Origin of the sequence: Methylobacterium sp. NPDC097929 (assembly GCF_049543375.1) — a bacterium.
Classification (GTDB): domain Bacteria; phylum Pseudomonadota; class Alphaproteobacteria; order Rhizobiales; family Beijerinckiaceae; genus Methylobacterium.
The window spans coordinates 164,680-276,952 of record NZ_JBMVEP010000006.1; the positions used below are offsets into that span (position 1 = coordinate 164,680).

General features: G+C 70.4%; 99 protein-coding genes, 1 tRNA gene and 1 pseudogene (2 of these 101 running past the window's edge). 52 read left to right on the forward strand and 49 right to left on the reverse strand.

Annotated features, from left to right (window positions below; genetic code table 11):
• The 4 genes from ACPCJR_RS16230 to ACPCJR_RS16245 all read left to right on the forward strand — a co-directional run.
• Positions 1-303: the 3' portion of a GlcG/HbpS family heme-binding protein gene (locus ACPCJR_RS16230; protein WP_391513748.1), read on the forward strand. It extends 135 nt beyond the left edge of the window; 303 of the gene's 438 nt are visible here — the last part of the coding sequence; its start codon lies off the left edge, out of view; the stop codon is at positions 301-303.
• Between the two features lie 81 nt (positions 304-384).
• Complete coding sequence (locus ACPCJR_RS16235; protein WP_391513603.1) at positions 385-1,977, forward strand: peptide ABC transporter substrate-binding protein; 1,593 nt, start codon at positions 385-387, stop codon at positions 1,975-1,977.
• Positions 1,974-2,897, forward strand: coding sequence for an ABC transporter permease (locus ACPCJR_RS16240; protein ID WP_391513601.1), 924 nt, complete (start codon positions 1,974-1,976; stop codon positions 2,895-2,897). The genes ACPCJR_RS16235 and ACPCJR_RS16240 overlap by 4 nt, the downstream gene beginning before the upstream one ends.
• Positions 2,894-4,003, forward strand: a complete 1,110-nt coding sequence (locus tag ACPCJR_RS16245) for an ABC transporter permease (RefSeq protein ID WP_391513599.1) — start codon at positions 2,894-2,896, stop codon at positions 4,001-4,003. The genes ACPCJR_RS16240 and ACPCJR_RS16245 overlap by 4 nt, the downstream gene beginning before the upstream one ends.
• Here ACPCJR_RS16245 and ACPCJR_RS16250 read toward each other — a convergent pair.
• Positions 3,979-4,284, reverse strand: a complete 306-nt coding sequence (locus ACPCJR_RS16250) for a hypothetical protein (RefSeq protein ID WP_391513597.1) — start codon at positions 4,282-4,284, stop codon at positions 3,979-3,981. The two genes, ACPCJR_RS16245 and ACPCJR_RS16250, sit on opposite strands and share 25 nt — an antisense overlap.
• 141 nt (positions 4,285-4,425) lie before the next feature.
• On the opposite strand from ACPCJR_RS16250, the gene ACPCJR_RS16255 reads away from it, so the two are divergent.
• Complete coding sequence (locus tag ACPCJR_RS16255; protein ID WP_391513595.1) at positions 4,426-5,904, forward strand: MFS transporter; 1,479 nt, start codon at positions 4,426-4,428, stop codon at positions 5,902-5,904.
• A 392-nt stretch (positions 5,905-6,296) separates the two neighbouring features.
• On the opposite strand, the gene ACPCJR_RS16260 is transcribed toward ACPCJR_RS16255, so the two are convergent.
• The 3 genes from ACPCJR_RS16260 to ACPCJR_RS16270 form a co-directional block, all read right to left on the reverse strand.
• Complete coding sequence (locus ACPCJR_RS16260) at positions 6,297-6,842, reverse strand: hypothetical protein (RefSeq protein WP_391513593.1); 546 nt, start codon at positions 6,840-6,842, stop codon at positions 6,297-6,299.
• A 144-nt stretch (positions 6,843-6,986) separates the two neighbouring features.
• Positions 6,987-7,682: a DUF1013 domain-containing protein gene (locus ACPCJR_RS16265; RefSeq protein WP_391513591.1), complete on the reverse strand. Its 696-nt coding sequence runs from the start codon at positions 7,680-7,682 to the stop codon at positions 6,987-6,989.
• Between the two features lie 198 nt (positions 7,683-7,880).
• Positions 7,881-8,771: a LysR family transcriptional regulator gene (locus ACPCJR_RS16270; RefSeq protein ID WP_391513589.1), complete on the reverse strand. Its 891-nt coding sequence runs from the start codon at positions 8,769-8,771 to the stop codon at positions 7,881-7,883.
• 134 nt (positions 8,772-8,905) lie between these two features.
• On the opposite strand from ACPCJR_RS16270, the gene wrbA reads away from it, so the two are divergent.
• Positions 8,906-9,505, forward strand: a complete 600-nt coding sequence (gene wrbA / locus ACPCJR_RS16275) for an NAD(P)H:quinone oxidoreductase (protein WP_391513587.1) — start codon at positions 8,906-8,908, stop codon at positions 9,503-9,505.
• A 59-nt stretch (positions 9,506-9,564) separates the two neighbouring features.
• On the opposite strand, the gene ACPCJR_RS16280 is transcribed toward wrbA, so the two are convergent.
• Both ACPCJR_RS16280 and ACPCJR_RS16285 read right to left on the reverse strand, forming a co-directional pair.
• Complete coding sequence (locus tag ACPCJR_RS16280; protein ID WP_391513585.1) at positions 9,565-11,700, reverse strand: protein-disulfide reductase DsbD family protein; 2,136 nt, start codon at positions 11,698-11,700, stop codon at positions 9,565-9,567.
• Between the two features lie 112 nt (positions 11,701-11,812).
• Positions 11,813-13,870 (reverse strand): NAD(+) synthase, encoded by a 2,058-nt coding sequence (locus ACPCJR_RS16285; RefSeq protein ID WP_391513583.1) that lies wholly within the window; start codon positions 13,868-13,870, stop codon positions 11,813-11,815.
• A gap of 407 nt (positions 13,871-14,277) precedes the next feature.
• Between ACPCJR_RS16285 and ACPCJR_RS16290 the strand changes: the two genes are divergently transcribed.
• The 5 genes from ACPCJR_RS16290 (at position 14,278) to xth (ending at position 21,908) form a co-directional block, all read left to right on the forward strand.
• Positions 14,278-17,520 carry a DNA translocase FtsK gene (locus tag ACPCJR_RS16290; protein ID WP_391513581.1) on the forward strand — a complete coding sequence of 1,081 codons (3,243 nt, stop codon included), beginning with the start codon at positions 14,278-14,280 and terminating at the stop codon, positions 17,518-17,520.
• Positions 17,521-17,667: 147 nt separating this feature from the next.
• Positions 17,668-18,630: an outer-membrane lipoprotein carrier protein LolA gene (locus tag ACPCJR_RS16295; RefSeq protein WP_391513579.1), complete on the forward strand. Its 963-nt coding sequence runs from the start codon at positions 17,668-17,670 to the stop codon at positions 18,628-18,630.
• A gap of 216 nt (positions 18,631-18,846) precedes the next feature.
• Positions 18,847-20,574, forward strand: coding sequence for a putative bifunctional diguanylate cyclase/phosphodiesterase (locus tag ACPCJR_RS16300; protein WP_391513577.1), 1,728 nt, complete (start codon positions 18,847-18,849; stop codon positions 20,572-20,574).
• Between the two features lie 13 nt (positions 20,575-20,587).
• Positions 20,588-21,031 (forward strand): BLUF domain-containing protein, encoded by a 444-nt coding sequence (locus tag ACPCJR_RS16305; protein WP_391513575.1) that lies wholly within the window; start codon positions 20,588-20,590, stop codon positions 21,029-21,031.
• Between the two features lie 67 nt (positions 21,032-21,098).
• Positions 21,099-21,908, forward strand: a complete 810-nt coding sequence (xth, locus tag ACPCJR_RS16310; protein ID WP_391513574.1) for an exodeoxyribonuclease III — start codon at positions 21,099-21,101, stop codon at positions 21,906-21,908.
• A gap of 244 nt (positions 21,909-22,152) precedes the next feature.
• Here xth and ACPCJR_RS16315 read toward each other — a convergent pair whose 3' ends face one another.
• Positions 22,153-23,658, reverse strand: a complete 1,506-nt coding sequence (locus ACPCJR_RS16315; protein ID WP_391516805.1) for an amino acid permease — start codon at positions 23,656-23,658, stop codon at positions 22,153-22,155.
• A gap of 55 nt (positions 23,659-23,713) precedes the next feature.
• Here ACPCJR_RS16315 and ACPCJR_RS16320 point away from each other — a divergent pair, with 55 nt between their 5' ends.
• From ACPCJR_RS16320 to ACPCJR_RS16345, 6 genes are all read left to right on the forward strand, one after another.
• A complete protein-coding gene (locus tag ACPCJR_RS16320; protein ID WP_391513571.1) occupies positions 23,714-25,327 on the forward strand; it encodes a hypothetical protein in 1,614 nt (537 codons plus the stop codon).
• Between the two features lie 205 nt (positions 25,328-25,532).
• Complete coding sequence (gene rpsO / locus ACPCJR_RS16325; RefSeq protein WP_391513570.1) at positions 25,533-25,802, forward strand: 30S ribosomal protein S15; 270 nt, start codon at positions 25,533-25,535, stop codon at positions 25,800-25,802.
• Between the two features lie 263 nt (positions 25,803-26,065).
• A complete protein-coding gene (gene pnp, locus ACPCJR_RS16330) occupies positions 26,066-28,303 on the forward strand; it encodes a polyribonucleotide nucleotidyltransferase (RefSeq protein ID WP_391513569.1) in 2,238 nt (745 codons plus the stop codon).
• A gap of 234 nt (positions 28,304-28,537) precedes the next feature.
• Positions 28,538-30,805 carry a TonB-dependent receptor gene (locus ACPCJR_RS16335; protein WP_391513567.1) on the forward strand — a complete coding sequence of 756 codons (2,268 nt, stop codon included), beginning with the start codon at positions 28,538-28,540 and terminating at the stop codon, positions 30,803-30,805.
• 91 nt (positions 30,806-30,896) lie between these two features.
• Entirely contained in the window at positions 30,897-31,532 is a 636-nt protein-coding gene (locus ACPCJR_RS16340; RefSeq protein ID WP_391513565.1) for a glutathione S-transferase family protein, read from the forward strand.
• 299 nt (positions 31,533-31,831) lie between these two features.
• On the forward strand, positions 31,832-32,056 hold the full coding sequence (locus tag ACPCJR_RS16345) for a YgaP-like transmembrane domain (RefSeq protein WP_210279257.1): 225 nt from the start codon (positions 31,832-31,834) through the stop codon (positions 32,054-32,056).
• Between the two features lie 122 nt (positions 32,057-32,178).
• Here ACPCJR_RS16345 and ACPCJR_RS16350 read toward each other — a convergent pair whose 3' ends face one another.
• Positions 32,179-32,445, reverse strand: a complete 267-nt coding sequence (locus tag ACPCJR_RS16350; RefSeq protein WP_012456206.1) for a GlsB/YeaQ/YmgE family stress response membrane protein — start codon at positions 32,443-32,445, stop codon at positions 32,179-32,181.
• A 246-nt stretch (positions 32,446-32,691) separates the two neighbouring features.
• Between ACPCJR_RS16350 and ACPCJR_RS16355 the strand changes: the two genes are divergently transcribed.
• Together ACPCJR_RS16355 and ACPCJR_RS16360 are read left to right on the forward strand one after the other, a co-directional pair.
• Positions 32,692-33,051 (forward strand): RidA family protein, encoded by a 360-nt coding sequence (locus ACPCJR_RS16355; protein WP_110351613.1) that lies wholly within the window; start codon positions 32,692-32,694, stop codon positions 33,049-33,051.
• Positions 33,048-34,151: a polyamine ABC transporter substrate-binding protein gene (locus ACPCJR_RS16360; RefSeq protein WP_391513563.1), complete on the forward strand. Its 1,104-nt coding sequence runs from the start codon at positions 33,048-33,050 to the stop codon at positions 34,149-34,151. The genes ACPCJR_RS16355 and ACPCJR_RS16360 overlap by 4 nt, the downstream gene beginning before the upstream one ends.
• 270 nt (positions 34,152-34,421) lie before the next feature.
• Here ACPCJR_RS16360 and rpoC read toward each other — a convergent pair whose 3' ends face one another.
• From rpoC to rplJ, 4 genes are all read right to left on the reverse strand, one after another.
• Positions 34,422-38,639, reverse strand: coding sequence for a DNA-directed RNA polymerase subunit beta' (gene rpoC / locus ACPCJR_RS16365; RefSeq protein WP_391513561.1), 4,218 nt, complete (start codon positions 38,637-38,639; stop codon positions 34,422-34,424).
• Between the two features lie 178 nt (positions 38,640-38,817).
• Positions 38,818-42,948 carry a DNA-directed RNA polymerase subunit beta gene (gene rpoB, locus ACPCJR_RS16370; RefSeq protein WP_331285989.1) on the reverse strand — a complete coding sequence of 1,377 codons (4,131 nt, stop codon included), beginning with the start codon at positions 42,946-42,948 and terminating at the stop codon, positions 38,818-38,820.
• 260 nt (positions 42,949-43,208) lie between these two features.
• Positions 43,209-43,589 carry a 50S ribosomal protein L7/L12 gene (gene rplL, locus ACPCJR_RS16375; protein WP_110351617.1) on the reverse strand — a complete coding sequence of 127 codons (381 nt, stop codon included), beginning with the start codon at positions 43,587-43,589 and terminating at the stop codon, positions 43,209-43,211.
• 58 nt (positions 43,590-43,647) lie between these two features.
• A complete protein-coding gene (gene rplJ / locus ACPCJR_RS16380) occupies positions 43,648-44,166 on the reverse strand; it encodes a 50S ribosomal protein L10 (RefSeq protein WP_110351618.1) in 519 nt (172 codons plus the stop codon).
• A 690-nt stretch (positions 44,167-44,856) separates the two neighbouring features.
• On the opposite strand from rplJ, the gene ACPCJR_RS16385 reads away from it, so the two are divergent.
• Entirely contained in the window at positions 44,857-45,006 is a 150-nt protein-coding gene (locus tag ACPCJR_RS16385; RefSeq protein WP_391513558.1) for a hypothetical protein, read from the forward strand.
• A gap of 16 nt (positions 45,007-45,022) precedes the next feature.
• Here ACPCJR_RS16385 and ACPCJR_RS16390 read toward each other — a convergent pair whose 3' ends face one another.
• Positions 45,023-46,552: a porin gene (locus ACPCJR_RS16390; RefSeq protein ID WP_391513556.1), complete on the reverse strand. Its 1,530-nt coding sequence runs from the start codon at positions 46,550-46,552 to the stop codon at positions 45,023-45,025.
• A gap of 735 nt (positions 46,553-47,287) precedes the next feature.
• On the opposite strand from ACPCJR_RS16390, the gene ACPCJR_RS16395 reads away from it, so the two are divergent.
• Positions 47,288-48,931: a B12-binding domain-containing radical SAM protein gene (locus ACPCJR_RS16395; RefSeq protein WP_391513554.1), complete on the forward strand. Its 1,644-nt coding sequence runs from the start codon at positions 47,288-47,290 to the stop codon at positions 48,929-48,931.
• Positions 48,932-48,995: 64 nt separating this feature from the next.
• Here the strand turns inward: ACPCJR_RS16395 and ACPCJR_RS16400 are convergent, their stop codons facing one another.
• Positions 48,996-51,416, reverse strand: coding sequence for a bifunctional diguanylate cyclase/phosphodiesterase (locus ACPCJR_RS16400; RefSeq protein WP_391513552.1), 2,421 nt, complete (start codon positions 51,414-51,416; stop codon positions 48,996-48,998).
• A 433-nt stretch (positions 51,417-51,849) separates the two neighbouring features.
• Between ACPCJR_RS16400 and ACPCJR_RS16405 the strand changes: the two genes are divergently transcribed.
• The gene (locus ACPCJR_RS16405; RefSeq protein WP_391513551.1) at positions 51,850-52,671 is read left to right on the forward strand and encodes a prephenate dehydrogenase/arogenate dehydrogenase family protein; all 822 of its coding nucleotides are present in this window, start codon (positions 51,850-51,852) and stop codon (positions 52,669-52,671) included.
• Positions 52,672-52,820: 149 nt separating this feature from the next.
• On the opposite strand, the gene ACPCJR_RS16410 is transcribed toward ACPCJR_RS16405, so the two are convergent.
• The gene (locus tag ACPCJR_RS16410; RefSeq protein WP_391513549.1) at positions 52,821-54,146 is read right to left on the reverse strand and encodes an OmpP1/FadL family transporter; all 1,326 of its coding nucleotides are present in this window, start codon (positions 54,144-54,146) and stop codon (positions 52,821-52,823) included.
• Between the two features lie 278 nt (positions 54,147-54,424).
• On the opposite strand from ACPCJR_RS16410, the gene ACPCJR_RS16415 reads away from it, so the two are divergent.
• The 10 genes from ACPCJR_RS16415 (at position 54,425) to ACPCJR_RS16460 (ending at position 65,412) form a co-directional block, all read left to right on the forward strand.
• A complete protein-coding gene (locus tag ACPCJR_RS16415; RefSeq protein WP_391513547.1) occupies positions 54,425-55,309 on the forward strand; it encodes a fumarylacetoacetate hydrolase family protein in 885 nt (294 codons plus the stop codon).
• 20 nt (positions 55,310-55,329) lie between these two features.
• The gene (locus tag ACPCJR_RS16420) at positions 55,330-56,097 is read left to right on the forward strand and encodes an alpha/beta fold hydrolase (protein ID WP_391513546.1); all 768 of its coding nucleotides are present in this window, start codon (positions 55,330-55,332) and stop codon (positions 56,095-56,097) included.
• 10 nt (positions 56,098-56,107) lie between these two features.
• Positions 56,108-57,322: a tetratricopeptide repeat protein gene (locus ACPCJR_RS16425; RefSeq protein WP_391513544.1), complete on the forward strand. Its 1,215-nt coding sequence runs from the start codon at positions 56,108-56,110 to the stop codon at positions 57,320-57,322.
• 42 nt (positions 57,323-57,364) lie between these two features.
• On the forward strand, positions 57,365-58,390 hold the full coding sequence (gene bioB, locus ACPCJR_RS16430) for a biotin synthase BioB (protein WP_391513543.1): 1,026 nt from the start codon (positions 57,365-57,367) through the stop codon (positions 58,388-58,390).
• A 91-nt stretch (positions 58,391-58,481) separates the two neighbouring features.
• Positions 58,482-60,296 carry an aspartate--tRNA ligase gene (gene aspS, locus ACPCJR_RS16435; RefSeq protein WP_391513541.1) on the forward strand — a complete coding sequence of 605 codons (1,815 nt, stop codon included), beginning with the start codon at positions 58,482-58,484 and terminating at the stop codon, positions 60,294-60,296.
• 160 nt (positions 60,297-60,456) lie between these two features.
• A complete protein-coding gene (locus ACPCJR_RS16440; protein ID WP_391513539.1) occupies positions 60,457-61,341 on the forward strand; it encodes a glycosyltransferase family 2 protein in 885 nt (294 codons plus the stop codon).
• Positions 61,338-62,423: an acyltransferase family protein gene (locus ACPCJR_RS16445; protein WP_391513537.1), complete on the forward strand. Its 1,086-nt coding sequence runs from the start codon at positions 61,338-61,340 to the stop codon at positions 62,421-62,423. Before ACPCJR_RS16440 ends, ACPCJR_RS16445 begins: the two co-directional genes overlap by 4 nt.
• 265 nt (positions 62,424-62,688) lie before the next feature.
• Positions 62,689-62,907, forward strand: coding sequence for a ferredoxin (locus tag ACPCJR_RS16450; RefSeq protein ID WP_391513536.1), 219 nt, complete (start codon positions 62,689-62,691; stop codon positions 62,905-62,907).
• A complete protein-coding gene (locus tag ACPCJR_RS16455) occupies positions 62,904-64,166 on the forward strand; it encodes an NAD(P)/FAD-dependent oxidoreductase (RefSeq protein WP_391513535.1) in 1,263 nt (420 codons plus the stop codon). Before ACPCJR_RS16450 ends, ACPCJR_RS16455 begins: the two co-directional genes overlap by 4 nt.
• Before the next feature lie 4 nt (positions 64,167-64,170).
• Complete coding sequence (locus tag ACPCJR_RS16460) at positions 64,171-65,412, forward strand: cytochrome P450 (RefSeq protein ID WP_391513533.1); 1,242 nt, start codon at positions 64,171-64,173, stop codon at positions 65,410-65,412.
• Positions 65,413-65,621: 209 nt separating this feature from the next.
• On the opposite strand, the pseudogene rplA reads toward ACPCJR_RS16460, so the two are convergent.
• From rplA to ACPCJR_RS16495, 7 genes and pseudogenes are all read right to left on the reverse strand, one after another.
• A pseudogene (rplA, locus tag ACPCJR_RS16465) lies at positions 65,622-66,284 on the reverse strand (50S ribosomal protein L1); the annotation flags it as partial.
• 12 nt (positions 66,285-66,296) lie between these two features.
• Entirely contained in the window at positions 66,297-66,746 is a 450-nt protein-coding gene (gene rplK, locus ACPCJR_RS16470) for a 50S ribosomal protein L11 (protein ID WP_110351635.1), read from the reverse strand.
• Positions 66,747-66,973: 227 nt separating this feature from the next.
• Positions 66,974-67,507 (reverse strand): transcription termination/antitermination protein NusG, encoded by a 534-nt coding sequence (gene nusG / locus ACPCJR_RS16475; RefSeq protein ID WP_110351636.1) that lies wholly within the window; start codon positions 67,505-67,507, stop codon positions 66,974-66,976.
• Between the two features lie 121 nt (positions 67,508-67,628).
• Positions 67,629-67,931, reverse strand: coding sequence for a preprotein translocase subunit SecE (secE, locus tag ACPCJR_RS16480; protein WP_110351637.1), 303 nt, complete (start codon positions 67,929-67,931; stop codon positions 67,629-67,631).
• Between the two features lie 184 nt (positions 67,932-68,115).
• Positions 68,116-68,192 (reverse strand) — tRNA-Trp (locus ACPCJR_RS16485).
• Positions 68,193-68,265: 73 nt separating this feature from the next.
• Entirely contained in the window at positions 68,266-68,838 is a 573-nt protein-coding gene (gene thpR, locus ACPCJR_RS16490; protein WP_391513530.1) for an RNA 2',3'-cyclic phosphodiesterase, read from the reverse strand.
• Between the two features lie 2 nt (positions 68,839-68,840).
• On the reverse strand, positions 68,841-69,485 hold the full coding sequence (locus tag ACPCJR_RS16495; RefSeq protein WP_391513528.1) for an arylesterase: 645 nt from the start codon (positions 69,483-69,485) through the stop codon (positions 68,841-68,843).
• Positions 69,486-69,677: 192 nt separating this feature from the next.
• Here ACPCJR_RS16495 and ACPCJR_RS16500 point away from each other — a divergent pair, with 192 nt between their 5' ends.
• The gene (locus ACPCJR_RS16500; protein WP_110351695.1) at positions 69,678-70,361 is read left to right on the forward strand and encodes an ABC transporter ATP-binding protein; all 684 of its coding nucleotides are present in this window, start codon (positions 69,678-69,680) and stop codon (positions 70,359-70,361) included.
• Positions 70,362-70,486: 125 nt separating this feature from the next.
• On the opposite strand, the gene ACPCJR_RS16505 is transcribed toward ACPCJR_RS16500, so the two are convergent.
• From ACPCJR_RS16505 to ACPCJR_RS16540, 8 genes are all read right to left on the reverse strand, one after another.
• Positions 70,487-70,684 carry a hypothetical protein gene (locus ACPCJR_RS16505; RefSeq protein ID WP_110351639.1) on the reverse strand — a complete coding sequence of 66 codons (198 nt, stop codon included), beginning with the start codon at positions 70,682-70,684 and terminating at the stop codon, positions 70,487-70,489.
• Positions 70,685-70,836: 152 nt separating this feature from the next.
• Positions 70,837-71,508: an HAD family hydrolase gene (locus ACPCJR_RS16510; protein WP_391513526.1), complete on the reverse strand. Its 672-nt coding sequence runs from the start codon at positions 71,506-71,508 to the stop codon at positions 70,837-70,839.
• Positions 71,509-71,522: 14 nt separating this feature from the next.
• Entirely contained in the window at positions 71,523-71,813 is a 291-nt protein-coding gene (locus tag ACPCJR_RS16515) for a hypothetical protein (protein ID WP_391513525.1), read from the reverse strand.
• 183 nt (positions 71,814-71,996) lie between these two features.
• On the reverse strand, positions 71,997-72,419 hold the full coding sequence (locus tag ACPCJR_RS16520; protein ID WP_391513524.1) for a DUF2934 domain-containing protein: 423 nt from the start codon (positions 72,417-72,419) through the stop codon (positions 71,997-71,999).
• Positions 72,420-72,481: 62 nt separating this feature from the next.
• Complete coding sequence (locus ACPCJR_RS16525; RefSeq protein ID WP_391513522.1) at positions 72,482-72,754, reverse strand: hypothetical protein; 273 nt, start codon at positions 72,752-72,754, stop codon at positions 72,482-72,484.
• Positions 72,755-72,794: 40 nt separating this feature from the next.
• A complete protein-coding gene (locus ACPCJR_RS16530) occupies positions 72,795-73,199 on the reverse strand; it encodes a hypothetical protein (protein ID WP_391513521.1) in 405 nt (134 codons plus the stop codon).
• Positions 73,196-73,618: a hypothetical protein gene (locus ACPCJR_RS16535; RefSeq protein ID WP_391513519.1), complete on the reverse strand. Its 423-nt coding sequence runs from the start codon at positions 73,616-73,618 to the stop codon at positions 73,196-73,198. The genes ACPCJR_RS16530 and ACPCJR_RS16535 overlap by 4 nt, the downstream gene beginning before the upstream one ends.
• Before the next feature lie 214 nt (positions 73,619-73,832).
• Entirely contained in the window at positions 73,833-74,693 is an 861-nt protein-coding gene (locus tag ACPCJR_RS16540; protein ID WP_391513518.1) for an outer membrane protein, read from the reverse strand.
• Between the two features lie 353 nt (positions 74,694-75,046).
• On the opposite strand from ACPCJR_RS16540, the gene ACPCJR_RS16545 reads away from it, so the two are divergent.
• From ACPCJR_RS16545 to ACPCJR_RS16555, 3 genes are all read left to right on the forward strand, one after another.
• Complete coding sequence (locus ACPCJR_RS16545) at positions 75,047-75,319, forward strand: hypothetical protein (protein WP_391513516.1); 273 nt, start codon at positions 75,047-75,049, stop codon at positions 75,317-75,319.
• A gap of 254 nt (positions 75,320-75,573) precedes the next feature.
• Positions 75,574-77,091 carry a DEAD/DEAH box helicase gene (locus ACPCJR_RS16550; protein ID WP_391513515.1) on the forward strand — a complete coding sequence of 506 codons (1,518 nt, stop codon included), beginning with the start codon at positions 75,574-75,576 and terminating at the stop codon, positions 77,089-77,091.
• A 135-nt stretch (positions 77,092-77,226) separates the two neighbouring features.
• Entirely contained in the window at positions 77,227-78,288 is a 1,062-nt protein-coding gene (locus ACPCJR_RS16555) for a GGDEF domain-containing protein (RefSeq protein WP_391513513.1), read from the forward strand.
• Between the two features lie 50 nt (positions 78,289-78,338).
• Here the strand turns inward: ACPCJR_RS16555 and ACPCJR_RS16560 are convergent, their stop codons facing one another.
• Positions 78,339-78,719 (reverse strand): HesB/IscA family protein, encoded by a 381-nt coding sequence (locus tag ACPCJR_RS16560; RefSeq protein WP_110351649.1) that lies wholly within the window; start codon positions 78,717-78,719, stop codon positions 78,339-78,341.
• 157 nt (positions 78,720-78,876) lie between these two features.
• On the opposite strand from ACPCJR_RS16560, the gene ACPCJR_RS16565 reads away from it, so the two are divergent.
• Entirely contained in the window at positions 78,877-79,470 is a 594-nt protein-coding gene (locus ACPCJR_RS16565; RefSeq protein ID WP_391513510.1) for a Uma2 family endonuclease, read from the forward strand.
• Between the two features lie 4 nt (positions 79,471-79,474).
• On the opposite strand, the gene ACPCJR_RS16570 is transcribed toward ACPCJR_RS16565, so the two are convergent.
• The 7 genes from ACPCJR_RS16570 to ACPCJR_RS16600 all read right to left on the reverse strand — a co-directional run bounded on the left by ACPCJR_RS16570 (position 79,475) and on the right by ACPCJR_RS16600 (position 86,749).
• Positions 79,475-79,858, reverse strand: coding sequence for an SUF system Fe-S cluster assembly protein (locus ACPCJR_RS16570; protein WP_391513508.1), 384 nt, complete (start codon positions 79,856-79,858; stop codon positions 79,475-79,477).
• A gap of 49 nt (positions 79,859-79,907) precedes the next feature.
• Positions 79,908-81,143 (reverse strand): cysteine desulfurase, encoded by a 1,236-nt coding sequence (locus ACPCJR_RS16575; RefSeq protein WP_391513506.1) that lies wholly within the window; start codon positions 81,141-81,143, stop codon positions 79,908-79,910.
• The gene (locus tag ACPCJR_RS16580) at positions 81,140-81,592 is read right to left on the reverse strand and encodes an endonuclease domain-containing protein (protein ID WP_391513504.1); all 453 of its coding nucleotides are present in this window, start codon (positions 81,590-81,592) and stop codon (positions 81,140-81,142) included. The genes ACPCJR_RS16575 and ACPCJR_RS16580 overlap by 4 nt, the downstream gene beginning before the upstream one ends.
• A gap of 165 nt (positions 81,593-81,757) precedes the next feature.
• Positions 81,758-83,080, reverse strand: coding sequence for a SufB/SufD family protein (locus ACPCJR_RS16585; RefSeq protein WP_391513502.1), 1,323 nt, complete (start codon positions 83,078-83,080; stop codon positions 81,758-81,760).
• The gene (gene sufC / locus ACPCJR_RS16590; RefSeq protein ID WP_391513500.1) at positions 83,080-83,832 is read right to left on the reverse strand and encodes a Fe-S cluster assembly ATPase SufC; all 753 of its coding nucleotides are present in this window, start codon (positions 83,830-83,832) and stop codon (positions 83,080-83,082) included. Before sufC ends, ACPCJR_RS16585 begins: the two co-directional genes overlap by 1 nt.
• A gap of 180 nt (positions 83,833-84,012) precedes the next feature.
• Entirely contained in the window at positions 84,013-85,482 is a 1,470-nt protein-coding gene (sufB, locus tag ACPCJR_RS16595) for a Fe-S cluster assembly protein SufB (RefSeq protein WP_391513498.1), read from the reverse strand.
• A 94-nt stretch (positions 85,483-85,576) separates the two neighbouring features.
• Positions 85,577-86,749: a cysteine desulfurase family protein gene (locus ACPCJR_RS16600; RefSeq protein ID WP_391513496.1), complete on the reverse strand. Its 1,173-nt coding sequence runs from the start codon at positions 86,747-86,749 to the stop codon at positions 85,577-85,579.
• A 261-nt stretch (positions 86,750-87,010) separates the two neighbouring features.
• On the opposite strand from ACPCJR_RS16600, the gene ACPCJR_RS16605 reads away from it, so the two are divergent.
• Complete coding sequence (locus ACPCJR_RS16605) at positions 87,011-87,667, forward strand: alpha/beta hydrolase (protein WP_017484188.1); 657 nt, start codon at positions 87,011-87,013, stop codon at positions 87,665-87,667.
• A 232-nt stretch (positions 87,668-87,899) separates the two neighbouring features.
• On the forward strand, positions 87,900-89,069 hold the full coding sequence (locus ACPCJR_RS16610) for a diguanylate cyclase domain-containing protein (RefSeq protein ID WP_391513494.1): 1,170 nt from the start codon (positions 87,900-87,902) through the stop codon (positions 89,067-89,069).
• A gap of 23 nt (positions 89,070-89,092) precedes the next feature.
• Here ACPCJR_RS16610 and ACPCJR_RS16615 read toward each other — a convergent pair whose 3' ends face one another.
• The 4 genes from ACPCJR_RS16615 to ACPCJR_RS16630 form a co-directional block, all read right to left on the reverse strand.
• Positions 89,093-93,151: a Pls/PosA family non-ribosomal peptide synthetase gene (locus tag ACPCJR_RS16615; RefSeq protein WP_391513491.1), complete on the reverse strand. Its 4,059-nt coding sequence runs from the start codon at positions 93,149-93,151 to the stop codon at positions 89,093-89,095.
• 336 nt (positions 93,152-93,487) lie between these two features.
• Positions 93,488-94,411 (reverse strand): hypothetical protein, encoded by a 924-nt coding sequence (locus ACPCJR_RS16620; RefSeq protein WP_391513489.1) that lies wholly within the window; start codon positions 94,409-94,411, stop codon positions 93,488-93,490.
• 11 nt (positions 94,412-94,422) lie between these two features.
• Positions 94,423-95,403, reverse strand: coding sequence for an SPFH domain-containing protein (locus ACPCJR_RS16625; RefSeq protein ID WP_391513487.1), 981 nt, complete (start codon positions 95,401-95,403; stop codon positions 94,423-94,425).
• A gap of 1 nt (position 95,404) precedes the next feature.
• The gene (locus ACPCJR_RS16630; RefSeq protein ID WP_391513485.1) at positions 95,405-96,160 is read right to left on the reverse strand and encodes an NUDIX hydrolase; all 756 of its coding nucleotides are present in this window, start codon (positions 96,158-96,160) and stop codon (positions 95,405-95,407) included.
• A gap of 243 nt (positions 96,161-96,403) precedes the next feature.
• Between ACPCJR_RS16630 and ACPCJR_RS16635 the strand changes: the two genes are divergently transcribed.
• A complete protein-coding gene (locus tag ACPCJR_RS16635) occupies positions 96,404-97,015 on the forward strand; it encodes a PepSY domain-containing protein (protein ID WP_391513483.1) in 612 nt (203 codons plus the stop codon).
• A gap of 145 nt (positions 97,016-97,160) precedes the next feature.
• Here the strand turns inward: ACPCJR_RS16635 and ACPCJR_RS16640 are convergent, their stop codons facing one another.
• Positions 97,161-97,757 carry a histidine phosphatase family protein gene (locus ACPCJR_RS16640; RefSeq protein ID WP_391513481.1) on the reverse strand — a complete coding sequence of 199 codons (597 nt, stop codon included), beginning with the start codon at positions 97,755-97,757 and terminating at the stop codon, positions 97,161-97,163.
• Between the two features lie 151 nt (positions 97,758-97,908).
• On the opposite strand from ACPCJR_RS16640, the gene ACPCJR_RS16645 reads away from it, so the two are divergent.
• Positions 97,909-98,895 carry a polyphosphate kinase 2 family protein gene (locus ACPCJR_RS16645; protein WP_391513479.1) on the forward strand — a complete coding sequence of 329 codons (987 nt, stop codon included), beginning with the start codon at positions 97,909-97,911 and terminating at the stop codon, positions 98,893-98,895.
• A 9-nt stretch (positions 98,896-98,904) separates the two neighbouring features.
• On the opposite strand, the gene ACPCJR_RS16650 is transcribed toward ACPCJR_RS16645, so the two are convergent.
• Positions 98,905-99,159 (reverse strand): helix-turn-helix domain-containing protein, encoded by a 255-nt coding sequence (locus ACPCJR_RS16650; RefSeq protein WP_391513477.1) that lies wholly within the window; start codon positions 99,157-99,159, stop codon positions 98,905-98,907.
• 85 nt (positions 99,160-99,244) lie between these two features.
• On the opposite strand from ACPCJR_RS16650, the gene ACPCJR_RS16655 reads away from it, so the two are divergent.
• The 3 genes from ACPCJR_RS16655 to ACPCJR_RS16665 all read left to right on the forward strand — a co-directional run bounded on the left by ACPCJR_RS16655 (position 99,245) and on the right by ACPCJR_RS16665 (position 101,512).
• Entirely contained in the window at positions 99,245-99,526 is a 282-nt protein-coding gene (locus ACPCJR_RS16655) for a hypothetical protein (RefSeq protein ID WP_391513475.1), read from the forward strand.
• 138 nt (positions 99,527-99,664) lie between these two features.
• Complete coding sequence (locus ACPCJR_RS16660) at positions 99,665-100,819, forward strand: AAA family ATPase (RefSeq protein ID WP_391513473.1); 1,155 nt, start codon at positions 99,665-99,667, stop codon at positions 100,817-100,819.
• 3 nt (positions 100,820-100,822) lie between these two features.
• A complete protein-coding gene (locus ACPCJR_RS16665) occupies positions 100,823-101,512 on the forward strand; it encodes an MOSC domain-containing protein (protein ID WP_391513471.1) in 690 nt (229 codons plus the stop codon).
• A 105-nt stretch (positions 101,513-101,617) separates the two neighbouring features.
• Here ACPCJR_RS16665 and fabI read toward each other — a convergent pair whose 3' ends face one another.
• Both fabI and ACPCJR_RS16675 read right to left on the reverse strand, forming a co-directional pair.
• Positions 101,618-102,445 carry an enoyl-ACP reductase FabI gene (gene fabI / locus ACPCJR_RS16670; protein ID WP_391513469.1) on the reverse strand — a complete coding sequence of 276 codons (828 nt, stop codon included), beginning with the start codon at positions 102,443-102,445 and terminating at the stop codon, positions 101,618-101,620.
• A 226-nt stretch (positions 102,446-102,671) separates the two neighbouring features.
• Positions 102,672-103,622 (reverse strand): DnaJ C-terminal domain-containing protein, encoded by a 951-nt coding sequence (locus ACPCJR_RS16675; RefSeq protein ID WP_391513467.1) that lies wholly within the window; start codon positions 103,620-103,622, stop codon positions 102,672-102,674.
• A 275-nt stretch (positions 103,623-103,897) separates the two neighbouring features.
• On the opposite strand from ACPCJR_RS16675, the gene ACPCJR_RS16680 reads away from it, so the two are divergent.
• A complete protein-coding gene (locus ACPCJR_RS16680) occupies positions 103,898-105,550 on the forward strand; it encodes a sensor histidine kinase (protein ID WP_391513465.1) in 1,653 nt (550 codons plus the stop codon).
• Positions 105,551-105,555: 5 nt separating this feature from the next.
• Positions 105,556-105,993, forward strand: a complete 438-nt coding sequence (locus ACPCJR_RS16685) for a response regulator (protein WP_391513463.1) — start codon at positions 105,556-105,558, stop codon at positions 105,991-105,993.
• On the opposite strand, the gene ACPCJR_RS16690 is transcribed toward ACPCJR_RS16685, so the two are convergent.
• Positions 105,963-107,006 (reverse strand): substrate-binding domain-containing protein, encoded by a 1,044-nt coding sequence (locus ACPCJR_RS16690; protein ID WP_391513461.1) that lies wholly within the window; start codon positions 107,004-107,006, stop codon positions 105,963-105,965. The two genes, ACPCJR_RS16685 and ACPCJR_RS16690, sit on opposite strands and share 31 nt — an antisense overlap.
• A gap of 118 nt (positions 107,007-107,124) precedes the next feature.
• Between ACPCJR_RS16690 and ACPCJR_RS16695 the strand changes: the two genes are divergently transcribed.
• Entirely contained in the window at positions 107,125-107,910 is a 786-nt protein-coding gene (locus ACPCJR_RS16695) for a recombinase family protein (RefSeq protein ID WP_391513459.1), read from the forward strand.
• A 40-nt stretch (positions 107,911-107,950) separates the two neighbouring features.
• Positions 107,951-108,253 carry a hypothetical protein gene (locus ACPCJR_RS16700; RefSeq protein WP_331288918.1) on the forward strand — a complete coding sequence of 101 codons (303 nt, stop codon included), beginning with the start codon at positions 107,951-107,953 and terminating at the stop codon, positions 108,251-108,253.
• A 59-nt stretch (positions 108,254-108,312) separates the two neighbouring features.
• On the opposite strand, the gene ACPCJR_RS16705 is transcribed toward ACPCJR_RS16700, so the two are convergent.
• Positions 108,313-108,849 carry an RT0821/Lpp0805 family surface protein gene (locus ACPCJR_RS16705; RefSeq protein ID WP_391513456.1) on the reverse strand — a complete coding sequence of 179 codons (537 nt, stop codon included), beginning with the start codon at positions 108,847-108,849 and terminating at the stop codon, positions 108,313-108,315.
• Between the two features lie 88 nt (positions 108,850-108,937).
• Here ACPCJR_RS16705 and pdxH point away from each other — a divergent pair, with 88 nt between their 5' ends.
• Positions 108,938-109,582: a pyridoxamine 5'-phosphate oxidase gene (gene pdxH, locus ACPCJR_RS16710; RefSeq protein WP_391513454.1), complete on the forward strand. Its 645-nt coding sequence runs from the start codon at positions 108,938-108,940 to the stop codon at positions 109,580-109,582.
• A gap of 24 nt (positions 109,583-109,606) precedes the next feature.
• On the opposite strand, the gene ACPCJR_RS16715 is transcribed toward pdxH, so the two are convergent.
• Positions 109,607-109,990: a response regulator gene (locus ACPCJR_RS16715; RefSeq protein WP_391513452.1), complete on the reverse strand. Its 384-nt coding sequence runs from the start codon at positions 109,988-109,990 to the stop codon at positions 109,607-109,609.
• Between the two features lie 309 nt (positions 109,991-110,299).
• Between ACPCJR_RS16715 and ACPCJR_RS16720 the strand changes: the two genes are divergently transcribed.
• The 3 genes in view from ACPCJR_RS16720 to ACPCJR_RS16730 are tightly spaced (each overlapping or abutting the next) and all read left to right on the forward strand, a layout consistent with a single transcriptional unit that may run on beyond the window.
• A complete protein-coding gene (locus tag ACPCJR_RS16720) occupies positions 110,300-111,022 on the forward strand; it encodes an SDR family NAD(P)-dependent oxidoreductase (protein WP_110351670.1) in 723 nt (240 codons plus the stop codon).
• Complete coding sequence (locus ACPCJR_RS16725; RefSeq protein WP_391513450.1) at positions 111,015-112,151, forward strand: hypothetical protein; 1,137 nt, start codon at positions 111,015-111,017, stop codon at positions 112,149-112,151. Before ACPCJR_RS16720 ends, ACPCJR_RS16725 begins: the two co-directional genes overlap by 8 nt.
• On the forward strand, positions 112,148-112,273 hold the 5' portion of the coding sequence (locus ACPCJR_RS16730; protein WP_391513448.1) for an NUDIX hydrolase. Its footprint extends 357 nt past the window's final position; only the first 126 of its 483 coding nucleotides appear in the window; its start codon is at positions 112,148-112,150; the stop codon falls past the right edge of the window. Before ACPCJR_RS16725 ends, ACPCJR_RS16730 begins: the two co-directional genes overlap by 4 nt.

The window sequence follows — 112,273 nt, forward strand, 5'->3', positions numbered from 1 at the left end:
GACGGCACCTCGCTGCGCCGCGCGGAGATCGCCCGGGGCAAGGCCAACGGCGCGCTGGCGCTCGGCCTCGGCTCGCGGGCGATCGCCAAGCGGGCGGAGGAACAGCCGCATTTCGTGGCCGCGGTGAGCCACCTCGTCGGGCCGGATGCCCTGGTGCCGGTGCCCGGCGGCGTGCTGATCCGCGACGCCGAAGGACGGCTGCTCGGCGCGGTCGGCATTTCCGGCGACACCTCGGACAACGACGAGATCTGCGCGCTGGCCGGCATCGAGGCCGCGGGGCTCAAGGGGGATACGGGCGCCTGAGCGGGCACCGATCGTGTTCGGGAGTTCCGCGCCGTTCGTCCCCTCTCCCCAGCGGGGCGAGGGGACGCATCGGACAACCCCGTGAGCCTCGTCCGGCGAACCGTCCTGCGGGGCGGCGCGGCGCTTGCCGCCGGGCTCGCCCTGCCCGCACGCGCCGCCGCGCCGGTCTACCGCCGCGGCAACGACGCCGACCCGGAGACGCTCGACCCGCACAAGACCTCGACGGTCGCCGAGGCGCACATCCTGCGCGACCTGTTCGAAGGGCTGCTCACCTACGACAATCTCGGCACCATCATCCCCGGCGCCGCGCAGAGCTGGACGATCTCCGACGACCGCCTGACCTACCGCTTCGCTCTGCGCCCCGACGGGCGCTGGTCGAACGGCGAGGCCGTGACGGCCGAGGACTTCCTGTTCTCCCTGCGCCGCATCCTCGCACCGGCGACAGGCGCGAAGTACGCCGAGGTGCTGTTTCCGATCCGCGGCGCGGCGGCCGTCAATGCGGGCGCGCAGCCGCCGGAGACGCTGGGGGTGAGCGCCCCCGACACCCGGACGCTGGAGATCGTGCTGGCCGAGCCGGTGCCCTACCTGCTCGAACTCCTCACCCACCAGACCTCGCTGCCGGTCCACCGGCCCTCGCTGGCGCGCTGGGGCGACGCCTTCGCACGACCCGGCAACCTCGTCTCGAACGGCCCCTACGCGCTGGTCGAGTGGGTGCCCAACGACCGCATCACCCTGACCAAGAACACCCACTATCGCGACGCCGCCGCGATCCCGATCGAGCGGGTCGATCTCGTGCCGACCCCCGACCTCGCCGCGGCGGTGCGGCGCTACGCGGCCGGCGAGATCGATTCCCTGTCGGACCTGCCCGCCGACCAGATCGCCTCCCTGCAGAAGCGCTTCGGGGCGCAGGTCCGGCTCGGGCCGGGGCTCGGCCTGCTCGCCATCGCCTTTAATCTGCGCAAGGCCCCCTTCGACGACGCGCGGGTGCGCCGCGCCCTCTCGCTCGCCGTGGACCGGGAGTTCCTGGCCGAGATCGTCTGGGGGCAGACCATGGCCCCGGCCTATTCCTTCTGCCCGCCGGGCCTCGACAACGCCCTGCCGCCGCCGCTGATGCCGGGGCGCGAGGACGGCCCCATCGACCGCGAGGAGGAGGCGCTGCGGCTGCTCGCGCAGGCCGGCTTCGGACCCAAGACGCCGCTCACGGTCGAGTACCGCTTCAACACCACCGACAACAACCGCAACACGGCCATCGCCCTGGCCGATGCGTGGCGCGGCATCGGCGTCGAGACCCGCTTCGTCTCCACCGACGCCAAGACCCACTTCGCTTTTCTGCGCGACGGCGGCCCGTTCGACCTCGCCCGGATGTCCTGGGTCGCCGACTATTCCGACCCACAGAATTTCCTGTTCCTGCTGCGCACCGGCAATGACGGCTTCAATGCCGGGCGCTGGTCGAACGCAGCGTTCGACGGGCTGCTGACGCGGGCGGCGGGGGAGCGCGACGTGCAGGCCCGCGCGCGGCTGCTGTTCGACGCGGAAACGATCGTGCTCGACGAACTGCCCTGGATGCCGCTGCTGCACTACCGCTCGAAGGCGCTCGTCTCGCCGCGGCTGCACGGAATGCATCCCAATATCCGCAACGTCGCGCCCACCCGCTACCTCCGGCTCGACGCATGATCGCCCTCATCGCCCGCCGGATCGCGCAGAGCCTGCCGACCCTGTTCCTTGTGGTGGCGGGCAGCTTCTTCCTGATCCGGCTGGCGCCGGGCGGTCCGTTCGATCTGGAGCGGCCGCTGCCCCCGGCGGCGATGGAGAACCTGCGCCGCGTCTACGGGCTCGATCAGCCCCTGATCGTGCAGTTCGGGCGCTACCTCGCGAGCCTCGCCCGGGGCGATCTCGGGCCCTCGTTCAGCTTCCGCGACCTGACCGTCACCGACCTGTTCGCCCGCGGCCTGCCGGTCTCGGCGACCCTCGGCGCGCTGGCGCTCGTGCTCGCGCTCACCCTCGGGCTGGCGCTCGGGAGCCTCGCCGCGTTCCGGCGCGGCGGGCCCGCCGACCGGCTGGTGGGGCTCGTCGCCTCGCTGGGCCTCGCGGTGCCGAACTTCGTCACCGCGCCCCTCCTCCAGATCGTGTTCGGCCTGGGGCTGGCGTGGCTCCCCGTCGGCGGCTGGGCGGGGGGCAATCCGAAGAACCTCGTCCTGCCGGTGCTCACCCTGGCCCTGCCCCACGCCGCCGGCATCGCCCGGCTCACCCGCGCCTCGCTGGCCGAGGTGCTGATCCAGCCGCATATCCGCACGCAGCGCGCCATGGGGCTGTCCCGCGCCCGGATCGCCCGGCACGCTCTGCGCGGCGCGCTGCTCCCGGTCGTGGCCACGCTGGGGCCGCTGGCGGCGGGGCTGATGACCGGCTCGGTCGTCGTCGAGACCATCTTCGGTCTGCCGGGCATCGGCCGCTACTTCATCGAGGGCGCGCTCAACCGCGACTACACGCTGGTGATGGGCACCGTCCTGCTGGTGGCGGTGATGGTGGTCGCCTTCAACCTGATCGCCGACCTCGTCGCCGCCGCGCTCGATCCGCGCCTGAGGGTGTCCGCGTGAGCGCGGCGCTGGCCCGCCTCGCCCGCCGCCGGCTGGCCCGCGACCGGGGCGCCCTGGCGGCTCTGGCGAGCCTCGTGCTGATCGCGCTCGCCTGCCTGATCGGCCCCTTCCTGACCGGGCACAAGCCCGAGCAGATCTATCCCGATTTCGTCCGGGTCGGCCCGAGCCTCGACGCCCACCCGCGGGCGGACGAGTTGCGCCCGGCGCTGACGCGCCTCGCCTTCCGCATGCGGCTCGGGCTGGAGGATATGAGGCTCGAGGGCGACCGGGTGCGGCTGACGCTGACGGCTTCGGGAAGGCCCGTCGACGAGCGGGCGCTGCGGCTCCTGCCCCGCTCGGGCCTGTTCGGCACGGCCCAGGTGCTGGAGCGCGCGGCCGACGGAAGCCGGCTCGTGGTCGCCCTGCCGGTGCGGAAGCTGACTTTCCTCCTCGGCACCGATGCGCTCGGGCGCGACCTCCTCACCCGCTGCCTCGCGGCGGGCCAGGTGTCCCTGCTGATCGGGCTGACCGCGACGCTGGCCGCCCTGCTGATCGGCGTGAGCTACGGGGCCGTCTCCGGCATGGCCGGGGGATGGGTCGATGCGCTGATGATGCGCCTGCTCGACATCCTCTACGCCCTGCCCTTCGTGTTCTTCGTCATCATGCTGCTGGTGTTCTTCCGCGCCGGGCTGTGGCTGGTCATGGTGGCGGTGGCGGCGGTCGAGTGGCTCGACATGGCCCGCATCGTGCGCACCCAGACGCTGAGCCTCAAGGGCCGCGACTTTTTCCGCGCGGCGACGGCTTTGGGGGTGGGGCCGGGCACGATCCTCGTCCGCCACGTCGTGCCCAACACACTCGGGCCGATCATCGCGGCGGCGACCCTCCTGGTGCCGCGGGTGATCCTCCTGGAGAGCTTCCTGTCCTTCCTCGGCCTCGGCGTGCAGGAGCCAGCGACCTCCTGGGGCGTGCTGATCGCGGAGGGCGCTCGCGCGCTGGAATCCGCGCCCTGGATGCTCGCCGCGCCCGCGGGCTTCCTCGTCGTCACCCTGGTGGCCCTCAACCGACTCGGCGACGGCCTCGGCGAGGCGCTCGACCCGCGGCTTCAGCGGGATTCGGCCGGCAGATAGCCCTGGTAGACGATGCGCACCGTGCGCCGCTCGCCGGGCAGCTCCGAGAGCGGGACCGACTTCGAGCCCCGCAGCACGAGAACGGGCGCGATCTCGGCGGGGGCCGCCGCCGCGGGTTGGGCCACCGCCACGGGTTGGGCCTTGGGGCGCAGGGCCCAGCGGGCGGCGCCGCCGGCCTGGGCCGCCAGCGTGGAGGCGGCGAGCACGGCCCCCAGGGAGCCGAGGGCGACGGCGAGCGGCGGAAGGATCGTCCTGGCGGAAAGCGGCGCGAAAAATGTCATGGCGAGAGGCCCGGCGGATGGGGCCATTCCGCAACCTGAAGCGTTTCCGAACGCCGATTCGTGGGGCGACCGGGCAGCGGTTTGGCACTGCCGGACGGGACTTGCGAACAATTTTGCCGAATCAGGGTAAACGGAGGGGCAATGACGAGCCGAGCGGAAGGTCAGGCCGGAACCGCGCCCCCTGAGCGGGTCGCGGCGGGCACGGTGATCGACACCGACATCTCCGCCCGGCTCGACCGCCTGCCCTTCGGCCGCTTCCACACCCTGGTCATCGTCGCGCTCGGCATCACCTGGGTGCTCGACGGGCTCGAAGTGACGCTGGCGGGCGCCCTCGTCGGGGCGCTGCGCAAGGAGCCGATGTCCTTCACCGAGTTCGATGTCGGCCTGGCGGCGAGTTCCTACCTCGTCGGCGCGGTGGTCGGCGCGGTCGGCTTCGGCTGGCTCACCGACCGGATCGGGCGCAAGAAACTGTTCTTCATCACGCTCGCCCTCTACCTCATGGCGACCGCGGCCACCGGCCTGTCGTGGAATATCTGGAGCTTCTGCCTGTTCCGCTTCCTCACGGGAGCCGGCATCGGCGGCGAGTACACCGCGATCAACTCGACCATCCAGGAGCTGATTCCCGCCCGCGTGCGCGGCTGGACCGACCTCGTCATCAACGGCTCGTTCTGGATCGGGGCGGCGCTCGGCTCCTTCCTCTCGATCGCGCTGCTGCGGCCCGAATGGATCGACCCAGCCTGGGGCTGGCGCATCGCCTTCTTCGTCGGCGGCGGCATCGGCCTCGTGATCCTGCTCCTGCGCACCTGGATCCCCGAGAGCCCGCGCTGGCTCGTCACCCACGGCTACGCGGCGGAAGCCGACCGGGTGGTGTCGGGCATCGAGAAGCGCTTCACCGACGAGGGCATCACCCTGCCGCCGCCCGACGAGTCGCGGCGCCTCAAGCTCAAGGTCCGCAGCCACACCCCGCTCGCGGAAGTGGCCCAGGCCCTGTTCGTCACGAGCCGCCGCCAGACCATGGTCGGGCTGGCGCTGATGATCGCCCAGGCCTTCTTCTACAACGCGCTGTTCTTCACCTACGCGCTGGTGCTGGAGCGCTTCTACGAGGTGCCGGGCGGCGATGTCGGCTGGTACCTGCTGCCCTTCGCGCTCGGCTCGTTCCTCGGCCCGCTGCTGCTGGGACGGCTGTTCGACACCGTGGGCCGGCGCCCGATGATCGCCTTCACCTACGGCATCTCGGCGGTGCTGCTGGTCGGGGTCGGCCTCGTCTTCCGCGCCGACCTGCTCGGCCCCTGGGGCCAGACCATGGCCTGGATGGGCGTGTTCTTCTTCGCCTCCGCCGCGGCCAGCTCCGCCTACCTCACGGTCGCCGAGACCTTCCCGCTGGAGATCCGCGCGCTGGCGATCGCGGCCTTCTACGCCATCGGCACCGGCATCGGCGGCGTCTCGGGGCCGCTGCTGTTCGGCGCGCTGGTCGAGACCGGCTCGCGCGATCTCGTGCTGGTGGGCTACCTCATCGGCGCGAGCCTGATGGCGGTGGCGGCGGTGGTCGGCTGGATCTGGGGCACGGCGGCCGAGGGCAAGTCGCTGGAGGACGTCTCGAAGCCGCTGGCCTCGGCCTGAGGGGTCATCGTTCAACCCGGCCTGCCGGGCATCGCCTCTCCCCGCCTGCGGGGAGCGGGATCGGACGACTGATATCGTCTCCGTTTGATTGCCCCGGCCTTTGCCCGCTCCGTCATCGCGAGGCGGAGCCGAAGCGACCCAGAGCGCGACCTATCCGGAAAGTGCGGAGCCCTGGATTGCTTTCGGCTTCGCCTCGCAATGACGAAGGAAGAGTCCGAAGCGATCACCCGGAGACGGTATGACGGCTGATCCGGTCGGCCTCTTTCGTCGTTGCGAGGCGAATCGCTTCGCTGACGCTCGCGATCACGGCGTGGGGCCAAACCCGAAGCGTTCAGCCAAAAACGGTATCGTCTGGCGCCCCTGGCAAGACGCGCCTCAATCGAAGAGCGGTCTCACGTCGGCTCCGATCGCGGCGCCGACCCTTTGCGCCGCAGCCAGATCGCCGAGGCCACCGCCAGCGCGTCGAGCGGCAGCGTCACCGCACCCTGGCGCTTGCCCCACAGCTCCAGGCCGCCGAAATCGACGCGGCGGATTTCGAGCCAGGCGCCGAAGGGGAAGACCGCCTCGGTGCCCTCGCCGGGGCCGAAGCACTCCTCGAAGGCCAGCGGATCGACCATGATCGCGTCGTACTTGGCGAGGTGGCCGGCGATCGCGACCTTGGAGCGGAACGGCCCCCGGTCGCGGTGATACGAGGAGAAGCAGGGCTCGACCTCGGTCAGCGTCACCCAGAGCTTGCCGCCGATGCGCAGGTAGGGCGCGTTCGGGCCCTCGGCGCCGAAATTCTCCGGGCCCCAGCCCGCCTCGCTCATCAGGGATTGCGCCAGCGTCACCGGCTCGCCGGGCGGGGCGGCGGGCACCCACGCCTCCAGCACGCCCACGGGCTCGGCTGGGAGACCGGGTCCGGTCGCGCCGCCTTCGGCCAAGCCACCGTGGATCATGCCGCGCCCTCGCGCCTGCGACCGCTCACCGGGAGCGATCCTGCTGCATTATTCAGCATATGACATGCGCAGGCGAGCAGTTTATTTCAAGGCACCGAGCCTGCCGCCCGAAGGCGGCCGGGCTCTCGAAGGCCGCGGGAGACCTTACTCCTCGTCGTCCTCGTCGATGCGGCTCATGCCCTTGAGCTTGGCGAAGACCGCGTCGGCGTTGAGATCCTCCTCCTCTTCCTCCCGCTCCGCGGCGGCCGGGGCGGTCGAGACCTCGGTGGGCAGGAGCTTGGCGCCGCCATCGGCGGGCACCACGGCCGGACGGTCCTTGGCGGCGCGCTGCACCTCGAAGTCGAGGTCGATCTGCGAGCACAGGCCGAGCGTCACCGGGTCCATCGGCTGGAGCGAGGCGGAGTTCCAGTGGGTCCGCTCGCGGATCTGCTGGATCGTCGCCTTGGTGGTGCCGACGAGGCGGATCACCTGCGCGTCCTTCAACTCGGGATGGTTGCGGATCAGCCAGAGGATGGCGTTCGGCCGGTCCTGGCGACGCGACAGGGGCGTGTAGCGCGGGCCCTTGGTGGTGCGCTTGACCTCCGGCAGCTTGACCTTGGAGACCGCGACCTTGAGCCGGTAATGGGGCGACTTCTGCGCCTTCTCGATCTCGTCGCGGGTGAGCTGGCCGGTGGTGATCGGGTCGAGCCCCTTGATGCCGGCGGCGACCTCGCCGTCGGCGATGCCCTTCACTTCCAGCGGGTGCAGCTTGCAGAAATCGGCGATCTGCTCGAAGGCCAGCGAGGTGTTCTCGACGAGCCACACGGCGGTCGCCTTGGGCATCAGCGGACCTTGGGACATCGGCAAAGCTCCAGGCGGTTTTTCGCGAATGCGCGGCGGAGCCGGGATGACGGAAACGGTCTCTCCCGGTCTCCGGCCTCGTGTGTCGAGCCCGGAGAATCCCGTATCGCGCTGAATGGGGGGATGAATCTCATATAGCGGCGGAGGGGGCTCGCGCGCAATTGCGTTGTACCCGCCGGCAACCATTTCGGCCGGCCCTCACGCCGACGGAACCTCCGCCCGCCGCCCCTCCAGCGTGGGGCGCAGCGGCGCGACCTCCGCCGCCACGTGGTCCATGAAGGCGCGCACCCGCGCGGCGTGGCGCAGATCCGGATGGGTCAGGAGCCACAGCGAGCCGGCGAGATCCGGCTCCGGCCCGGACAGGCGGCGCAGGGCCGCGATCCTGTCGCCGCGGTAACAGGGCAGCGGACCGATCCCGACGCCCTCGAGAATCGCCTCGCACAGGCCCTGCACGGTGTTGATGCGCAGGGCCACCCGCTCCGGCCCGGCCCGGGCTGCGACGAAGCGCGCGAAGAGTCCGCCGGCCACCGCCTCGCTCGGGCTGACCCAGGCCGCGTCGGCGGCCTCAGCCTCGGCCTGCACCCGTCCGTAGACCGCCCAGGCGATGGTGGCGATGCGCCGGCCGACGAGGTTGGGCGGGGGGGCGCGGGTGGCGCGCAGGGCCACGTCCGCATCGCGGCGGGAGAGGTTCAGCGCCTCCTCCGAGACCACGAGATCGACCTGCACCGCCGGGTAGCGCGCCCGGAAGCGGCCGAGCATCGGCATCAGCAGGTCGGTCACCAGAGTCGCCGCGGCGGTGACGCGCAGGGTGCCGGAGGGCGTCAGCGCCCGGTCCGCCACCTCCCGGTCAAAGCGCGCGACCTCCTCCTCCATGCGCGCCGCCGCCGCGGCCATGGCCTCGCCGGCGGGCGTCGGCACGTAGCCGGAGCGGTGGCGCTCGAACAGGCGCGTGCCGAGCGCCTCTTCGACCGCGGCGAGCCGCCGGAAGGCGGTGGAGGGATTGATGCCGAGATGCGCCGCGGCCGGTGCCAGCGCGCCCCGCTCGGCCACCGCCCGCACGAGGCGGAACTCGTCCCAGGCCACCGGCATCGCACCCCTCCTTGCAGATACGCAAGATGCATCTTGCACATCGAGGCGTTCCTGCAAGCGGGGCGAACCTCCATACTCACACCGCATTCGATGATCGGGCCGCGTGTCGGCCCGCCGCGGAAGAGGACAAAGCGATGGCGAAGGTTCTGGTGCTCTACTACTCGTCCTGGGGCCATGTGGAGCAGATGGCCCAGGCGGTGGCCGAGGGCGCCCGCGAGGCCGGGGCCGAGGTCGCGGTCAAGCGCGTGCCGGAGCTGGTGCCGGAGGAGGTGGCCAAGCAGTTCCACTACAAGCTCGAGCAGGAGGCGCCGATCGCCACCGTCGAGGAGCTGGCCGATTACGACGCGATCATCTTCGGCACGCCGACCCGCTACGGCAACATGGCCTCGCAGATGAAGCAGTTCATCGACCAGACCGGCGGCCTCTGGGCCAAGGGCGCGCTGGTGGGCAAGGTCGGCTCGGCCTTCACCTCGACCGCCTCGCAGCACGGCGGCCAGGAGACCACCCTGACGAGCTTCCACACGGTGATGTTCCACCACGGCATGGTGGTGGTGGGCCTGCCCTACAGCTTCGCGGGCCAGAACGGCGTCGAGCAGGTGAAGGGCAACTCGCCCTACGGCGCCACCACGATCGCCGACGGCGACGGCTCGCGCCAGCCTTCCCAGGTCGAACTCGACGGCGCCCGCTACCAGGGCCGCCACGTGGCCGGCATTGCGGCGAAGCTCGCGGGCTGAGGCGCGTGCTCCCCCTCTCTCCGCAGGGGGAGAGGGGATCAGAATCGCTTTAGTCGCGCCTACTGAGCCGCGGCGAGATCGCCCTTGCCGATCGCGGCGAGCACCACCGCTTCGGTGAGGAATTGCGGCAGCACCTGCGCCTCGCTCTTCCCGCGATAGACGAGGTAGAGCGGCACGCCGCTGCGCCCGTAGCGCTCCAGGAGGCGGGTGATCTCCGGGTTCTGGTTGGTCCAGTCGCCCTTCAGATAGGCCACCCCGCCCCCCCGGAAGGCCGCCTGCACGCTGTCGCGGGCGAGCACCGTGCGCTCGTTGACCTGGCAGGTGATGCACCACGCCGCGGTCATGTCCACGAACACCGTGCGCCCCTCCCCGCGCAGGGCGTCGAGACGCGCCTGCGTGAACGCTTCTTCGCCCTGGGCCAGGGTGGTGCCCCGCGCGGCGGCCCGGTCGCCGTCGAGGGCGGCCACGAGGCCGAGCGCTCCGGCCAGCGCGACCAGCGCCGCCGCCCGGGCAAAACCGGTGCCGAGCCGCCCCGCATCGCGGGCGCGCTCCCAGGCCCAGGCGGCGAGCCCCACCAGCACGAGGCCGGTCAGACCGGCGAGCAGGCCGTTGGGCCCGACCTGCTGGGCGAGCACCCAGATCAGCCACGCCACGGTGGCGTAGACGGGGAAGGCGAGCGCGCCCTTGAGCACGTCCATCCAGGCGCCGGGCCGCGGCAGCAGGCGCAGCGCCCGCGGAAACGCCGTGAGCGCCAGGAAGGGCAGGGCCAGCCCGAGGCCGAGGCTCGCGAAGACGGTGAGTGCGGTCGCGGGCGATTGCGTCAGGGCGAAGCCCACCGCCGCGCCCATGAAGGGCGCCGTGCAGGGCGTGGCGACGAGGGTCGCCAGCACGCCGGTGAAGAACGAGCCGGAATAGCCTGCCCGCCGGGTCAGCCCATCGCCGAGCCCGACGAGGCGCCCGCCCAGATGCACCACGCCCGATAGGCTGAGCCCCATGGCGAACAGCCCGTAGGCCAGCAAAGCCACCACGACCGGCGACTGGAGCTGGAAGCCCCAGCCGATCCCGGCCCCGCCCGCCTTGAGGGCGATCAGGAGGCCGGCGAGACCGAGGAAGCTCGCGAGCACGCCCGCCGTGTAGGCGAGCCCGTGCAGGCGCACCCGCGCGGCGGATTCGCCCGCCTGCCGCACGAGGCTCAGGACCTTGATCGAGAGGACCGGGAAGACGCAGGGCATCAGGTTGAGGATGAGCCCGCCGAGCAGGGCGAGCCCGGCCGCGCTCCACAGGGTCAGGCTCTCCTCCGCCGGGGCGGGCGGGGCCTCGGCGGCGGGAGCGGTGACGGCGGGCGGAGCCGCGGGCGCTTCGCCGAGCGCGTAGGCCTTGCGCGCGCCGGCCTCGGTGAGCGCGAGCACGCCGGCCAGCGCCTCGGGCGGTTGCTTGGCGTCCCCCGGCGTGAGGGTCAGATGCAGGCCGGCGGCATCGACGGTCAGATCCTGGGGGGCGGCGTTCTCGATCGCGCCCTCGGCGTAGGGGAAGAAGGCCGCGCCGCTCACGCTCTCCGCGGTCAATCCCGGCCGGTCGAGATGCAGCACGAGGCGGTCGCCCTCGCGGCTGGTGCGGTGGGCACCGGGGGCCGCCTCGGGCAGGGCGGCGCGGGCGCGGGCGAACAGGGCCGCCTGCCCCGAGGCCGGCTCGGTGGAGGCGGCCACGGGCAGGTCGAGGCTCAGCTCCGCCGAGCCCGGAATGCAGATCTCCTCGCAGACGAGGTAGGAGAGCGTGCCGGAGAGCCGCACGCGCTCCCCCGGCGCGGCGCTCGCGGGCACGTCGAGGGGCACGAGCAGGGTGACCGCGCCCTCGTAGCCGAAATTCATCAGGGTCTGGACCGGGATGCGCTCCGGGACCGGCCAGTCCACTGGGCCGACGGAGAAGCCGTCGGGCAGCCGCCACGCCATCTCCGGCGGCAGGCCGGAATCGCCGGGATTGCGCCAGTAGACGTGCCAGCCCGGCTTCATCACCATGTGCAGGCCGAGCGTCGCGGAGCGGCCGGGCACCAGGGCCTCGCTCTCCGAGACGAGGCTCGCCCGCACCAGATCCTTCGCCTTGGCGGCCGTCAGAGCGCCCTGCGCCAGGGCCGGGGTGCTGCAGAGGGCGGCAAACGTCAGGGCGAGAGCCAGGATCGGCGTGAGAAGGCGAAGCATCGAGCGTCCCTGCGGGCGGGCCGGGTCCGGCCAAGCGGGTCCGGCCGGGTAGGGATAGCAGACCTGCGCCCCGAAGTGAGCCGCGGCCTCGCGGCGCGTCGGGCCGCGCGCCTCAGGCCTGCGGCACGTTGCGCTCCAACTCGTCGAGCCAGGCCCGGGCGCTGGCATCGGAGGGCGCGCGCCAGTCGCCGCGGGGGGAGAGGGCGCCGCCCGCCGAGACCTTCGGGCCGTTGGGCAGCGCCGAGCGCTTGAACTGGCTGAAGCGGAAGAAGCGGTCGAGGAAGACGTGGAGCCAGCGCCGGATCTCCGGCAGGCCGTAGGCCACGCGCTTGGCCTCCGGGAAGTCCGGCGGCCAGTCGCCGGCACCCGCGTCACCCCAGGCGTGCAGCGCGAGATAGGCGATCTTCGAGGGCGCGAAGCCGTGGCGCAGGGTGAACCACAGCGAGAAGTCCTGCAGCGCGTAGGGGCCGATCTTGGCCTCCGTGCTCTGCGGCCCCTCCCCCTCGGTCGCCGGCACGAGTTCGGGCGAGATCTCGGTGTCGAGCACCGCCCGCAGGGTCCGGTTCTCCTCCTCGCCGAATTGCCCGGAGGAAATCACCCAGCGGATCAGGTGCTGGATCAGCGTCTTGGGCACGCCCGCGTTGACGCCGTAATGGCTCATCTGGTCGCCGACGCCGTAGGTGCTCCAGCCGAGCGCCAGTTCCGAGAGGTCGCCGGTGCCGATGACGATGCCGCCGTGCTGGTTGGCCAGCCGGAACAGGTAATCGGTGCGCAGGCCCGCCTGCACGTTCTCGAAGGTGACGTCGTAGACCGCCTCGCCCCTCCCGAAGGGGTGGCCCATATCCGCCAGCATCTGCCGGGCGGCGGGGCGGATATCGATCTCCTCCGCCGTCGTGCCGAGCGCCCGCATCAGGGCGTGGGCGTTGGTCTTGGTGGCGTCGGAGGTGGCAAAGCCCGGCAGGGTGTAGGCCAGGATGTCCTTTCGCGGCAGCCCGAGCCGGTCGAAGGCCTTGGCCACGACGATGAGCGCGTGGGTCGAGTCGAGCCCGCCCGAGACGCCGATCACCGCGCGCTTCGTGCCCGTGGCCGCGAGCCGCTGGGCGAGGCCGGCGACCTGGATGTTGTAGGCCTCGTAGCAATCCTGGGCGAGGCGGGCCGGGTCGGAGGGCACGAAGGGGAAGCGCTCGACCCGGCGCTTCAGGCCGAGATCGCCCTGCGGCGGATCGAGCCGGAAGCCGATTCTGCGATAGGCTCGGTCCCCGCGGTCGCGGGCGTTGTCGTCGAAGCTGCCGGCCTGGAGGCGCTCCTGTGCGATCAGGTCGAGGTCGATATCGGCCAGGGTCACGACCGGCCCCTCGGGAAAGCGCGCGCCCTCGGCCAGCCGCACGCCGTTCTCGTCGATGCTGGTCTGCCCGTCCCAGGACAGGTCGGTGGTGGATTCGCCTGTGCCGGCGGCGGCGTAGACGTAGGCGCACAGGCCCCGCATCGAGGCGGCCCGCGTGAGGAGCGCGCGGGACTCCGCCCGGCCGACGGTGATCGGGCTGCCCGACGGGTTGGCGATCACGGTGGCCCCCGCCAGCACCGCCTCCATACCCGTGGTCTGCGGCACCCAGAGATCCTCGCAGACCTCGATCGCGAGGCGGAAGCGGGGCAGGTCCTCGGCGGCGAAGATCAGGTCGGTGCCGAAGGGCGCCTCCGCCCCGCCGAGGCGGATCGTCTCGCCGGTGATGCCCACACCGGACGCGAAGTGGCGCTTCTCGTAGAACTCCCGGTAGTTCGGCAGGTAGCTCTTGGGCACGACGCCCAGCAGCCGCCCGCCCTGGATCGCCAGGGCACCGTTGTAGAGCCGGTTGCGCCAGCGGCAGGGCGCGCCGACGACGAGCAGGGGGGTGAGACCGGCGCTCTGCGCGACCAGCCGCGCCACGCCCGCCTCCACCGCGTCGAGCAGCGCGCTCTGCAGCAGGAGGTCCTCGATGGCGTAGGAGGACAGGCAGAGTTCGGGGAAGACCGCCAGCGCCGCGCCGGCCGCGTGGGCGTCGCGAGCGAGCGCCAGGATGTCCTCGGCGTTGGCCGCCGGGTCGCCGGGATGGCTGCGCCCGGTGCAGGCCGCCACGCGGGCGAAGCCGTGCCGGTAGAGGGAGCGGAAGGCGTCGGGCGAAGGGGGCGTCACCGGGATCTCGAAGCTCGCCTGATGTGGCAGGACAGTCTGCCAGCTTGTTGTGACGACATGATTTTCCCCGATGCATCCGCTCCGCCGAAGCGGATGCGGCCGGCCCTGCCACCGGGCATCGGGAACGCCGTCCAAGGGTCCAACCGTCCTCGACGATATCCGGTTCGCGCGCCGCGTGCACTGCCGGGCCCGGGACGGCCGGAGGAGGGGGAGGGCAAGCGTTCGTTAACGACGATCCGCCTACCGTGAGGGACGAACCGCTCCGCAGGAGCCGGACCTTGTTTCGAGTCATCTCACAGATCATGCGCGCATCGGGACGGCCTCCCTATTCCCATCGTGATCCGTCGCGGCCGAGCCGCGGCGGCGACCGCCTGGACCGGTCGATCGGCGGCTTCGCCCATCGGCTGATGAGTCTGCGCTCCAACCTCGCCCGCCGCATCGCGGGCACGCCCCCGGCCCCGCCGCGGGCGCTGCCCCAAGCCCTGCCCCATCCGGCCCTGCCGCAACCGGGTGTCGATGCGTTCGACGCGGGCAGCGTGCCGAGCTGGCTGGTGCCGCCCGGCGCGATGCTCGGGCGCGCCCCCGCCGCCGCGGAGGCGTGGACCGCCGAGGACGAGCGGGGCCTGTACGCGGCGGGGATGCCGGGCCTCGACCCGCATCAGGCCTTCCCCCCGGAGCCCGCCTATGACGGGCTGCCGGAGAGCACGTTCGAGAGCCGCATCGACCCCCGGGCCTCCGGCCCCGGCGTCTTGGTGCGCACGCCCCGCCGCCCGGCCGCCATCGCCCCGGAAGCCGGCGCCGTCCCGCTCCACGGGCTGGCCGCGCCGCAGGCCTCCCTCCACGCCGCGCCGCAGACGCTTCCCGAGGCGGTGCGCTTCACCCGCACCCCCGACACCGTGCTGATGGAGCGCCGCCGGCAGGCGCTGGAGGCCGAGCGCGAGGCGCAGGCCCGGGCTCAGGCCCTGCTCGATGCCCAGGCCGCCGCCGAGGCTGCGGCCCGCGAGGCGGAGCGGGCCCGTGAGGCGGCGGAGCGCGAGGCCACCGAGCGCGCGGCGCAGCTGGCTGCCGAGCGGGCCGAGGCCGCGCGGCTGCGCGCCGAGCAGGCGGGCGAGGAAGTGCCGATCTGGCGCCGCCCCTTCGTGCCGCCGCCGGGCGTCAGCTTCTTCCGCACGCCCGACCGCCGCCTGAAGCCCGCCGCTGCGGCGGCACAGGCCGCGATGCAGGTGGCGCAGCCCGTGATCGAGGCTGCCCACGTCGAGGAGAGCCATGCCGGGTCCGCGCCGGAGAACCTCCCGCTGACCATGCCGGCTGTCGCGGAATCCGTCCCGGCGGTCTTCGGAACCTACGCGCCCTTCATCCCGCCGGTCCCGGCCGAGCCGTCCGACTGGTCGGACGTGCCGGATTGGTCCGCCCTGCACGGCTGGTTCGGCCCCGCCGAATCCGCGATCGAGATCGCCGAGCCGGTCTCCCGGGCCGCGGCGCAGCCCGCCTCGCCGCGCCTCGTGCTGAGCGCCATGGCGGCCCGCGCCGCGATCCGGCCGGCCCGCCCGCTCGTCGCCGCGCCCGCCGCGCCGTCCGCGCCCGCGCAGGCCGTGCTGTACGCCGCGCCGTCGGTTCCGGCGGCCGCGCCCGTCGCCGCTCGGCCCTTTACCGCTCAACCCATCGCTCAGCCCTTCGCGGCTCGGGCCCCCGCCCCGCCGGTCGCGGCGCAGCCGGCGCCCCAGGCCCCCTCCCCTGCGCAGGCGCTGGCACCGCTGACGATTCCGGCGCGGCCCGTCCTGCTGCGCACCAAGGTCGGTGCCGAGGCGGAAGCAATCGAGGAGACGGCCGAGGAGACGGCGCAGGACGCCGCCCCCGACTTCGAGGCCAACTTCGCGCACGACTTCGAAGCCGAGGCCGCAATCGAGACCGTCTCCGCGCACCCCGTCGCGGCGGAGCCCGAGAACCGTCCCCGGGCGATCCTGCCCGAGCGCCCGACGCTGATCCCCGCCGGCCGCCATCTGGAGATGTCGTTCGTCGGCAACGCCGACTATTCCCTGCCCTCGCTCGAACTGCTCGCCGAGCCGCCGCTGCCCGATGGCGAGGAGGTCGATGCGGACGAGCTGGAGCAGAACGCCCTCAACCTCCAGCAGACCGTGCAGGACTTTGGCGTCCGCGGCGATATCCTGGCTGTCCGTCCGGGGCCCGTGGTGACTCTGTATGAGCTGGAGCCGGCACCGGGCACCAAGTCCAGCCGCGTCATCGGCCTGTCGGACGACATCGCCCGCTCGATGTCCGCCGTCTCCGCCCGCGTCGCCGTCGTCCCCGGCCGCAACGTCATCGGTATCGAGCTGCCGAACCCGGTGCGCGAGACCGTCTACCTGCGCGAATTGCTCGCCTCGGTCGATTTCGTCGAGACCAAGCACAAGCTGGCGCTGTGTCTGGGCAAGAACATCGGCGGCGAGCCGATCATCGCGGATCTGGCCCGCATGCCGCACCTGCTGGTGGCCGGCACCACCGGCTCGGGCAAGTCGGTGGCCATCAACACCATGATCCTCAGCCTGCTCTACCGGCTCAAGCCCGAAGAGTGCCGCTTGATCATGGTCGATCCCAAGATGCTGGAGCTGTCGGTCTACGACGGCATCCCGCACCTGCTCTCCCCCGTCGTCATCGACCCGAAGAAGGCGGTCATCGCCCTCAAATGGGCCGTGCGCGAGATGGAGGAGCGCTACAAGAAGATGTCCAAGATCAGCGTGCGCAACATCGACGGGTACAACGCCCGGATGAAGGAGGCGCGCGAGCGGGGCGAGATCATCACCCGCACGGTCCAGACCGGCTTCGACCGCACCACCGGCGAGGCGGTGTTCGAAGAGCAGGAGATGGACCTCTCGGCCCTGCCCTACATCGTGATCGTGGTCGACGAGATGGCCGACCTGATGATGGTGGCAGGCAAGGACATCGAGGGGGCGATCCAGCGCCTCGCGCAGATGGCGCGGGCGGCCGGCATCCACCTCATCATGGCAACGCAACGCCCCTCGGTCGACGTCATCACCGGCACGATCAAGGCAAACTTCCCGACCCGGATCTCCTTCCAGGTCACGAGCAAGATCGACTCGCGCACGATCCTGGGCGAGATGGGCGCCGAGCAGCTGCTGGGCCAGGGCGACATGCTGTTCATGGCCGGCGGCGGACGCACCACCCGCGTGCACGGGCCGTTCTGCTCGGACTCGGAAGTCGAGACGGTGGTGGCGCATCTCAAGCGCCAGGGCCGGCCCTCGTACCTCGAGGCGGTCACCGCCGATGACGGCTCGTCCGACCAGCCGGAGAAGCCCGCCAAGGGCGCGAAGGCCGCGGCCAAAGCCGAGAAGGACGATTTCGCGGAAGGAGAGGAGGCCGACGCCCCGGTCTTCGACATCGGCGCCTTCGCGGCGACCGCCGGGGCCGAGGGCGGCGAGCTCTACGAGCAGGCCATCGCCGTGGTGCTGCGCGACCGCAAGGCCTCGACCAGCTACATCCAGCGCCGCCTGCAGATCGGCTACAACCGCGCCGCCTCGATCATGGAGCGGATGGAGATCGAGGGGATCGTCGGGCCGGCCAACCATGCGGGCAAGCGCGAGATCCTAGTCGAGGGTCTCGCGGGCGCCCCGTCCGGCGGCTACGACGACGAGTAGTACCTGCCATCCCGGCCCCCGTCGCATATTCGCCACAGGGGCCGGGTCTACCCGAACCACGACATCCGGACGCTCCGCCGCAAGGCGCGTCCGCACCGGGGCGGCCCCGGCCCCGCGCGCCCGCAAGCTTTCGGAGATGCCCACACGATGACTGGCCGACGCCTCCGCCCCGCCGCCGGTCCGCTGCTCGTGGTCGCCGCGCTGACGCTCCAGCCGCTTCCGGCGAGCGCCCAGGTCTCCTCGTTCCTCGACGGCCTGTTCGGCCGCAAGGAGGAGCCGGCGCCGCCCCCGGCCGCCGCGCCCGAGCCGGAGGCCGCCCCGGCCCCGGCCAAGAAGGCGGCGCAGAAGCCCGGCAAGGGCGCTGAGAAGGGCACCGACAAGGCGGCCGAGAAGGGGGCGGACAAGGCCACCGAGAAGACCGGCAGCGTCAAGGCGGGGGCCAAGCCCGGCACGCCCGCCGCGGCGGCGCCGGCCGCGGCTTCCGGCACGCGGGTCGCGGCGGTGGGCGCGCCGAGCCTCGGCGCCTCGCTTCAGGATGCCGACCCGGCCACCATCGTGGCGGGAGCCAACGCCTACTTCAACGGCTTCCAGACCCTGGCCGGCTCGTTCATCCAGATCGGCGCGGACGGGCGCCGCATCGGCGGCAAGCTCACGCTGGCCAAGCCCGGGCGCCTGCGCTTCGAGTACGACCAGCCCTCCCCGCTCGAAGTGGTGGCCGACGGCACCTCGGTCGCCGTGCGCGACCGCAAGCTCAACACGCAGGATCTCTACTTCATCTCGCAGACGCCGCTGAAATTCCTGCTGCGCGAGAAGATCGATCTCGCCCGCGACCTGAACGTGACGGACGTGTCCAACGATCCGGGCGGCATCCGCATCGGGCTGGAGGACCGCTCGACGCTGGGCGGCACCTCGAAGATCCAGCTCTACTTCGACGCCGAGATGAAGACCCTCTCGCAGTGGCGGATCACCGACCCGCAGGGCTACCTCACCACGGTGCAGCTCTCGAACCTGCAGAAGGGCAAGGCCGTCGACGGCGCGCTGTTCTTCATCAATTACGGCCGCGCCGAGGACAAGGCCATGCAGCGTCAGATCCAGAGCCAGAACCCCTGAACCGAGGGCCAAGCTAAAACAGGCAACATGGATTGATCTGAGCGCGGCTTCATCGGGCTTCTTCTCCACATCCTATGTTATGGGCGCTGCTTTTCCGGAGATAACACCGGAAATACCCTCTCGGCGTTCGAGGATTTAAGGATCTGTTGAGGCGGCGGCGGCCCAATGGACGGGCCGCCCGCGCGGGGCGGCTTCAACGGAACGTTGTCCGGCCGCATGTCCGCCTCCGCCGCCCTTCCCGCCGCTCCGTCGCTTCCGGGTTCCTCGCCGTTCGAGGCGGCGCTCGCCGAGATGGCCGCCGCGCTCGTCCTGCTCGACGCGGGCGGCACGGTGACCTTCGCCAATGCCCGCGCGGCGGCGCTGCTCGGCTGCGACGAACTGGTCGGCCTCCCGATCCCGGCCCTGCCGGCGGCCTGCGGCGGCGCGGAGCCGGAAGGCACCGCTCTCGCCGAGGCCGTGCGCGCCGGCCGCTCCCTCCGCCTGCACCTCGCGCTCGGCGACGAGCGCCTCGTCGAGACCGCGCTGACGCCGCTCTCGACCGGCGGCTTCGCCCTCACCTTCGAGGACGTGACCGAGCATATCCGCGGCGCGGCCCTGGCCCGGCAGGAGCCGCTCACCGGCCTGTGCAACCGCGTCGGCCTGCACGACCACCTCCACGCGGCGCTGGCCGAGGCGGCCCGGACGGGCGCGCCGCTGGCGGTGCTGATGCTCGACCTCGACCGCTTCAAGTCGGTCAACGACACCCTCGGCCACCCGGTCGGCGACGCGCTCCTGCGCAAGGTCGCCGAGCGCCTTCGCCGGGCCACCCGCCGCGAGGATGTGGTCGCGCGGCTCGGCGGCGACGAATTCGCCATCCTTCAGGCTGGCGCCCACGGCGGCGCGGCCCAGCCCGAGGCCGCCGAGGCCCTGGCCCGCCGCCTCGTCGATCTCGTCGGGCGCACCTACGTGGTCGACGGCCACATGCTCAATGTCGGCGTCAGCGTCGGCGTCGCGCTCAGCCCCGCCGACGGAGCCGACGCCGACGACCTCCTGAAGCACGCCGACCTCGCGCTCTACCGGGCCAAGGCCGAGGGTCGGGGCACCTACCGCTTCTTCGAGCCGGCGATGAACGCGCAGATGCAGGCGCGCCGCAGCCTGGAGATCGACCTGCGCCGGGCGCTCGCCCTCAAGCAGTTCGCGCTCGCCTTCCAGCCGCAGATCCAGCTGGAGACCGGCGCGGTGGTCGGCTTCGAGGCGCTGCTGCGCTGGAATCATCCCGAGCGCGGACCGGTCTCGCCGGCCCTGTTCATCCCGCTCGCCGAGGAGATCGGCCTGATCGTCGGCATCGGCGAGTGGGCCCTGCGCGCCGCCTGCCGCGAGGCGGCGGGCTGGACGCAGCCCGCCTCGATCGCCGTGAACCTCTCCCCCGTGCAGTTCCGCGGCGGCAAGCTGGTCGAGACGGTGATGAACGTGCTGGCCCAGACCGGCCTCGACCCGGCCCGGCTGGAGCTGGAGATCACGGAAGGGGCGCTCCTGGAGAACACCGACGGCGTGCTGACCGTGCTGAACGGCCTGCGGGCGCTGGGCGTCAGGATCTCGATGGACGATTTCGGCACCGGCTACTCGTCCCTGAGCTACCTGCAGAAATTCCCCTTCGACAAGATCAAGATCGACCAGTCCTTCGTGCGCGGCATGGAGGACAACGCCGAGTGCGGCGCCATCGTGCGGGCCATCGCCCGGCTCGGGGCCAGCCTCGGCATGCGCACCACCGCCGAGGGCGTCGAGACGCCCGACCAGCTCGCCGCCATCCGCGCCGAGGGCTGCACCGAGGTCCAGGGCTACCTCACCGGGCGCCCGATGCCCGCGGCGCAGGCCGCCGCTCTGCTCTCCCGACCGGCCGCCGCCCAGACCCCCGCCCCGGTCGCCCCTCTTGCCGCCCCCCTTGCCGACGCCCTCACCGCGTGATCCGGAGCCTGCCATGAGCCGAGACCTCTGCCGCCTCGTCTATTACAGCCGCAACCGGGTCGCCGGCGCGCCGGCGGCGATGGACGAGACGATCCGCGGCATCCTCGCCGCGAGCCGCGTCAACAACGCCCGCGTCGGCGTCACCGGGGCTTTGATGTTCAACGCCGGCTGCTTCGCGCAGGTGCTGGAAGGGCCGAGCGAGGCGGTCGAGACCACCTTCGAGCGCATCCAGCAGGACGAGCGCCACGGCGAGGTCTCACTGCTCGCTCTCGAACCGGTGGAGGAGCGCCTCTTCACCGATTGGTCGATGGCCTATGTCGGCGCCTCGCAGGCCGACGCGGCCCGCTACGCCGCGCTGACCGGCGGGAGCGGCCTCGACCTCTCCCGGATGTCGGGCGACCGGCTCTGCGCCGTGCTGCACGGCCTGGCGCTCGAGGAGGAGGCCGCCGCGGCCTGACGGTTTGCGAGGCGCGCGGGTTGGGCTACGGGGCAGCCACCCACGCCACGCTCCGCAGGCAATCCCCGTGCGCCTCACCGTCACGACCTGGAACATCAACTCGGTGCGCCTGCGCATCGAATCCGTGCTGCGCTTCCTCAGGGAGGTGCGGCCCGACGTGCTGTGCCTGCAGGAGACCAAGTGCCCGGACGACCTCTTTCCGCTCAAGGCGTTCGAGGGATCGGGCTACGAGAACATCGTCTTCGCCGGGCAGAAGGGGTACAACGGCGTCGCGATTCTCTCGCGCTTTCCGCTGCTCACCCGCGAGGTGATGAGCTTCTGCGAGCGGGCGGATGCGCGCCACATCTCGGCGGTGCTCGGGCGCGAGGCGGGGCCGGCGGCGGGGATCGTGCTGCACGATTTCTACGTGCCGGCGGGTGGCGATTTGCCCCACCGCGACCTCAACCCGAAATTCGCGCACAAGCTCGATTTCCTGTCCGAGCTGCGGGCCTGGGGCGGGCGGCGCGCCTCCGGCCCGGCGATCCTGGTCGGCGACCTCAACGTCGCGCCGCTGGAGCACGATGTCTGGTCGCACAAGCAGCTCCTCGACGTGGTGAGCCACACGCCCGTCGAGACCGAGGCCCTGGAGACGCTGCGGGGCGAGGCCGGCTGGATCGACGCGGCGCGCCACCTCACCCCGGAGCCGGAGAAGATCTACACGTGGTGGAGCTACCGCTCCCCGGACTGGGCGGCCGCCAACAAGGGCCGGCGCCTCGACCATGCCTGGGTCTCGCCGGATCTCGCCGGCAGCGTGCGCCGGGTCGAGGTCTTCCGCGAGGCGCGCGGCTGGGAGAAGCCCTCGGACCACGCGCCGGTCACGTTGACGTTGGAAGTGTGATCCGGGAACGCCGAGGCCGTTCCGGGCATTGGATCTCCAATCTCGGCTTTCGAAACGGAGTCCCCCGAATGCGCTCGATCCTGCGCCAGATCCTCGTCGTCTTCCTCCTGCCCAAGGCCATTTCCTACCTGCGCCGTCGCTACGGCGGTGGCCGGGCCGCGGGTCAGCATCGCTCGTACTGAGTCCGGGGTGCCGAAGGGATCATCCCTTTGGCGGGGCGCCGGGGTGGACCCCCGGCCTCCCTTCAACCGGGGTTCCGCCCTGGACCCGCGAGAGGACGCGTCCTCTCGAAACCGGGACCGGCCGCGACCCGCCGCCGGCCATAGCCGAACCAGATCGCCAGCCCGAGACCGAGCCAGACCAGCAGCCGCAGCCAGGTGTCGCCGGGCAGGCTCGCCATCAGGGTCAGGCAGGCGAGGATGCCGAGCACCGGCACGAGCGGCCCGCCGGGCACCCGGAAGGGCCGCGCCCGTTCCGGCTCCGTGCGGCGCAGGATCAGCACGCTGACGCAGACCAGGATGAAGGCGAACAGCGTGCCGATGCTGACGAGTTCGCCGAGGATGCCGATCGGCACCAGGGCCGCCGCCGCCGCGGTGACGAGCCCGATCAGCCCCTGGGCGACGAACGGCGTCCGGCTCGTCTCGCCGATGCGCGCGAAGGCGTCCGGCAGCATCCGGTCGCGGGCCATGGCGTAGCAGATCCGCGCCTGTCCGTAGAGCGCGGTCAGCGCCGCCGTCGTGAGCCCGATCAGGGCGCCGAGCTTGATCACCATCGAGAACCCGCTCAAGCCCGTCGCGTCCATCGCCTTGGCGATCGGATCGGCCACGTCGAGCTGGCGATAGGGCACGAGGCCGGTCAGCACCGCCGCCACCGCCCCGTAGAGCGCGGCGGTGACGAGGAGCGAACCGATCAGCCCCACCGGCGCGTCCCGCTGCGGGTTGCGGGTCTCGCCGGCGGCCGTCGAGACGGTCTCGAAGCCGACATAGGCGAAGAACACCACGCCCGCCCCGCGGAAGATTCCGCTCCAGCCGAAGGCGCCGAACGTGCCCTCGTTCTCCGGCACCAGGGGCTGCCACAGCTCGGGCCGCACATGGAGGGCGCCGAGCCCGACGAAGCCCAGGATGATCGCGACCTTGAGCGCCACCAGCACGGCGTTGGTGCGGGCCGCTCCCCGGTTGCCGCCCATCAGCAGGGCGGTGAGGACCAGCACGACGAGGGCCGCCGGCGCGTTGACGAGGCCGCCCTCCCCCGGCGCCGCCGCGAGGGCGGCGGGCAGCCTCACCCCGAGATCGGAGAGCAGGCTCTGCGCGTAGCCCGACCAGCCGACCCCGATCGTCGCGGCGGCCATGCCGAATTCGAGCACGAGGTCCCAGCCGATGATCCAGGCGGGCAGCGCGCCCAGCGTCGCGTGGGCGTAGGAATAGGTCGAGCCCGCCACGGGGATCATCGCGGCGAGTTCGGCGTAGCAGAGCGCCACCAGCCCGCTCGCCACCGCGCCGAGCAGGAAGGAGAGCATCAGCCCCGGCCCGGCGTAGTTCGCCGCGGCCGTACCCGTGAGCACGAAGATCCCCGCCCCGACCGTCGCGCCGACGCCGATGCAGACGAGGCTGAAGGCCGAGAGATTTCTGGCCAGCGACGGCCCCTCCGCCTCGGCGACGAGGGCGGCGATGGGTTTGCGGGCGGAGAAAACGGCCCGACCGGCCCCGCGTACCCTCCGTAATACGGTCCCAGCACCAGAATTATCTTGCACAAACATCTCCAAAAGCTATCACTGATTGCATTGCTCGCGGTTTCGGAGATTGAATGTGTCGATCTTGATGGGACCCGCTCTGTCGTTTCGAGGCTGCACAGATGGTAGCTGGCGCCTGACGGCCATCGTCGTGTTCGCTGGTGATGCGGAAAAAATATCAGTCGACGGAATCAATTCAAAAACAGAAATCATTCTTGATACCGAGATTTGGGCGGTGCATCGCTTCAATATCACAGCAAAAATGAAGAAAGATACGCAAGCAATCCAATACAGCGTCGGAGATCGCGCCTTCGAAGTCACGATTCCGGCGATCGGTCAGGCGCCGACGATCGCATATACATCCTGCAACGGCTTCTCGTCCCTCAAGCTCATGAAGGGGGTGAAGGATAAGAACGCCCTCTGGAAGGTCATGGCACGGCGTCACGGCCTGCAGGATATCGCATACGAGCCCGGCATGCCGGACACCGCCCCCGCAACCCCCTACCATCTGCTCTTGCAAGGCGGTGACCAAGTTTATGCCGACGCGATGTGGGAGACCGTAGCCTCCATGAAGGCCTGGAACGAGGCGTCATGGTCGGACGGCAACGCGGCTCCTCTAACGGCCGCGATGCAAACGGAGCTCGATGCGTTCTTCTTCGATCTCTACCTGTCCCGTTGGTCCCAACCGGAGGTGGCGAGGATGCTCGCCCGGATTCCAAGCATCGCTATGTGGGACGACCACGACCTGATCGACGGCTGGGGCTCCTATCCCCCGGAGCGGCAGAACTGCGCTGTGTTCGGCGGCATCTGGAAAGCGGCGTCGAAAGCGTTCGCCGTCTTTCAGCAACATCTCAAGGCCGACGAGCACCGTCCCGGTACGATCACCAAGGCGGAAGCCGGTTGGTGGCAGCAACCGGTGACGCAGGAGGAACGCTCTGGCGCCTTCAGCCTCGGCTACGTGGTTGGCCCCCTGGCCATTCTCGCCATCGACATGCGCTCTCAGCGCACTGAGAAAAGCCAAGTGGTGAGCGAAAGCCATTGGAAGGAAGCCTTCGACTGGCTCGACGCACAGCGCGACATCTCGCACCTCCTGCTCGCCTCCAGCATCCCCGTTGTCTATCCCGGCTTCGACACGATCGAGAAGTTGCTGGGGATCTTTCCGGGCCACCAGGACCTGGAGGACGACCTTCGCGATCACTGGCGGAGCCAGCCGCACAAGGGCGAGCGTCTGCGCCTGATCTACAGACTCCTCGATCTCTCGAAACGCGGCATCCGCGCCACGATCGTCTCGGGCGACGTTCACGTCGCGGCCTTGGGCGCGATCGAAAGCCGGCGCGAACAGGCGGCGGGCTCGGAGAACGTCATTAACCAGTTGATCTCCTCCGCGATCGTCCATCCCGGGCCCGGCGCCGTCGTGCTGTTCGCTCTCCAGAACCTGTTCGACAGCGACGAGGAGATCGATCGCGGACTCTTCGGGCGGATGATGGCCTTTCCGAACAGCAAGGCAAAGTTTCTGGGCGGCCGGAACTATCTCAGCATCGAGCCCGACGAGAGCCGTCGGCTATGGTGCAACTGGTTCGTCGAAGGTCAGGATTACCCCTTCAAGAAGGTCATCCACCCCCTCGATCCGCCGCCGAGCGCAACGGCGCGGCGGCAACCGCCCCGACGCGTGCGGGCATCGGCGGACTGAGTGCCGCGATCAAGCCGGCACTGGCGCTTCCCGCGGTTTCGTGTATGGTCCGCGCCGCCTCGACCCGGCTGACGGGCGGGGCTTGTGCCGCTTGCGGCTGACCGTGCTGGACGACATCCCGGCACCGGCCCGACCGCAGGCTTCAAGGCGCCCTGCCCCGTTGCGGGCGGCGCCTCCGACCCAAACCCCATTCGAAAGGCCTGCGATGTCGATCACGGCAGAGCGCAAGACCGCGCTCATCAAGGACTACGCCAAGGGCAACAAGGACACCGGCTCGCCGGAGGTCCAGGTGGCCATCCTCACCGAGCGGATCACCAACCTGACCGCCCACTTCAAGACCCACGGCAAGGACAACCACTCCCGCCGCGGCCTCCTGAAGCTGGTCTCGCAGCGCCGCTCGCTGCTCGACTACCTGAAGCGCAAGGAAGAGGCGCGCTACCGCACCCTCATCGAGCGCCTCGGCATCCGCCGCTAAGGCACTTCGCGCGGTCCCTCGGGACCGCGTTTTCGCAAGCCGCGCTCTCAGCCGAGGTGGATACCGGTTCGGCGTCAAGACAACGCGGCAAACCAAGACGGACTGTCCGGGCATGGGGCCCGGCCGGTCCCCCCGGGCGGCTTGAAGGCGCGGGGCGCCAGGGCAGGATCGCGAGACGCTTTCTCTCGAGTGAGAGCGTCTCGCCGTCTTGCCTCTGGCGGCGCCGGGTTCGCCCGAACCGCATGTTCGAAGGCAAGAGACATATGTTCGACGTACAACGTGAAGAGCTGATCTGGGGCGACCGCAAGCTCGTCCTCGAGACCGGCAAGACCGCCCGTCAGGCGGACGGCGCCGTGGTCGCCACCTACGGCGAGACCACCGTGCTCGCCACCGTGGTCGCGGGCAAGGAGCCCAAGGCCGGCATCGACTTCCTGCCGCTCACCGTGAACTACCAGGAGCGCGCCTACGCCGCCGGCCGCATCCCGGGCGGCTACTTCAAGCGCGAGGGCCGTCCCTCGGAGAAGGAGACGCTGGTCTCCCGCCTGATCGACCGCCCGATCCGTCCGCTCTTCGTCGACGGCTGGCGCAACGACACCCAGGTCGTCGTCACCGTTCTCTCCCACGATCTCGAGAACGATCCCGACATCGTCGCGATGGTCGCGGCGTCGGCCGCCCTCACGCTCTCGGGCGTGCCCTTCATGGGCCCGATCGGTGCGGCCCGCGTCGGCTACCTCAACGGCGGCTACAAGCTGAACCCGCTGGTCACCGAGATCGCCGATTCCACCCTCGACCTCGTCGTCGCCGGCACGCAGGACGCCGTGCTGATGGTCGAGTCGGAGGCCAAGGAGCTCTCCGAGGACGTGATGCTCGGGGCCGTGATGTTCGGCCACAAGCACTTCCAGCCCGTCATCGAGGCGATCATCCGCCTGGCCGAGAAGGCCGCCAAGGAGCCGCGCGACTTCTCCCCGCCGGAGAACGCCGACGTGGAGCGGGCCGTCCTCGACATCTGCGAGGGCGAGCTGCGCGAGGCCTACAAGAAGACCGTCAAGCAGGAGCGCTACGCCGCCGTCGACGCCGTGAAGGCGAAGGTGGTCGCCGCCCTCTGCCCGGCCGAGGGCGAGCAGAAATTCGCTCCCGAGAAGGTCAAGGCCGCCTTCAAGGAGGCGCAGTCGAAGGTGGTCCGCTGGAACATCCTCGACACCGGCTCCCGCATCGACGGTCGCGACGTGAAGACCGTCCGCCCGATCGTCTCGGAAGTCGGCGTGCTGCCGCGTGCCCACGGCTCGTCGCTGTTCACCCGCGGCGAGACCCAGGCCCTGGTCATCGCCACGCTCGGCACCGGCGAGGACGAGCAGTTCATCGACGCGCTGGAAGGGACCTACAAGGAGCGCTTCCTGCTCCACTACAACTTCCCTCCCTACTCCGTCGGCGAGACCGGCCGCATGGGCTCGCCCGGCCGCCGCGAGATCGGCCACGGCAAGCTCGCCTGGCGCGCGATCCGGCCCGTGCTGCCGCCTGCCCACGAGTTCCCGTACACGATCCGCGTGGTCTCCGAGATCACCGAGTCGAACGGCTCCTCCTCCATGGCCTCCGTCTGCGGCGGCTCGCTCTCGCTGATGGATGCGGGCGTGCCCCTGCGCCGTCCGGTGGCCGGCATCGCCATGGGCCTGATCCTGGAAGGCGAGCGCTTCGCGGTGCTCTCCGATATCCTCGGCGACGAGGATCACCTCGGCGACATGGACTTCAAGGTGGCCGGCACGGACGAGGGCATCACCTCGCTCCAGATGGACATCAAGATCGCCGGCATCACCGAAGAGATCATGCGGGTGGCGCTCGGTCAGGCCAAGGACGGCCGCGCCCACATCCTCGGCGAGATGGCCAACGCGCTGACCGCGGCCCGTCCCGAGCTCGGCGAGTACGCGCCGCGCATCGAGACGATGCAGATCCCCACCGACAAGATCCGCGACGTGATCGGCACCGGCGGCAAGATCATCCGCGAGATCGTCGAGAAGACCGGCGCCAAGATCAACATTGAGGACACCGGCATCGTGAAGATCGCCTCGTCCGACGGCAAGGCGATCAAGGCGGCCTATAACTGGATCCGCTCCATCGTCGCCGAGCCCGAGGCCGGCACGATCTACGACGGCACGATCGTCAAGATCATGGAGTTCGGCGCCTTCGTGAACTTCTTCGGCGCCAAGGACGGCCTGGTTCACATCTCGGAACTCGCCGCCCAGCGCGTCGCCAAGGTCGGTGATGTCGTGAAGGAGGGCCAGAAGGTCAAGGTGAAGTTCCTCGGCGCCGACGAGCGCGGTAAGATCCGCCTCTCGATGAAGGTCGTCGATCAGGAGACCGGCGAGGACCTCACCGAGAAGCTGAAGGCCGAGCGCGCGGAGCGCGGCGAGCCGGAGCGCGAGGAGCGCAGCGACCGCGGTGATCGGGGCGACCGCGGCCCCCGCCGCGACCGCGGCGAGCGCCGCCGGGAATCCTCGGGCGAGTAATTCGCCTCCGCCTCACGGCAATGACGACAAGAAGAGCGCGGTCCCCCAGGGGCCGCGCTCTTTTCGTTTAGCGGCGACGGGCATCCGCCTCGCCGTTCCGGCCGCGCGACCACCCCACTTGCCATTTTTCAATAAGGATTCTTCTCTTTTGTAATAATCAAAATCTATGAAGAGCCAGCCCGGATTACGGCCAAGCTTCCCCCGTCTATTCTAATAAAATAAGGGGGGAATTTTATGAGTGATGCCCGCGGGAGCCGTGGCGTTCTTCTGTCGCGATTGCTTGGCTCGGTCGCCTGCGCGAGTCTTTGCGCCGCGTTCATCCATCCCGCGCAAGCACAAGTCAGCGACATCAACACCGGCCTTCCGACCGCCCAGGCGGTGCATCCCCTGCCTCCGTCCGCCGCGGTCCAGGGCATCACCCTCGACATGATCAGCGTGGCCGGCTCCGGCCTCGGGCGGGGCGTCGTGGTCGACAGCTCCGGCTCACAGGTCGGCTACGTCGCCCAGCGCCTGCGCTCCGCCACCAAGACCGACACGCCGCTGATCGACACGCCGCAGGCGATCTCGGTGGTGACGCAAGCGCAGATCCGCGACCAGAACGTTCAGTCGATCGGCGAGGCGCTGCGCTACGTGCCCGGCGTCGCGATCGCGCAGGGCGAGGGCCACCGCGACGAGATCCTCATCCGCGGCCAGCGCACGACGGCCGACTTCTTCGTCAACGGCATCCGCGACGACGCACGCTACTTCCGCGATCTCTACAACACCCAGCGCATCGAGGTCTTGAAAGGTCCCAACGCGATGATCTTCGGCCGCGGCGGCGGCGGCGGCATCGTCAACCGCGTGCTCAAGGAGGCCGACGGGGTGCCGATCCGCGAGGTGCTGGTGCAGGGCGGCCAGTTCGCCAACAAGCGCATGGCGGTCGATCTCGGCGACCGCGTCTCCGACACCGTCTTCTTCCGCATGAACGGCGTGTTCGAGGACACGGCGACCTACCGCGACTTCATCGACGTCCGCCGCTACGGCGTGAACCCGACGATGACCTTCCTGCTCGGGCCGCAGACGACCCTGCGCCTCTCCTACGAGTACTTCTCCGACAACCGCATCGCCGACCGCGGCATCCCCTCGCAGTTCGGGCGCCCCTGGCGCTATCGCGAGAACACCAGCACGCTGTTCGGCGCGCCCTTCATCTCGAACGGCTTCGTCGATGCCCATATCGGCAACGCGCAGCTGGACCACGTCTTCGAGAGCGGCGTCGTGATGCGCAGCCAGTCGCGGATCGCCGACTACGCGAAGTACCATCAGAACGCCTACCCCAACTCTCCGGTCAGTGCCGACGAGACCTCGTTCGTGATGCGCGGCTACGGCAGCCAGACCGACCGCACGAACTACTTCAACCAGACCGACTTCACCTACAAGTTCGCGACCGGCCCCCTCGCCCACACCGTGGTGGCCGGCCTGGAACTCGGCTTCCAGGAGGGGCTCGACTTCCGGCGCGACTTCATCTGGAATTCGACCGGCACCCGCAACCTTCTCGTCAATCCGTTCGCGCCGACCACGACCGAGGGGGCGACCCTCCGGAATCTCGCTTCGGGCCGAAACAACACCTATCGGCTCGGCGTGTTCTCCGCCTTCGCCCAGGACCAGATCGAGGTCGACGAGCACCTGCAGTTCATCGTCGGCGCCCGCTTCGACCGCTTCGATTTCCAGTCGCGCGACCGTCGTCCCGACGCCGCGACCGGACTGCCGGCCCAGCCGAACGCCCGCATCGACAATCTCGTCTCGCCGCGGGTCGGCGTCGTGGTGAAGCCGCTGCCGAATCTCGCCTTCTACGGCAGCTATTCGGTGTCCTTCCTGCCGAGCGCAGGCGATCAGTTCCGCGTGCTGGACCCGACCACCGCCCTGTCCGCGCCCGAGCGGTTCGAGAACGCGGAAATCGGCGTGAAGTACGAGATCACGCCGGCCCTGATCCTCACCGCCGCCCTGTTCAACCTCGATCGCGACAACCAGCCGATCCCGTCCTCCACCGAAGCGGGCTTCTCCGCCGGCCCGGGCAAGACGAACACGCGGGGCGCCGAGATCGGCATCGCCGGCTACGCGACCGATTGGTGGCAGATCTCCGGCGGCTACGCCTATACCGAGCCGCGCATCGTCGCCGACATCGATGACGACGGCGACGTGATCCGCGCCGGCAACCTCGTCGGCGGCGTTCCCCTCAACACATTCAGCCTGTGGAACAAGTTCGACATCGGCGCTCACTTCTCCGTCGGCGTGGGCTACCTCTATCAGGACGCCAGCTTCGCCTCGTCGGACAACGCGGTGCGCCTGCCGAGCTTCTCGCGCTTCGATGCCGGCGTGTTCTACCAGTTCAACGAGAGCCTGCGCGCTCAGGTCAACATCGAGAATCTGTTCGACCGGCGCTACGTCATCTCCGCGCACAACAACAACAACATCCTGCCGGGCGCGCCCCGGACCGTGCGCTTCCAGCTCATCGCGCGGTTCTGAGATCGCGCGGCCGAGACTTCCTCGGTCGCGCGCCCTCGCCTAACACCGGGACGACGCCCGCCGCGCGGGTGCCTCGCCCCGGAGCCTGCCGATGTCCGACGACCTCGTGTTCTACACCCACCCGATGTCCCGCGGCCGGATCGTGCGCTGGATGCTGGAAGAGGTCGGCGCACCCTACCGCACGGAGATCCTCGGCTACGGCGCTTCCATGAAGGCACCGGCCTACCGGGCGATCAACCCGATGGGGAAGGTGCCGGCGCTGCGCCACGGCGATTCGGCGGTGACGGAATGCGCCGCGATCCTCGCCTATCTCGCCGACGCCTTCCCGCAGGCCGGGCTCGCTCCTGAGCCGCGCGACCGCGGCCCCTATTACCGCTGGCTGTTCTTCTGCGCCGGCCCGCTCGAGGCGGCGGTGACGAACGGGGTGCTCAAGGTGAGCGTGCCCGACGACCCGCGCATGCAGGGCATGGTCGGCTACGGCAGTCTGGAGGCCGTACTCGACGTGCTCGAAGGCGCTGTCTCAGGCATCGAGTTCGTGGCCGGGGATCGCTTCAGCGCCGCCGACCTCTACCTCGCCGCCCATCTCGGCTGGGGCATGCAGTTCGGCACGATCCCGAGGCGGCCCGCCTTCGAGGCCTATGCCGGGCGCCACGCCGCGCGTCCCGCCGCCGTGCGGGCGCGGGAGATCGACGACCGCCTGCTCGCCGAGGCCGGAACCGCTGCTTGATACTCATCGGCATGAAGCCGCCCGAGGGTCGGCTTCATGCGTCCGGCGGACGCCCGCCGCCCCGCACTCGCAGGGGCAACCGGCGAGTGAGGGCTCATCATCGCCGGTTGGTCCAAGTGCCTCTCACATGTCTCTCACGAAACTCCCGCCGCGCTTCCGTCGCCAGAGCGAGAGGCGTCGGTGACCGGGAGTTTCGTGAGGCACTCTGAGCCGCCTTTGCACGGAACGGCGCCGCCCGCCCCGCGTTCGCCCCGCGAACCCGCACGGGCGTCAAGAAGGAACCCACTTCCGTGAACGAGATGATCGAGGACATTTTCTCCGGCGAGCCGAACCTGAGCATGACCGAGCGCGCGGTCTCCGTCGCGCTCGGGCTCGGCATCGCCGCCGCGGCGGCCCAGCCCCGGCCGAACAAGCTCCTGAGCCTCGCCGCCCTGGTGGTCGGCGTCGGGCTGGCCGTGCGCGGCGCCACCGGCCACTGCGCCGTGAAGGCGGTCACCGCGGGCGGGCGCGATCTGACGGGCTGAGCCCTGAAGCCGGCCGCAACGATCGGCGGGGCTTCGGCCGCCGCCGATCGGCACGAGACGGAACGAAGAAAGGGCGCTCCTCGCGGAGCGCCCTTTCTTCGTTGGCATACGTGCTTCGCGGATCAGAGCGAGCGGCTGCTGGTCCGGCCGGCGATGAAGCCGTAGATCGCGAGCACGACGCAGGCGCCGACGATGGAGCCGATGAAGCGTGCGCCCTCGTTGGGCCCGTACCAGCCGACCGCCTGACCGATGAAGGTGGCGACGAAGGCGCCGACGATGCCGAGAATCGTCGTCATGATGAAGCCGGCAGGCTCCTTGTCACCGGGCATGATGAACTTGGCGATGACGCCGGCCACGAAGCCGATGATGATGGTCCAGAGAATTTCCATGTGGCTCCAACCCCGAAAAGCGTCTTCGACCTGTAAATCAGGCCGGAAGACTTGGCCGTATTCGTGGGACAAACGCGCGAGCGACGAAGCCGGTTGCCTCGCGAATCGTGCGGAGACGCAAAAAATGCGGGCGGCGCGGCATCACCTCCGGGATGCGACGCGGGGAGCCTGTTGGGCCCTCTTTACGGGGAACCGTCCGCGGCGGCAGAAGGGTCCGCCTTCCAACGAATCGAGACCGGCACCCCCATGACCATCGAACGCTACGAGACCGGCCCCCGCATGAGCCAAGCGGTGGCCCACGGCGACCTCGTCTTCCTGGCGGGACAGGTGGCCGCCGACGTGGTCGGCACCGGGGTGACGGCGCAGACGCAGCAAATCCTGGAGCAGATCGACCGGCTGCTGATGCAGGCGGGCAGCGACAAGTCCCGCATCCTCTCGGCGACGATCTACCTCGCCGAGATCGGCGGCTTCGCCGAGATGAACGCGGCCTGGGATGCCTGGGTCGACAAGGAGAACCCGCCCGCCCGCGCCACCGTGGAAGCCCGGCTCGTCGCGCCGGAATACCTCGTGGAGATCGCCGTCACCGCCGCGCGAGGCAAATCGTGATCCGGCGGCGCCTGCTGGGAGGGCTCGCCGCCCTCCCCCTCCTCCTCGCGGCTTTCGGCGGCGCGAGCGCTGGGGAGCGCGTCGTCAACATCTACAACTGGTCGGACTACATCGACCCGAAGGTGCTCGACGACTTCACGAAGGCGACGGGGATCAAGGTCGTCTACGACACCTACGACAACAACGAGATCCTCGAGACGAAGCTTCTGGCCGGCAAGTCCGGCTACGACATCGTCGTGCCGTCGGGCCCGTTCCTGCAGCGCCTGATCAAGGCGGGTGTGTTCCTGCCCCTCGACAAGAGCAAGATCCCCAACCTCAAGCACGCTTGGCCCGAGATCAGCAATCGGCTCCAGGCCTACGATCCCGGCAACACCTTCGCCGTCGATTACATGTGGGGCACCACCGGCATCGGCGTGAACGTGAGCGCCGTGCGCGAGCGCCTGGGACCCAACGCGGCGCTCAACAGCTGGAGCCTCGTGCTCAACCCGAGCTCCATGGCCAAGCTCAAGGAATGCGGGGTGATGCTCCTCGATTCCCCTGAGGACCTGATTCCGTCGATCCTGCCCTTCTACGGCTACAAGTCCGATTCGAAGCGCTGGGACGACATCACCTCCGTGACCGACGCGCTCTACAAGGTCCGCGGCGCGGTGCGGAAGTTCCACTCCTCGGAATACGTCAACGGGCTCGCCAACGGCGATCTCTGCCTCGCGGTCGGCTATTCCGGCGACGTGATGCAGGCCAAGAAGCGCGCCGAGGAATCGAAGAACGGGGTCGAGGTCGCTTACTTCATCCCCAAGGAGGGCGCGCTGATGTGGTTCGACGCCTTCGCAATCCCGAAGGACGCCGCCCATCCGGCCGAGGCCCACGCCTTCATCGACTACATGATGCGGCCCGAGGTGGCGGCGGCCAACACCAACTTCGTCTCTTACGCCAACGGCAACCTCGCCTCGCAGAAGTTGGTGAAGCCCGAGATCATGAGCAATCCCGGCATCTACCCGGACGACGCGACCCTGCAACGGCTCTCCGTCAACACCGCCTGGAACGACTCGACCCAGCGCTTCGTGACGCGGGCCTGGACGCGGGTCCGCACGGGCCGGTGAGCCGGAGCGGGATCGCCTGCTCTGAGGGCGCGATCCCGATCGTCGGCACAGGGTGAAACGCGGGAGCCGCGAGGCGGGCCCCCAAGTTCGCGGTACGACGCCCGATCCCCATTCCGGCGCGGGGTCGCGTTCGCCGGATGCGACCAGCCGCGGCGGCGCGGCGAGGGCTCCACGCTCCACGAAAAAGGCCCCGGCTCTCGCGAGCCGGGGCCTTTTTCCTGTCCGCCCTCCCCGCCCGCGAGGGCGGACGGGAAGGGATCGTTCCTGAGCTTACTCGGCCGCGGCCGGGGGCAGCTCGCTGAGTCCGGCGGCGTTGGCCGCGTTCTCGGCGGAGCGCTGCTGCAGGATCAGGTTGTCGCGGCGGCGCGCGATGGAGCGGATGTCCGCCGCGAGCGAGCCGGTGCCGGCCGGGATGAGCGAGCCGACGATGACGTTCTCCTTGAGGCCCTCCAGCGTGTCGACCTTGCCGTTGACCGCCGCCTCGGTGAGGACGCGGGTGGTCTCCTGGAACGAGGCCGCCGAGATGAACGATTTCGTCTGCAGCGACGCCTTGGTGATGCCGAGCAGGACGGGAACGCCCTGGATCGGCTTCTTGCCCTCGGCCAGCAGCTTCTCGTTGAAGTCGGCCAGTTCGGTGCGGTCGATCTGGTCGCCCGTGAGGATGTCGGAATCGCCGCCGTCGGTGATCTCCACCTTCTGCAGCATCTGCCGGACGATCACCTCGATGTGCTTGTCGTTGATCGACACGCCCTGGAGCCGGTAGACCTCCTGGATCTCGTTGACGAGGTAGGCAGCGAGTTCCTCCACGCCCTTGATCGCCAGGATGTCGTGCGGCGCCGGGTTACCGTCGACGATGTAGTCGCCAAGCTCGACCACGTCCCCATCCTGCAGGTGGATGTGCTTGCCCTTGGGGATCAGGTACTCGACCGGGTCCGAACCGTCATGGGGCGTCAGCGTGAGCCGGCGCTTGTTCTTGTAGTCGCGGCCGAACTGGATCGAGCCGGACTTCTCGGCGATGATCGCCGCGTCCTTCGGACGACGGGCCTCGAACAGCTCCGCCACCCGCGGCAGACCGCCGGTGATGTCGCGGGTCTTGGCCGAATCCGTCGAGACGCGGGCCAGCACGTCGCCGGCCTTCACCTTCGCCCCCGGATCGAGACCGATGATGGCATCGACCGGCAGGTAGTAGCGGGCATCCGAACCGCGCGGCAGCTTCACCGGCTTGCCGTCCTGATCCAGCACGAGCATGGCCGGCTTCAGGTCGGAGGTGCGGGACGAACCGCGCCAGTCGATGACGACACGCTTGGCGATGCCGGTCGACTCGTCGGTGGTCTCGGTGATGGACTGGCCATCGTAGAGATCCTCGTAGCCGACGATGCCGTCCACCTCGGCCACGATCGGACGGGTGTAGGGATCCCACTCGGCGATCCGCTGGCCGCGCTTGATCGTGTCGCCCTCGTCGACGCGCACCTTGGCACCGTATTGCAGGCGGTGGACCGCCCGCTCGGCGCCGTCCGGCCCGACGATCACCACCGCGACCGAACGGCCGGTGGCGATGAGATCGCCGTCGGAGTTCTTGGCCAGCGACCGGTTGCGGATCTTGATCGTGCCCTCGAAGCTCGACTCGACGAAGGACGAATCCGCGATCTGGGCCGCGCCGCCGATGTGGAAGGTGCGCATGGTGAGCTGGGTGCCCGGCTCGCCGATCGACTGCGCCGCGATGACGCCGACGGCCTCGCCCATGTTGACGGGCGTGCCGCGGGCCAGATCGCGCCCGTAGCAGGTGGCGCAGACGCCGCTCTTGGTCTGGCAGACCAGCACCGAGCGGATCTTCACCTCCTGGATGCCGGCGGCGTTGATCGCCGGCAGGTGACGCTCCTCGATCGTCTCGTTGGTCTTGACGATGACGGTGCCGTCCTGCGCCACCAGATCCTCGGCCGTGGCGCGGCCCAGGATGCGGATGGAGAGCGGGGCCACGACCTGGCCGGCATCGATGATGGCGCGCATCTTGATGCCGTTGGTGGTGCCGCAATCCGTCTCGCGGATGACGGCGTCCTGCGCCACGTCGACCAGACGACGCGTCAGGTAACCCGAGTTCGCGGTCTTCAGCGCCGTGTCCGCGAGGCCCTTACGGGCGCCGTGGGTGGAGTTGAAGTACTCGAGAACGTCGAGACCTTCCTTGAAGTTCGAGATGATCGGCGTCTCGATGATCTCGCCCGACGGCTTGGCCATGAGGCCGCGCATCGCCGCGAGCTGCTTCATCTGCGCGGGCGAACCGCGGGCGCCCGAGTGGCTCATCATGTAGATCGAGTTGACTTGGCGGTCGGCCCCGTTCTCGTCCTTCTGGACGGCGGAGATCCGGCCCATCATCTCGGCGGCGAGCTTGTCGGAGCACTTGGCCCAGGCGTCGACGACCTTGTTGTACTTCTCGCCCTGGGTGATCAGGCCGTCGTTGTACTGCTGCTCGTAATCCTTCACCAGCGCGCGGGTGTCGTCGACGATCGACCACTTGTTCTCCGGCACGACCATGTCGTCCTTGCCGAACGAGATGCCGGCCTTGAACGCGTGGCTGAAACCGAGCGCCATGATGCGGTCGCAGAAGATCACCGACTCCTTCTGACCGCAGTGGCGGTAGACGGTGTCGATCATCGCCGAGATCTCCTTCTTCGTCATCAGCTTGTTGACGACGTCGAAGGGCACCTTCGGGTGCAGCGGCAGCACGCCGGACAGGATCACGCGGCCCGGGGTCGTGTCGTAGATCTTCGACACGGGCTCGCCATCCGGCCCGAGGCCGCGCCAGCGCCACTTGATCTTCGAGTGCAGCGACACGGTCTTGGCCGCGAGCGCGTGCTCGAGCTGACCGATATCGCCGAACACGCCCTGCATCGGGTTGTTCTTGTCGTCGGGCTTGTGCGCGCCCACCGCGCCGTCGGCGACGATCGACAGGTAGTAGAGGCCGAGCACGATGTCTTGGCTCGGCACGATGATCGGCTGGCCGTTGGCCGGGTGCAGGATGTTGTTGGTCGACATCATCAGGACGCGCGCTTCCAGCTGCGCCTCAAGCGACAGCGGGACGTGCACGGCCATCTGGTCGCCGTCGAAGTCGGCGTTGAAGGCGGCGCAGACCAGCGGGTGCAGCTGGATCGCCTTGCCCTCGATCAGCTTCGGCTCGAAGGCCTGGATGCCGAGGCGGTGCAGCGTCGGCGCCCGGTTGAGCATGACGGGATGCTCGCGGATGACCTCGTCCAGGATATCCCAGACTTCGGGCTTCTCCTTCTCGACGAGTTTTTTCGCTTGCTTGACGGTGGCCGAGAAACCCTTGGCGTCGAGGCGCGCGTAGATGAAGGGCTTGAACAGCTCCAGCGCCATCTTCTTGGGCAGGCCGCATTGGTGCAGCTTCAGCTCGGGGCCGACCACGATGACCGAGCGGCCCGAGTAGTCGACGCGCTTGCCGAGCAGGTTCTGGCGGAAGCGGCCCTGCTTGCCCTTCAGCATGTCGGCGAGCGACTTCAGCGGGCGCTTGTTGGCGCCGGTGATGACGCGGCCGCGGCGGCCGTTGTCGAACAGCGCGTCCACCGCCTCCTGAAGCATACGCTTCTCGTTGCGGATGATGATGTCCGGCGCGCGCAGCTCGATCAGCCGCTTGAGGCGGTTGTTGCGGTTGATGACGCGGCGGTAGAGGTCGTTGAGATCCGACGTGGCGAAGCGGCCGCCGTCCAGCGGGACCAGCGGACGCAGGTCCGGCGGGATGACGGGCACGACCGTCAGGATCATCCACTCGGGCTTGTTGCCCGAGAGCTGGAACGCCTCGATGATCTTGAGGCGCTTCATCAGCTTCTTGGGCTTCAGCTCGGAGGTCGTCGTCGCGATCTCCTCCTTGAGCGAGGTCGCGATGCCTTCGAGGTCGAGCTCCTGCAGGATGCGCCGGATCGCCTCGGCGCCGATCATCGCCGTGAACGAATCCTCGCCGTACTCCTCCTGCGCGCGCAGGTACTCCTCCTCCGAGAGGAGCTGACGCTCCTTGAGGGGGGTGAGGCCGGGCTCGATGACGACGTAGGACTCGAAGTACAGGATCCGCTCGAGATCCTTGAGCGCCATGTCGAGAAGCAAGCCGATGCGGCTCGGCAGCGACTTCAAGAACCAGATGTGGGCGACGGGGGCGGCCAGTTCGATATGGCCCATGCGGTCGCGACGGACGCGCGCGAGGGTGACCTCGACGCCGCACTTCTCGCAGATGACGCCCTTGTACTTCATGCGCTTGTACTTGCCGCACAAGCACTCGTAATCCTTGATCGGCCCGAAGATGCGCGCGCAGAACAGGCCGTCGCGCTCGGGCTTGAAGGTCCGGTAGTTGATCGTCTCGGGCTTCTTGATCTCGCCGTAGGACCAAGACAGGATCTTCTCGGGCGAGGAGATCGAGATCTTGATCTGGTCGAAGCTCTGCGGCTGGGCCTGCTGATTGAAAAGGTTCATGACCTCTTGGTTCATGATCCGCTCCTTGCTCGCCGGCTGCCCCGCGCCTGGGCAGTCACGGCTTGATCCTCATGGCGCCGCGCTCGTCCGGAGCGCCGCTGGCCGTCTTCGTCTCTCGGAAGGCCCCGCCCCTTCCCGCTCGACCGCGGCGGCACCCGGTGAGGAGCGCCGCCGCGGGAGGTGATGGCCGTCGTTACTCGGCGGCGTCGGCCGGCGGCTCGATCTGGTCGTTGGCCGCCTGCTGCTGCTTGGAGGAGGTGAGCTCGACGTTGAGGCCGAGCGAACGCATCTCCTTGACGAGCACGTTGAAGGATTCGGGGATGCCAGCCTCGAAGGTGTCGTCGCCGCGGACGATCGCCTCGTAGACCTTGGTGCGGCCGGCCACGTCGTCCGACTTCACCGTGAGCATCTCCTGCAGCGTGTAGGCCGCGCCGTAGGCCTCCAGCGCCCAGACCTCCATCTCACCGAAGCGCTGGCCGCCGAACTGCGCCTTGCCGCCCAGCGGCTGCTGGGTGACGAGCGAGTACGGGCCGATCGAGCGCGCGTGGATCTTGTCGTCCACGAGGTGGTGCAGCTTCAGCATGTAGATGTAGCCCATGGTGACCTTGCGGTCGAAGGGCTCGCCGGTCCGCCCGTCGTAGAGCGTCGACTGCGCCGAGCGGTCGAGCCCGGCCATCTCCAGCATCGTCTCGATGTCGGCTTCCTTGGCGCCGTTGAACACCGGGGTCGCCATCGGCACGCCGCGCCGCACGTTGTTTCCGGCCTCCGCCAGAGCCTCGTCGGAGAGACCCTCCAGCTCGGACGGGGAGTAGATCGCTTCCATCTCGGTCCGCAGCGGCGCGATGTCCTGGTTCTTCAGGTAGGCATCGACCGCCTTCGAGACCTTGCGACCCAAGCCCGCAGCCGCCCAGCCCAGGTGGGTTTCTAGGATCTGGCCGACGTTCATGCGCGAGGGCACGCCGAGCGGGTTGAGCACGATGTCGGCATGCGTCCCGTCCTCGAGGAACGGCATGTCCTCGATCGGCACGATGCGCGAGACGACGCCCTTGTTGCCGTGGCGGCCGGCCATCTTGTCGCCGGGCTGGATCTTGCGCTTCACCGCCACGAAGACCTTGACCATCTTCATGACGCCGGGCGGAAGCTCGTCGCCGCGCTGCAGCTTCTCGACCTTGTCGAGGAAGCGCTGCTCGAGGCGCTTCTTCGACTCGTCGTACTGCTTCTGCATCGCCTCGATCTCCGTCATCAGACGGTCGTCGACGACGGCGAACTGCCACCATTGCGAGCGGGGATACTCGCTGATGATCTCGCGGGTCAGCGTGGTGTCCTTGCGGAAGCCCTTCGGGCCGGCCACCGGCGACTGACCGATCAGCACCTCGGCCAGACGCGCGTAGGTGTTGCGGTCGAGGATGGTCTGCTCGTCGTCGCGGTCCTTGGCGAGACGCTCGATTTCCTCGCGCTCGATCGCCTGGGCGCGCTCGTCCTTGTCGACGCCGTGGCGGTTGAACACCCGGACCTCGACGATCGTGCCGGTCACGCCCGGGGGAACCCGGAGCGAGGTGTCGCGCACGTCGGACGCCTTCTCGCCGAAGATGGCGCGCAGGAGCTTCTCCTCCGGCGTCATCGGGCTCTCGCCCTTGGGCGTGATCTTGCCGACGAGGATGTCGCCGGCATGCACCTCGGCACCGATATAGACGATGCCGGCCTCGTCGAGGTTCTTGAGCGCCTCCTCCGAGACGTTCGGGATGTCGCGGGTGATCTCCTCCGGCCCGAGCTTGGTGTCGCGGGCCATCACCTCGAATTCCTCGATGTGGATCGAGGTGAACACGTCATCCTTCACGATCCGCTCGGAGAGCAGGATCGAGTCCTCGAAGTTGTAGCCGTTCCAGGGCATGAACGCGACGAGCACGTTGCGGCCGAGCGCGAGCTCGCCGAACTCGGTCGAGGGACCGTCGGCGATGATCTCGCCCTTCTTCACCGGCTCGCCGACGCGCACCAGCGGCTTCTGCGTGATGCAGGTCGACTGGTTGGAGCGCTGGAACTTCTGCAGGCGGTAGATGTCGACGCCGGGCTTGGTCGGGTCGGTCTCTTCCGTGGCGCGGATGACGATACGGGTGGCGTCCACCTGATCGACGATGCCGGAGCGGCGGGCGGCGATGGCAGCCCCCGAGTCGCGGGCGACCACGGCCTCCATGCCGGTGCCGACGAAGGGCGCGTCGGCGCGAACCAGCGGCACCGCCTGGCGCTGCATGTTCGAGCCCATCAGAGCGCGGTTGGCGTCGTCGTTCTCGAGGAACGGGATCAGCGCCGCGGCGACCGAGACGAGCTGCTTCGGGGAGACGTCCATGAGATCGACGCGGTCGGGGGCGACCACGATGACCTCGCCCGCGCGGCGGCAGACCACGAGGTCGTCCGTCAGCTTGCGGCCCTCGTCCATGCCGGCATTGGCCTGGGCGACGTAGTACTTCGCCTCCTCCATGGCGGAGAGGTAGGCGACCTCGTCGGTCACCACGCCGTCCTTCACCCGGCGGAACGGCGTCTCGATGAAGCCGTACTTGTTCACGCGGGCGAAGGTCGCCAGCGAGTTGATCAGGCCGATATTCGGGCCTTCCGGGGTCTCGATCGGGCAGATGCGGCCGTAATGGGTCGGGTGCACGTCGCGCACCTCGAAGCCGGCGCGCTCGCGGGTCAGACCGCCCGGGCCGAGCGCCGAGAGGCGGCGCTTGTGCGTCACTTCCGAGAGCGGGTTGGTCTGGTCCATGAACTGCGAGAGCTGCGACGAGCCGAAGAACTCGCGCACCGCGGCCGCCGCGGGCTTCGCGTTGATGAGATCCTGCGGCATCACCGTGTCGATATCGACCGAGGACATGCGCTCCTTGATGGCGCGCTCCATCCGCAGGAGGCCCAGACGGTACTGGTTCTCCATCAGCTCGCCGACCGAGCGGACGCGGCGGTTGCCGAGGTGGTCGATGTCGTCGATCTCGCCCTTGCCGTCGCGCAGGTCCACCAGCGCCTTGACGACCGCGAGCATGTCCTCGCGGCGCAGGGTGCGCACGGTGTCGGCGGCGTCGAGGTCGAGGCGCATGTTCATCTTCACGCGGCCGACCGCCGAGAGGTCGTAGCGCTCGGCGTCGAAGAACAGCGAGTGGAACATCGCCTCGGCCGTGTCGAGCGTCGGCGGCTCGCCCGGGCGCATGACGCGGTAGATGTCGAACAGCGCACCCTCGCGGGCCGAGTTCTTGTCCACGGCCAGGGTGTTGCGGATGTAGGGGCCGACATTGACGTGGTCGATGTCGAGCACGGGGATCTCGGTGACGCCGACATCGTCGAGCGCCTTGAGCATCTTCTCCGAGATCTCGTCGCCGGCCTCGGCCCAGATCTCGCCCGTCTTCATGTTGACGAGGTCCTCGGCGATGTACTGGCCGACGAGATCCTCGTCGGTCGCCTTGAGGAACTTGGTGCCCTTCTCGCCGATCAGGCGGGCGTTGCGGGCGTTGAGCTTCTTGCCGGCCTCCAGCACCACCTCGCCGGAATCGGCGTCGATGAGATCGACGGAGGCTTTGAAGCCCTTGAGGCGCTCGGCGTCGAACGGCACGCGCCAGTCCGCCCCGTCACGCTCGTAGGTGACGCGGTTGTAGAAGGTCGAGAGGATCTCTTCGCCGTCGAGGCCGAGCGCGAACAGCAGCGAGGTGACCGGCAGCTTGCGCTTGCGGTCGATGCGCACGTGCACGATGTCCTTGGCGTCGAACTCGACGTCGAGCCAGGAGCCCCGGTAGGGGATGATGCGGGCAGCGAACAGCAGCTTGCCGGACGAGTGGGTCTTGCCCTTGTCGTGGTCGAAGAACACGCCCGGGGAGCGGTGCATCTGCGAGACGATGACGCGCTCGGTGCCGTTGACGATGAAGGTGCCGTTGTCCGTCATGAGCGGCATGTCGCCCATGTAGACGTCCTGCTCCTTGATGTCCTTGACGGACTTGGCGCCCGTGTCCGGATCCACGTCGAACACGATCAGACGCAGCGTCACCTTGAGCGGGGCCGCGAAGGTGATGCCGCGCTGGCGGCACTCGTCGACGTCGTATTTCGGCTGCTCGAAGGTGTAGCGCACGAATTCGAGGAGCGCGGTCGAGGCGAAGTCCGAGATCGGGAAGACCGACTTGAAGACACTCTGCAGGCCCTCGTCGCCGCGCCCGCCCTCGGGCTCGTCCACCATCAGGAACTGGTCGTAGGACGCCTTTTGAACCTCGATGAGGTTCGGCATCTCGGCGACTTCCCGGATCTTGCCGAAGAACTTGCGAATGCGCTTGCGACCGACCAGCGTATTGGCCATGAGACCTCGCTCCACCACCTCAGCGTAGGGTGCCCGGGGAAGGCGGACCGCCTCCCATCACCGGGCTCGAAGGGCCGTCCCGCCGGACGATGGCCCACCCGAACCGAATTCGTCTCCGTTCGCCGCCCATTCCCGCCCGCGGGAACGACGGCCGCCCGAAGCAGCGTTAGCCCGCGAGCCGGAGCCCGCGGGCGTCTGGCCGGCGCAGCCCCGGGGAACTGCGCCGGATGCGATGGGCCGGGAAACGGCCCATCGACGGATTACTTGAGCTCGACCTTGGCGCCGGCCTTCTCGAGCTGGGCCTTGAGCTTCTCGGCCTCGTCCTTGCTGGCGCCTTCCTTGACGGGCTTCGGGGCGCCCTCGACGAGGTCCTTGGCTTCCTTGAGGCCGAGGCCGGTGATCGCGCGGACCTCCTTGATGACCTCGATCTTCTTGTCGCCGGCGGAGGCGAGCACGACCGTGAACTCAGTCTGCTCCTCGGCGGCGGCGGCAGCGCCACCACCGGCGGCCGGGCCGGCGGCCACGGCGACGGCAGCGGCGGCGGAGACGCCCCACTTCTCTTCGAGCATCTTGGCGAGGTCGGCGGCCTCGAGGACGGTCAGCGACGAGAGATCGTCGACGAGCTTGGCGAGATCAGCCATGTGTCAGTTCCTTCAGGTATATCGGTTTGAACGGGTCGGTTTGTAAGGGGGAAACGGCTCAGGCCGCTTCGTCCTTCTTGGCATAGGCCCCGAACACGCGGGCGAGCTTGGCCGCCGGCGCGTTGACGACCTGGGCGATCTTGGTCGCGGGAGCCTGGACGAGGCCCACGATCTTGGCGCGCAGTTCGTCGAGGGACGGAAGCGAGGCGAGGGCCTTCACGCCGTCCGGGTTCAGGGCAGTCGTTCCCATCGCGCCGCCGAGAATCACGAGCTTGTCGTTCGTCTTGGCGAAATCCACCGCAACCTTGGCGGCCGCGACCGGATCGCTCGAATAAGCGAGCAGGGTCGGGCCCTTCAGGAGGGGCTTGATGGAAGCGACGTCCGTGCCATCGAGAGCGATGCTGGCGAGCCGGTTCTTGGCGACCTTCACGGTGGCGCCGGCCTGCTTCATCTGCGAGCGCAGCTTCTGCATGTCGGCGACCGTGAGGCCCTTGTAGTGGGCCACGACGACGACGGCGCTCGAGTCGAACACGCCGTTGAGCGTCGAGACGAGATCAGCTTTTGCTGTCCTGTCCACTGGTGCTCTCTCCGGTTGGCGGAACCTGAGGCAGGTCCGCCGGTTGCACTTGCCGCCCGGAACGGATCTCGGCGTGAAGCCGGAACCGTCGCCCGGGCGACGTCTCACGGCCCTGTCCCCTTGAAGCGCCGGATGTGGCCCCTCGCGGGTGAGATTGGTTCAAACCGATGCCTCCCCCCGGTGCTTGGCGGCCCCGAAGCGAGGTGCGAAAAAATTCGGTCTTCCCCGTCTGTGCAGGCTGTCGCCGATTAAGCCGGTTGCCCAGCGCCTGCAGTCTCGGACAGGACATAGCCGGAAACGGCGCTCGGAGCGGCTGCCCCGAGACCCTTCCGGCCATCGCCGCCCGGTTGCCCGGGCGACATCTCGAACGGAAACCGACCGATTGGCCGATCCCTTCCAATGGGTGAATTCGTGGAGCGCGGTCTATAGCGGCGTGCAAGCCGCCTGCCAAGTCCCGGCATGCGACTTTTCCGTCGCAGGCAAGATCACAGACACGATCGCAGCGGGATCGCGGGCACGGCACGGATCGGCCGCCCCCTCGCCCCGCAGGGCCGCGCCGCCTTAACCCCGCATTCACCCTGCCGGCCCCCGCCCGGACACCCCTTCGGTCCATGTGCGCCGGCGCATGCCCGCCCGCTCCGAACCGGGCCTAAACCGCCGCGCTTCGAAGCGTGAGAGTTGGTCAGGGCGATGTCCCCGAAGGTGTTGCTGGCGCTGGTCGTGCTCGTCCTCGCTCTGGACGGTCACCTGCCCGGGATGCGCGAATTGCGCAACCCGGACGCCGAGGGCGGCAAGGGCGCGGGCCGCGCCGCCCTCGTGTCGAAGCGCGCCGGGACCTGAAGCCCCAGCCCGCGGCTCAGTAGTTGATCTGGATCTGCCCGCGGAACAGGTCGCCGTTGGCCCGGCCGAGGCGGCCGCTATTGGCCTCGCGGCGCTTCATGTTGGCGTAGGCGAGCGTCAGCTCCACCGACTTGATCGGCTGGAACTCGATGCCGAGTTCCAGCTCGTCGGTGTCGAGGCGCGGTGCGTTCGTGGCCACCTTCCAGCCGCCGTCGTAGGTCTGCCAGCGGATGTAGGGCATGAACGGGCCGACCGGCGAGTGGTCGACCTTGTACATCGCCTGGACGTAGCCGCCCTGGAGCGGCTTGGTCTGCACGGCCCGGGCGATGGGATCCCATTCGGGGCCGCGGCCCCAGTTCCACTCCGCCTGGAGACCGAAGGGCTGCGGGTACAGGATCGCGTGCAGGCCGACGCGCTCGTCGTCGAAGGCGTTGCCCAGGGCCGTGGTGGTGCCGAAGGTGGCCTCGGGCCGGAAGCGGTTGCGGTAGGCCGAGCCGCCGACCTCCAGCACCTGCCCGCGGAAGGCTTCGCCGAGGCCGTCGAGTTCGAACGGCCAGGTCGCCATCACCACCGTCATCAGGTCGTTGTTGGCCTCGACCCGGTTGATGGTCTGGCCGTTGTAGATGCCGACGCCGAAGGCGCCGTAATTGCCGAACAGCTTCTGGCCGCCCTTGGCGAGGCGGTCCCAGATGCGCTGCACGTGCCAGGGCGTGTAGTAGAACGAGATACCGATGTCGCGCTCGCCGGGCACGGCGCTGTTGATCGCGTCGGAGCGGTCGAGCGTCAGGCGGTTCTGCGAGGATTGCAGGTTTTCCCAGCCGTAGGGTACCTTCTGCTGGCCGAAGCGCAGCCGGGTGCGGCGCTCGTCGTCGAGGAACACGTCGGCATAGGCGTCGCGCAGCTGGGTGTAGTGCTGGCGCGACTCGCTGCCCGCCTGGTTCGAGACGTTCACCGCGAAGTCGGGCTGGATGTAGATGAAGACCCGCTCGTGGATGTCGCCCTGAAGGATCAGGCGCACCCGGCGGAAGGTGAAGTTGTTGCGGTCGGTGATGCCGCTGTCGTGGACCGAGCGAAGGCGCGAGCGGCCCGCCGGGGCGGTGTCGTCGCCGGACAGGAACTCGTTGCCGCGCAGCTGCGTGTAGCCGCGCAGCGACAGGCGCTCGAACCAGGTCTTGGGCCGGCCCGCGCGGCTGGGATCGTCCGCGAGCAGCTGCGGCGCGGGCGGCACCAGCGCGTCGTACCACGTCTCCGGCTCGTCGATGGCGAAGCGGTGCGGGACCTGGGCCGGCGCGGCCGGCTGACCGACCGCGGATTCCTTCGGCCGCCCGGCCGCCGGGAAGGTGCCGGCATCGGTGTTGCGGGCCGATGCCGGCCGCAGGGTGGCTCCCCGCGCGCCCCTGCCCTGCGCCTCGGCCTGGGCCTTGATCATCGCCTTGAGCTCGTTGATCTGGCGCTGCAGCTCGGCGACCGTCTGGGCCTGAGCCTGAGCGCAGGGCAGCACCAGAGCGCTCGACAGCAGCAGCGCGGTCAGAAGACGTCGTCTCATCTCTCGAACCCCCTTTGCCGCGTTCCGGGCCGGCGTGATCACGCTCGCCGTGTTGTGTTGGAACGCGCCCAGTCTTCGGTTGCGGATCGTCAGGCGCAGCGCGAACCCCGGATGGCCGCTCGAACCGTCCCCGCCCTCCGGTCCGCACGGCGTGCGGCACCCGGCGAAGTCGTTAGTCGGCTCAATCGCTTAGCGACCCCGGCGGTGCACCCCACAGCCATGCTTGGCCGATAGCACTCCGCTGGAAGGATTAAAAGTAATGTTGAGTAAAACTAGCTGTATTATCGGATTCAATATTTATATAACGATTTGAACCAGGTATTAATCCAAAAAATATCAAGCTTTTTGCGTCATAAAAGTGACGTAACATTGTGATTTACTTGATCTCTTACCATCAACCAAGTCGTTCTCAGCGCGGTCGCGATCCCTCGCTCCGCCGAGAGGACTTCGAGGCGGGTCCCGGGATCGGGGACGCGGCGTTGTCGCGCGCCCTCGGAAGGAGGGGGCGCACGGCGCCGGTCGCAGCCTTCCTTCATGCACTCACCGCATGGCGCTGCCGACGCGGCGCTCGAACACCGTTGCTGCGTCCCTGGGGCAACACGCGTCCCGGGGCGCGGGAGGGACTTTTGCCCCAGGGCGGCCCTCCGGCGACCGCCGGACCGCACGGGGTCTTGAACGCGCGCCGGGGCGGAAAGAGGGGACGCCAACCGGCTGGGCTGTGCTAGATAAGGGGGCATGCGATGCTCCCTTCCCATCTCGTCCCGCCGGCGCATCCTGTGCGTCTTTCCGGCCTACACGCCGTCCTTCGGGACCTTCTCCCACGCCTACCCGCTGATGGGCGGCGTGAAGGCGTTCATGCCGCCCCAAGGGCTCCTGGTGATCGCGGCCTACATGCCCGAGACCTGGGAGTGCCGCTTCATCGACGAGAACATCCGACCCGCCTCGGGCAAGGACTTCGCCTGGGCCGACGCGGTGTTCGTCTCGGGCATGCACATCCAAGAAGGCCAGATCCACGACATCGGCCGGCGGGCGCACGCGGCCGGCAAGGTCGCGGTGCTCGGCGGCCCCTCCGTCTCGGGCGCGCCGGAGAAGTACCCGGATTTCGACTACCTGCATGTCGGCGAGATCGGCGACGCCACCGACCGCCTCATCGAGATCCTCGACCGCGACCTGTCGCGCCCCGCCGCCCAGGTCGTGCTCGACACCAAGGACCGGCTGGCGCTCGCCGACTTCCCGGCCCCGGCCTACGAGGCGGTGCCGCTCAAGCGCTACCTGATCGGCTCGCTGCAATTCTCATCGGGCTGCCCCTATCGCTGCGAGTTCTGCGACATCCCGCAGCTCTACGGACGCCAGCCGCGGCTGAAGACCCCGGAGCAGATGTGCGCCGAGCTCGACGCGATCGTCAGCCAGCCGGGCCACCCGGCGGTGGTCTACTTCGTCGACGACAACTTCATCGGCAACCGCAAGGCGACCCGCGAGATGCTGCCCCACCTCGTGGAGTGGCAGAAGAAGAACAACTTCCCGCTCCAGTTCGCCTGCGAGGCGACCCTGAACATGGCCAAGCAGCCCGAGATCCTCGAGCTGATGCGGCAGGCCAACTTCATGACGGTGTTCGTCGGCATCGAGACGCCGGAGGCGGACGCGCTCAAGGGCATCGACAAGACCCACAACGCCGCCGTGCCGATGTACGAGGCGATCGAGACGCTGAACTCCTACGGGCTGGAGGTGACCTCGGGCATCATCCTCGGCCTCGACTCGGATTCCGACAAGTCCGAGCAGAACCTGATCGACTTCATCGACAAGTCCGCGATTCCGGTGCTGACGATCAACCTGCTCCAGGCGCTGCCCAAGACGCCGCTCTGGGACCGGCTGGAGCGCGAGGGGCGGCTCCTCCACGATGCCAGCCTCGAATCGAACGTGCTGTTCAAGCGCCCGCACGACACGGTGGTGAGTTCCTGGCGCCGGGCGATCAGTCACGCCTACGAGCCCGAGCACCTGTTCGAGCGCTTCAAGCACCAGTGCGACGTGACCTACGGCAACCGCATCGTCACGCCGACCGCGGGCAAGCTCACCAAGACCAACCTGCGCCGCGGCCTGATCCTCGGCTTCAACATCATCACGCGGGTGGGGCTGTTCTCCGACTATCGCCGGCCATTCTGGCGGGCGGCGGGCCACGCCCTGAAGCGCGGGCAGATCGAGGCGGTCTTCAACATGGGCTTCGTCGCCCATCACCTGATCCGCTTCACCCGCGAGGCCCTGCGGGGCGAGCACAACGCGTCCTTCTACGCCGCCAAGGCGGCGGAGGCCGAGGCGCAGCGCCAGCGCAGCTGGTGGGAGAACGCCCGCCGCCGCCTCGTGCCGGAGCGGGAAGCGGCCTGATCGGGCCGCGTCGGCGGGGGAGGCGGGGGCGCCCTCCCCGCGCCTCTCGCCCTGGGGCCGGCTCTCAGGCGCAGGCGCGCGCCGGCGGCTCGTCGTGGAACAGCGCCCTGAGCCGTGCCCGCTCCCGGTCGGAGGTGCCCGTCACGGGCGCGGGACGGGCGAACAGGTAGCCCTGCATCTGGTCGCAGCCCAGCTCGCGCAGGACGGCGAGCTGCTCGGGCGTCTCCACGCCCTCGACCGTGACCTGAAGACCGAGATTGTGCCCGAGCGTGGCGATCGCGCGCACGATCGTCAGCGAATCCGCGTGCTGCCCGAGCCGGCGCACGAAGGACTGATCGACCTTGAGCTTGTCGAACTTGAACTGCTGCAGGTAGCTCAGGGACGCGTAGCCCGTGCCGAAATCGTCGAGCGCGAGGCGTACGCCGAGGATGCGCAGGGCGGTGAGCACCTCCACCGCCAGGGCCGCATCTTGGATGAACACGCTCTCGGTGATCTCCAGCACCAGCCGCTCCGGTTCGAGCCCGTGGCGGGCCAGCGTCGCCGCCACGCCGGCCGCGAAGCCGGGCTGCCGGAACTGCTTGGGCGAGACGTTGACCGAGACCCGCAGGGGCCGGGACCACCCGGCCGCGGCGGCGCAGGCCGTGTCGAGCACCCAGGCCCCGATCCGCCCGATCTGGTCGGTCTGCTCGGCGAGCGGGATGAACTCCGCCGGGGAGACGCAGCCGCGCTCGGGATGGTGCCAGCGGATCAGCGCCTCGAAGGTCTCGATCTCGCCCGTGCGGCCGTTGACGATGGGCTGGTAGTAGAGCCGCAGCTCGTCGCGCCCGATGGCTCCGCTCAGCTCGTGCTCGATCCGGCGCCGGGCCTGGAGCTGCTCGTCCATCGCCGCCTCGAAGAAGCGCAGCGTGCCGCGCCCCTCGTCCTTGACGCGGTAGAGCGCGGTGTCGGCGGCCCGCATCAGGCTTTCGGCCGTGCTGCCGTCGTTGGGGTAGAGGGCGATGCCCGCCGAGGCGCCGATCTCGATGCTCTGCGCCTCGATCCGGAAGGGGCGGGCGAGCGCCGCGATCATCCGCTCGGCGGTCTCGGCGACCTGCTCGGGCGTGCGGGCATGGGTCAGCACGATCACGAACTCGTCGCCGCCGATCCGGGCGAGCGTGTCGGTCGGGCGCAGTTCCGCCAGCATGCGCTTGGCCGCCTGCACCAGCAGCGCGTCGCCCGCGGCGTGGCCGTGGAAGTCGTTCACAGGCTTGAAGCGGTCGAGGTCGAGGTAGACGAGGGCCAGCCCCGCGCCGCTCTCCGCCGCCGCCTCCAGGGCCTGGCCCAGGCGCTCCTCCAGCAGGGTGCGGTTGGGCAGGTCGGTCAGCGCGTCGTGCAGGGCGAGGTGGCGGATGCGCGCCTCGTCCCGGCGGCTCCGGCTCAGGTCGCGCAGGGCCACCGCCGTCGCGGGGCGCCCGAGATACTCGATCGAGCGGCAGGAGAGCTCCACCGGAACCGGCGTGCCGGCGCTCGTGCGGATCTCGAACTCCTCCGGCGCCAGATCCTCCGGGCGGCCGCGGCTGCGCCGGAGGAGGGCCGGCAGGTCGGCCTCGGCGAAGAGCGCGACCAGCGGCCGGCCGATGATCTCCTCCGCCGAGGCTTCCAGGAGACGCAGGCCCGCCTGGTTGATCTCCAGGATCCGGCCCTCCCGGTGGATGAGCAGGCCCTCGTAGGCGAGGTTGCCGAGCAGGCGCATCCGGCCCAGCTCGTCCAGGCGGCGCTGCATCAGGTGCCGCTGCATCGTCAGCGCCCCGAGCCCGGCGGCCAGCACCCCGAGGCTCACGAGCCCGACGATCAGGCCCAGCGGAGCCGAGCCGAGAAGGACGGCGTCCTCCTGCTCCGCCGCGGGCGCGACGGTGAGGCCGGTCATGCCGGTGAAGTGCAGGCCGCAGATCGCCAGGGTCAGCCAGAGGGTGACCTCGATGCGGCGCGCCAGCCCGGTCAGGTCGCCGGCCCGGACGAGCGCGACCACGGCGAGGATCGCGCAGAGGCCGAGCGAGGTGAGGACGTAGGCCGCGTCGAAGGAGAGCAGGCTGCTCGCCGCCATCGCGCCGACGCCGGTATAGTGCATGCCGGCGATGCCCGCCGCCAGGACCGTGCCGGCGGCGGCGAGCCCGAGCGGGTCCCGGCCGAGGCGGTGACGGATCAGAAGGGCGATCCCCGCCCCCGCGACGGCGATGCCGATCGAGGCGAGGGTGGGCACGAGGCCGTAGGCCGCCTGCGCCCCGGGATGGAAGGCCAGCATCGCGACGAAGTGGAGCGACCACACGCTGCTGCCGAACACGACCGCCGCCGCGGGCAGCCACGGAAAGGAGCCACGGCGCTCGGCCTGCGCCGCCTCGGCCATCAGGGTCGCGGTGGAGAAGCAGCCGAGCAGGCAGATCCCGGCCGAGATCGCGACGAGGCCGAGGTCGTGCTGCCGGGCAACACAGGCGATGATGCTGAACATGGAGGAGCGGGAGCCTCTAAACCAGACATGTCTCTAGGCTAGCCCGCTTTAAGCCCGCGTTTCCGCCAGTCCCGCGGTCCACACAACTTGTGCGGTGACAGAGTTAAGCACACAAAGAGCGATCGCCGATCCTGGCTTTCGATACGAGGATTCGGGCCCTCGACCCGGCCTTTTTCAAGTTGCCGTAAGGATGTTGCGCGAAACGGCCGATCCGCGCCCCTGCCGGGCCGCCCGTTGACGGCGCGCCCGGTTACGGCCTACAGGCGCCCGTCATGACGGGCTCCCGCCTCCTCTCCGGATCGTATCGCGCGCCGCTCCCATAAGCGGCGCCGTGCTTGTCATGCCTTGTGCCGCTGCGTCGTCGGCGGCTCGAGGAGGATCGTGGAACATCCCGCAACGGACCGCCGACCTCACCTGAATCCGAGGTCACACCGTGTCTGCTTCGCCCCTCCCCTGCCCCCGCCCGCGGGTCGGAATCGTCGGCTTCGGTGCCTTCGGCCGCCTGATCGCCGAACACTTGGCGCCCCATGCCGACCTGACCGTCTACGATCCGCAGCGTCCGGTGCGACCGCCCCCATACGTGGTCGTGGCCGATCTCCCGGAGGTGGCGGCCTGCCCCGTCGTGATCCTCGCCACGCCGGTGGCGCGTCTGGCCGAGGTGGTCGGCGCGCTCGAACCCCATCTGCGGCCGGGCACGCTGGTGGTCGATGTCGGCTCGGTGAAGCTGCGGCCCGCCGAGATCCTGCGCGAGGGCCTGCCGGATCATGTCGCGATCCTCGCGACCCATCCCCTGTTCGGCCCCCAGAGCGCGCGGGAGGGCATCCGCGGCCTCAAGATCGCGGTCTGCCCGATCCGCGGCCGGCCGGGCCGGCGGGCCGCCGCCTTCCTGCGGCGGAGGCTCGGCCTCGATGTCATCCTGACGACGCCCGAGGCGCATGACCGGGCGATGGCCTCGGTCCAGGGGCTGACCCACCTCATCGCCAAGGTGCTGGTGGCCATGGAGCCGCTGCCGACACGCATGACCACGCGCAGCTTCGACATGCTGATGCAGGCGGTCGGCATGGTGCGCCACGACGCGCCGGAGGTGTTCCACGCCATCGAGCGCGAGAACCCCTACGCCGTCCCGGTGCGGCGCCGCTTCTTCGCGCTGGCCGAGCAGCTCGACGCGGAGCTGTCGGCACGCGGCGAACGGGTGGATCGGCCCTCCCCCGCCCTCGCTCCCGTCCGCCACCGGGCGGTCAGCCCGGCGGCCTAGAGCATCGTCCCGAAAGGTGGCGGCCGGCTTTCGGAAAAAGACGATGCGAAACAAGAGGCTCGAACATCGTGCCGGATGCGATGTCCGGCACGATGTTCGAGGAGACGCGGCGAGCGCGCCGAGGGGCGCGGTCGCCGCCCCACGGGTCCTCAGTACTTGCGCACCAGCGGGGCCGGGGCGACGGCGGCCGGGGCATCCCACTGGTAGCGGAACCCGACCGAGGCGACGTCGGCGCTGGCATCGGCGTAGGCCGCGAGCGGGATACCGCCGATGTCGTAGTTGCGTCCGGGGCCCGTCAGGAGGCGGCTGCGCTCCAGGAAGACGTGCGAGTAGCTCGCCGTCAGGAGCACGTGATCGCTCCAACGGTAGCTGCCGCCGATCGAGACGAGGTAGCGGTCGCCGTCGGGCAGGCGCGCCGTGCGGTTCTGGAAGTCGATCGGCCCGTTGTCGTAGCCGAAGCCGGCCCGCAAGGTGAGGTTCGGCGACCAGTCGTACTCGGCGCCGATCGAGTAGAAGAACGAATCCTTGAAGTTGAGCGGCAAGTGGTTGACCGGCACGCCGAGCGCCTTCGAGACGATGGCGATGTCGCCGAGCCTCGACCAGTTGTCCCACTCGAAGCCGAGATTGATCCGCGTGACCGGGTTGATCGCCTGGGTCAGGCCGACGCTGATCTTCTCGGGCGTGTTGAGATTGGCCTTCACCTGCCCCAGGGCGATGGCCTGCCGCGGGTCGGGGAAGCCGATCGAGCCCTCGATGTCGTGATGGACCGAGGAGCGGTAGCCGATGCCGATCACCGTGCCGGCGGCGGGGGTGATCGTCGCGCCCGCGGTGAAGCCGACGCCCCAGGACTCGCCCTTGATGAAGCCCGACGGGTAGAGGCCCGGGAACACGCCGGGCACCGGCACCGCCTGGCGCAGGGTCAGGCGGAAATACTCGATGTTGGGGCCGGCGGCGACGGAGAGCCAGTCGTTGACCTTGAAGCCCACCACCGGGTTGAAGGCGAGCGAGAAGATCCGCGAGGAGCGGGCGTAGGGCGAACCCGCCCAGTCCTGGCGCGGCTTCGTGGCGAGGCCGTAGGGCGCGCCGGTCTGAAGGCCGACCCAGAGCCGGTCCGTGAGCTGGTAGGAGGTGGCGCCGGAGGGCAGCACCGCGCCCTGGCCGATCTCGCCCGAGGAGCCGAAGGGCAGGAGGCCCGGCGCCGTGCCGACCGTCGGCGTGATCTCGCCCGACAGGTTGACGAAGCTCAGGTTCTGCTCGGTGACGAAGCCCGGCCGCATCGTCACGGTGGCGGGGTTCCAGAAGAGCGACGAGACGCCCGCGGCGCCCGAGGCCGAACCGGCGAAGGCGAGGCCGAGGCCCTGTGCACTCTGCTCGCGCAGACCGAAGGCGCCGGCCTGCGCCGCCGTCGCGGACACCAGCGACGCCGCCGCGACGGCGCCCGCGAGCCTGAGCGCGCGGATGGTCCCCCCAGACATGTTTCTCTCCGAAGCGTTTCTTGATGAGGCGCTGCCCGGGAAACCCGAGGCGCACCGCCATCGAAGTGGATCGCGCGGGCGCCGTCCAGAGGCTTGGCCGTGAAATTTGAATTATATGTACGGCGAGGAATTTTTGCCACGGAACCACGGTGCAGGGGCCAAGCTTACGCTCGCAGGACCGTGCCTGGAGGGACCTGCTTGCACCGCGCGCGGCGTGCGGCGATGTTCCCCGGGTCCTTCGGGGTGGTTCGGGACAGGCAGGACGGGACGATCCGACGATGAAGCTGATCCGGCACGGCGCGAGCGGCGACGAGAAACCGGGCCTCGTGGACGCGAAGGGCGGCCTGCGCGACCTCTCCGGGACCCTGCGCGACATCGCGGGCGCGGGCCTCTCGCGGGAATCGCTCGACCGGCTCGCGCGGATCGATCCGGAGAGCCTGCCGCTGCTGCCGCCCGGCACCCGCCTCGGCCCCTGCGTCGGCGGCACCCGCAACTTCGTGGCGATCGGCCTGAACTACGCCGACCACGCCGCCGAGACCGGCGCGGCGATCCCCGCCGAGCCCATCCTGTTCAACAAGGCGCCCTCCTGCATCGTCGGCCCCAACGACACGGTGATCCTGCCCAAGGGCTCGGCCAAGACCGACTGGGAGGTGGAACTCGCCGTGGTGATCGGCGCCCGCGCCTCCTACGTCCACGCCAACGAGGCCCTGCGCTACGTGGCGGGAATCTGCATCTGCAACGACCTGTCCGAGCGCGAATTCCAGATGGAGCGCGGCGGCACCTGGACCAAGGGCAAGGGCTGCCCGACCTTCGGCCCGCTCGGTCCCTGGCTCGTGACGCTGGACGAGATTCCGGACCTGAAGAACCTCTCGATGAGCCTCGACCTGAACGGCCGGCGCATGCAGACGGGCTCGACGGCGACGATGATCTTCGACGTGGCCCAGATCGTGGCCTACGTCTCGCACTTCATGATGCTGGAGCCCGGCGACATCATCACCACCGGCACCCCGCCGGGCGTGGGGCTCGGCATGAAGCCGCCGCGCTACCTCAAGAGCGACGACGAGATGGTGCTGCGTATCGACGGTCTCGGCGAGCAGCGCCAGCGGGTCGTGGCCTTCGACGACTGGACCGCCAAGGTCGCCGCGGGCGAGCCCACGAACTGAACGGACGGCACGCCCCGACGATGAGCGCCTCTCAGCAGGACCGGCACCCCCCGGTCGTCTTCCTCGGCGGCGGCCCCGGATTGCCCGTCACCTACGCCGCGGCCCCCCTTCGGCGAACGGATTTCGCCGCCGATTGGGCCTTCTTCGAGCAGCCCGGCTGCGCTGTCTCCGGCACGTCGCAGCCCGTGACGGCGGACAGCGTGATCGAGTCCGCCGCCGCCTTCGTCGCCGAGCGGTCAGCGCGGGGTCCCGTGACCCTCGTCGCGCATTCCTGGGGCGCTTGGCTCGCCCTCGCCCTGCTCGACCGGATGCCGGACCACATCGCCCGCGCCGTGCTGCTCCACCCGGCTCCGCCGACCCGGGCCGGGCTCGACGCGGCCGTGGCGGCCCTGTTCGGCCGGCTCCCGCCCGAGGCGATGGGGCGGGCCGCCCCCCTGATGGCCCGTACCGATGCGGAGGCCGGCCGGGCGATCATGCAGATCCTTCTGCCGGCCTATTGCGGCCGGGACACCGACCTGCCCGACCTCGACCTCGCCCTGGTGCCGTCGGTCTATCACGGCGTCTCGGCGAGCCTCGGCGACTACGACCAGCGCGGGATCATCGCGGCGCATGCGGACCGCCTCACCCTGGTCTTCGGCGAGGCCGACGCCTTCACGCCCGACCTCTTCGCGCGCCATTGCGAGGCCTTCGAACGGCTCGACCGCACCAGCCTGCCCGGCGGCCATTTCGGCTTCCTCGAAGACATCGCCGGCTTCGAAGCGCTCCTGCGCGGGCGGGGTGCGATCTAGCCCCACCCCGATGGCGACCTCCTCCCTGCCGCTGCCGGACCGGCCCTCGGTCGCCGTGCTGCCCTTCGCGAACCCGGAGGGCGATTTCGACGCCCAGGCCCTGGCCGACGGCCTGTCCGAGCACGTCACCGACGCACTCGCCTGCACGCCCGGCCTGTTCGTCAGCGCCCGCAACTCCGCCTTCACCTTCAAGGGCCGCACCGTCCCCCCGGAGGTGGTGGCCGGGCGGCTCGGCGTCGCGCACGTCCTCACGGGCACGCTCTCGCGCGCCGGCACGCGGCTGCGCGTCCAGGCCCGGCTGCACCGGGCGGCGGACGAGCGGCCGATCTGGCTGCAGGATCTCGACGAGGACGAGGGGGCCGTCCACGCCCTGCGCGGCCGCATCGTCGCCGGGACGGTGGCGGCGATGGCGCCGGACCTGACGCGCGCCGCCGCGCCCGAGCGGACGGAGCCGCCCCTCGACGCCGGCGTCTACGGGCCGTTCCTCTCGGCCTATTCCAACCACGCCATGCCGAGCCCCGAGAGCGTGGAGCTGCGCATCGCCTCGATCGAGGCCGTGCGCCGCCTCGTGCCCGGGCACCCGCTCCCCTACGCGCTCCTGGCGCAATGCTACACCAACCGCGTCGTCCAGGGCTGGAGCGCCGACGCGGCCGCCGATTGCGCCGAGGGCGCCCGTCTGGCCCGCCTCGCCCTGGAGCGGGACGAGGGCGATCCGGCGGTGCTGATGATGGCCGGCCACACCCTGGCCTTCCTGGCACAGGACTACGACACGGCGCTGGCCCTGCTCGACCGCTCGCTCGCCCTCAATCCCAACGCGGCCGCCGCCTACGAACGCAGCGGCTGGGTGCGCTGCTACGTCGGCGAGCCGGAGCTGGCGGCCGATCATTTCCACGCGGCCAAGCGGCAGAGCCCGCTCGACCCCAACACCTTCCGCTTCGATTCCGGCCTGGGGTTGGCCCTGTGCATGGCCGGCGCCCACGCGGAGGCCCTGGTCTGGCTCGACCGCTCCATGGCTGAGGATCCGGGCTGGACCAGCACCCACCGCGTCCGCGCCGCGAGCCTCGCCCTGCTCGGCCGGCAAGAGGAGGCGCAAGCGGCCGCCGTCCGATTCATGGACCTGGAGCCGAGCTACCGGGTCGCCCGCGCCATGCGGCTCTACCGGCCCTCCCCGGGGAAGGACCGGTTCGTCGAGGGGATGCGCCGGGCCGGCGTGCCGTTTGAATAGCCAGGCTTGATTTTTCCCCCGCCTTCGCTCTCAAAGAAGCGCATGAGCGATACCGTGGTCTCCCTCGCCGCCTCTCAGGCGCCCGCCGCCATCCGGCACGATATCCGGCACGACTGGACCCTGGCCGAGATTCAGGCGATCCACGACATGCCGCTGCTCGATCTCGTGCATCGGGCCGGCGTCGTGCACCGGGCGCACAACGACCCCGCCGACATCCAGCGCGCGGCGCTCCTGTCGATCAAGACCGGCGGCTGCCCCGAGGATTGCGCCTACTGCCCGCAATCGGCCCACCACAAGGGCGCGAACCTTCCCCGCGAGCGGCTGATGCCGGTCGAGGCCGTGCTGAAGGAGGCCGCTGCGGCCAAGGCCAACGGCGCGCACCGCTTCTGCATGGGCGCGGCGTGGCGCAAGCCCAAGGACGGCCCGGATTTCGACGCCGTGCTGGAGATGGTGCGCGGCGTGCGCGGCCTCGGCATGGAAGCCTGCGTGACGCTGGGCATGCTGACGCAAGTCCAAGCCCAGCGCCTCGCGGAAGCCGGGCTCACCTCCTACAACCACAACCTCGACACCGGCCCGGAATTCTACGGCGACATCATCTCGACCCGCACCTACGACGACCGGCTCCAGACGCTTGAGCATGTGCGCCAAGCCGGCATCGGCGTCTGCTGCGGCGGCATCGTCGGGATGGGCGAGCGGGTGCGCGACCGGGCCGAGATGCTGCTCGTGCTCGCCAACCACGCCCCGCACCCGGAGAGCGTGCCGATCAACGCGCTGGTGGCCGTCGAGGGCACCCCGCTGGAGGACCGCCCGCCGATCGATCCGCTCGACCTCGTGCGGATGTGCGCCACCGCCCGCATCGTCATGCCGAGGGCCCGCGTGCGCCTCAGCGCCGGCCGCAAGAGCCTGACCCGCGAGGCGCAGATCCTGTGCTTCCTCGCCGGTGCCAACTCGATCTTCTACGGCGAGCGCCTGCTCACCACCGCCAACAACGAGGCGGATGCCGACGCCGAGTTGCTGCGCGACATCGGCGTGCCGGTGCCCGAGGTGACGCTGGCCGCCGCGGAGTAGGGGCACGGCCCGGGCGGGCCCGGTAGGCGGGCTTTGCCTTGACTTGAAACGCCTCCCGTGAATGGTGCCGGCTCATTCTCAAGAGCCCGCCATGCACCGTTACCGTACCCATACCTGCGGGGCGCTCCGCCCGTCCGATGTCGGGCAGAGCGTCCGCCTGTCCGGCTGGTGCCACCGCATCCGCGACCATGGCGGCGTGCTCTTCATCGACCTGCGCGACCATTACGGCCTGACGCAGTGCGTGATCGATTCCGACTCGCCCGCCTTCAAGGCCGCCGAGACCGCGCGCTCCGAGTGGGTGATCCGCATCGACGGCCGCGTGCGCACGCGCCCCGCCGGCACCGAGAACGCCGAGCTGCCGACCGGCTCGGTCGAGGTCTATATCGACGACCTCGAAGTGCTCGGCCCCGCGGGCGAGCTGCCGCTGCCCGTCTTCGGCGACCAGGAATACCCGGAGGAGACCCGGCTCAAGTACCGCTTCCTCGATCTGCGCCGGGAGAAGCTCCACGCCAACATCATGAAGCGCGGCGCGATCGTCGATTCCTTGCGCCGCCGCATGCGCGAGGGCGGGTTCTTCGAGTTCCAGACGCCGATCCTGACGGCGTCGAGCCCCGAGGGCGCGCGCGACTACCTCGTGCCGTCCCGCGTTCACCCCGGAAAATTCTACGCGCTGCCGCAGGCGCCGCAGCAGTTCAAGCAGCTCACGATGATCGCGGGCTTCGACCGCTACTTCCAGATCGCGCCCTGCTTCCGGGACGAGGACGCCCGCGCTGACCGCTCCCCGGGCGAGTTCTACCAGCTCGACATCGAGATGAGCTTCGTCACCCAGGAGGACGTGTTTCAGGCGGTCGAGCCGGTGCTGCGCGGCGTGTTCGAGGAGTTCGCGGGCGGCAAGCGCGTGACGGGGGAATTCCCGCGCATCACCTACGCCGACGCGATGCTGAAATACGGCGTCGACAAGCCGGACCTGCGCAACCCGCTGATCATCGCCGACGTGACCGACGAGTTCGCCGACGACGCCGTCGAGTTCAAGGCGTTCAAGGGCGTCATCAAGTCGGGCGGCGTGGTGCGTGCCATCCCCGCCACCGGGGCGGCGGGCCAGCCGCGCTCGTTCTTCGACCGGCTGAACGACTGGGCCCGCTCGGAAGGCGCGCCGGGGCTCGGCTACATCGTGTTCGAGGAAGAGGGCGAGGCGCTCACCGGCAAGGGGCCGATCGCCAAGTTCATCCCCGCCGCCATCCAGGCGCGGATCGCCGAGAAGGCCGGCGCCAAGGCGGGCGACGCGGTGTTCTTCGCCGCGGGCACCGAGGCGAAGGCCGCCGGGCTCGCGGGCAAGGCGCGCATCCGCATCGGCGACGAGCTGAAGCTCTCCGACACGGACCAGTTCGCCTTCTGCTGGGTCGTCGATTTCCCGATGTACGAGTGGAACGAGGAGGAGAAGCGGATCGACTTCTCCCACAACCCGTTCTCGATGCCGAACTACGACCGCGAGGACTTCCTCGCGCTCGGCGACGGAGATTCGGAAAAAATCCTCGGGATCAAGGCGTTCCAGTACGACATCGTCTGCAACGGCATCGAGCTGTCCTCGGGCGCGATCCGGAACCATCGCCCCGACGTGATGGAGAAGGCGTTCAGTATCGCCGGCTATGGCCGGGACGTGCTGGAGGAGAAGTTCGGCGGCATGCTGAACGCCCTGCGCCTCGGCGCCCCGCCGCACGGCGGCATCGCGCCGGGTGTCGATCGCATCGTCATGCTGTTGTGCGAGGAGCCGAACATCCGCGAGGTCGTGCTGTTCCCGATGAACCAGCGCGCCGAGGACCTGATGATGGGCGCGCCCGCCGAGGCGACAGCCAAGCAACTGCGCGAACTGCACATCCGGCTCAACCTGCCCGAGAAGAAGGGATAGTTCTTGGACCCTCCCCCCTCTGTGGGGGAGGGTGCCTGCGGAGCAGGCGGGTGAGGGGTTGGCTCCGCACCTTCCGGAAGCGGCGCTCCCCTCTCCCGACCCCTGCTGACGCAGGGGCCACCCTCCCCCGCAGAGGGGGAGGGAATCTGCACGGGACCTGATGTCGCCCGATCCCACTTCCCTCACCGCCATCGTCGTCAGCCACGACAGCGCGGACGCCCTGCCCGCCTGCCTCGCGGCGCTGGCGCGCGAAACCATCCCGGCGATCGTGGTCGACAATGCCAGCCGCGACGGCTCGGTCGCGGTGGCGCAAGCCCACGGCGCGCGGGTGATCGCGCATCCCCGCAACGAGGGCTACGGGCGGGCCAACAACATCGGCGTGCGCGCCGCCGACGGGGCAGGGCACGTCCTCATCCTCAACCCCGATCTCGTGCTGCAGCCCGGCGCCGCCGCCGCCCTCCTCGCGGCGGCGCGGGCATGGCCCGATGCCGGGCTGCTGGCGCCGCGCATCCACGAGCCGGACGGGCGCTTCTTCTACCAGCCGCGCTCGCTGCTCGCGCCCTACCTCACCAATCCGCAGGGTCGGCGTGATCTCCCCGAGGGCGACGCCTGCGCTCCGTTCCTGTCCGGTGCCTGCCTGATGATCGAGCGGGCGCTCTTCCTCGGCCTCGGCGGCTTCGACGAAGAGATCTTCCTGTTCTACGAGGACGACGACCTCTGCCGCCGGGTGGCGGATACGGGGCGCGCCCTGGTCCACGTCCACGGCGCGGTGGCCCTGCACGGGCGCGGGCGCTCCTCGGCCCCGGCGCCGGGCCGGGTGTTTCGCACCCGCTGGCATCAGGCGTGGTCGCGGGCCTACGTCGCGCGGAAGTACGGCCTGCCCGATCCGAGCCCGGGGATGCTCGCCGCCAACGCGCCGAAGGCGGCGCTGGCCGCCCTCGCCTTCCGCCGCGCGAGCCTGGAGCGCTACGGCGGCTCTGCGGCCGGCGCGTTCGCCGCCCTGCGGGGGCGGAGCGCACTGGCCCGCGAAGGACTGGCGCCGTGAGCGGCGTCCTGTCCGGCCCCACGATCGCGGAAGCGCTGGCGCGCCCGCACAATGCCTTCTCGGGCCTGCGGCTGGCGCTCGCCCTGATGGTGGTGGTCAGCCACGCCTTCAGCGTCGTCTCCGGCAACGCGCTGGACGAGCCGCTGGCCCGTGCCACCGGCTTCTCGCTCGGCGAGCACGCGGTGAACGGCTTCTTCGCCGTCTCCGGCTTCCTCGTGATCATGAGCTACGACCGGCGGGGCTGGCGCGACTACGCCATCGCACGGACCCTGCGCATCCTGCCCGGGCTGGTGGCCGCGACGCTCGTGGTAAGCCTCGGCCTCGGCGCGGCGCTGACCCGGCTGCCGCTGGCCGAGTACTACGCGTCGCCCGAGCTGTGGCGTTTCGTGCGCGGCACGCTCCTGTCCTTCAAGAGCAACGCGAGCCTGCCCGGGCTCTTCGAGGCCAACCCCTTCCGCAGCCCGCTCGGCACGGTCTGGACCCTGAAATACGAGACGATCTGCTATGGCGGCGTGCTCGCCGTCGGACTTTTCGGGCTCCTGCGGCGGCGCTGGGCGGTGCCGGCGCTCACCGCGGCCCTGGCCCTGTCTCTGGCGGGTCTGGAAGCGGTCCGGCCCGAGATGTCCAAGGGCACCGAGACGGCCCTGCGCCTGCCCCTGATCTTCGCCGTCGGCGCCTGCCTCTACCTCTGGCGCGATGCCGTCCGCCTCACGCCGTGGCCTCTGCTCGCGGTGGCGGCCGCCCTCCTCCTCCAGGGCCACGCGCCCGCCCGGACGCTGCTCTTCCTCGGCGAGAGCTACGCGGCGATCTGGCTCGGCCTCCTGCCGGCACTGGCCCGCCCTGCCCTCGACCCGCCCGCCGACCTCTCCTACGGGGTCTATCTCTACGGCTGGCCGATCCAGCAGAGCCTGCACGCGCTCTGGCCAGCGGCCTCCGCCCTCACCCTGCTGGTGCCGGCCCTCCTGCTCGCCGGGCTCGTCGCGGCCGCCTCCTGGTACGCCGTCGAGAAGCCGGCCCTGCGCCTCAAGGCGCGGGCGCTCGGGCGGCGCACGCTGGGCACCATCGAACCCGCCGGCCCCTGATACGGTTTCCGCTTGATCCATGCGGGAGCCGTATCGGCAAGCCCGCGCGGCGCCTGAGTGAAGCCCAAATCCGCCATCCCGAAGGGATCAACCGGATTTGGCATGAGAGCGAATTGATCCTCTCGCGGTCCCGGCGCGTTCGAAGCGCTCGGGGCGTGTCGACGCGCCGCCGTGGTGGAGCGCTCCACGCGCCCTAGCTACGGTGGTGCGCCCCTCACCTACCGTCGGGCCGCCCCTCTCCCGGAAACCCGGATCACTGCCCACCATGAAGGTCGTCGTGGATCTCAACCGCTGCCAAGCCTACGCGCAGTGCATCTACGCGGCCCCGGACCATTTCGCCCTCCACGGCAAGGAAGCGCTGGTCTACGACCCCTCCCCCGACGAGGCGGCGCGGGGCGCAATCGAGCGGGCCGTCCATGCCTGCCCGGTTCGGGCGATCACGGCTTATCCCGACGCCGACACGAAGGCCGGAGAAACCCGGTGACGGTCCGACCCGAGCGCATCGTCGTCGTCGGCGCCTCGCTGGCGGGTCTCACCGCCGCCCAGGCCCTGCGTGAGCGGGGCTTTGCCGGCGCGCTGACCCTGGTCGGCGACGAGCCGCATGCGCCCTACGACCGGCCGCCGCTCTCCAAGCAGGTCCTGCGCGGCCTCTTCTCCGACGACACCACCCTGCCCCGCCATCCCGACCTCGCGGCCGACCTCCGCCTCGGCACGCCCGCGACCCGGCTCGATCTCGACGCGCGCCGCGTCGAACTCGACGACGGCAGCCGCCTCTCCTATGATCGCCTGCTGATCGCCACCGGCACCCGGGCGCGGCCCTGGCCGGATCGGGAGGAAGCCGCGCTCGCGGGCGTCTTCACCCTGCGCGGGCGGGACGATGCGCAGCGCCTCGGCGCCCGGCTTCAGGCGAAGCCGCGGCGGGTCGTCCTCGTCGGCGGCGGCTTCATCGGCTTCGAGGTGGCCTCGACCTGCCGCGACCTCGACATCCCGGTCACGCTGCTGGTGCGCGATGCGGTGCCGCTGGCCGCGGCGCTGGGCCCGCGGCTCGGCGGCCTGATCGGCGAGGTCGCCCGCGAGAAGGGGGTCGACCTGCGGCTCGGCGCCGAGATCGAGCGGATGGAGGCGGACGCCGGGCGCCTGACGGCGGTGGTCCTGAAGGACGGCGAGCGGATCGAGGCCGATTGCCTCGTGGCTGCCATCGGCACGCTGCGCAACGTCGAATGGCTCGACGGCTCCGGGCTCGACGCCGACGCCAAGGGCCTGCGCTGCGATGCCTATTGCCGGACGTTGCGAGCGGACGGGGGCGTCGCCGAGGGCGTGTTCGCCGCCGGGGATGTCGCCCGCTGGCCGAATCCGCACGACGACGGCGCCCTCGTGGCGGTCGAGCACTGGGGCAACGCCCGGGCGCAAGCCGCGACCGCGGCGACCAACATGCTGGCGGGCGACGCCTCGGCGATGCGCCGGCACGATCACCTGCCCGACTTCTGGTCGCAGCAATTCGGCCTGACGATCAAGCTCGTCGGCCTGACCGAGGGCGCCGACGCCTTGGCGGTGGTGCACGGCTCGTTCGAGGAGCGGCGCCTCGTGGCCGCCTTCGGCAAGGCGGGCCGCACCGTCGCAGCGGCCGCGATCGACAGCGCCCGCTGGCTGCCCGCCTACAAGGCCGCGATCCGGGAGCGCGCGCCCTTCCCGCCGATCGAGGGGGCCGTCGATCAGCCCCGCATCCGCGTACAGGAGCCGTGACCCCGTGAGCGGAAGCACGCTGTTCGAACAGATCCTCGACCCGGCCAACCGGGAGAACCCCTATCCGCTCTACGCGGAGATGCGCAAAAACCCGGTCTCGCGGCAGGAGGACGGCACCTACGTCGTCAGCACGCATGCCGAACTGGCCCGGCTGATCTCCGATCCCCGGATCAGCTCGGACGACCTGCCCGACCCGCAGAAATTCCGCTGGACCGGCCACCCGGTCACCGACCTGCTGGTGCGCCCGGTGCGCGCGGAGATCCGCAAGCGCCACCGCCCCTTCATCTTCCGCGATCCGCCCGACCACGACCGCCTGCGGGGCCAAGTGATGCGCTGCTTCACGCCCGAGCGGGTGCGCGGCATGCGGACGAAGACACAAAAGCTCACCGACGACCTGATCGACAAGATGGGCGGCAAGACCCGCATCGACCTCGTCGACGACTTCTCCTATCCCTTGCCCGTCACGGTGATCTGCGAATTGCTCGGCGTCCCGCCGGAGGACGAGCCGCAGTTCCACGGCTGGGCGACGCAGCTCGCGACCGCGCTTGAACCCAACCAGCGCGGCGACGAGGAAACCCAGGCCAAGAACGAGGTCTGCTTCAACGAGATCGCGGACTACATCCAGTGTCTGATCAAGGAGAAGCGCAAGGATCGCCAGGAGGACATCCTCTCCGACCTCGCCAACGACGCGGACGGGATGAACGACTTCGACCTGATCGCCACCGCCGTGCTGCTGCTGGTGGCGGGCCACGAGACCACGGTGAACCTGATCACCAACGGCATGCTGACGCTGCTGCGCTTTCCCGAGCATTGGCAGCGCCTGCGCACCGAGCCGGACCTCGCGCCGCGCCTGATCGAGGAGTTGCTGCGCTACGAGCCGCCGGTCCACTACCGCACCCGGCTGGCGCTCGCCGACATCCCGGTGGACGGGATCACGATCGCGAAGGACGCGCCGGTGATCTTTCTGCTCGCGGCCGGCAACCGCGACCCGCTCCGCTTTCCCGACCCCGACCGCTTCGACCCGGACCGGCCCGACAACCGCCATCTCGGCTTCGGCGGCGGGCTGCACTACTGCGTCGGCGCCCCGCTCGCACGGATCGAGGCGGAGGTGGCCCTGGTCAGCCTCGTGCGGCGGTTGAAGGGCGTGTCCCTGATCGAAGACCCGCCGCCCTACCGCCCGGGCGCCTCGCTACGGGGCCCGCGGCACCTGCGGCTGGCGCTGGAAGGTGTGGCGGAGGGCTGCTGATCCCACTCCGTCATTGCGAGCGGAAGCGAAGCAATCCAGCGGCGCGACCTCCCCGGACAAGGCAGCGTACAGGCGGCTTCGCCTCGCCATGACGGGGAGAGGCTCGAGACAAAAGAAAAGCGCCCGGCCGCTCGGCCGGGCGCGTTTGCAAAACTCCGTTTCGGCACCCGTCTCAGGCGGGCAGAAACCTGGAGGGCGCGCCCGTAACCGCCCGGGCCCATCGTCGAGGTGACGGCGATGCGCTGGATGTAGGTGCCCTTGGCGCCGGCGGGCTTGGCCTTGGCGACCGCGTCGGCGAAGGCCTTGATGTTCTCGACGAGCTTCTGCTCGTCGAAGGACACCTTGCCGATGCCGGCGTGGATGATGCCGGCCTTCTCCACGCGGAACTCGACCGCGCCGCCCTTGGCGGCGGCGACCGCGCCCTTCACGTCCATGGTGACGGTGCCGACCTTCGGGTTCGGCATCAGGCCGCGCGGGCCCAGCACCTTACCGAGACGGCCGACCAGCGGCATCAGGTCCGGGGTCGCGATGCAGCGATCGAACTCGATCTTGCCGCCCTGGACGATCTCGAGGAGATCCTCGGCGCCGACGATGTCGGCACCGGCCGCCTTGGCGTCATCCGCCTTGGCGCCGCGGGCGAAGACCGCCACGCGGACTGTCCGGCCGGAGCCGTTCGGCAGGTTGCAGACGCCGCGGACCATCTGGTCGGCGTGGCGCGGATCGACGCCGAGATTCATCGAGATCTCGACCGTCTCGTCGAACTTGGCCGAAGCCTTCGACTTCACGAGCTTGATCGCCTCGTCGATGGCGTAGAGCTTCATTGGCTCCAGACCCTCGCGGGCGGCGCGGATGCGCTTTCCTTCGCGTGCCATATCGCCCTCCCCTTACGCGACGATTTCGAGGCCCATGGCTCGCGCGGAGCCACGGATCATCGCGACCGCCGCATCGACGGAGTCGCAGTTCAGGTCGGGCATCTTCTTCTCGGCGATCTCGCGAAGCTGGGCTTCGGTGATCTTGCCGACGGTCGGGCCCTTGCCCGGGGTCTTGGAGCCGGAGGCCGGCTTCTTGCCGATCTTCAGGCCCACCGCCTTCTTCAGGAAGAAGGTGACCGGGGGCTGCTTCATCTCGAAGGTGAAGGAGCGGTCCTGATACGCGGTGATGATCACCGGGATCGGGGTGCCCTTCTCCATCTGCGCGGTCTTCGCGTTGAAGGCCTTGCAGAATTCCATGATGTTGAGGCCGCGCTGACCGAGCGCGGGACCGATCGGCGGCGACGGGTTGGCGGCGCCGGCCGGGACCTGAAGCTTCACGTAGCCCGTGATCTTCTTCGCCATGGGACTGCTCCCAAATGTTGCGCGTCGCCGGGCTGCCGAGGCACGGACGGACGGGCGGTTGCAGGTCGCGGTGCGATCCGTCGATCCCGGAGGCGAAGCCGGGCGGATCTCCCGCGGGGTTGTGGCGACGCTCTCACAAGAGCATCGCCGTTTCCGGGCCGTGGCAGGGCCGCCGGCCGGAAAGATCGGCGATCAGTCAGTGCAGACTGATCGCGAAATGCGAAAAATCAGACCTTCTCGACCTGCCCGTATTCCAGCTCGACCGGGGTGGCGCGACCGAAGATCGACACCGCCACCTTGAGGCGCGAGCGGGCGTCGTCGATTTCCTCGACGGTGCCGTTGAAGGAGGCGAAGGGGCCGTCGGAGACGCGCACCGTCTCGCCGATCTCGAAGGAAACCGTGTGCTTGGGGCGATCCACGCCCTCCTGCACCTGCCCCTTGATGCGCTCGGCCTCCGCGTCCGGAATCGGCACGGGCTTGGCCTTGTCGGCACCGAGGAAGCCGGTCACCTTCGGGGTGTTCTTGATGAGGTGGTAGACCTCGTCCGTCAGGTCGCACTTCACCAGCACGTAGCCGGGAAAGAACTTGCGCTCCGCTTCGACCTTGCGGCCGCGGCGCACCTCGGTGACCTTCTCGGTCGGCACCATGACTTCGTCGAACAGTTCGGTCAGCCCGCGCTGGGCCGCCTGGTCCTTGATGGACTGGGCGACCTTGTTCTCGAAGTTCGAGTAGGCGTGGACGATGTACCAGCGCTTCGACACGGGGCTTCCCAACTCCTCAGGCCCTCCCGGCATCGGCCCGACGCGGGGGACTTAATATCTGCGTCGGCCGCGCCCGGAGCCGCCCCCTCGGGGGTCGTCACCGCGGCGACCGATCAAAAACTCAGGCGCCGATGCCCAGGATGAAGCCGACGCCGACGCGCATGACCTGATCGACGGCGACGAAGAACAGGCTCGCGAGCACCACCATGATGAACACCATGACGGTGGTGATGGTGGTCTCCTTGCGGGTCGGCCACGTGACCTTGCGGGCCTCGTCGCGAACCTCGCCGAGGAACTCCACCGGACCGACCCGCTTGGGCGCAGGGCGCGCGGGCGGGGTCGCGCGCTGGTTGGCCGCGGCGGCCGGGCCGCGGTTGGGTCCGCGCGCCGCGTCGGTCTTCTTGGTCGCTTCGTTCGATGCCATGGCGCAACTGAAACCGGACAGGGCTCCGGGAACCGCCGATCGCGGTGCGGGGACATTGCGTCCCACACCGACAGCATCTGAGGATCTCGGAATGCGCCCGCTCTAGCGCAAGTGATCCGGCTTGTCGATGGGTCGAGAAAGGACCGCGGCGGGCCGGATGCCAAGTCGGGTGCAGGGGGCGCCGTGGCAGGAGTGGAGGGACTCGAACCCCCAACCCCCGGTTTTGGAGACCGGTGCTCTGACCAGTTGAGCTACACTCCTACGGCGCGCGCGGCGCGGCTCGCGTCATGCCGCAACCGGCGGCCCAAAGCAAGGGCGGAACACCGTAGCCTCGTCACGGCTCTTCGTCATCGGGCGGGAAACCGTCCGCGGCGAAGGGATAGGCCGCCTCGACGAGGTAGGGCCCGCCGCCGCGGGAGGTGCGGGCCGAGAACAGGGCGGCGCGGCGTGCCGTGAAGGTCAGGCGGGGAAACACCCCCGCCTCCGTCAGCCTCCGCGCCACGGCCTCGGGGGAGGCCTCGCGGTTGAGGCGGGCCAGCGTCACGTGCGGCGTGAACTTGCGCCGCTCCGGCGCGGCGCCGGCCCGGCGGGCGATGCGCTCGTGCTCCTCCTGCAGGTCGATGAGTTCCGGCGTGGGGACGACCGAGGCGTAGAGCGCCCGCGGCCGGTCGCCGCCGAAGCTCGCCAGCCCGTCCAGCGTCACGGTGAGGGGCGCGCGCACCCTCGCCTCCTGCAGCCCGGCATCGACATCGGCGGCGACCCCGTCGTCGACCTCGCCGAGGAAGCGCAGGGTGACATGGTAATCCGAGGGCTCGATCCAGCGCGCGCCGGGCAGCCCGCCGCGGAAGAAGGCGAGGCGCTGGGCCACCTCCGCCGGAATCTCGAGCCCGGTAAACAGGCGCGGCATCGTTACGGGCCCTTCCTCGGCTCCAAGCGGGCCAGAAAGGTCTCGACGCTGGGCAGGATGCCCTCGACGACCCGCTCGATGCCCTTGGCGGTGGGATGCAGCCCGTCGTCCAGGGTGTAGCCGCGCTGGCCGGCCACGCCGTCGAGGAAGAAGGGGTAGAGCACGAGGTCGTGCGCCCCCGCGAGGTCGGGATAGATCGCGTCGAAGCGGGCGCGGTACTCCGTGCCGAGATTGGGCGCGGCCAGCATGCCGGCGAGCAGCACCGGAATGCCTCGCTCCTTCAGGCGCACGACGATCGTCTCCAGCGCCTTGCGGGTCACGGCCGGATCGGTGCCGCGCAGCATGTCGTTGGCACCGAGTTCGAGAATGACCCCCTGCGTGCCGTCCGGCACCGACCAGTCGAGCCGGTCGAGCCCGCCCGTGCTGGTGTCGCCGGACACGCCCGCATTGGCGATCTCGACCCGGTGCCCCTTGGCCTTCAGCGCCCGCTCCAGCACCGCCGGGAAGGCGGCATCGGCCGGCAGGCGGTAGCCCGCGGTGAGGCTGTCGCCGAGGGCCACGAGCTTGAGGGGCGCCGTCTCCGCCGTCGCGGCGCGGGGAAGCAGGCTCGCGGCGCCCGCGAGCGTGGCTGCGGCGAAGAGGAGCATCAGCGCGGCCCTGCGCCGGGAGCGAAGCGCCCCCACATCGGTCCCGTCCGTCTCGCGCCGGACGCTTGAGCGTGACACAAGCCGGGACACGAACCCCCGGCCGGATGCGGCCTCCGCCTCGCCTGCGTGGTGCAACGCCGTATCCTCCCGCTCGAACCTGTCCCCGTGCTTGCCAAGATCGGTCGGTGCCTGATGTCGAACAAGGCCGTCTCCCTGTCGCAGATCGAGCTGAGCCTCGGCCGGGGCCCCGCGCGGGTGCATGTCCTGCGCGGCATCTCGCTCGATGTCGAGCGCGGCGAGGCGGTGGGGCTCGTCGGCCCCTCCGGCTCGGGCAAGTCGACCCTGCTGACCGTGATGGCCGGGCTGGAGCGGCCCGATACCGGCCGCGTCACCATCGCCGGCACGGATCTCGGCGGGCTCGACGAGGACGGGCTCGCCCGCTTCCGGGGCCGGAACATCGGCATCGTGTTCCAGGCCTTCCACCTCGTGCCGACCATGACGGCCCTGGAGAACGTGGCGCTGCCCCTGGAGCTGGCGGGCGCGCCCGATCCGCACGGGCGGGCGACGGCGGAGCTGGAGGCGGTGGGCTTGAGCCACCGGCTGCGGCATTATCCGGCGCAACTCTCGGGCGGCGAGCAGCAGCGGGTGGCCATCGCCCGGGCGCTGGCACCCGATCCGGCGATCCTCGTCGCCGACGAGCCGACGGGCAACCTCGACGAGGCGACGGGCCGGCAGATCGTCGACCTGCTGTTCGGCTTGAAGCGCGACCGCGGCGCGACGCTCGTGCTGGTGACGCACGATCCCGGCCTCGCCCGACTCTGCGACCGCACGGTGCGCCTGCGCGCCGGCCGGATCGAGGCCCCCGCCGAGGTCTGACGGGCCTGAGGAAAGACAATGCCTTCCGACGCCGCTACGGCGCCGAAAGGCATGGCATTCGTGGGGGTTGGGGCCGCGTCCTCGCGCGCGCCCTCAAGACGGCGCGGCGCGGGACGGGCGGGACATCAGGCGCTGAGCGGAGCGCCGATGCGGGCGCGCAGCTGCGCCCGCAGATTCTGGTTGGCGGCGTTGCGGTCGGCCTCCAGCGCCCACATCAGGCGCAGCAGCCGGCTGATGGGCAGCGCCCGATCCTCGATGGCCTCGGCGACCTGCTGCTGAAGGGATTTCGACGTCGTCACGAGCGCCTCGGCCGTAAGCTGCATGGTGTTGCCATCCGAAAGCGGGCTACGCCCCCCCGCGGGGCGCGCTCTTAAACGGTTCCAATCCGCGAGGCTATAGGTTTGCCGGCTTGCGGTTACCCGTCCCTTCAGGGGAGGTTCCGGCCCCTCACAGCTTTTTGAGGAGTACGGCGCGCTCAGCCCAGGGGCGAGCGGGCGTAGCCGTCGAGAAGATCCTGAGGGTCCCGGTAGATCGCCACGCAGCCGGCCGCCGACAGCTCCGCCTCCGGGAAGCCGCCACACAGGACGCCGATCGCCGAAAGTCCAGCCTTCGCAGCGGCTTGCACGTCGTAGGGCGTATCGCCCACCACCATCACCGCCTCCTTGGGCAGGTCGGGCAGCTTGCCCAGAACCGCCTCAAAGATGTCGGGATGGGGCTTGGAGCGCTCGGCGTCGTCGGCGGTGGTGACCACGTCGACGAGATCGGTGATGCCGAGGATCTTCTGGTAGTTCTCGACCTCGGAGGCTTTACCCGAGGAGGCGAGGGCGACGATCTGGCCTGCGTCGCGGACATGGCTCAGCAGCACGCGCACGCCGGGGAAGGGCCGGGCGAGGGGCAGGTAGTCCCGCTTGAACAGATCAGAGCGGTAGGACTCGATCGCCTCGCCGTCGCGGGCGAGGCGCGCCTCGTCCACGAAGACCGGCAGGAGCTGGTCGCCCCCCTTGCCGATCTGACGGCGGACCTGGGCCTCCTCCGTCTCGATCTCGAACTGGGCGAAGGCTTCGACCCAGGCCCGGGCGTGCAGGTCCACGCTGTCGAGAAGCGTGCCGTCGATGTCGAACACCACGGCCCTGATGCGGGTGCTCATCCCAAGACCGGTCCTCAGCGCGGGAAGATGTGGAGGCCGTCATCCGGCAGCAGGTTGCGGGCCGGCCCGCCCGTCTGCTGGCCGCGGCCCTGCTGGTAGTAGGGCAGTTCGGGGCGGCGATCGTTGTCGCTGCCGGAATCGTATTCCCAGGGTGCGTTCCAGGGCGCCCGGCCGTCCACCGCCGGGACAGCGGGTCCGACGAAGACCGGCTCGCCCGCGCGCAGCGGCCCCGCCGTCGCGCCGCCTGCCATCAGGGCCGCACCGACGAGGGCGCCCGCGAGACTCACTCCGATCCGCGCCCGCATCGCCATCCCGTCCTCGCAATCATCGCCTCGCACCGCCTCGCGCGGCACGAAAGCCAACGGCCGAGCCCGGCCCGCGTTCCCGGCCGAATCGTCCGGCGCCCCTCGATGCGGAGACGTCCGGAAACGACGAAGCCCGCCATCCCCGGGGACGGCGGGCTCTCGAATCGCGCGCGGGGCGACGATTCAGTGCAGGACGACGGCCTCGGCGCTCGAAGCGGCCTTGGCGCGGCCGGCGGCCGGCTTGGCCTTCGGCGCGGCCTTCACGGCCTTGGCGGCGGGGGTCTCGGCGGCCTTGGCGGCCGACTTCGCGCTCGACTTGGCGGGGGTCTTGGCCGCTGCCTTCTTGGCCGTGGCGGCCTTGGCGACGCCCGCCAGCACCTCGGCGGGGGCCTTCACGGCCGGCTTGACCTCAGCCTTGGCGCGGCTGGCGCGGGGCTTGGCCACCGGGGCGGGCGCCGCCTCGGCCTCGACCGGACGGAGCGCAGCGGCCTGCCGCAGCTCGGCCTCGGCCCGCAGCCAGTGGGTCTCGGCCCGGCCGAAGACCCGGCCCTCGTCTTCCCAGATATAGTAGGCGCGCTCGCGCACGCTCGTCTCGCACAGCACCATGAAGCTCTCCTGAGGTCGTCCGACGCGAGCCCGAACGATGGAAGCCCATGGTTAAGGGAGCGTTAATCGCGTTTCGCGGGGCGGGAGAGGCGCCGCTGGTTCGCCCGGACCTTGCGGCGGTAGCCGGCCACCACCGCGCCGTGGGAGGCGCCGGTGGCGATCTGCATCGCCGCCTCTCCGGCCGCGAACACCTTCTCGCTCACCATGCGCTGCGCCTCCGCCTGCGCGCCGCTGCCGCCGGCCGCGAGCTTGGCCATGCGCAGGGCGATCACCGACTGCGCCTCGAAGGCGAGCAGGGTCGTGTCGTATCCAAGCTTCCACCACGATGCGAACATGACACCTGCTCTCCGTCCCGTCCTGATTCGCGGTTTCGCTTCAGTCGAAGCTGCGGCCCTTGGCGGCGGAGCCGCCGAGGCTGATCTTGACCTTCTTCGGCTGAGCGGCCGGCGCGGCCCTGCCCCGGCCGACGGGAGCAGCGGCCTCCGGCGCGGGCGCCGAGGGCTTGAGCCGGGACTGGCCATAGATCACCGAGCCGATTTCGCCCACCGCCTGGATCAGATCCTCGCGCTCGCAGGCGAGGGCCACCTTCAGGCCGAGTTGGTGCATGTGGCTCTTGCCGTAGAGGTAGGCGGCGAGCTTGGCCCGGGTCAGCGCCGGAATGCGCTCCAGGATGTAGGGCAGGTCGTAATCGTCGGCGCGATAGACCTCGCCGAGGAGTTCGAGGGAGACCGGGCATTCCGGATCGACGGTGGCGCCGGTGGTCGGGTGGGCCTGGGTCATGGGTCACCTGCTGTCGGTGGTGCGGGCGGAGAGAGGTCGGCGGCGAGCGCGCCGGCTGTCGACGCGCCGGAGGCGGCGGCGCCGGAGGCAGGCGCTTCCGTCACGGACGAGGGCATGAACGCACGCACGGCGGAGCGCGTCGCCAGGCAGCCGGTGCAGACCGAGGCGATCGCGATCCGGGCACGCCTGTCGCTGCGCTCCCATACGGACTCGCGGGCCGTATCCGCAACCGCCGATCCGGCCGTCGGCGCGGTCCCTTGCCCTTGCCCTGTCCCGGCTCCGGCGGCTCCGTCGAGGCGGGCGGCGGGATTGGCGCGGATGCGCAGGTAGAGCGGTCCCTCGGCGCGGACGGCGTCGGAGGGCGCGAGCAGAGCCACGGCGAGGAGCGCGGCACGGCCCCAGGGAATGCCCGATGTCATGCGGATGCGCGGCCTTCGCGGTGGCGGTTGCAGGACACCGAGCCCGCGCATGCGGATCTCCGGGCCGGACAGGATCGGCCGGCATGGTAAACGCGAGCTTAACCGCGAGGTTTCCGGGGCGCGAGGCGCACAACGCGAAAAAGCCCGGCGCGGGGCCGGGCTTCTCCGTGCGGTCCGGCGGCTCGCTTGCGAGCCGCCGGAGAGCGTCGAGGTCCTAGTACGAGCCGAACTTGTAGTTCAGGCCGGCGCGGACGACGGCGAACTCGGTGTCGCGGACCTGCTGGCCGCCGCTGACGAGCACGACGCCCGGGCTGGTCACGGTCACGGTGCGGCCCTGGTTGTCGACCGCGAAGGCGCCACGGCCGCCGGTGCCGCGGTCGAGGTTCACGTAGAGACCTTCGACCTTGAGGGTCACGGCCGAGGACTTGAAGAAGTTCAGGAACGAGTCGGTCGGGAGAGCGTACTCGATACCGCCACCCGCGGCCCAGCCGGTCTGGAAGTCGTCGCTCGACACGCCGGTGCCGAACTCACGACCGCCGCCGGAGCCGTAGGCGAAGCCGCCGGTGCCGTACACGAGGGTGCGGTTGAAGGCGTAGCCGAGACGGCCGCGGACGGTGCCGAAGAAGTCGAGGCCCGACAGGCCACCCGGGTTGAACACCTGCTGCGCGGCCAGCGGGCCGGTGGCGACGAAGCGGTTCCGGTTGCGGCCGAAATCGGCGTACTGGGCGTCGGCCTCGACACCGATCACGAAGCCGGAGCCCGGGGTGAACTGGTAGTTGTAGCCGATCTGACCACCGCCGACGAAGCCCTCGTTGGACTCGCGGTTGTTGAAGGCGATCACGGTCGGGGCGGTGACGAGCAGGGAGGCCGGGCCGACGCCGAGCACGGTCGGGGCGCGGTCGTCCTGGGTGCCGAAGCCGTAACCGGCGTTGAAACCGGCGTAGAAGCCCGTCCAGGTGAAGACCGGCACCGGCTGGAACACCGGCGGGGGAGCCGCGCGGCGCGGAAGGTCGGCGGCCGAGGCGGCCACGGTGGCGGCGACGAGCGCGCTGGAAGCGAGAAGCAGGCTTTTCATCGTGTCGTGTCCTGGTTTGGCGGGAGCCGGTGCTGGTTGAATTGGCCGGGGGACCTCCCCGGTATCCGTCGCCCTCCTGCGATGGAGCGATGAATGCACCGGAACTCGTCAACGAAACGTGAAGCTTACGCGGCCGTGACGCACCGCAACAGATCGATGTGTCGTTCCGCACATCGATCTGCGACTGTGCCGACATCGTGCAACAGTCAAACTGATCGACACGATCTGCGTGGAACAGGGTTAACAACGCGTTAGGGCGCTGAGAAAGACTGCATTAACCCTGTCGGTTCACCCTGCGCGGGCGCCGGCGCTTCCGCTTCCGGAGACCTCGGCCCGACGGGTGCGCTCTCGACATGTCCCTCGATTCCGGCTCGCCGACGCCGCGCGGCCCCCTCGCCTGGTCGATCAAGACGACGCTGATCGTCGGGCTCGCCGCCACGGCGTTCGCCCACCACATCGCCAAGCCCGTCGACAAGCCGGTCGACCGGGCCGCCACACCGCGCCCGCAGGCAGCCCGCCCGATCGCCGATCCCGAGATGACGGGCTCGATCGGCCCCCGTCTGCAGGACCGCGCGCAGGAGACGCGTCTCGACCCCTGCGCCCTGCGCAGGGGCGCCCGGGATTGACGCAACGGGGCCGCCGGCCGAAAACGGGGCCGAGCGCGCGGCACCGATGCTCCGGGCGCAACCGTGCCCGGACTGCCCCGGCATGTCCCGGGCGCTCGCAATCGATTGACAAGCGGGCGCGGGTCTCTAAGTGTCCCGCGCGTTCGGACGCGTGACGGCGTACCGCGCACGGCTCTCGCGTATCAGCCGCCGGCGCGAGCCCTAGAGCCTCTGCTCGGCCCCACCCCACGCGCGCATATGGTTTCCCGTACCCGATGTCTTTCGCCGATCTTGGACTGAGCGACAAGGTTCTCCAGGCCGTGACCGCGGCCGGCTACACCGAGCCGACGCCGATCCAGGCCCAGGCGATCCCCCACGTGCTCGCCCGGCGCGACGTGCTCGGCATCGCCCAGACCGGCACCGGCAAGACCGCCGCCTTCACCCTGCCGATGCTGACCATGCTGGAGAGCGGGCGCGCCCGGGCCCGCATGCCGCGCACGCTGATCCTCGAGCCGACCCGCGAACTCGCCGCGCAGGTCGAGGAGAATTTCGAGCGCTACGGCACCAACCACAAGCTCAACGTGGCGCTCATCATCGGCGGCGTCTCCTTCGCCGACCAGGACGCCAAGCTGACCCGCGGCACCGACGTGCTGATCGCCACACCGGGGCGCCTGCTCGACCATTTCGAGCGCGGCAAGCTCTTGCTCACCGGCGTCGAACTCCTCGTCATCGACGAGGCCGACCGCATGCTCGACATGGGCTTCATCCCCGACATCGAGCGCATCGTGAAGATGGTGCCCTTCACGCGCCAGACGCTGTTCTTCTCCGCGACCATGCCGCCGGAAATCGAGCGGTTGGCCGACATGTTCCTCTCGAACCCCCAGCGCGTCGAGGTCGCCCGCCCCGCCTCCACGGCGACGACCATCGAGCAGCGTCTCGTGGCCACGAGCGCCGAGGGGCACGAGAAGCGCAAGATCCTGCGTCATCTCATCCGCTCGGCGGACGAGTTGCAGAACGGCATCATCTTCTGCAACCGCAAGCGCGACGTGGCGCTGCTGCAGAAGTCGCTGGCGAGCCACGGCTTCAACGTCGCCGCGCTGCACGGCGACATGGACCAGCGCGCCCGCACCGCGGCGCTCGACGGCTTCCGCAGCGGCGAGGTTCCGCTGCTCGTGGCCTCGGACGTCGCCGCCCGCGGCCTCGACATTCCGGCGGTGAGCCACGTCTTCAACTTCGACGTTCCCCATCATCCCGAGGATTACGTCCACCGGATCGGCCGCACCGGCCGCGCGGGGCGGGCCGGCAACGCCTTCACCCTGGCCAACCGCTCGGATGAGCGCTCGCTCGCGGCCATCGAGAGCCTGATCGGCCAGCCGATCGCGTGGCTCGACGGCGACCTCACCAGCGTCACCGCCTCCGACGAGACGGAGGGCGAGGAGCCGCGCCGCCGCCGCGGCAGCCGCCGGGCCAAGGAGCCGCACAAGGCGAGCGAGACGAGCGTCGAGCGCAGCGAGCGTCCGAGCGAGGCCGCCCCCCGCAGCGGGAGCCGCTCCCGCGGCGGTCGCCGCCCGGCCGCCGAGCGCGGCCGCTCCGAGGAGGCGCGGCGCGAGCCGGCGGTGGCCCGCGAGCCGCAGCCGGTCGCGCCCGTCCGCGAGGCCGCCCGGAGCGCCCCCCCGCGCGGCGAGCGGCGTCCTCCGCGCCGCGACGAGGAGGACGACAACACGCCCGTCGGCCTCGGCTCGCACGTGCCGGCCTTCCTGCTGAAGCCGACCGGAATCCGGAAGAGCAAGTAGCGTCTCCCATCCGCGCGGCGGGGCGGCTTTGTCGGAGCCGCCTTAACGTCCTGGCGAGATTCTGGAGCGACACTCCAGCCAGCGGACGGTGCCCCCGGTGGGGCTTGCCCCGTCCGGCGGAGCGTACGTCAGCGGATGAGCCAGGGCCCCGATCCCGATCGTGAGCGGAGTCTCGTCCTCGCGCAGCGCAGCTTCGAGCTGATGCGCGACTACTGCGCCTGCGCGACGCCGCGGGCCTACGCCGTGTGGTATCTCTACGTCGCCGGCACGCAGCCGCTGATGAACGACGCGATCAAGCGTCTCACCACGCAGAACGGCACGCTGACGGCCGCCGACATCGACGGGCTGCACGACACCTATATCGACGCGCGCCGCCTCGCGGTCGAGGTGGACCGGATGAATTCCAGTCTCATCGCCGAGGTCGAGGGCATCATGGAGATGATCGACGTCTCGATCCACTCCACGACCCGGTACGGCGAATCGCTTCAGGCCCTCTCCCACGACATCGCCAACACCTCCACCAGCCGGACCCGGCTGCGCGAGGTCGTCACCACGCTCATCGCCAACACCCGCGACGTCACCGCCAACAACCGCACCCTCGAAGCGCGCATGCGCGAGAGCCGCGGCGAGATCGAAGGCTTGCGGGAGACGCTGGAGGCGGCCCGCCTGGAGAGCCTGACCGACGCCCTGACGGGCCTGGGCAACCGGCGCTGCTTCGAGGAGGCGCTACAACGGGCCGTCGATGCGCCGGCCTCCGGGCGCCGGCCGACGAGCCTGATCGTGGTCGACATCGATTCCTTCAAGCGCTTCAACGACACCTACGGTCACCTCACCGGGGATCAGGTGCTGCGCCTCGTGGCGATCGTCATGCGCGAGCATGTGGGTCTGGCCGGCGCGACGCTCGCCCGCTTCGGCGGAGAGGAGTTCAGCATCGTCCTGCCGGAGACGGGGCTGGCCGAGGCCCGGGCCATCGCCGAGCGGGTGCGCGCCGGCGTGACCGGCCGCGAACTCGTGAAGCGCTCGACCGGCGAGTCGCTCGGCAAGGTCACCGTCTCGCTCGGGGTGGCGACCCAGCATGGGGACGACAACGCCGTCTCCCTTTTGGAGCGGGCGGATGCCTGCCTGTTCGCCGCCAAGCGCGCCGGCCGCAACCGCACCCTCGACGAGACCGAGGCCGCCCTGCGCGACGTGGCGTGAGGCGGGGCGAACGCACCGCGCCGTGACGGGGGGCGGCTCGCCCGCCCCGATCAGGCCGGGGCGCCCGCCCCGAGCCGGTCCGGCGTCGCGGGGGTGATCGCCACGGACTCGCCGCAGCCGCAGGCCGAAGTCTGGTTCGGGTTGTTGAACACGAACTGGGACGACAGCTTGCTCGTCTGGAAGTCCATCTCGGTGCCGAGCAGGAACAGCACCGCCTTCGGATCGATGAACACGGTCACGCCGCGGTCCTCGATCATGTCCTCGCCGGCCTTGCGCTCCTCGGCATATTCCATGGTGTAGGACATGCCGGCGCAGCCGCCGTTCTTCACGCCGACGCGAAGCCCCGCGATGGGGCGCTCGGCATCGGCCATGATCGCCTTGATCCGGTCCGCGGCGCGGTCGGTCAGCGAGATCACCTTGAAACCTGACATCGTCGTCTCTCTCCTGCGGCCGGGTTCAAGGCCCGGGCGGGTGAGGGGTTTTGGTACACCGCAAAAGATAAGCACTCCCCCGGCGCCGGTCCACCGCAAGACCCGATGCGCCGGCCGATTGCAGCCGTGCTATGCTGAATCGGTGACGGAGGGTGCGATGGCCGATCCTGCGCGGCGCCTGATGACGCCGGAAGAGTTCTTCGCGTGGCAATCCGCCCAGGACGGGCTCTACGAACTCGTCGACGGCGTGCCGGTGCCGCACGTCAAGATGATGACCGGTGCGAGTGCCCAACACGACCGCGCCGTCGTCAACATCATCATCAGCCTTGGTGTGCAATTGCGTGGAAGCGGCTGCCGGCCGACAACCGATGATCTGGCACTCCGCACGAGCATTGCCACGATCCGGCGACCCGACGTGACGGTGGAGTGCGGCGAACTCGTCCGCGATACCTACGAGAGCCGCTCGCCGCGTCTCGTGGTCGAGGTGCTGTCGCCCTCCACCACCAACATCGACCGCTTCCGCAAGCTCGACGAGTACCGGCGCCATCCGAGCCTTGCCTACATCCTCCTCGTCGAAACACGCTTTCCCAGCGCCGTGCTCTACCGGCGTGAGGGCGACGCTTGGGCCGAGGAGAGCTTCGAGGGGCTCGATGCCGTGATCGCGCTGCCCGCCATCGGCGCGCAACTCGCGCTGGCGGACATCTACGAGGATGTCAGCTTCGAGCCGGGCCGCGCGATTCCGACGCGCTGATGCGCTACCACATGTCCAGCGCGACGCGGGCCTCGTCGGACATCCGGCTCTGGTCCCACGGCGGGTCGAACACCATCGTGACGGAGCAGGACTGCACGCCCTGAACCGCCGAGACCGCGTTCTCGACCCAGCCCGGCATCTCCCCGGCCACGGGGCAGCCCGGGGCGGTCAGGGTCATGTCGATCAGCACGCGCCGGTCGTCCTCGATCTGCACCCGGTAGATCAGGCCGAGCTCGTAGATGTCGGCGGGAATCTCCGGGTCGTAGACGGACTTGAGCGCGACGACGATGTCGTCGGTCAGCCGGTCGATCTCCTCGGGCGGGATCGCGGGGGCGGCCGCGAGGGCGGGGGTGTTGGTGCCGCCGGTGATGGTGGCGTCGGTGCTCATCGGGTCTCTCCCTCGGCCGCCGCGCGACGGCCGATCATTCCCAAAAGAATCAGGCGAACAGCATCTCGGCCTTGGCGAGCGCCGCGGCCAGGACATCGATTTCCTGCGTCGTATTATACAGACCGAACGAGGCGCGACAGGTTGAGGTCACGCCGAAGCGCGTGAGCAGCGGCATCGCGCAGTGGGTGCCGGCCCGCACCGCCACGCCCTGGCGGTCGATCACGGTGGCGATGTCGTGGGCGTGCGCGCCCTTCACCTCGAAGGCGATGACGCCGCCCTTGTCGCGCGAATTGCCGATCTGGCGGATGGAATTCATCGCGCCGAGACGCTCCTGGGCGTAGGCGGTCAGCATCGCCTCGTGCGCGGCGATCTTGTCGCGGCCGAGCTTCATCATGAATTCCAGCGCCGCGCCGAGGCCGACCGCCTCGATGATCGCCGGCGTGCCCGCCTCGAAGCGGTGGGGTGGATCGTTGTAGGTGATCGCGTCCTGGCTCACCGTGCGGATCATCTCGCCGCCGCCCTGGTAGGGGGGCAGACGGTCGAGCCACTCCTTCTTGCCGTAGAGCACGCCGATCCCGGTCGGGCCGTAGACCTTGTGCCCGGTGAAGACGAAGAAGTCGCAATCGAGCGCGCGCACATCGACCGGGCGATGCACCGCGCTCTGCGCCCCGTCGAGCAACACCGGCACGCCGTGGGCGTGGGCGATGCGCACGATCTCCTCGGCGGGCGTCACCGTGCCGAGCACGTTCGACATGTGGGTGATCGCCACCATCTTGGTGCGCGGCGTGAAGAGCCGCTCGTATTCCTCGACCAGGAAGTTGCCGTCGTCATCGACCGGCGCCCACTTGATGACGGCGCCGCGCCGCTCGCGCAGGAAGTGCCAGGGCACGATGTTGGAGTGGTGCTCCATGATCGAGAGGATGATCTCGTCCCCCTCCCCGATCAGGCCCGCCCAGCCCATGGAGGAGGCCACGAGGTTGTAGGCCTCGGTGGCGTTGCGGGTGAAGATGATCTCGTCGGTCGAGGCCGCGTTGAGGAACTGGCGCGTGGTCTCGCGCGCGCCCTCGAACCCCTCGGTCGCGGCATTGGCCATGTAGTGCAGGCCACGGTGCACGTTGGCGTAGCCGGTCTCCATGCAGGAGACCATCGCGTCGATCACGGCCCGCGGCTTCTGCGTCGAGGCGGCGTTGTCGAGATAGACCAGCGGCTTGCCGTAGACCTTTTCCGACAGGATCGGGAATTCTTTTCGAATTGCCGCGACGTCGTAGGGGGTGGATGCGATCATTCAATGCGGCTCGCGAAAACCCCTCCCCCCTCTGCGGGGGAGGGTGCCTCGCGGAGCGAGGCGGGAGAGGGGAAACCCCGGTCCTCAATGGCCGCGCCGATCGCGTCCATCACCACACCGAGATTGCTGAGAACCAGATCGGTCGAGAAACGCAGGACCGCAAACCCCTGAGCGCCAAGCCAAACGTCGCGGGCCTCGTCGCGCCGACGGCGGTCTTCGGTCTCATGCACCGGGCCGTCGATCTCGACGATCAGCTTGGCCGACGCGCAGAAGAAGTCGGCGATGAAGGGCGCGATCGGCACCTGACGCTTGAACTTGGCACCGCGGAACCGGCCGCCACGCATCTGCTCCCAGAACAGGGCCTCGGCCCTCGGCATGTCGTGGCGCTGCGCGCGAGCGAAGCGGCGCAGGCGGGGGGAGACCTCGTTGAGCTTGGGGCGCTTGTCCACGACTCGCCTCCGCTTCCGAAAACCCCTCTCCCCTCTGCGGGAGAGGGTGGCCCCCGAAGGGGGTCGGGTGAGGGGAGCGCCGCTTCCGGAAAGACCTGTGCCGGCCCCTCTCCCGCCTCGCTCCGCGAGGCACCCTCCCCCGCAGAGGGGGGAGGGTTTTGGCGCTCACCCCCGCGCCTTGAGCCACGCCTCGATCCCGTCGATCAGCGCCTCGCGCGCGCCCTCGTGCGTGACCATCTCCACCGCCTCGCCGACGAAGGCCTGGACCAGCAGGCTCTCGGCGGTGGCACGCGGCAGGCCGCGGGCCATGAGGTAGAACAGCAGATCCTCGTCCGGCGCGCCGCAGGTGGCGCCGTGGCCGCAGGCGACGTCGTCGGCGAAGATTTCCAGCTCCGGCTTGTTCATCATCTGACCGTCGTCGGTCAGGAGCAGGCAATCGGACTTCATCTTGCCGTCGGTCTGCTGCGCGACCTGGCGGACGATGATCTTGCCCTGGAACACGCCGGTGGAATCGCCGTCGATCACCGTCTTGAACATCTCGCGGCCGACGCCCCCGGTCGCCGCGTGGTCGGCGAGCAGGGTCGAGTCCGCGAGCTGGCCGTGGCCGAGCAGCGTCGCGCCGTTGACGACCGCGTTGGCGTCCTCGCCCGCGACGTGCAGGTAGATCTGGTGACGCGAGAGCTTGGCCCCGGTGACGAGGTTGACGGTCTCGAGCTGCGCCCGCGCGTCGAGGCGCACCGAGAGCGTCGAGAGGGCGACGGCCGCATCGCCCTCGCGGTTCAGCCGGGTGTGGCGGAAGGCGGCCTCGGCGCCGATATGCACGTCGAGCGCGTCGTTGGGCTGGTAGGTCACCCCGGCCGGTCCCTCGTGGCTCTCCAGCAGGAAGAACTCCGCCTCGGCGCCGACATCGACCAGAACGCGGGTCGCGGTCGAGAAGGCAGACTCACCCGTGCCGACGAAGCGCAGGTGGATCGGCGTCTGCGGCTTGGCGCCGGGCGCGACCGAGATCAGCGCGCCGTCCGCCAGGAAGGCGGTGTTGAGCTGGTAGATCGGGTTCTCGCGCACCTGCTCAACGGGGGCGAGGAGCTTCAGGCGGGCATCGCCCTGGGCAAGCGCCGCGTTGAGCGGCGTCACCGTCACGCCGTCGGGCACCCGGTCGAGATCCGACAGGGCGGCCACGAGATGGCCGTTGACGAAGGTGAGGCGGACGGCCTCGACCCCGTCGAAGCCCTTGGCCCCGGCCACGGCGGCCCGGGCCGCATCCTCGGACGGCGCCTCGGCCGGCGGGGCGGCTTCCACGATGGCGGCGCGGAGATCCGTGTACTTGAACGCCTCGACCCGGCGGCTCGGCAGGCCGGTCGCCTCGAAGAAGCGGAACGCCTCCTCGCGGCTGATCGCCTGGTCGCTGGCAAAAGCCTTGCGCGAGGACTCGAACAGCTTGGAGAGGCCGGCCTCGGCGGGGGAGCGGAGATTGGTGACGTCGGCCATTACGCAGCCTCGCTCGTGCGGTACTCGGCGTAACCGGAGGCCTCGAGCTCCAGCGCCAGTTCCTTGCCGCCGGTCTTCACGATCTGGCCCTTCGACATGACGTGCACGGTGTCGGGCACGATGTGGTTGAGGAGCCGCTGGTAGTGGGTGATGACGAGGAACGAGCGGCCTTGCGCCCGCAGCGCATTCACGCCCTCGGAGACGATGCGCAACGCGTCGATGTCGAGGCCGGAATCGGTCTCGTCGAGCACGCAGAACTTCGGCTGCAGCAGCGCCATCTGGAGGATCTCCATGCGCTTCTTCTCGCCGCCGGAGAAGCCGACGTTGAGCGCGCGCTTGAGCATCTCCTTGTTGATCTCGAGCCGATCCGCGGCCGTGTTCACCGCGCGGATGAAGTCGGGGGTCGAGAGCTCGGCCTCGCCGCGCGCCTTGCGCTGCGCGTTGAGGCAGGCCTTGAGGAAGGTCATCGTGCCGACGCCCGGGATCTCCAGCGGGTACTGGAAGGCCAGGAAGATGCCGGCGGCGGCGCGCTCGTCGGCCGCCATCTCCAGCACGTTCTGCCCGTCGAGCAGGATCTCGCCGTCGAGGACCTCGTAGTCCTCCTTGCCGGCGATGACGTAGGAGAGCGTCGACTTGCCCGAGCCGTTCGGGCCCATGATCGCGGCGACCTCGCCGTCGTTCACGGTCAGGTTCAGGCCGTTCAGGATGCGGTTGTCCTCGATCTGCACGACGAGGTTTTTGATCTCAAGCATGTTCCAGTCGTCCTGTTCGATTCCGGTATTCTCCCTCCCCCCTCTGCGGGGGAGGGTGGCCCGCGTCAGCGGGTCGGGAGAGGGGAGCGCCGCATCCGGAGAGGTCGCTCCCCTCACCCGCCTGCTCCGCAGGCACCCTCCCCCGCGGAGGGGGAGGGTTTTCATTCTGTGCCTTGCGCGTCAGCCCACCGAGCCTTCGAGGCTGATCGAGATCAGCTTCTGGGCCTCCACCGCGAACTCCATCGGCAGCTGCTGCAGCACGTCGCGGACGAAGCCGTTGACGATGAGTGCGGTCGCCTCCTCCTCGGAGAGGCCACGCTGCTGGCAGTAGAACTTCTGGTCCTCGGAGATCTTCGAGGTGGTGGCCTCGTGCTCGAACACCGCGGAGGCGTTCTTCGACTCGATGTAGGGCACGGTGTGCGCGCCGCACTGATCGCCGATCAGGAGCGAGTCGCAGTTGGTGAAGTTGCGCGCGCCCTTGGCTTTCTTATGAGCCGAGACGAGCCCCCGGTAGGTGTTCTGCGAACGGCCCGCCGAGATGCCCTTCGAGATGATCCGGCTGGTGGTGTTCTTGCCGAGATGGATCATCTTGGTGCCGGAATCGACCTGCTGCATGCCGTTAGACACCGCGATCGAGTAGAACTCGCCGCGGGAATCGTCGCCGCGCAGGATGCAGGACGGGTACTTCCACGTGATCGCCGAGCCGGTCTCGACCTGCGTCCACGAGATCTTCGAGCGGGCGCCGCGGCAATCGCCGCGCTTGGTCACGAAGTTGTAGATGCCGCCCTTGCCCTCGTTGTCGCCGGGGTACCAGTTCTGGACGGTCGAGTACTTGATCTCGGCATCCTCTAGGGCGACGAGCTCGACCACCGCGGCGTGGAGCTGGTTGTCGTCGCGCTTCGGGGCGGTGCAGCCCTCGAGATACGAGACGTAGCTCCCCTTGTCGGCGATGATCAGCGTGCGCTCGAACTGGCCGGTATCGCGCTCGTTGATGCGGAAGTAGGTCGACAGCTCCATCGGGCAGCGCACGCCCGGCGGGATGTAGACGAACGAGCCGTCGGAGAAGACGGCCGAGTTCAGCGTGGCGAAGAAGTTGTCGGTCACGGGCACGACCGAGCCGAGGTACTTCTTCACGAGGTCCGGGTACTCACGGATGGCCTCTGAGATCGGCATGAAGATCACGCCGGCCTTCTCGAGCTCCTTGCGGAAGGTGGTCGCCACCGAAACGGAATCGAACACGGCATCGACCGCGACGCGACGCTCGGGCGCGATGCCTTCCAGCACCTCGACCTCGCGCAGCGGGATACCGAGCTTCTCGTAGGTCTTCAGGATCTCGGGATCGATCTCGTCGAGCGATTCCGGACCCTTACGCTTGGGCGCGGCGTAGTAGTAGATGTTGTCGTAATCGACCCGGTCATACTCGACCCGGGCCCATTCCGGCTCCTTCATCGTGAGCCAGCGCTTGTAGGCGTCGAGGCGCCATTCGAGCATCCATTCCGGCTCGTTCTTCTTGGCCGAGATGAAGCGCACCACGTCCTCGGAGAGGCCCTTCTCGGACTTCTCCATCTCGATCACGGTCTCGAAGCCGTACTTGTACTGGTCGAGGTCGATCGAGCGGACCCGATCGATGGTCTCCTGCACTGCAGGCATTCAGCGTCTCCTGACCTACTCCGGCGTCAAGGACCGGGGGTTTCCAACGACACGGCGGGTTTGCCGCCGAAAGAATGGCTTGGGCGGGCGGCGCTCAGGCTGCCTGCCCTCGCCGTTGATATAGGGACGACGCGACCCGTTCGAACCCCGCGGCGAAGCGTTCGAGGTCTTCCGGGCGCGAATTCCAGCCGAAACTGACGCGCAGCGCCCCCGCGGCGAGCGCAGGGCTCACGCCCATCGCCGCGAGCACGGGGGAACGGGCCACCTTGCCCGAGGCGCAGGCCGAGCCCGACGAGACGGACAGGCCGGCGAGATCGAGGGCGATCAGGGCCGTGGCGGCCTCCAGCCCCGGCAGGGCGAAGCTGAGGGTGTTGGGCAGGCGCGGCGCGCCCTGCCCGAACACGACGATGTCCGGCGCACGCGCCCGCAGCCGCGCTTCGAGCGCATCGCGCAGACCCGCGAGCCGCACCGCCTCAGCCTCCAGGGCCGATCGAGCGATGTCCGCCGCCTCGCCCATGCCGACGATCCCCGGAAGGTTCTCGGTGCCGCCGCGCAGGCGCGCCTCCTGGCCGCCCCCGCGCAGGAAGGCCGCCTCCAGGCTCACGCCGTCGGCCAGCACGATCGCGCCGACACCCTTCGGCGCGGCGAACTTGTGGCCGGACAGGGTCAGGGCATCGAGGCCGAGGGCGGCGATGTCGAGCGGGATCTTGCCGACCGCCTGCACCGCGTCGCTGTGGACGAGGGTGCGGCCGTGGGCCCGAGCGAGCCGCACGATCTCGGCGAGCGGCTGCACCACCCCGGTCTCGTTGTTGGCCGCATGGACCGAGACCAGCACGCTCTCGCCGCGACAGGCGTCGAGCCGGGCCGCCAGCACGTCGAGCCGCAGCAGGCCGGCTCCGTCCACCGGCAGCATCTCGACCGCCTCCGCCGCGAAGCGGTGGCCCGCGGCGACGCAAGGATGCTCGGTCGCCGAGATCATCAGCCGAGTGGGAGCGGGAAGACCGGCCTTCCGCAGCGCGCCGGAGAGCACGGCGTTGGCGGCTTCCGTGCCGCCGCTGGTGAAGGTGACCCGCTCGGGGCGCGCGCCGACGAGGGCGGCGAGCTGCGCCCGCGCCGTCTGGAGGGCATGGCGGGCGGCGCGGCCCTCCGAATGGATCGAGGAGGGATTGCCGGGCAGTCCGAGCGCGCGCGCGACCGCCGCCGCGACCGCCGGACGCACCGGTGCGGTCGCGTTGTGATCGAGGTAACTGCGCATCGCCGAGTCCATCCCGCCGTTCCGCTCCGTATCGTCCTGTCGAATCCTGATTTTCTTGATTTCGCCCCCCTCCCCCGTGCTAAGCCGCGCGAAACGCGCGCTTCCACACCGCAGGTCGAGGTTCGACGACTATTTTAGAATAGCTCTAATCGCCTAGAATTATTCTAAGAGCGCTTGTAGGTGGCGCGCGCAACGAGTCAAGCCGTGACCGGCTCAAGCCCCAAGCCTTCGCGAGAGCGCGCGAGGTGAGGGTCGGATCATCTCGAGGACACCATGCCCGAAGTCATCTTTTCCGGCCCCGCCGGCCGCCTGGAAGGCCGCTATCAGGCCCCCAAGAAGAAGGGCGCACCGATCGCGATCGTGCTGCACCCGCACCCCCAGTTCGGGGGCACGATGAACAATCAAATCGTGTACAATCTTTTCTACACCTTCGCCAATCGCGGTTTCGCAGCCCTGCGCTTCAATTTCCGCGGGGTCGGGCGCAGCCAGGGCGCGTTCGATCATGGCTCGGGTGAGCTTTCCGACGCGGCAGCGGCCCTCGACTGGGTGCAGTCGGTCAACCCGGAGGCGAAGTCCTGCTGGATCGCGGGCGTGTCGTTCGGCTCGTGGATCGGGATGCAGCTCCTGATGCGCCGCCCGGAGATCGAGGGCTTCATCTCGATCGCGGCCATGGCCAACCGCTACGACTTCACCTTCCTGGCGCCCTGCCCCTCCTCCGGCCTGTTCGTGCACGGCTCCGAGGACCGGGTGGCGCCGGCCCGCGAGGTGATCCCGGTGATCGAGAAGGTGAAGACGCAGAAGGGCGTCATCATCGAGCACCAGATGGTCGAGGGTGCCAACCACTTCTTCGACGGCAAGGTCGACGAGCTGACCCAGACCGTCGACACCTACCTCGACAAGCGCCTCGGCGCGAAGACCGAGGCGGCCTGAGGCGCGGCCCTGCCACGCCGCCCCCTGCGGGCGGTGGGCGAGGCCAGCTCACAGACCCGGCGCGCAGGCCGGCATCCCGCCGACATCGTCGGCCCGTCGAGGGAGCGGGCCGGCCTCGATGCACGCATCACGCCCCGTCAACCGATCCGATCAATCCACGCCTTCCATGACGGGAAGTTGCGCTTGATTTACATTTGATGGCCTAAGACCGCTCGGGTGCGGAGTCGATGAGATGGCGCCCAAGCCGATGCATGAGCCGATGCATGTTGAAGACCTGCCGCGCACGAGGCTCGTGCGTTGGCTGGCGGCTTCTGGGCCGAACGTGCCGGACGAGATCCAGGCACGTCTGACCAGGGACTTCATGGTCCCGCTCTCCGCTGGCGCCATCGGCGTGCTCGGCGACGGCAGCCTGCAGCTGATCGCCGCGCTCCGCCACCCCGATGGTCCGTTCCTGTGGCTGCTCGGCGCCGGCATCCTGATCCTCGTCCTGAGGGCAGCCTTCGATCTCGTCCGCCGGCACCCTCGCTGGAAACGCTGGGCGCCCATCGATCTCTACTTCTTCCTTGGCCACCTCTGGCTGGCGGTCGTCGGCATCGGCAGCGCCCTGGTGTTCGCGACGGGCGACCCGCTGCTGCAGATCCTCGCGGCCGTCGCCCTGATGGGCGTCGCCAACGGCCTGACCATGCGCGACACCGGGGCGCCGCGCTTCCTCGTCGTGCAGATCCTGCTGTGCACCCTGCCGATGTTGGTCGCGATCGCCTTCAGCGGCCAGCCGCTGCTCTCCATCCTCCTCATCCACATCCCGGTGTTCGACGCCTACATGATCGCCAAGGTGTTCGAGATGAACCGGCTCCACCTCGCCTCGGTCATGGCCGAGCGCGAGAGCGAGCGCCGCGCCATGCGCGACGTGCTGACGGGGCTGTCCAACCGGGCCGGCTTGATGGAGGCGCTGACGCGCAACCTGCAGCGCCGGGGTGAAGGGCCCTTCTCGCTGCTCTATCTCGACCTCGACGGCTTCAAGGCCGTCAACGACACCCGCGGCCACGCCACCGGCGACCTGCTGCTCCAGGCGGTGGCGGCGCGGATCGGCGAGACGGTTCCGGAGTGCGGCATCGCCGCCCGGCTCGGCGGCGACGAGTTCGTGGTGCTCATCCCCGGATGCGGCGAGCGGGCCGCCGCGGAACTCGGCACGCGCCTCGTCGCCGCGGTGTCGCGTCCCTACGCGCTCGGCGCGGGCACGGTGCGGGTGGGCGTCAGCATCGGCATCGCCTGCGCCGAGGCCGGTCTCGCTCCCGACGAGCTCCTCGCCCGGGCCGACGCGGCGCTCTACACCGCCAAGGCCGCCGGCAAGGGACGGTGCGCCCTGGCAGACCCGGAGACGCACGGCCCGCTCGCCGCCTGAGCCCGCCCCACCCGGGGGAGGCGTCACGCTGCCCCGTGCACCACCGGCACGGCGGGCGCGCCCTCCCACTCGGAATGCGCCGGGATCGACTCGCCCTTCATCACGATGGTGAGCGGGCGCAGCCGGGCGTAGTCGCCGACATGGCTGTCGTAGAGCACCGTGGAGAAGGCCCCGACCGAGACGCCGCGCCCGACCACGACGGGCCCGACCTTCATGATGCGGTCCTCGTAGAGATGGGTCTGGAGCGCCGCCGAACGGTTGATCGTGGCGTAGTCGCCGATCGTGACGCAGTCGAACTCGGTGATGTCGGTCATCAGGAGGCAGGTGCCCCGGCCGACCCGCACGCCGAACAGCCGCAGCACCCAGGGCAGGAACGGCGTGCCGGTCAGATGCTCCAGCAGCACCTTGCCGGCCAGGCCCCAATAAGCGACGGCGATCGCCTCGGTGCGCATGGCCCACCACGACCACATCGGCCGCATGCCGGGGCGGTAGCGCCCCATCAGGAGCCATTTGAGGGCGATGACGCTGCTCGTCTGGATCAGCGCGATGGCCACGCTCGCGCCCACGAAGGCCAGCGCCAGCCCGCCCCAATCCTCGGCCAGGATCGCCGGGTAGAACACCCAGTCGATCGCGCAGATGGCGAGCGAGATGTAGAGCATCGGCGAGAACGAGGTGGCGAAGGCCTCGAACAGGCCGCGCCGGAGCCGGGCCCACACGCTCGGCTCGAAGGTCTGCGCGACCGAGCCGAGATCGACCTTCTGGCGCACCGGCAGGCGGATCGGCGGCGAGCCGAACCACGTCTCCCCCGGTCCCATCCGGTCGTTGGCCGGCGGCTTCGACTTGATGCCGATCAGCACGTCGTCGGGTATCCTGGCGCCCGGCGGCAGCACGCCGTCGTTGCCGACGAAGACGCGGGCGCCGGTCTCGACCGGGTGCAGGTGCATCCAGCCGCGGCGGATCTCCTCCTCGCCGACCACCACCTCGTCGGCGACGAAGTTGTTGGCGCCGACTGCCACGAGGTCGTGGCGGGAGCCGAGATTGGTCGAGATCTCGGCGCCCCGGCCCATCCTTGCCCCCATCAGCCGGTACCAGGCCCGCATGTAGACGGTGGCGAACAGCGAGGAGAGCGTCTCCAGCGTCACTTCTGAGGCGAGCGCGACGAGCCATTTGCGCAGGTAGAAGCCCGACCAGATCGAATAGGTGCCGTGCGTGACCCGCGGCAGCACCGCCCAGCGGATGGCGGCGATGAGCAGCACCGTGCCCGCCGTCATCAGCATGGCGGTGGGCCAGGTCAGCAGCGGCAGGTAGGCGTGGTAATCGACGTCGGTCAGTTCCGAGAGCCGGTCGGAGATCTGGTCGAAGATGTAGAAGGCCGGGAAGATCGGCAGCAGGCCGACCGCCGGCACCGCCGCGAGCAGGAAGGCGTAGACCGCGCCGAAGGCCGCCCGGCGGGCGGGGGAGGCGGTGGCCGGCTCCGGCAGGGCGGAGAAATCGACGGTGCCGACCCGGCGCCCCGGCGAGCCGTCCCAGGCCTCGGCGGTGCCGACGACCGTGCTGGCGGGCACCGTGGTGAGATCGGCGATCTCGGCGTGATCCTCGATCACCGCGCCGGGGCCGATCACGCAGGAGGCGCCGATGGCCACGTCCTCGCCGATGGCCACGGAACCGATGACGAGTTCGTTGCCGACGACCTCCGCGTTGGCGATGACGAGGCGTCCGCCGAGGGACGAGCCGCGGCCGATGCTGAGCAGGTCGGCAGCACCCACGTCGAGGTCGGAGATCAGCACGTCCTCGCCGATCCGCGCGCCGAGCAGGCGCAGATAGGTGACGATGACGGGCGAGCCCTGGAGCCACTTGATGTGCACGAGCGGCGCCAGGCGCTGCGCCAGCCACCAGCGGTAATAGTAGACGCCCCAGAGCGGGTAGCGCCCGGGCTTGGTCCGCCCGAGGATCAGCCACTTGGCGGCGATCGCGATCGTCGCGGTCACGGCGTTGATGCCGATATAGACCAGCAAGAGGACGCCGAGTTCGCCCCAGAAGCCGAGGCCGCCGCCGGTCAGCAGCAGGTAGGTGACGAAGATGCCGAGCCATTGCGCGGTGGCCAGCGCGATGACGAAGGGCAGCGCCAAGCCTTGCGCCAGCCCGCAGAGCACCCGGCGCAGCAGCGGGGGCGGCTCGAAGCCGAGGTCGCGGATCGCGGTCTGCGCGCCGGCCCCGCCCGTGCGCTCGATCAGAGTCTCGGCCATCACCCGCAGAGTGCGGCCGTTATAGACGTCCTGAAGGGTGATGCCGGCCAGAGCCGGCGTCTCGCGCACCGCGCCGACGAAGCGGGCGGCGAGCAGCGAGTGGCCGCCGAGTTCGGAGAAGAAGTCGGCCTCGAAGCCGATCGGCCCGTCGCCGAACACCCGCTTGGCCGCCGCCAGCAGGGCGGCCTCGGTCTCGTTGTCGGGGGCCTCCTGCTCGGCCTGGGCCACCGCGACGGTCAGCGGCGCGATCCGCAGCGCCTTGCGGTCGACCTTGCCGGAGGTGAGCCGGGGCAGGGTCTCGACCGTCTCGAAATGGCCGGGCACCATGTAGGGCGGCATCTGCGCCGCGAGATTCTTTCGCAGGGCCGGGCGGTCGAGATCGGCGCCGCGCTCGGGCACGAGGAAGGCCACGAGGCGATCGACCTCGTCGTCGCGGCGCAGCACCACCGCCGCCTGGTTGATCCCGGCCTCCGCCCGGATGCGGGCCTCGATCTCGCCGAGCTCCACGCGAAAACCGCGGATCTTGACCTGATCGTCGATGCGCCCGTGGAAGAGGATGTCGCCGTCGGCCGTCATCGAGACGGCGTCGCCCGAGCGGTAGAGCACCGGATCGGTCCCGTCGGACGGGTAGGGATTGGCGACGAACTTTTCCGCCGTCAGCTCGGGCCGCTTGAGGTAGCCCGCCGCGACGCCGGGGCCGCCGATCAACAGCTCGCCGGGCTCGCCGGAGCGTAAGAGGTTCAGGGCCTCGTCGGCGACGTAGACCGAATAGTTCGGGATCGGGCCGCCGATGGTGACGGGCCGGCCCGGCCGCATCTCGGCGGCGGTCGCCACCACGGTGGCTTCCGTCGGCCCGTAGGTGTTGAACAGGCGCCGCTTGTCGGTCGCCCAGCGCGCCACCAGCGGCTCGGGCAGGGCCTCGCCGCCGAGCAGCACGAGGCGGACGGTGGGCAGGTCGCCGGGGATCATGGCGAGCAGGGTCGGCACCGTGTCGAGTACGGTGATCCGGGCCTCCGCGATGATCGCGGGCAGGGATTCGACGTCGCCCATCATGGCCGGGCTCGCCACGAACAGGCAGGCGCCGACGAGATAGGGAACCCAGATCTCCTCCATCGAGAGATCGAAGGCGACGGAAGCGCCCTGGAACACCACGTCCTCGGCGGAGAGGCCGTAGACGGCGTTGCCCGCGCGCAGGAAGTGGCAGATGTTGGCGTGGCTGATGCTGATGCCCTTCGGCACGCCGGTCGAGCCCGAGGTGTAGATCAGGTAGGCCGGGTGCTCCGGCCCGAGGCCGGCGGCCGCGAGATCGGGCGCGGAGGCCCCCTGCCCCGCCGCCAGCAGCTCGGCCGTGGTGAGCGCGGGCGTGCCCTCCGGCGCCTGGGGCCGCAGCGTCTCGGACACGAGGAGCGCCTTGGCCTCGGCGTCGTTCAGGCAGACCGCGACCCGGTCGGCGGGCGCCTCGGCGTCGAAGGGGAGCCAAGCGGCCCCGGATTTCGTGATGCCGATCTGCGCGATCAGCAGTTCCGTGCCGCGGGCCATCCACAGGCCGACCACGTCGCCGGGGCCGATGCCGCGGGCGAAAAGCCCGGCGGCGACGGCGTCGGAGCGGGCATCGACCTGCCCGTAGGTCAGGACCGGACGGCGCCCGTCGGGCGCGGGCGCGGCGGCGTCGATCAGGCAGGGGGCGTCGGGGCGCGCGGCGGCGCTCGCCCGGAACAGCTCGGCCAGCGTCTCCCGGCGGATCAGGTCGGGACGGGCCTCGCCCCGCAGCACCGCCCGGTCGCCCTCCCGCCCCTCGTCCGCCCGCGTCCGGCTCTCCTCGGCGAGACCGCTCATCCGATGCTCCGCTGCCGATTCCACGTGCTGCCCATTTCCGGATGGTCGAGACCCGCCGCGCCTGCGACGCGTGCGCGGCCCCCGCCGCGGTATCGCCCCATGCGCAAGACCCTTGGCGGTTTTGCGACGGGATTGGGCCGGTACGGGTGATTGTGGTCCGGCCTCCCCCGAGCCGGCCACGGAATCGTCCCATACACGGGATGGGTGCCCAGGAAAGGTGCCTCCGCAAACGCCGCGCGCCGGCCCGGGCGCATCGGCCCGCTTTCGGGTTCGCTCGGCTTTGCCCCGCGAGGGTGGAGAGGCCCCTCGGCCCGAAGCATACGATCGGAGCCCGTGTCAGCCCGTGACGAGGTGCAGCGCCCGCGAAGCGGGGGCGATCCGCACCCGCTGCCCCCAGCCGAACCCCAGAAAATCCTGTTCGATGCCGTCGGCGAAGACCACGCCGCCCTCGTTCATCCGCGATGTGACCACGAGGGGCGCCCCGGTCAGCTTGCCGGCCCGCAGCCGGGTGGCGGTGGCGACGCTGGGGAACGGCTCGCGCACCCAGAAGCCGACCGCCCGCTCCTGCGGCGCCAGCGACGGGCCGAGACGGGTCGCCTCGGCGATCGAGCGCGCCCAGCCGGTGGCGCCCGTGCCGGAGGCGACGATGAGGCCGCTGGAGGAGTGCTCCTCCATCTCATTCTCCTGCGCCTCGGTCTCCGACGCGTCCCGCGGCACCTCGATCCGGTAGCGGGCGGATTGGTGGCTGCGGTGGCCCACGAAGATCTCGTTGAGGGCGAACAGGCTCTGCCCGCCGTCGAGCACCGCCTGGACCATGGTGCGCCGCTCGATCCCCACCTCGCCCGCCGCGCTCGCCGGGAGCAGCCGGTCCAGACGCTCGACGGCGTGGCGCGCCAGCACCCCGTCGTAGAGGTCGGGCGCCGGGTTGACCCCGATCACCGGCTGCTCGGCCAGATATTTCGCGACGTTGGCGACCAGCCCGTCCTGGCCCAGGGCGACGACGACGTCGTCGGGGCCGAACAGGAAGCGGTCGAGATCGGCCCGCCGCACCAGGGTCTGGCGCCACTCCCCCGGCACCGCGGCCCGCGCCCGCGCCAGCGCGGCCTGGAAGCGCCCGTGGCGGGCCTCGACCTCGGCCAGCCCCTGGCCCCGGCTCTCGAGGAAGAAGCGCGCCTGCCCCCGCGTGGCGTGCCGGGCGATGAGCAGTTCGTAGTCGGTCTCGCGGGTGACGAAGACCGCCCGGGGGGTGATCGCGGCCATGGCCCCTTCCTCTAGCGCAGCGGGATGCCGCCGGACCGGCGGACCTCGCCGATCAGGGTGGCGAGCAGGTCCGGATTGATCGTGACGTGCTCGATCGTGTCGAGCTTGCCCGCCAGCGCCTGGGCGGCCAGCCCGAGCAGGGTGCCCGGCGCCACGTCGCGGTAGATCGCGATGCGGGCCTGCTCGGCCTCGGCGCGCGCGCCCTCGACCGCGCGGATGCGCTCGGCCTCCGCGCCCGCCGCGATGCCTTCCGCCTCGGCCCGCCCTTTCGCCCGGTTGCGGGCGTTCTGGGCCTCCTCGGCGATCAGCAGCGCCTCGCGCCGGGCCAGCTCGGTCTTGGTCGCGAGTTCGTTCTCGGCGATCGCCCGCTCCTTCTCCACGGCGAGCGCCCGGCGGGCGAAGGTGGCCTCGTCCGCCTTCTGCTGCAGCGCCTCGTAGGTCGGCGTCTGGAGCGCGCGCTCCAGCTCGCTCGACGGGGCGAGGTTGGTGAGCCGCACCGAGACCACGGCGACGCCGATCTCGGCCAGCGAGGGCTCGGCGGCGAGGGCTGCGTGCAACTGCCCGCGCAGCGCCTCCGGCCCGGCATCGAGCAGGGCGCGGACCGGCGCGCCGCCGAGGAATTGCAGCACGGTCTGGTTGGCGAGCCCGGCGATGCGCGCCTCGATCCGCTCAATCGGCTCGCCCTGGAGCCGGCCGGTGCGCAGGTCCAGCGAGAAATCGACCCGGGCGGCGAGCCGCTCGGGGTCCGCGACGTGCCAGCCGATGCTGCCCTGCACCGCGACCGCCTGGAAATCCTGGCTGCGGCCGCGCACGAACAGGGTCATCTCCCGGTCGTCCATGGGCAGTTCGCTGATGCTCGCCGTCTCCGGCCGGAACCAGAAGACGAGGCCGCGCCCGCTCTGGCGCGGGCGGCCGTTGCGGTAGCGGACGACGTAGTGGCTCGCCTCGCTCCGCAGCTGGGAGAGAACGCCGAAGCGGCGGATCGTGGCCATGTCAGTCTCCTTGTCGAGAGGGGTCTTGCGGGGCGGGATTGCAAAAGCGGTACAGCTCGGCCGGGCGGTAGGAGGTGCCCGCCTCGTGCCGCCCCGTGGGGGCGAGCCAGCCGCGGTCGAGCATCCGGCGGCGGAAGGCGGGCTTGTTCAGCGGCGTGCCGAGGATCGCCTCGTGCACGTCCTGGAGCTGGCGCAGGGTGAACAGCTCGGGCAGCAGCGCGAAGCCGACCTCGGAATAGTCGAGCTTTCCCCGCAGCCGCCGCAGGGCCATGGCCAGGATCTCGCCGTGGTCGAAGGCGAGGCTCAGCGCCTCGCCCGAGGCGGAGAGGGCCGTCGCCGGCCCGTCCGCCCCGGGCGGCACGAGCGTGGCCGGATGCAGGGCCGGCGCGCCGGCCAGCGCCTCGGCGAACGCGGCCTCCGTCAGCAGGGCGAGATAGGCCACCGTGACGATCCGCATGCGCGGATCCCGCTCCACGGCGCCGAAGGTGTAGAGCTGCTCCAGATGCGCGGGCGCGCCGCCCGCCTTCTCGCGCAGGACGCGCCCGGCGGCCGCCTCGAGCGCCTCGTCGATCCCGACGAAGCCGCCGGGGAGCGCGTGGCGGCCGGCATGGGGGTGCCGGTCGCGCCGCAGCAGCAGGACGGCGGGGCGTCCCTCCCGCAGCCCGATCAGCACCAGATCGACCGCGAGGGCGGGCCGCGCGTAGTCGGCCGGATCGTAGCGCGCCAGAAACGCGGATTCCGTCTCGGTCTCGCGCATGGGATCGACTCCGGAACGAGTAATATCCAATCTGCGAATTAGTTATGCGCGATGTGGATATATGTCAAGCGGAAGCGCCTGCCCGGTCCCTCGCCCCGCCCGACGGACCTCAGCCCCGGGGAGGGCCGAACTGGAACAGGGTCCCGCCGGCATTGGGGGAAATCGGCGATTGGTGCGTCGCAACCAAGCCGCCCCCCGGATCGTTCGGGATCGCACCACAACCCGCAAACGGGAGACACCGCCATGTCAGCCATGACCCTCCGCCTCGCCGCCGCCGCCGGCCTGCTCGCCCTGACGACCGGGCTCGCCGCCGCCCAGAATCCCGACCTGACCAAGAACCCCGAGAATACCGGCCGCGCGCCCACCGCGACGCAGGCCACCAAGGACGACAGCAGCCTCAAGGAGTGGCAGCTCGCCAAGTCGGCCAAGGTCGATCTGGCCAAGGCCATCGCCGCCGCCGAGGGCAAGGGCGAGGAGAAGGGCGGCAAGGCGATCGATGCCGACTTCGAGAAGGCCGACAGCAAGAACCCGGCCCATTACGCGATCAAGGTCGTGTACCCGAGCGGCAAGCTCGTCGAGCACGGCATCAACGCCGATACCGGCGAGGTCTACAAGTCCGAGAACCAGCCCTTCGAGCGCTACTTCACCCGCCTGAAGGTGAGCGACTTCCAGAACGCCAAGGTCTCGCTCAAGGACGCGATCGCGCTCGCCGAGAAGAAGGCGCCGGGCGGCAAGGCCTACGAGGCCGAGGTCGAGCGCGAGGGCAACGCCGTCGAGTACGAGATCAAGGTCGCGCTCGCCGACCGCGAGCAGGAGATCAAGGTCGGCCCGGACGGCACGGTGAAGAACGACTGATCAGGCTCCGGCCGGTCCGCCCGGCCGCGGCTTCCAGGGCCATTCCCGCACGGCAGGCCGGCTCCCCGATGGGGGCCGGCCTCGTCGTTTGGCCCCTCGGACGGCCTCCGATCGATGGCTTTGCAGGGCGGATGCCGTGCTCGGCTCAGGCCCAGCGCCAGCCACCGGGCTCGACGACGAGGACCTGCCCCTGGCGGATGCCCATGCGCGGGGCGGCGTAGATGTCGAGATGGCCGAGGACGACCAGGAGCGCCCGGGCGACGCCGCCATGGGCGACCATCACCGTGGGGCGGCGCAGCTCGGACACCGCCTCCTCCACCCGCGTCTCGACCATGGCGTAGCTCTCGGCCGTGTCGCCGCGGGGCCGGTAGCCCCAGCGGTCGCGGTCGCGCGCGGCGGCGCCCCCGGGATCGCGTCGCCGGATCTCGGCCCAGGTCCGCCCCTCCCAGGCGCCGAAGCCGATCTCCCGCAGCCGGAGATCGGTGCGGTAGCCCGCCGCCGGCAGGCCGATGCCGACGCGGATCGCTTCCATGGTGCGGCGGGTGCGGGTGAGCGGGCTCGCGACGTAGTCGGCGGTGGGCAGGGCCGCCCCGGCGATGCGGCGCAGGCGCTCGGCGGCCTCCTCGGCCTGGGCGAGGCCGCGGGCGTTGAGGTCGGTGTCGCGGTGGCCCTGGAGGCGCCCTTCCGCGTTCCAGTCCGTCTGGCCGTGGCGCACGAACCAGATCGTCGGGGCCCCGCTCACGCGACGGCTCCGCGGCATCCCCGCGAAAACCCCGACGCGCCGGATCGGGAACGGCGAAGGCGGCGCATCTGTTGGGGCTCCAAGCTTTTCCCTTCCTGCGGGGCCGCGCATCACGGTTCCGCGATCGGCTCCTGAGCGGGTAATCTTCGGCATGGCGCGCAAGAACGGCAAGGACGGCACCGGCCCGGGACCGGAGAAAGCGCGGGAAAGAAAGTCGCAGGCGGCGTGGCGCGACCATCCCCCCTCCTTCGCCGGATGGGCGCGGGCGGCGATCGCGGGCTCGGGTACCGCGCCGAGCCTGTCGCCCCATCTCCACCCCGTCCCGCCGCCGGCCGCGCCGGGCATCGTCACCGTCGAGCCGGGCGCGCGCTTCACCCTCGCCGCCGTCGATCCCGAAGCCAGCGGCGGCCTCGACAAGGCGGAGGCCAAGACGCTGCTGGCCGCGCAGCGCGACCGCATCCGGACGCTTCAGGAAAAGCTCTACGCCGAGCGCCGCCGCTCCCTGCTCGTGGTGTTCCAGGCGATCGACACCGGCGGCAAGGACGGCACCATCCGCAACGTGCTGGAGGGGGTGAACCCGCAGGGCTGCCGGGTCACCTCGTTCAAGGTGCCGAGCGCGCAGGAGCTCGATCAGGACTTCCTCTGGCGCTACCACACCCACGCCCCCGGCCGCGGCCTGATCGGCGTGTTCAACCGCAGCCACTACGAGGACGTGCTGGTGGTGCGGGTGAAGGGCCTGGTGCCGGAGGAGACGTGGCGCGAGCGCTACGGCCTCATCAACGACTTCGAGCGGCTGCTGACGCTCTCGGGCACGGTGATCCTGAAGTTCTTCCTGCACATCTCGAAGGATGAGCAGAAGGAGCGCCTGGAGGCGCGCCTCGCCGACCCGGAGAAGCACTGGAAGTTCGACCCCGCCGACCTCGTGGAGCGCAAGAGCTGGGACGCCTACCAGACCGCCTTCGACGACGCGCTGACCCGCTGCTCCACGCCCTACGCCCCCTGGCACGTGGTGCCGGCCAACCGCAAATGGGCCCGCAACGTGATGGTGGCCAAGACCATCGCCGACACGCTGGAGGCGATGGACCCGCGCTTTCCCGAGCCGCGCGAGGGGCTGGAGGGGATCAAGGTGCCGGATTGAGCGGGCCGTTCAACGCCCCGGAGGCGGGGCGATCCGCCGGAGGTCGTCGATGGCCGCGGCCGGGTCGAAGCCGAGGATCTCCGCCAGTGCGATGAACTCCACCACGTCGACGCGGCGCTGTCCGCTCTCGAGGCGGGCGACGAGCGACTGGTAGGCGCCGAGCCGGGCCGCGAGATCGCTCTGCGTCATGCCGGCCGCCTCGCGGCTTTTGACGAGGAGGTCGATCAGGGCGGCCTGACGCGCCGTACCGAGTGTCTTTGCCAATGCCCCCCCGCATGTCGAGAGGGGCTTCCGCTAATCTGTTTTTCGGATTATCTTAAAAACAGATAATCGGAGCACCAATGCGGGCATGCACGCGATGGAGACGGCTGTTCTCTGGGCAGCACACGGGCTCGCGATCCTGCCTCTTCTGATCGGCCTCGGCTGGACGCTTGCGGAGGGCTGGATAAGGCCGCGCTTGATCGCCCGATCCGAGATCGAGCGCTTGGCCGACGCGCTCATGGGGCGGTATCCCGACGACCCGGAACATGCCGCTTACGTGGAGGAGCAGGCCGCATGGTTCCGGTCGGAAACATTCGAACAGGGGAAGTGGAACCGCGTTCGCAGACTGCTCCGGAGGCGGCTCGCCTGACGGCGCGAAAAGAGCGCCTGAATCGTGCTCGCGGAAGGCCCCCCTAGGACGAAGGTGAACCGCACCGGGTTTCCCGAAATCGCGAAGACGGTATGGGTTCGCTCAAGCGAGTGGGAGACCTGCGCGGAGGAGACCTGGATGCCCGTCGTTCGCGAGATCGAGGCGGCCGGCTACCGCTCGCTCAAACACATCCGCTTTCCGGTCGGGCCGCTCTCGGTCTTCGTCGGCGGCAACGGCACCGGCAAGACCAACCTCTACCGCGCCCTCGGCCTGCTCCAGGCGGCGTCTGCCGGCGCGCTGACCCGGGCGCTCGCCGCGGAGGGCGGGATGGAATCGGTGCTCTGGGCCGGCACCCGCCGACGGGGCGAGCCCGCACGGGTGCGGCTCGGGGCCGAACTGTTCGACGACGCCACCGGCCAGAGCCACACCTACGCGGTGGAGGTCGGCCTCGTGCCGCAGGCGGGCGAGGAGATTTACGGGGCGGCCTTCGCCCGGGAGCCGCAGGTGAAGACCGAGCGCCTCGTCCTGCAGGCGGGCGCGCGGCCGGTCACCGTGCTCGACCGCGACGGCCCGGCGGGCTTCGTGCGCGACGAGGAGGGCCGCAAGCGCCCGTTCGGCACCGACCTGCTCCCGACCGAGACGGCGCTGGCCTCGCTTCGGGACGCGGCGCGCTTCCCCGAGATCCAGGTCGTCCGCCAAGCCATGGGCGCGTGGCGCTTCTACCACGACGTGCGCACCGATGCCGGCTCGCCCCTGCGCCGCCCCTGCCTCGCGGTGACGACGCCGACCCTGTCCTCCGACGGTGCCGACCTCGCCGCGGTCTTCGCCACGCTGGCCCATATCCGCGGCGACACCGCCGACCTCGACGCGGCGGTCGCCGACGCCTTCCCCGGCGCCCGCCTCGTTCTGCCGCCGCCGGAGCGCGAGGCCCGGTTCGGCCTGATCTTCTCGGAATATCCCAAGCGGGTGTTTGAGGCCTCCGAACTCTCCGACGGCACGCTGCGCTTCCTCGCGCTCGCGGGCGCGCTACTCGCCTACCGGCTGCCGCCCTTCCTGGCCCTGAACGAGCCCGAGACCAGCCTGCACCCGGACCTGATGGAGCCGCTGGCGCGGATGATCGCGCGGGCGGCGCAGCGCAGCCAGGTCTGGCTGGTGACCCATTCCGAGCGCCTCGCGGCCGCGGTGGCCGCCCATGGCGGCGTGCGCCCGCGCGTCGTGCTCAAGCGCGAGGGCGCGACCTGGATCGAGGGTCTGCGGCTCGCCGGGGATTTTTCGCAGAACGAGGAGGATTGAGGGATGCGGGTCGCGATTCTCAGCCTGCTGACCGGGCCGGTCGCCCCGCTCGGGGACGGGGGCGCCACCAGCGCCATCGCCAAGGGGCCGGTGGCGGGTCCGGTCGCGGTGGGGCGGCTGGGTCTCGCGGGCGACGCGCAGGCCGACCGCCGCTTCCACGGCGGCCCGGAAAAGGCCGTGCACCACTACGCCCTCGATCACGCCGCGGCTTGGCGCGCGGAACTGCCCGGTTTGCCCGAGCTGCTGGAGCGGCCCGGCGCCTTCGGCGAGAACGTTTCGACGATCGGCCTCACCGAAGCGGAGATCTGCGTCGGCGACCTGTGGCGGGCGGGCAGCGCCCTGCTTCAGGTCTCGCAGGCGCGCCAGCCCTGCTTCAAGCTCAACCTGCGCTTTTGCGTGCCGGACATGGCCCGGCGGGTTCAGGCGAGCGGGCGCACCGGCTGGTACTACCGGGTGATCGAGACCGGCACCGTGGCGGCGGGCGACACTCTGGACCTCGTGGAGCGCCCTCACCCGGACTGGCCGCTGGCGCGGCTGCTGCACCACTTTTACGTGGACCGCCTCGATGCGGCGGCTTTGCGGGCCATCGCCGCCCTTGAGCCGCTCTCGGAATCCTGGCGCGCCCTGGCCGCCCGTCGCCTCGCGAGCGGAGCGGTGGAGGATTGGCGCCGGAGGCTCGGGGAAGCGGGATGAGGCCCAGAGCATCGTCCCGAAAGGTGGCCACCGGCTTTCGGAAAAAAGACGATGCGAAACAAGAGGCGAGACCATCGTGCCGGATACGATATCCGGCACGATGGTCTAGTCGCGATCGCGGGTGATGTCGGGCGCGTCCGGGTTCTTCATGCCGACGACGTGGTAGCCGGCATCCACGTGCAGGATCTCGCCGGTCATGCCGCGGGACATGTCGGAGAACAGGTAGGCCGCGGTCTCGCCGACCTCCTCGATGGTCACGGTCCGGCGCATCGGCGCGTTGTACTCGTTCCACTTGAGGATGTAGCGGAAGTCGCCGATCCCCGAGGCCGCCAGCGTCTTGATCGGACCGGCCGAGATCGCGTTGACGCGGATCTGCTTCGGGCCGAGATCGGCGGCGAGGTAGCGCACGGAGGCTTCCAGCGCGGCTTTCGCGACGCCCATCACGTTGTAGTGGGGCATCCACTTCTCGGCGCCGTAATAGGTCAGGGTCAGCATCGAGCCGCCCTCGCGCATGATCTTTTCCGCGCGCTGCGCCACCGCCGTGAAGGAGTAGCAGGAGATCAGGAGCGACTTGGTGAAGTTCGCCTCCGAGGTCTCGAGGTAGCGGCCGGTCAGCTCGTCCTTGTCGGAGAAGGCGACGCAGTGGACCACGAAGTCGATCCCCTCGGGGAAGGCTTCGGCGGTCGCGGCGAAGACGGCATCGATCGAGGCCGGATCGGTCACGTCGCAATGGCCGACGACCCGGGCGTTCAGCTCCTTGGCCAGCGGCTCGACACGCTTCTTGAGCGCCTCGCCCTGGTAGGTGAAGGCGAGCTCCGCCCCGTGCGCGGCGGCGCTGCGCGCGATGCCCCAGGCGATCGAGCGATTGTTGGCCACCCCCAGCACCAGCCCGCGCTTGCCCGCGAGCAGCCCGCCCGGCTTCTGATCCGACATGCCTCACCTTCGCTTCGGCCGCGCGGGCACCTTCCAACGGGGAGGGCCCTGCGCCGGGGCCTCCTTAGCGGAGGGCCGGCGGAGGGGGAAGCCTGCTTGGTTTCTTCGCGGGCCGGGTGCCACGCTCGATCGCCGACGCCGGGGGCCGGTCTCGGGGCCCGTCTCAAAGCCGGTCTGCCTTGAGATGGGCCCTGCGCCAGCCGGCTGGAGAGGCGCCGGCGGGCGCTCAGGCCGTGCCGGCCTTCGCCTCGCGGCGGCGGCGGGCATAGTCGGTCAGCGCCGCATCCTCGCCCGCGGGCAGGACGATGGCGGTCGTCGCGAACAGGTCGCCGGACGTGCCGTCCTTCTTCGGCAGGCCTTTGCCGCGCAGGCGGAAGGTGCGGCCGGAACTGGTCATCGGCGGCACCTTCATCTCGACCGCCCCGGTGAGCGTCGGCACGCGCAGGGCCCCGCCGAGCACCGCGTCCTCCAGCGGCAGATCGACGGTGGCGCGCAGATCCGCCCCCTCCAGCTTGAACACGGGATGGGGCTGGATGCGGATGGTGAGCAGCACGTCGCCGGGCTCCCCGCGGGGGCCGCCCGGGCCGCCGAGGCCCCGCAGGCGGATGGTCTGGCCGTCGACGACGCCCTTGGGGATCATCACGTCGACGTCGCGTCCGCCCGGCAGGCCGATGCGCATCTTCTCCTCGCCCGCGACCTGCTCCAGCGAGACGCTGAGTTCGGCCGCCACGTCGTCGCCGCGCACGGGACCGCCGCGGCCGGCCCCCGGCCCGGCCCCGCCCGCGCGAAACGCCTCGCCGAAGATGTGGCTGATGAAGTCCTCGCCGATGCCGCCGGGCCCTGCCCCGCTTGCGCCGCCGCCGCCCCGCGCGCGGGTAAAGCCTTCGAAGTCGAAGCCGCCGCCACCGCCGCGTCCGCCGCCGAAACCGGAGAAGCCTTCGAAGCCGGTCGCCCGGGGCTTGCCCTCGGCATCGATCTCGCCGCGGTCGAACTGGCCGCGCTTCTCCTTGTCGCCGAGGATCTCGTAGGCCGTGTTCGCTTCGGCGAAGCGCTCCTTGGCCTTCGGGTCCTTGTTGCTGTCGGGGTGGTAGGCCTTGGCGAGCTTGCGGAAGGCCTTCTTGATCTCGGCCTCGCCCGCGCCCTTGGGCACACCCAGAACGTCGTAGGGGTTTCGCATCGGGGCTCTTTTGAAGGGATCGCAGCCGTACAGGGATACGGCCTCTGCCGCTCGGCGACAACGTGGGAAGGGCGTTGCGGTTCTGCAACACCCCGGCGGGCCGCATTCACCGATCCGTGCATGTTTTTCGCGCGAGCCTCGGCCGGGGGGGCACGGCCCCCGTGGAAGCGGGCCGGTTGCTTCGAGGAATCACCCTCGGGGCGCCAGGATGGCGACATGACACCCTCTCCGGGGGGCCGTATAACGGCGGACGCCAAGCTCCGCCGCCGGCCGCAATGATCCACCGCCCCGAGAGCTCCCTCACGCCGGACACTTCCGATCCGGCTCGCCTTGCCGAGCTCGAAGCCTTCGAGATCCTCGACACGGTTCCCGAGGAAGGGTTCGACGATGCGGTGCAGATCGCGCGGCTGATCTGCCATGCCCCGGTGGCCCTGATCAGCCTCGTCGCGGCCGACCGGCAATGGTTCAAGGCGCGGGCCGGATTCCCGGCCTGCGAGACCGATCTCGGCCGCTCCGTCTGCGCCTACGCGCTGAGCGAGCCGGATCTGCTCGTCATCCCCGACCTCTCCGCCGATCCGCGCACCCGCAACAACCCCCTGGTGACGGACGAGCCGCATATCCGCTTCTATGCCGGCGCGCCCCTGCGCAGTCCGAGCGGGCGCGTGATGGGGAGCCTGTGCGTGATCGACCACCGGCCCCGGCCGGAGGGGCTGACGGAGGCGCAGCAGGACGGCCTGCGCCGGCTGGCGCGCCAAGTGATGATCCTGCTGCGCGAGCGCCGCCAGCTCGCCCGAATGCAGGCGGCCGAGGTGCTGACGCGGGCCGCCGCAGCCCGCCGAGCCGCGCTGATCGAACTGGGCGACCATCTGCGCGACCGCCGCACGGTCGAGGAGATGACGGCGACGGCCGCCGAGATCGTCGGCCGGACCCTGAACGGCAGCCGCGCCGGGTATGGCGAGCTGGACGCGGGCGGCCGGTTCGTCTCGATCCCGCGGGACTGGTCCCTGCCCGGCGAGGCCAGCCTGGTCGGCCGGCACCGCCTCGCCGACGACGGCATCCTCGGCCCGGTGATCGAGCGCGGCGACACCCTGGTGGTCTCGGATGTCGGGACGGACGCGCGGACCGCCGACCACGCCGCGCCGTTCGGCGCCATCAACATCACCGCCATGCTCAACGTGCCGGTGCGCGAGCGCGGGCGCACGGTCGGCCTGCTGTTCGTTCACAGCCCCACGGTCCGGGCCTGGGCGCCGGAGGAGATCGCCTTCGCCCGCAACGTGGCCGACCGCGTGCAGGTCGGGCTCGCGCGCCTGCGGGCCGAGGAGCGGCAGGCCGTGCTCAACAAGGAGCTGGCCCACCGGCTCAAGAACACGCTGGCCATCGTGCAGTCGATCGCGACGCAGACGCTGCGGGGCGTCGCCGAGCGCCCGCTGGTCGAGGCGTTCGAGCGGCGGGTGCTGGCCCTGTCGCGCGCCCACGACGTGCTGATGCAGAGCAGCTGGAACGCCGCCCGGATGCGCGCCGCGATCGAGAGCGTCCTGGCGATGCAGGCCGACCCCGACAGCTACGCGCTCGACGGACCGGATCTCGACATCTCTTCGCAGGCGGCGCTGTCGCTGTCGCTGCTGCTGCACGAACTGGCCACCAACGCGCTCAAGTACGGCGCCCTGTCGGCGGGCACGGGGCGGGTGCGCGTCACGTGGCACGTCGAGGAGGGCCAAGCTCCCGCCCAAGCCCCCATCCTCGTGCTCGGCTGGACCGAGCGGGGCGGCCCCGGCGTCACCGCGCCGAGCGGACGCGGCGGCTTCGGCTCGAAGCTGATCCGCATGGGCCTCGTGGGAACGCGGGCCGCCGACATCCGTTACGACGCGGTGGGCCTCAGCGCCGAGTTCCGCGCGCCGCTCGCGGACATGCAGCCTCAGGCCGACTGATTCCCATGGCGCAGGTCCAAGCTCCCCCGTCGGTCCCGCCGCCGGCCCATGTCCTCATCATCGAGGACGATCCCATCCTGATGATGGCGCTGGTCGAGTTCGTCGAGGATGCCGGCTGCGTCGCGATCGAGGCGTCCACGGCGGCCGAGGCGATCGGCACCCTGGAAACCCGCCTCGACATCCGCGTGGTGCTGACCGACCTGGATCTGCGCGGCTCGCGCGCCGGGATGACGCTCGCCTCGGCGATCCGCGACCGCTGGCCGCCGATCGAACTGCTGATGGTATCGTCCCAGCCCTGGGAGGCGGCGCAGATCCCCGCGCGCGGCATCGTGCTCGGCAAGCCGTTCGACCGGCGCCGGATCGTGGCCGCACTCCAGAAATCCGCAGCTGAGCGCCCGCCCCGTGAACGGCTTCAGGGCGCGTCCGGTCCGGCGGGGCGATAGCCGGGCGTGCCGGCCGCGCGCGCCCGCACGGCGGCGATCAACGCCTCGAAGGCCGGGGCGGTGAGGGTGCGGCTCGCCGCGAGATAGTAGGTCTCCCAGCCCACCGACAGGAAATCGAGGCCGAGCCGGTCGGCCGCCGCCCGCACGCCGAGTCCGGCATCGGCCGCCCCGCAGGCGATCACGGCCGCGACCGCCTGATGCGTGAACTCCTCGACCGCGTAGCCGTGGATCGCGTCCGCGGAGAGGCCGGCCTCCGCCAGCATGCGGTCGAACCAGTTGCGCGTGCCCGATCCCCGCTGGCGGTTGACGTAGCGCACGCCCTGCGCGGTCAGGTCGGCGAGGCTGCGGATGCCGAGCGGGTTGCCGGGGGCGAGCAGAAGTCCCTGCTCGCGCTCGAACAAGGGGTGCGACACGAGCCCGGCGCTCGCATCGAGGCCGGAGAAGGGAAGGTCGGCCTGCTCGGGCGTCAGGGCTCCGCAGTGGAATCCCGCCGCATCGACGCCGCCGTCGAGGAGGAGCTTCACCGCCACGCTGCTGCCCATCACCGACAGCTCGATCTCGCCGTGCTCGGCCGGGATCTCGCGCAGGATTTCGATCAGCAGCGGATCGTGACTGGCCGCGAGTCGCAGCGCTCCGGCCCGGCCGGTGAGCAGACGCCGCAGACGGTGCTCGATGGCGCGGGTCTCGCGCCCGAGGCTCGCATCCAGCCCCGAGACCGCGGAGGCGAAGGCTTCCGCCAGGGTGGAGCCGAACTCCGTGAGTTCGGAGCCCTGGCCGCGGGTCTTGCGCACGAGCGGATGGCCGAGGGCGGCTTCGTAGGCCTGCAGCCGCGCCCAGGCCGCGCGATAGGACAGGCCGAGGGTCTCGGCGAAGCCCTTGATCGAACCCGTCCGCTCGATGGCCTCGAACACCACCATCAGATCGCGCACCTCAAGCACGCTCGAACCGATCTGCACCGTGCCGCCGAGCCGGAAGGCCACGGCGACGGAGACCTTATCGGCAGCTCCGTTCATATTGATGGGTCTCCAATAGTCGTACACATCAGATAGCGCGAAAGCCGGAGACGTGTCGCGGCTCGGCCGACCGATGTCCCCGCGCTTCGCCATGCAGACGCAGCGCGGCCGACCTCAGATGCCCTCAGACCTCTTCGTCTCCTATCTCCCTGCCGGATCGGGCCGATCCGGCTCCCCCCTGGCCGCCCGGCGCGCGGCGGTCGCCCGCTACGTCCGCGGACGCGGGCGGCTGGCCGGGGAGGTCGTCGAGACCGGAGCGGAGCGTCAGGGCTCGGAGCAGCCGGGCCTGCGCGAGGCGCTGACCCTGTGCCGCTTGCGCGGCGCCACGCTGCTGATGGCCGAACTCGGCGCCTTTGCCGAGGACCCCGCCTGTCTGCGCCACCTGAGCGCCGAGCTGCGCCGCCTGGATCTGCGCTTCGCCGCCGCCGACAGCCCCGAGGCCAGCGAGCTGACGCTCGGCATCATGGCGGCCCTGGCCGAGGCCGAGGACCGCTTGGGCGTGAGCCGCACCCCGGAGACGATGGCGCGCCGCCACGAGTTCTACGCACGGGTCACGGCCGAATGGCGGGCGAAGCCGCCGGCCGGGAAGGGCGGCGCGCCCGCCTCCATACCTGCCTCCAGGCCCGCCTCCGGGGCCGTTCGGCCCGCCGCTGCGGCGGATCACGGGAGTCTCGCGGCGCCCGCGCAGCGCAGCCGCGCGCGGGCGGAGCAGGTCGCGCCGATCCTGAGCGAGATCCGCGCCGCCGGCGCCCTGACGCTGGAGCAGGTCGCCAACGCCCTCAACGCCCTGGGCGTCCCCTCGGCGCGGGGGAACCGCTGGTACCCGATGCAGGTGACGCGGGTCGAGAAGCGCCTGGCCGCCGGGCGCGCGGCACACGCCGTCGAACACGCTCTTCACGCCTGATTTCGTGACCGAAATCGGGGTCGATCCGGAACTTCGAGGGATGGCTGCTTCTCTGACCGTCGGCGACCTCTTCAAGGCCAAGGCCGTCACCGACGAGCAGGTGAACACGGCGGTCGAGACCTATCTGACGAAGCCCGAGACATCGGCCCATCCGATCGCGGAGGGCTACACGGTCGACCTCGCCGCTGCCGTCGAGGGGCATGGCTGGGCGAGCCAGATCGCGGCCAACCCCGCGATCAACCCCGTGCTGAGGCGGGCGGCGGTCCAGACGGCGATCCTGCTGGCGCGGGCGCGCAAGGCGCGAACCGTGCGCCGGAAGGATCGAACCGCGCCCCCGGCCTGAGGGATGACGCCGGCCCGGCCCGCCGGGATCGAACCGTTCCGGGCGGGGATGGCGCCGGATCAGGATTTGGCCGAGCGCAGCCGCTTCAATTCCCACTCGCCTCCGGAGGGCTTGCAGCCGGTGCCGCGCACGAAGCGGCTTTTGACGCCGCCCTTGGCACTGCTGTTGGCGCCCCCGACCACGGAGGCGAGGAAGTCGCGGCAGATCTCGTCGCCCGCCACGTAGGGCAGGCCGGTCGGGTTGACCGAGCCGCGCATCGCGGTCTCCGGGTTTTCCCACTTCACCGGGCGCCCGTTGCCCTGCGGATCGAGGGCGACCGAGAGCGCCGCGTGGGCGCGCCGCCAATCCTCGGTGTCGAGGTCGCCGCCGAAGCTCGCGGGGCGCTTCGGGATGCTGCCGGTGACCAGGGGTTCGGGTGCGGTCGGCGCCTCCTCCGCCCTGAAGGACAGGATCGGTCCGCTGCAGCCCACGCAGGCGGCCGAGAGGGCGGTCGCGAGGCCGGCCGTCAGCAGGCGCCCTGCGATCCCGGACACGGATCGGGAGGCGGGTGCCGCCGGCTGGACTTTGCGCGGGACTTTACACAGACGCAGACGCATTACACCTGAACTCGAGGCATACGGGGAGTCCGACAGGGTGTGCCGCCCAACGTCGGTGCCCCCCGACCCGGCTGCCACAGGGAAGAAAATGGCCAGCGATCGGTTAAGAGACGGTGATCCCGACGGACATGCGGTCCACCCTGAGGATTTCACGTTGTCGTCAGATCCCTGGGCGCTGTTCGCCGCCTGGATGGCGGAAGCGGAAGCCTCCGAGCCCGTGGACGCCAACGCCATGGCGCTGGCCACCGCCGGCCCCGACGGCCTGCCCGACGTGCGGGTGGTTCTGCTGAAGGGCCTCGATCCCCGCGGGCTCGTCTTCTACACCAACGCGGAATCGGCCAAGGGCGGACAGCTCGCCGCCAATCCGCAGGCCGCGACCGTGCTCTACTGGAAGTCGCTCGGCCGGCAGATCCGCGCCCGCGGGCCCGTCTCCCCGGTCACGCCCGAGGAGGCCGACGCCTATTTCGCCAGCCGCCACCGGGACAGCCGCATCGGCGCCCATGCGAGCCGGCAGTCGCGCCCGCTCACCGACCGCCCGACCCTGATGGCCGAGGTCGCCGCGCTCGCGCAGCACTACGAGGACGGCCCGGTGCCGCGCCCCGAGCACTGGCTGGGCTACCGCATCGCGCCGGTGCAGCTGGAATTCTGGCAGAACGGCGCCTACCGCCTGCACGACCGGGTGCGCTTCACCCGGGCGGGCGACGGCTGGACCCGGGCGCGGCTCTATCCCTGAAATCCCTCCGCGAGGGGAGGCCGGTCAGGCCATCACCGAGCGGATCGCCGAGACCAGCCCTTCCTCGGAATAGGGCTTGCGGATGAACAGGCCGGCCGGCGGCACGTCGCCGGGCGCGGGCCGCACCTTGCCCGAGGTGATGATGATCCCGATTCCCGGCCAGCGCCGGGCGATGCAGGCGGCGAGCTTGATGCCGTCGATGCCCAGCGGCATGTCGATGTCGGTGACGACGACGCGCACACCCTCCCCCGCATCCTCCCCCTCGTCGAGCACACGGATCGCCGCGTTGCCGTTGGAGGCCTCGCAGGTCGCGTAACCCGCATCCTGGATCATCTCGACCGCGGCCTGACGGGTGACGATGTCGTCCTCGACGACGAGCACGACCGGCCTCGCTTCCGCTTCGCTCACGCGCTTCATGCCCCCCCGAAATGCCCGCAAGCCTCGTCCCCCGCTCGCACGAAGGCCGGACGGGGGCAAGCGCACGATGGCCTTCCTGGGCCTTCGTGCGCGCGGAGGTAACGGGCGCGAGGCGCCGGGCGTTTCGTGAAAGCGGCTTTTCGGGCGCCTTTCGCAATGCAGCGCCGACCCTGGATTTCCGGCCGGGCGCAGCTTAGACCATGTGTCGAAGGCCCGCGCTCGCGCGCTCACCGCGGCGCTTTTTTTAAAGCGGGCAGCGAGGAACCGGCCTTGGCCTCATCCAACGACCGTCGACGGGTGATGCTGCTCACCGGCGCCAGCCGGGGCATCGGGCACGCCACCGTCAAACGCTTCTCCGCCGCGGGCTGGCGGGTCATCACCTGCTCGCGCCACCCCTTCCCCGAGAACTGCCCCTGGGAGATGGGACCGGAGGACCACCTCCAGGTCGATCTGGCGGATGCGGCCGACACCGTGCGCGGCGTGCGGGAGGTGGCCGAGCGGCTCGCCGCCGAGGGCGGCCTGCTGCACGCGCTCGTCAACAATGCCGGCATCTCGCCCAAAGGCCCGGAGGGCGAGCGCCTGGGCGCGCTCACCACCGAGTACGAGGACTGGGCCCGCGTCTTCCAGGTGAACTTCTTCGCGCCGATCCTGCTGGCGCGGGGCCTGTGCGACGAGCTGACCCGGGCGCGCGGCTCGATCGTCAACGTCACCTCGATCGCCGGCTCGCGGGTCCACCCCTTCGCGGGCGCCGCCTACGGCACCTCGAAATCGGCGCTCGCCGGGCTGACCCGGGAGATGGCCGCCGATTTCGGGCCGCTGGGCGTGCGCGTCAACGCGATCTCGCCGGGCGAGATCGACACCTCGATCCTCTCGCCGGGCACCGACAAGCTCGTGCAGCAGATCCCGCAGCGCCGGCTCGGCACGCCCGACGAGGTGGCCAAGGCGATCTACTTCCTCTGCACCGAGGCCTCCTCCTACGTGAACGGCGCCGAACTCCACATCAACGGCGGCCAGCATGTTTGACCGCCGGGCGGCGCTCGCCGCCCTGCTGTGCCTGGCGACCCTCCCCGCGGGGGCGCAGGCCGCGCGGGTCGAGCCGGTCGCCCTGCCCTTCGCCGTCAAGGCAATGCGCGGCCCCGGCAGCGAGGTCGCCCTCTCGGTCGCGACCTCGGGGCTGCTGCCGCTCGCCCGAGCCCCCGCCAGCGCCGACCCGAAGGCCGCGGGCCCGGCCTCGCCGCCCCCCATCGTCGTGGTCTGGGGCGAGGGCGGCGGGGCCGTGCTCAGCCTGGAGGGCGAGACCCTGCGCACCACGCTGATCGGCGCGGAAGCCGTCGAGGGCTTCGCCGCCGCCGAGACGCCGCGCGGGGCCGTGCCCGGCTCGCGCCGCGCCCTCGACGGACCCTTGAGCGCCTACCTCACCGGGCCGACCCGGGCACTCGGCGGCGCGCCGGGCCAGGGCGCGGTCTTGACCCTGCGCGAGCGCCAGCCTCTGGGCGTCACCGCCGAGCCCAAGGCGGTGCCGGTGACGACCCACACCCTGGCGCCGGGCGAGGCCAGCGTCTTTGCCGGCCGCACGCCCCGCATCACCCGCCTCGACGGCCGCCCGGCGGTGGTCGCCGTGACCGCGCAGGGGCCGGCGGGCTCCGCCCTCGCGCTCGCGCACAAGGGGGCGGACGGCGCCTGGACGCTCGCGGCCGCCGCGCCGCCGCAGGCCGGCCGGGGTCCTGAGGGCGCGCCGCTCGCGCTCGCCGGGCTGGCCGACTTCGCCGGGACCGGCACGCCCCAGATCGCCGCGATCCGCGCCCCCGAGGGCGAGGGCGTGCTGCAGTTCTGGCGCATCGCCGACGGGACTTTCAGCCTCGCGGGCGAGCTGCCGGGCTATGCCGGCCCGGTGGCGGGCGAGGAGGCCGACCTCGCCGCCGCCGTGCCCAGGGGCGGCCACCCACCCGAACTCGCCCTGCCGGTGGCGGGCCGCTTGGCGCTCGCCCTCGTCTCCGCGAAGGGCGGCGCCCCCCGCGAGCGGCTGCGCCTGCCCCTGCCCGCCCCGGCCGCCCACGGCGTCGCCGTGCTCGACGCGGGCGGGAGCGCCAAAACGATCCTCGTCGGCCTCGCCGACGGGCGCCTCGTCGCGGTGGCGGCGGACGCACCATGAGCGGGTCTTCGGAGGAAGACGGGCGGCTGTTTCCGGCCCGCCCGCTGATCGGCGTGTCGGTCGCGGTGATCCGCGAGGGGCGCGTGCTGCTCGCCGCCCGGGCCAACGAGCCGATGCGCGGC

What these genes read in the sequence shown, in the direction of transcription:
- ACPCJR_RS16240 (WP_391513601.1), top strand. Translation starts at nt 1,974, where the DNA reads ATGATCGCCCTCATCGCCCGCCGGATCGCGCAGAGCCTGCCGACCCTG.
- ACPCJR_RS16250 (WP_391513597.1), bottom strand. Translation starts at nt 4,284, where the DNA reads ATGACATTTTTCGCGCCGCTTTCCGCCAGGACGATCCTTCCGCCGCTC.
- ACPCJR_RS16255 (WP_391513595.1), top strand. Translation starts at nt 4,426, where the DNA reads ATGACGAGCCGAGCGGAAGGTCAGGCCGGAACCGCGCCCCCTGAGCGG.
- ACPCJR_RS16260 (WP_391513593.1), bottom strand. Translation starts at nt 6,842, where the DNA reads ATGATCCACGGTGGCTTGGCCGAAGGCGGCGCGACCGGACCCGGTCTC.
- ACPCJR_RS16265 (WP_391513591.1), bottom strand. Translation starts at nt 7,682, where the DNA reads ATGTCCCAAGGTCCGCTGATGCCCAAGGCGACCGCCGTGTGGCTCGTC.
- ACPCJR_RS16270 (WP_391513589.1), bottom strand. Translation starts at nt 8,771, where the DNA reads ATGCCGGTGGCCTGGGACGAGTTCCGCCTCGTGCGGGCGGTGGCCGAG.
- wrbA (WP_391513587.1), top strand. Translation starts at nt 8,906, where the DNA reads ATGGCGAAGGTTCTGGTGCTCTACTACTCGTCCTGGGGCCATGTGGAG.
- ACPCJR_RS16280 (WP_391513585.1), bottom strand. Translation starts at nt 11,700, where the DNA reads ATGCTTCGCCTTCTCACGCCGATCCTGGCTCTCGCCCTGACGTTTGCC.
- ACPCJR_RS16290 (WP_391513581.1), top strand. Translation starts at nt 14,278, where the DNA reads ATGAGTCTGCGCTCCAACCTCGCCCGCCGCATCGCGGGCACGCCCCCG.
- ACPCJR_RS16295 (WP_391513579.1), top strand. Translation starts at nt 17,668, where the DNA reads ATGACTGGCCGACGCCTCCGCCCCGCCGCCGGTCCGCTGCTCGTGGTC.
- ACPCJR_RS16300 (WP_391513577.1), top strand. Translation starts at nt 18,847, where the DNA reads ATGTCCGCCTCCGCCGCCCTTCCCGCCGCTCCGTCGCTTCCGGGTTCC.
- ACPCJR_RS16305 (WP_391513575.1), top strand. Translation starts at nt 20,588, where the DNA reads ATGAGCCGAGACCTCTGCCGCCTCGTCTATTACAGCCGCAACCGGGTC.
- rpsO (WP_391513570.1), top strand. Translation starts at nt 25,533, where the DNA reads ATGTCGATCACGGCAGAGCGCAAGACCGCGCTCATCAAGGACTACGCC.
- pnp (WP_391513569.1), top strand. Translation starts at nt 26,066, where the DNA reads ATGTTCGACGTACAACGTGAAGAGCTGATCTGGGGCGACCGCAAGCTC.
- ACPCJR_RS16335 (WP_391513567.1), top strand. Translation starts at nt 28,538, where the DNA reads ATGAGTGATGCCCGCGGGAGCCGTGGCGTTCTTCTGTCGCGATTGCTT.
- ACPCJR_RS16340 (WP_391513565.1), top strand. Translation starts at nt 30,897, where the DNA reads ATGTCCGACGACCTCGTGTTCTACACCCACCCGATGTCCCGCGGCCGG.
- ACPCJR_RS16345 (WP_210279257.1), top strand. Translation starts at nt 31,832, where the DNA reads ATGATCGAGGACATTTTCTCCGGCGAGCCGAACCTGAGCATGACCGAG.
- ACPCJR_RS16350 (WP_012456206.1), bottom strand. Translation starts at nt 32,445, where the DNA reads ATGGAAATTCTCTGGACCATCATCATCGGCTTCGTGGCCGGCGTCATC.
- ACPCJR_RS16355 (WP_110351613.1), top strand. Translation starts at nt 32,692, where the DNA reads ATGACCATCGAACGCTACGAGACCGGCCCCCGCATGAGCCAAGCGGTG.
- rpoC (WP_391513561.1), bottom strand. Translation starts at nt 38,639, where the DNA reads ATGAACCAAGAGGTCATGAACCTTTTCAATCAGCAGGCCCAGCCGCAG.
- rpoB (WP_331285989.1), bottom strand. Translation starts at nt 42,948, where the DNA reads ATGGCCAATACGCTGGTCGGTCGCAAGCGCATTCGCAAGTTCTTCGGC.
- rplL (WP_110351617.1), bottom strand. Translation starts at nt 43,589, where the DNA reads ATGGCTGATCTCGCCAAGCTCGTCGACGATCTCTCGTCGCTGACCGTC.
- ACPCJR_RS16385 (WP_391513558.1), top strand. Translation starts at nt 44,857, where the DNA reads ATGTCCCCGAAGGTGTTGCTGGCGCTGGTCGTGCTCGTCCTCGCTCTG.
- ACPCJR_RS16390 (WP_391513556.1), bottom strand. Translation starts at nt 46,552, where the DNA reads ATGAGACGACGTCTTCTGACCGCGCTGCTGCTGTCGAGCGCTCTGGTG.
- ACPCJR_RS16395 (WP_391513554.1), top strand. Translation starts at nt 47,288, where the DNA reads ATGCGATGCTCCCTTCCCATCTCGTCCCGCCGGCGCATCCTGTGCGTC.
- ACPCJR_RS16400 (WP_391513552.1), bottom strand. Translation starts at nt 51,416, where the DNA reads ATGTTCAGCATCATCGCCTGTGTTGCCCGGCAGCACGACCTCGGCCTC.
- ACPCJR_RS16410 (WP_391513549.1), bottom strand. Translation starts at nt 54,146, where the DNA reads ATGTCTGGGGGGACCATCCGCGCGCTCAGGCTCGCGGGCGCCGTCGCG.
- ACPCJR_RS16415 (WP_391513547.1), top strand. Translation starts at nt 54,425, where the DNA reads ATGAAGCTGATCCGGCACGGCGCGAGCGGCGACGAGAAACCGGGCCTC.
- ACPCJR_RS16420 (WP_391513546.1), top strand. Translation starts at nt 55,330, where the DNA reads ATGAGCGCCTCTCAGCAGGACCGGCACCCCCCGGTCGTCTTCCTCGGC.
- ACPCJR_RS16425 (WP_391513544.1), top strand. Translation starts at nt 56,108, where the DNA reads ATGGCGACCTCCTCCCTGCCGCTGCCGGACCGGCCCTCGGTCGCCGTG.
- bioB (WP_391513543.1), top strand. Translation starts at nt 57,365, where the DNA reads ATGAGCGATACCGTGGTCTCCCTCGCCGCCTCTCAGGCGCCCGCCGCC.
- aspS (WP_391513541.1), top strand. Translation starts at nt 58,482, where the DNA reads ATGCACCGTTACCGTACCCATACCTGCGGGGCGCTCCGCCCGTCCGAT.
- ACPCJR_RS16440 (WP_391513539.1), top strand. Translation starts at nt 60,457, where the DNA reads ATGTCGCCCGATCCCACTTCCCTCACCGCCATCGTCGTCAGCCACGAC.
- ACPCJR_RS16450 (WP_391513536.1), top strand. Translation starts at nt 62,689, where the DNA reads ATGAAGGTCGTCGTGGATCTCAACCGCTGCCAAGCCTACGCGCAGTGC.
- rplK (WP_110351635.1), bottom strand. Translation starts at nt 66,746, where the DNA reads ATGGCGAAGAAGATCACGGGCTACGTGAAGCTTCAGGTCCCGGCCGGC.
- secE (WP_110351637.1), bottom strand. Translation starts at nt 67,931, where the DNA reads ATGGCATCGAACGAAGCGACCAAGAAGACCGACGCGGCGCGCGGACCC.
- thpR (WP_391513530.1), bottom strand. Translation starts at nt 68,838, where the DNA reads ATGCCGCGCCTGTTTACCGGGCTCGAGATTCCGGCGGAGGTGGCCCAG.
- ACPCJR_RS16495 (WP_391513528.1), bottom strand. Translation starts at nt 69,485, where the DNA reads ATGCTCCTCTTCGCCGCAGCCACGCTCGCGGGCGCCGCGAGCCTGCTT.
- ACPCJR_RS16500 (WP_110351695.1), top strand. Translation starts at nt 69,678, where the DNA reads ATGTCGAACAAGGCCGTCTCCCTGTCGCAGATCGAGCTGAGCCTCGGC.
- ACPCJR_RS16505 (WP_110351639.1), bottom strand. Translation starts at nt 70,684, where the DNA reads ATGCAGCTTACGGCCGAGGCGCTCGTGACGACGTCGAAATCCCTTCAG.
- ACPCJR_RS16510 (WP_391513526.1), bottom strand. Translation starts at nt 71,508, where the DNA reads ATGAGCACCCGCATCAGGGCCGTGGTGTTCGACATCGACGGCACGCTT.
- ACPCJR_RS16515 (WP_391513525.1), bottom strand. Translation starts at nt 71,813, where the DNA reads ATGCGGGCGCGGATCGGAGTGAGTCTCGCGGGCGCCCTCGTCGGTGCG.
- ACPCJR_RS16520 (WP_391513524.1), bottom strand. Translation starts at nt 72,419, where the DNA reads ATGGTGCTGTGCGAGACGAGCGTGCGCGAGCGCGCCTACTATATCTGG.
- ACPCJR_RS16525 (WP_391513522.1), bottom strand. Translation starts at nt 72,754, where the DNA reads ATGTTCGCATCGTGGTGGAAGCTTGGATACGACACGACCCTGCTCGCC.
- ACPCJR_RS16530 (WP_391513521.1), bottom strand. Translation starts at nt 73,199, where the DNA reads ATGACCCAGGCCCACCCGACCACCGGCGCCACCGTCGATCCGGAATGC.
- ACPCJR_RS16535 (WP_391513519.1), bottom strand. Translation starts at nt 73,618, where the DNA reads ATGACATCGGGCATTCCCTGGGGCCGTGCCGCGCTCCTCGCCGTGGCT.
- ACPCJR_RS16540 (WP_391513518.1), bottom strand. Translation starts at nt 74,693, where the DNA reads ATGAAAAGCCTGCTTCTCGCTTCCAGCGCGCTCGTCGCCGCCACCGTG.
- ACPCJR_RS16545 (WP_391513516.1), top strand. Translation starts at nt 75,047, where the DNA reads ATGTCCCTCGATTCCGGCTCGCCGACGCCGCGCGGCCCCCTCGCCTGG.
- ACPCJR_RS16550 (WP_391513515.1), top strand. Translation starts at nt 75,574, where the DNA reads ATGTCTTTCGCCGATCTTGGACTGAGCGACAAGGTTCTCCAGGCCGTG.
- ACPCJR_RS16555 (WP_391513513.1), top strand. Translation starts at nt 77,227, where the DNA reads ATGAGCCAGGGCCCCGATCCCGATCGTGAGCGGAGTCTCGTCCTCGCG.
- ACPCJR_RS16560 (WP_110351649.1), bottom strand. Translation starts at nt 78,719, where the DNA reads ATGTCAGGTTTCAAGGTGATCTCGCTGACCGACCGCGCCGCGGACCGG.
- ACPCJR_RS16565 (WP_391513510.1), top strand. Translation starts at nt 78,877, where the DNA reads ATGGCCGATCCTGCGCGGCGCCTGATGACGCCGGAAGAGTTCTTCGCG.
- ACPCJR_RS16570 (WP_391513508.1), bottom strand. Translation starts at nt 79,858, where the DNA reads ATGAGCACCGACGCCACCATCACCGGCGGCACCAACACCCCCGCCCTC.
- ACPCJR_RS16575 (WP_391513506.1), bottom strand. Translation starts at nt 81,143, where the DNA reads ATGATCGCATCCACCCCCTACGACGTCGCGGCAATTCGAAAAGAATTC.
- ACPCJR_RS16585 (WP_391513502.1), bottom strand. Translation starts at nt 83,080, where the DNA reads ATGGCCGACGTCACCAATCTCCGCTCCCCCGCCGAGGCCGGCCTCTCC.
- sufC (WP_391513500.1), bottom strand. Translation starts at nt 83,832, where the DNA reads ATGCTTGAGATCAAAAACCTCGTCGTGCAGATCGAGGACAACCGCATC.
- sufB (WP_391513498.1), bottom strand. Translation starts at nt 85,482, where the DNA reads ATGCCTGCAGTGCAGGAGACCATCGATCGGGTCCGCTCGATCGACCTC.
- ACPCJR_RS16600 (WP_391513496.1), bottom strand. Translation starts at nt 86,749, where the DNA reads ATGGACTCGGCGATGCGCAGTTACCTCGATCACAACGCGACCGCACCG.
- ACPCJR_RS16605 (WP_017484188.1), top strand. Translation starts at nt 87,011, where the DNA reads ATGCCCGAAGTCATCTTTTCCGGCCCCGCCGGCCGCCTGGAAGGCCGC.
- ACPCJR_RS16610 (WP_391513494.1), top strand. Translation starts at nt 87,900, where the DNA reads ATGGCGCCCAAGCCGATGCATGAGCCGATGCATGTTGAAGACCTGCCG.
- ACPCJR_RS16615 (WP_391513491.1), bottom strand. Translation starts at nt 93,151, where the DNA reads ATGAGCGGTCTCGCCGAGGAGAGCCGGACGCGGGCGGACGAGGGGCGG.
- ACPCJR_RS16620 (WP_391513489.1), bottom strand. Translation starts at nt 94,411, where the DNA reads ATGGCCGCGATCACCCCCCGGGCGGTCTTCGTCACCCGCGAGACCGAC.
- ACPCJR_RS16625 (WP_391513487.1), bottom strand. Translation starts at nt 95,403, where the DNA reads ATGGCCACGATCCGCCGCTTCGGCGTTCTCTCCCAGCTGCGGAGCGAG.
- ACPCJR_RS16630 (WP_391513485.1), bottom strand. Translation starts at nt 96,160, where the DNA reads ATGCGCGAGACCGAGACGGAATCCGCGTTTCTGGCGCGCTACGATCCG.
- ACPCJR_RS16635 (WP_391513483.1), top strand. Translation starts at nt 96,404, where the DNA reads ATGTCAGCCATGACCCTCCGCCTCGCCGCCGCCGCCGGCCTGCTCGCC.
- ACPCJR_RS16645 (WP_391513479.1), top strand. Translation starts at nt 97,909, where the DNA reads ATGGCGCGCAAGAACGGCAAGGACGGCACCGGCCCGGGACCGGAGAAA.
- ACPCJR_RS16655 (WP_391513475.1), top strand. Translation starts at nt 99,245, where the DNA reads ATGCACGCGATGGAGACGGCTGTTCTCTGGGCAGCACACGGGCTCGCG.
- ACPCJR_RS16660 (WP_391513473.1), top strand. Translation starts at nt 99,665, where the DNA reads ATGCCCGTCGTTCGCGAGATCGAGGCGGCCGGCTACCGCTCGCTCAAA.
- ACPCJR_RS16665 (WP_391513471.1), top strand. Translation starts at nt 100,823, where the DNA reads ATGCGGGTCGCGATTCTCAGCCTGCTGACCGGGCCGGTCGCCCCGCTC.
- fabI (WP_391513469.1), bottom strand. Translation starts at nt 102,445, where the DNA reads ATGTCGGATCAGAAGCCGGGCGGGCTGCTCGCGGGCAAGCGCGGGCTG.
- ACPCJR_RS16675 (WP_391513467.1), bottom strand. Translation starts at nt 103,622, where the DNA reads ATGCGAAACCCCTACGACGTTCTGGGTGTGCCCAAGGGCGCGGGCGAG.
- ACPCJR_RS16680 (WP_391513465.1), top strand. Translation starts at nt 103,898, where the DNA reads ATGATCCACCGCCCCGAGAGCTCCCTCACGCCGGACACTTCCGATCCG.
- ACPCJR_RS16685 (WP_391513463.1), top strand. Translation starts at nt 105,556, where the DNA reads ATGGCGCAGGTCCAAGCTCCCCCGTCGGTCCCGCCGCCGGCCCATGTC.
- ACPCJR_RS16690 (WP_391513461.1), bottom strand. Translation starts at nt 107,006, where the DNA reads ATGAACGGAGCTGCCGATAAGGTCTCCGTCGCCGTGGCCTTCCGGCTC.
- ACPCJR_RS16695 (WP_391513459.1), top strand. Translation starts at nt 107,125, where the DNA reads ATGCCCTCAGACCTCTTCGTCTCCTATCTCCCTGCCGGATCGGGCCGA.
- ACPCJR_RS16700 (WP_331288918.1), top strand. Translation starts at nt 107,951, where the DNA reads ATGGCTGCTTCTCTGACCGTCGGCGACCTCTTCAAGGCCAAGGCCGTC.
- ACPCJR_RS16705 (WP_391513456.1), bottom strand. Translation starts at nt 108,849, where the DNA reads ATGCGTCTGCGTCTGTGTAAAGTCCCGCGCAAAGTCCAGCCGGCGGCA.
- pdxH (WP_391513454.1), top strand. Translation starts at nt 108,938, where the DNA reads ATGGCCAGCGATCGGTTAAGAGACGGTGATCCCGACGGACATGCGGTC.
- ACPCJR_RS16720 (WP_110351670.1), top strand. Translation starts at nt 110,300, where the DNA reads ATGCTGCTCACCGGCGCCAGCCGGGGCATCGGGCACGCCACCGTCAAA.
- ACPCJR_RS16725 (WP_391513450.1), top strand. Translation starts at nt 111,015, where the DNA reads ATGTTTGACCGCCGGGCGGCGCTCGCCGCCCTGCTGTGCCTGGCGACC.